Source organism: Streptococcus sanguinis (assembly GCF_050223295.1).
Taxonomy (GTDB): domain Bacteria; phylum Bacillota; class Bacilli; order Lactobacillales; family Streptococcaceae; genus Streptococcus; species Streptococcus sanguinis_X.
Genome location: NZ_CP071424.1, coordinates 1,441,791 through 1,557,133 on the forward strand (window position 1 = coordinate 1,441,791; position 115,343 = coordinate 1,557,133).

General features: G+C 42.7%; 114 protein-coding genes and 1 pseudogene (2 of these 115 cut by a window edge). 21 read left to right on the forward strand and 94 right to left on the reverse strand.

Features of this window, described 5'->3' with window-relative positions:
• The 8 genes from asnS to J1C77_RS07055 form a co-directional block, all read right to left on the reverse strand.
• Positions 1-896, reverse strand: partial view of an asparagine--tRNA ligase gene (asnS, locus tag J1C77_RS07020; protein WP_002920930.1) — the 5' portion only. The gene continues 451 nt to the left of window position 1, outside the view; the window shows 896 of its 1,347 coding nt (coding positions 1-896); it begins with the start codon at positions 894-896; its stop codon lies off the left edge, out of view.
• A 21-nt stretch (positions 897-917) separates the two neighbouring features.
• A complete protein-coding gene (locus J1C77_RS07025; RefSeq protein ID WP_002906354.1) occupies positions 918-1,283 on the reverse strand; it encodes a VOC family protein in 366 nt (121 codons plus the stop codon).
• Between the two features lie 178 nt (positions 1,284-1,461).
• Complete coding sequence (locus tag J1C77_RS07030) at positions 1,462-1,812, reverse strand: hypothetical protein (RefSeq protein ID WP_002920929.1); 351 nt, start codon at positions 1,810-1,812, stop codon at positions 1,462-1,464.
• Positions 1,813-1,821: 9 nt separating this feature from the next.
• Positions 1,822-2,415: a hypothetical protein gene (locus J1C77_RS07035; RefSeq protein ID WP_002920928.1), complete on the reverse strand. Its 594-nt coding sequence runs from the start codon at positions 2,413-2,415 to the stop codon at positions 1,822-1,824.
• Between the two features lie 14 nt (positions 2,416-2,429).
• The gene (locus tag J1C77_RS07040; RefSeq protein WP_002920927.1) at positions 2,430-2,849 is read right to left on the reverse strand and encodes a hypothetical protein; all 420 of its coding nucleotides are present in this window, start codon (positions 2,847-2,849) and stop codon (positions 2,430-2,432) included.
• A gap of 232 nt (positions 2,850-3,081) precedes the next feature.
• Positions 3,082-3,555: a hypothetical protein gene (locus tag J1C77_RS07045; protein WP_002904699.1), complete on the reverse strand. Its 474-nt coding sequence runs from the start codon at positions 3,553-3,555 to the stop codon at positions 3,082-3,084.
• A gap of 251 nt (positions 3,556-3,806) precedes the next feature.
• Positions 3,807-4,988: a pyridoxal phosphate-dependent aminotransferase gene (locus J1C77_RS07050; RefSeq protein WP_002920926.1), complete on the reverse strand. Its 1,182-nt coding sequence runs from the start codon at positions 4,986-4,988 to the stop codon at positions 3,807-3,809.
• A complete protein-coding gene (locus tag J1C77_RS07055) occupies positions 4,985-5,473 on the reverse strand; it encodes a DUF5590 domain-containing protein (RefSeq protein WP_002920924.1) in 489 nt (162 codons plus the stop codon). The genes J1C77_RS07050 and J1C77_RS07055 overlap by 4 nt, the downstream gene beginning before the upstream one ends.
• Before the next feature lie 114 nt (positions 5,474-5,587).
• Between J1C77_RS07055 and J1C77_RS07060 the strand changes: the two genes are divergently transcribed.
• Entirely contained in the window at positions 5,588-6,034 is a 447-nt protein-coding gene (locus J1C77_RS07060; protein ID WP_002920923.1) for a MarR family winged helix-turn-helix transcriptional regulator, read from the forward strand.
• A gap of 85 nt (positions 6,035-6,119) precedes the next feature.
• Positions 6,120-6,668: an NADPH-dependent FMN reductase gene (locus J1C77_RS07065; protein WP_002895223.1), complete on the forward strand. Its 549-nt coding sequence runs from the start codon at positions 6,120-6,122 to the stop codon at positions 6,666-6,668.
• A gap of 367 nt (positions 6,669-7,035) precedes the next feature.
• Here J1C77_RS07065 and J1C77_RS07070 read toward each other — a convergent pair whose 3' ends face one another.
• From J1C77_RS07070 to J1C77_RS07100, 7 genes are all read right to left on the reverse strand, one after another.
• Positions 7,036-7,557, reverse strand: a complete 522-nt coding sequence (locus tag J1C77_RS07070) for a hypothetical protein (protein WP_049547415.1) — start codon at positions 7,555-7,557, stop codon at positions 7,036-7,038.
• A 39-nt stretch (positions 7,558-7,596) separates the two neighbouring features.
• On the reverse strand, positions 7,597-8,262 hold the full coding sequence (locus J1C77_RS07075) for a hypothetical protein (RefSeq protein WP_002920920.1): 666 nt from the start codon (positions 8,260-8,262) through the stop codon (positions 7,597-7,599).
• 304 nt (positions 8,263-8,566) lie between these two features.
• Complete coding sequence (locus J1C77_RS07080) at positions 8,567-9,082, reverse strand: hypothetical protein (RefSeq protein ID WP_002920919.1); 516 nt, start codon at positions 9,080-9,082, stop codon at positions 8,567-8,569.
• Between the two features lie 239 nt (positions 9,083-9,321).
• Positions 9,322-9,813, reverse strand: a complete 492-nt coding sequence (locus tag J1C77_RS07085) for a hypothetical protein (protein WP_002920918.1) — start codon at positions 9,811-9,813, stop codon at positions 9,322-9,324.
• Positions 9,814-9,852: 39 nt separating this feature from the next.
• Entirely contained in the window at positions 9,853-10,500 is a 648-nt protein-coding gene (locus J1C77_RS07090; protein WP_002920917.1) for a hypothetical protein, read from the reverse strand.
• 142 nt (positions 10,501-10,642) lie between these two features.
• Positions 10,643-11,371: a peroxide stress protein YaaA gene (gene yaaA / locus J1C77_RS07095; protein ID WP_002920916.1), complete on the reverse strand. Its 729-nt coding sequence runs from the start codon at positions 11,369-11,371 to the stop codon at positions 10,643-10,645.
• Positions 11,372-11,387: 16 nt separating this feature from the next.
• Entirely contained in the window at positions 11,388-11,972 is a 585-nt protein-coding gene (locus J1C77_RS07100; RefSeq protein ID WP_002920915.1) for a VanZ family protein, read from the reverse strand.
• A gap of 129 nt (positions 11,973-12,101) precedes the next feature.
• On the opposite strand from J1C77_RS07100, the gene J1C77_RS07105 reads away from it, so the two are divergent.
• The gene (locus J1C77_RS07105; protein WP_002920914.1) at positions 12,102-12,563 is read left to right on the forward strand and encodes a DUF1836 domain-containing protein; all 462 of its coding nucleotides are present in this window, start codon (positions 12,102-12,104) and stop codon (positions 12,561-12,563) included.
• Entirely contained in the window at positions 12,547-13,194 is a 648-nt protein-coding gene (trhA, locus tag J1C77_RS07110) for a PAQR family membrane homeostasis protein TrhA (RefSeq protein WP_002900134.1), read from the forward strand. The genes J1C77_RS07105 and trhA overlap by 17 nt, the downstream gene beginning before the upstream one ends.
• 32 nt (positions 13,195-13,226) lie before the next feature.
• Here the strand turns inward: trhA and J1C77_RS07115 are convergent, their stop codons facing one another.
• Positions 13,227-13,826 (reverse strand): ECF transporter S component, encoded by a 600-nt coding sequence (locus J1C77_RS07115; protein WP_002920912.1) that lies wholly within the window; start codon positions 13,824-13,826, stop codon positions 13,227-13,229.
• Complete coding sequence (locus tag J1C77_RS07120; protein WP_002920911.1) at positions 13,807-14,673, reverse strand: pyridoxamine kinase; 867 nt, start codon at positions 14,671-14,673, stop codon at positions 13,807-13,809. The genes J1C77_RS07115 and J1C77_RS07120 overlap by 20 nt, the downstream gene beginning before the upstream one ends.
• Before the next feature lie 39 nt (positions 14,674-14,712).
• Between J1C77_RS07120 and J1C77_RS07125 the strand changes: the two genes are divergently transcribed.
• A complete protein-coding gene (locus J1C77_RS07125; protein WP_002920910.1) occupies positions 14,713-16,032 on the forward strand; it encodes a PLP-dependent aminotransferase family protein in 1,320 nt (439 codons plus the stop codon).
• Between the two features lie 49 nt (positions 16,033-16,081).
• On the opposite strand, the gene J1C77_RS07130 is transcribed toward J1C77_RS07125, so the two are convergent.
• The 21 genes from J1C77_RS07130 to J1C77_RS07230 all read right to left on the reverse strand — a co-directional run bounded on the left by J1C77_RS07130 (position 16,082) and on the right by J1C77_RS07230 (position 36,547).
• Complete coding sequence (locus J1C77_RS07130) at positions 16,082-17,821, reverse strand: ABC transporter ATP-binding protein (RefSeq protein WP_002920909.1); 1,740 nt, start codon at positions 17,819-17,821, stop codon at positions 16,082-16,084.
• A gap of 1 nt (position 17,822) precedes the next feature.
• Positions 17,823-19,565, reverse strand: coding sequence for an ABC transporter ATP-binding protein (locus tag J1C77_RS07135; RefSeq protein WP_002920908.1), 1,743 nt, complete (start codon positions 19,563-19,565; stop codon positions 17,823-17,825).
• 87 nt (positions 19,566-19,652) lie between these two features.
• Positions 19,653-20,324 carry an MmcQ/YjbR family DNA-binding protein gene (locus J1C77_RS07140; protein WP_002920907.1) on the reverse strand — a complete coding sequence of 224 codons (672 nt, stop codon included), beginning with the start codon at positions 20,322-20,324 and terminating at the stop codon, positions 19,653-19,655.
• Between the two features lie 32 nt (positions 20,325-20,356).
• Positions 20,357-20,989, reverse strand: a complete 633-nt coding sequence (locus tag J1C77_RS07145; protein WP_042762823.1) for a copper homeostasis protein CutC — start codon at positions 20,987-20,989, stop codon at positions 20,357-20,359.
• A gap of 64 nt (positions 20,990-21,053) precedes the next feature.
• Entirely contained in the window at positions 21,054-21,914 is an 861-nt protein-coding gene (locus J1C77_RS07150) for a GNAT family N-acetyltransferase (RefSeq protein ID WP_002920905.1), read from the reverse strand.
• Between the two features lie 90 nt (positions 21,915-22,004).
• On the reverse strand, positions 22,005-22,604 hold the full coding sequence (locus J1C77_RS07155; RefSeq protein ID WP_002920904.1) for a hypothetical protein: 600 nt from the start codon (positions 22,602-22,604) through the stop codon (positions 22,005-22,007).
• A gap of 203 nt (positions 22,605-22,807) precedes the next feature.
• On the reverse strand, positions 22,808-23,854 hold the full coding sequence (rfbB, locus tag J1C77_RS07160; RefSeq protein WP_042762820.1) for a dTDP-glucose 4,6-dehydratase: 1,047 nt from the start codon (positions 23,852-23,854) through the stop codon (positions 22,808-22,810).
• Positions 23,855-24,067: 213 nt separating this feature from the next.
• Positions 24,068-24,661, reverse strand: coding sequence for a dTDP-4-dehydrorhamnose 3,5-epimerase family protein (locus J1C77_RS07165; RefSeq protein WP_042762819.1), 594 nt, complete (start codon positions 24,659-24,661; stop codon positions 24,068-24,070).
• A gap of 4 nt (positions 24,662-24,665) precedes the next feature.
• The gene (rfbA, locus tag J1C77_RS07170) at positions 24,666-25,535 is read right to left on the reverse strand and encodes a glucose-1-phosphate thymidylyltransferase RfbA (protein WP_002897349.1); all 870 of its coding nucleotides are present in this window, start codon (positions 25,533-25,535) and stop codon (positions 24,666-24,668) included.
• A 134-nt stretch (positions 25,536-25,669) separates the two neighbouring features.
• On the reverse strand, positions 25,670-26,494 hold the full coding sequence (tmpA, locus tag J1C77_RS07175) for a ZIP family manganese transporter TmpA (protein WP_002920901.1): 825 nt from the start codon (positions 26,492-26,494) through the stop codon (positions 25,670-25,672).
• 22 nt (positions 26,495-26,516) lie between these two features.
• Entirely contained in the window at positions 26,517-26,987 is a 471-nt protein-coding gene (locus J1C77_RS07180; RefSeq protein WP_002920900.1) for an 8-oxo-dGTP diphosphatase, read from the reverse strand.
• Position 26,988: 1 nt separating this feature from the next.
• The gene (locus J1C77_RS07185) at positions 26,989-28,083 is read right to left on the reverse strand and encodes an NAD(P)/FAD-dependent oxidoreductase (protein WP_002920899.1); all 1,095 of its coding nucleotides are present in this window, start codon (positions 28,081-28,083) and stop codon (positions 26,989-26,991) included.
• Between the two features lie 11 nt (positions 28,084-28,094).
• Positions 28,095-28,892, reverse strand: a complete 798-nt coding sequence (locus tag J1C77_RS07190) for a Nif3-like dinuclear metal center hexameric protein (protein ID WP_002920898.1) — start codon at positions 28,890-28,892, stop codon at positions 28,095-28,097.
• The gene (locus J1C77_RS07195; protein WP_002920897.1) at positions 28,879-29,568 is read right to left on the reverse strand and encodes a tRNA (adenine(22)-N(1))-methyltransferase; all 690 of its coding nucleotides are present in this window, start codon (positions 29,566-29,568) and stop codon (positions 28,879-28,881) included. The genes J1C77_RS07190 and J1C77_RS07195 overlap by 14 nt, the downstream gene beginning before the upstream one ends.
• A gap of 145 nt (positions 29,569-29,713) precedes the next feature.
• The gene (gene yghU, locus J1C77_RS07200; RefSeq protein WP_002920896.1) at positions 29,714-30,502 is read right to left on the reverse strand and encodes a glutathione-dependent disulfide-bond oxidoreductase; all 789 of its coding nucleotides are present in this window, start codon (positions 30,500-30,502) and stop codon (positions 29,714-29,716) included.
• A gap of 67 nt (positions 30,503-30,569) precedes the next feature.
• Positions 30,570-31,250: a DnaD domain-containing protein gene (locus tag J1C77_RS07205; protein ID WP_002920895.1), complete on the reverse strand. Its 681-nt coding sequence runs from the start codon at positions 31,248-31,250 to the stop codon at positions 30,570-30,572.
• Positions 31,251-31,258: 8 nt separating this feature from the next.
• Positions 31,259-32,200 (reverse strand): homoserine O-acetyltransferase MetA, encoded by a 942-nt coding sequence (metA, locus tag J1C77_RS07210; protein ID WP_002920894.1) that lies wholly within the window; start codon positions 32,198-32,200, stop codon positions 31,259-31,261.
• Between the two features lie 147 nt (positions 32,201-32,347).
• Positions 32,348-32,860, reverse strand: coding sequence for an adenine phosphoribosyltransferase (locus J1C77_RS07215; protein WP_002917059.1), 513 nt, complete (start codon positions 32,858-32,860; stop codon positions 32,348-32,350).
• Positions 32,861-33,057: 197 nt separating this feature from the next.
• On the reverse strand, positions 33,058-33,585 hold the full coding sequence (locus J1C77_RS07220) for a hypothetical protein (RefSeq protein ID WP_002920893.1): 528 nt from the start codon (positions 33,583-33,585) through the stop codon (positions 33,058-33,060).
• 46 nt (positions 33,586-33,631) lie between these two features.
• Positions 33,632-35,851 carry a single-stranded-DNA-specific exonuclease RecJ gene (gene recJ, locus J1C77_RS07225; RefSeq protein ID WP_002920892.1) on the reverse strand — a complete coding sequence of 740 codons (2,220 nt, stop codon included), beginning with the start codon at positions 35,849-35,851 and terminating at the stop codon, positions 33,632-33,634.
• 105 nt (positions 35,852-35,956) lie between these two features.
• Positions 35,957-36,547 carry an HD domain-containing protein gene (locus tag J1C77_RS07230; protein WP_042762814.1) on the reverse strand — a complete coding sequence of 197 codons (591 nt, stop codon included), beginning with the start codon at positions 36,545-36,547 and terminating at the stop codon, positions 35,957-35,959.
• A 154-nt stretch (positions 36,548-36,701) separates the two neighbouring features.
• On the opposite strand from J1C77_RS07230, the gene J1C77_RS07235 reads away from it, so the two are divergent.
• The 10 genes from J1C77_RS07235 to J1C77_RS07280 all read left to right on the forward strand — a co-directional run bounded on the left by J1C77_RS07235 (position 36,702) and on the right by J1C77_RS07280 (position 48,917).
• Positions 36,702-37,838: a phosphoribosyltransferase domain-containing protein gene (locus J1C77_RS07235; RefSeq protein ID WP_002920890.1), complete on the forward strand. Its 1,137-nt coding sequence runs from the start codon at positions 36,702-36,704 to the stop codon at positions 37,836-37,838.
• 11 nt (positions 37,839-37,849) lie between these two features.
• Positions 37,850-38,941, forward strand: coding sequence for a cysteine protease StiP family protein (locus tag J1C77_RS07240; RefSeq protein WP_002920889.1), 1,092 nt, complete (start codon positions 37,850-37,852; stop codon positions 38,939-38,941).
• A gap of 188 nt (positions 38,942-39,129) precedes the next feature.
• A complete protein-coding gene (locus J1C77_RS07245) occupies positions 39,130-40,698 on the forward strand; it encodes a YceG family protein (RefSeq protein ID WP_002920888.1) in 1,569 nt (522 codons plus the stop codon).
• A 15-nt stretch (positions 40,699-40,713) separates the two neighbouring features.
• The gene (locus tag J1C77_RS07250) at positions 40,714-41,844 is read left to right on the forward strand and encodes a toxic anion resistance protein (protein WP_002920887.1); all 1,131 of its coding nucleotides are present in this window, start codon (positions 40,714-40,716) and stop codon (positions 41,842-41,844) included.
• 92 nt (positions 41,845-41,936) lie between these two features.
• Positions 41,937-42,536 (forward strand): TerD family protein, encoded by a 600-nt coding sequence (locus tag J1C77_RS07255; protein ID WP_002900106.1) that lies wholly within the window; start codon positions 41,937-41,939, stop codon positions 42,534-42,536.
• Between the two features lie 25 nt (positions 42,537-42,561).
• A complete protein-coding gene (locus tag J1C77_RS07260) occupies positions 42,562-43,257 on the forward strand; it encodes a TerD family protein (protein ID WP_002920885.1) in 696 nt (231 codons plus the stop codon).
• A 17-nt stretch (positions 43,258-43,274) separates the two neighbouring features.
• Positions 43,275-43,913: a TerD family protein gene (locus tag J1C77_RS07265; RefSeq protein WP_002900104.1), complete on the forward strand. Its 639-nt coding sequence runs from the start codon at positions 43,275-43,277 to the stop codon at positions 43,911-43,913.
• A 99-nt stretch (positions 43,914-44,012) separates the two neighbouring features.
• On the forward strand, positions 44,013-46,652 hold the full coding sequence (locus J1C77_RS07270) for a calcium-translocating P-type ATPase, PMCA-type (RefSeq protein WP_002920884.1): 2,640 nt from the start codon (positions 44,013-44,015) through the stop codon (positions 46,650-46,652).
• Positions 46,653-47,035: 383 nt separating this feature from the next.
• Entirely contained in the window at positions 47,036-47,818 is a 783-nt protein-coding gene (locus tag J1C77_RS07275) for an HAD family hydrolase (protein ID WP_002920883.1), read from the forward strand.
• A gap of 22 nt (positions 47,819-47,840) precedes the next feature.
• Positions 47,841-48,917 carry an HpcH/HpaI aldolase/citrate lyase family protein gene (locus J1C77_RS07280; protein WP_002920882.1) on the forward strand — a complete coding sequence of 359 codons (1,077 nt, stop codon included), beginning with the start codon at positions 47,841-47,843 and terminating at the stop codon, positions 48,915-48,917.
• Positions 48,918-49,061: 144 nt separating this feature from the next.
• Here the strand turns inward: J1C77_RS07280 and J1C77_RS07285 are convergent, their stop codons facing one another.
• Genes J1C77_RS07285 through miaA form a run of 8 tightly spaced genes read right to left on the reverse strand, consistent with a single transcriptional unit; the run spans position 49,062 to position 55,328 of the window.
• Positions 49,062-49,766 (reverse strand): acyltransferase family protein, encoded by a 705-nt coding sequence (locus J1C77_RS07285; protein ID WP_002920881.1) that lies wholly within the window; start codon positions 49,764-49,766, stop codon positions 49,062-49,064.
• A 42-nt stretch (positions 49,767-49,808) separates the two neighbouring features.
• On the reverse strand, positions 49,809-50,090 hold the full coding sequence (locus J1C77_RS07290; protein WP_002920880.1) for a hypothetical protein: 282 nt from the start codon (positions 50,088-50,090) through the stop codon (positions 49,809-49,811).
• A gap of 58 nt (positions 50,091-50,148) precedes the next feature.
• Complete coding sequence (locus J1C77_RS07295; RefSeq protein ID WP_002920879.1) at positions 50,149-50,859, reverse strand: class I SAM-dependent methyltransferase; 711 nt, start codon at positions 50,857-50,859, stop codon at positions 50,149-50,151.
• A 6-nt stretch (positions 50,860-50,865) separates the two neighbouring features.
• Complete coding sequence (locus J1C77_RS07300; protein WP_002906309.1) at positions 50,866-51,621, reverse strand: SDR family NAD(P)-dependent oxidoreductase; 756 nt, start codon at positions 51,619-51,621, stop codon at positions 50,866-50,868.
• Positions 51,618-52,547, reverse strand: a complete 930-nt coding sequence (rnz, locus tag J1C77_RS07305; RefSeq protein ID WP_002906308.1) for a ribonuclease Z — start codon at positions 52,545-52,547, stop codon at positions 51,618-51,620. The genes J1C77_RS07300 and rnz overlap by 4 nt, the downstream gene beginning before the upstream one ends.
• Before the next feature lie 10 nt (positions 52,548-52,557).
• Positions 52,558-53,181, reverse strand: coding sequence for a hypothetical protein (locus J1C77_RS07310; protein ID WP_002920878.1), 624 nt, complete (start codon positions 53,179-53,181; stop codon positions 52,558-52,560).
• Positions 53,174-54,412, reverse strand: a complete 1,239-nt coding sequence (gene hflX, locus J1C77_RS07315; protein ID WP_002897332.1) for a GTPase HflX — start codon at positions 54,410-54,412, stop codon at positions 53,174-53,176. The genes J1C77_RS07310 and hflX overlap by 8 nt, the downstream gene beginning before the upstream one ends.
• A 31-nt stretch (positions 54,413-54,443) precedes the next feature.
• Entirely contained in the window at positions 54,444-55,328 is an 885-nt protein-coding gene (gene miaA / locus J1C77_RS07320; protein WP_002904733.1) for a tRNA (adenosine(37)-N6)-dimethylallyltransferase MiaA, read from the reverse strand.
• Between the two features lie 82 nt (positions 55,329-55,410).
• On the opposite strand from miaA, the gene J1C77_RS07325 reads away from it, so the two are divergent.
• Positions 55,411-55,581, forward strand: coding sequence for a DUF3042 family protein (locus J1C77_RS07325; protein ID WP_002895160.1), 171 nt, complete (start codon positions 55,411-55,413; stop codon positions 55,579-55,581).
• 92 nt (positions 55,582-55,673) lie between these two features.
• On the opposite strand, the gene J1C77_RS07330 is transcribed toward J1C77_RS07325, so the two are convergent.
• From J1C77_RS07330 to J1C77_RS07445, 24 genes are all read right to left on the reverse strand, one after another.
• Complete coding sequence (locus J1C77_RS07330; RefSeq protein ID WP_002904734.1) at positions 55,674-56,072, reverse strand: hypothetical protein; 399 nt, start codon at positions 56,070-56,072, stop codon at positions 55,674-55,676.
• Between the two features lie 197 nt (positions 56,073-56,269).
• Complete coding sequence (locus J1C77_RS07335) at positions 56,270-56,635, reverse strand: hypothetical protein (protein ID WP_002904735.1); 366 nt, start codon at positions 56,633-56,635, stop codon at positions 56,270-56,272.
• Between the two features lie 83 nt (positions 56,636-56,718).
• The gene (locus tag J1C77_RS07340) at positions 56,719-57,645 is read right to left on the reverse strand and encodes a helix-turn-helix transcriptional regulator (protein WP_002920877.1); all 927 of its coding nucleotides are present in this window, start codon (positions 57,643-57,645) and stop codon (positions 56,719-56,721) included.
• A 16-nt stretch (positions 57,646-57,661) separates the two neighbouring features.
• Positions 57,662-58,066: a GNAT family N-acetyltransferase gene (locus J1C77_RS07345; protein ID WP_235787704.1), complete on the reverse strand. Its 405-nt coding sequence runs from the start codon at positions 58,064-58,066 to the stop codon at positions 57,662-57,664.
• Between the two features lie 77 nt (positions 58,067-58,143).
• On the reverse strand, positions 58,144-58,893 hold the full coding sequence (locus J1C77_RS07350; RefSeq protein WP_002920876.1) for a PHP domain-containing protein: 750 nt from the start codon (positions 58,891-58,893) through the stop codon (positions 58,144-58,146).
• A gap of 33 nt (positions 58,894-58,926) precedes the next feature.
• A complete protein-coding gene (gene hisE / locus J1C77_RS07355; protein WP_002904740.1) occupies positions 58,927-59,241 on the reverse strand; it encodes a phosphoribosyl-ATP diphosphatase in 315 nt (104 codons plus the stop codon).
• A gap of 131 nt (positions 59,242-59,372) precedes the next feature.
• Positions 59,373-59,717, reverse strand: coding sequence for a phosphoribosyl-AMP cyclohydrolase (gene hisI, locus J1C77_RS07360; protein WP_002904741.1), 345 nt, complete (start codon positions 59,715-59,717; stop codon positions 59,373-59,375).
• Positions 59,717-60,475, reverse strand: a complete 759-nt coding sequence (gene hisF, locus J1C77_RS07365) for an imidazole glycerol phosphate synthase subunit HisF (protein ID WP_002904742.1) — start codon at positions 60,473-60,475, stop codon at positions 59,717-59,719. The genes hisI and hisF overlap by 1 nt, the downstream gene beginning before the upstream one ends.
• A 2-nt stretch (positions 60,476-60,477) precedes the next feature.
• Entirely contained in the window at positions 60,478-61,200 is a 723-nt protein-coding gene (gene hisA / locus J1C77_RS07370) for a 1-(5-phosphoribosyl)-5-[(5-phosphoribosylamino)methylideneamino]imidazole-4-carboxamide isomerase (protein ID WP_002920875.1), read from the reverse strand.
• Complete coding sequence (gene hisH / locus J1C77_RS07375) at positions 61,178-61,801, reverse strand: imidazole glycerol phosphate synthase subunit HisH (RefSeq protein WP_042762810.1); 624 nt, start codon at positions 61,799-61,801, stop codon at positions 61,178-61,180. Before hisH ends, hisA begins: the two co-directional genes overlap by 23 nt.
• Before the next feature lie 34 nt (positions 61,802-61,835).
• Positions 61,836-62,420 carry an imidazoleglycerol-phosphate dehydratase HisB gene (gene hisB / locus J1C77_RS07380; RefSeq protein ID WP_002920873.1) on the reverse strand — a complete coding sequence of 195 codons (585 nt, stop codon included), beginning with the start codon at positions 62,418-62,420 and terminating at the stop codon, positions 61,836-61,838.
• 11 nt (positions 62,421-62,431) lie between these two features.
• On the reverse strand, positions 62,432-63,724 hold the full coding sequence (hisD, locus tag J1C77_RS07385) for a histidinol dehydrogenase (RefSeq protein WP_002920872.1): 1,293 nt from the start codon (positions 63,722-63,724) through the stop codon (positions 62,432-62,434).
• A complete protein-coding gene (gene hisG / locus J1C77_RS07390; RefSeq protein ID WP_002920871.1) occupies positions 63,721-64,365 on the reverse strand; it encodes an ATP phosphoribosyltransferase in 645 nt (214 codons plus the stop codon). The genes hisD and hisG overlap by 4 nt, the downstream gene beginning before the upstream one ends.
• Positions 64,362-65,351 carry an ATP phosphoribosyltransferase regulatory subunit gene (locus J1C77_RS07395; protein ID WP_002920870.1) on the reverse strand — a complete coding sequence of 330 codons (990 nt, stop codon included), beginning with the start codon at positions 65,349-65,351 and terminating at the stop codon, positions 64,362-64,364. The genes hisG and J1C77_RS07395 overlap by 4 nt, the downstream gene beginning before the upstream one ends.
• Before the next feature lie 55 nt (positions 65,352-65,406).
• The gene (gene hisC, locus J1C77_RS07400) at positions 65,407-66,465 is read right to left on the reverse strand and encodes a histidinol-phosphate transaminase (RefSeq protein ID WP_002920869.1); all 1,059 of its coding nucleotides are present in this window, start codon (positions 66,463-66,465) and stop codon (positions 65,407-65,409) included.
• Between the two features lie 472 nt (positions 66,466-66,937).
• Entirely contained in the window at positions 66,938-67,243 is a 306-nt protein-coding gene (locus tag J1C77_RS07405) for a DUF4298 domain-containing protein (protein ID WP_002920867.1), read from the reverse strand.
• Positions 67,244-67,276: 33 nt separating this feature from the next.
• Positions 67,277-70,951 carry a helicase-exonuclease AddAB subunit AddA gene (gene addA, locus J1C77_RS07410; protein ID WP_002920859.1) on the reverse strand — a complete coding sequence of 1,225 codons (3,675 nt, stop codon included), beginning with the start codon at positions 70,949-70,951 and terminating at the stop codon, positions 67,277-67,279.
• The gene (gene rexB, locus J1C77_RS07415; RefSeq protein ID WP_002920857.1) at positions 70,948-74,229 is read right to left on the reverse strand and encodes an ATP-dependent nuclease subunit B; all 3,282 of its coding nucleotides are present in this window, start codon (positions 74,227-74,229) and stop codon (positions 70,948-70,950) included. Before rexB ends, addA begins: the two co-directional genes overlap by 4 nt.
• Positions 74,230-74,430: 201 nt before the next feature.
• Positions 74,431-74,742, reverse strand: coding sequence for a hypothetical protein (locus J1C77_RS07420; protein ID WP_002895124.1), 312 nt, complete (start codon positions 74,740-74,742; stop codon positions 74,431-74,433).
• 46 nt (positions 74,743-74,788) lie between these two features.
• Positions 74,789-75,634 (reverse strand): DUF4300 family protein, encoded by an 846-nt coding sequence (locus J1C77_RS07425; protein WP_002920855.1) that lies wholly within the window; start codon positions 75,632-75,634, stop codon positions 74,789-74,791.
• A 2-nt stretch (positions 75,635-75,636) separates the two neighbouring features.
• The gene (locus J1C77_RS07430; RefSeq protein WP_002920854.1) at positions 75,637-76,209 is read right to left on the reverse strand and encodes a ClbS/DfsB family four-helix bundle protein; all 573 of its coding nucleotides are present in this window, start codon (positions 76,207-76,209) and stop codon (positions 75,637-75,639) included.
• 58 nt (positions 76,210-76,267) lie between these two features.
• Positions 76,268-76,765, reverse strand: coding sequence for a hypothetical protein (locus tag J1C77_RS07435; RefSeq protein ID WP_042763175.1), 498 nt, complete (start codon positions 76,763-76,765; stop codon positions 76,268-76,270).
• Between the two features lie 86 nt (positions 76,766-76,851).
• Positions 76,852-78,618, reverse strand: a complete 1,767-nt coding sequence (locus J1C77_RS07440; RefSeq protein WP_002920852.1) for a glycoside hydrolase family 13 protein — start codon at positions 78,616-78,618, stop codon at positions 76,852-76,854.
• A gap of 366 nt (positions 78,619-78,984) precedes the next feature.
• Complete coding sequence (locus J1C77_RS07445; protein WP_002920850.1) at positions 78,985-79,575, reverse strand: type 1 glutamine amidotransferase family protein; 591 nt, start codon at positions 79,573-79,575, stop codon at positions 78,985-78,987.
• Positions 79,576-79,645: 70 nt separating this feature from the next.
• Here J1C77_RS07445 and J1C77_RS07450 point away from each other — a divergent pair, with 70 nt between their 5' ends.
• The 3 genes from J1C77_RS07450 to J1C77_RS07460 all read left to right on the forward strand — a co-directional run bounded on the left by J1C77_RS07450 (position 79,646) and on the right by J1C77_RS07460 (position 83,899).
• A complete protein-coding gene (locus J1C77_RS07450) occupies positions 79,646-80,599 on the forward strand; it encodes a helix-turn-helix transcriptional regulator (protein WP_002920848.1) in 954 nt (317 codons plus the stop codon).
• 503 nt (positions 80,600-81,102) lie between these two features.
• Positions 81,103-82,035 (forward strand): HNH endonuclease, encoded by a 933-nt coding sequence (locus J1C77_RS07455; RefSeq protein ID WP_235787762.1) that lies wholly within the window; start codon positions 81,103-81,105, stop codon positions 82,033-82,035.
• Between the two features lie 4 nt (positions 82,036-82,039).
• Positions 82,040-83,899, forward strand: coding sequence for an AAA family ATPase (locus J1C77_RS07460; RefSeq protein WP_049547870.1), 1,860 nt, complete (start codon positions 82,040-82,042; stop codon positions 83,897-83,899).
• Between the two features lie 63 nt (positions 83,900-83,962).
• Here the strand turns inward: J1C77_RS07460 and J1C77_RS07465 are convergent, their stop codons facing one another.
• The 17 genes from J1C77_RS07465 to J1C77_RS07545 all read right to left on the reverse strand — a co-directional run bounded on the left by J1C77_RS07465 (position 83,963) and on the right by J1C77_RS07545 (position 100,772).
• Positions 83,963-84,082 carry a DUF5966 family protein gene (locus J1C77_RS07465; protein WP_002920844.1) on the reverse strand — a complete coding sequence of 40 codons (120 nt, stop codon included), beginning with the start codon at positions 84,080-84,082 and terminating at the stop codon, positions 83,963-83,965.
• A 502-nt stretch (positions 84,083-84,584) separates the two neighbouring features.
• A complete protein-coding gene (gene gggC, locus J1C77_RS07470; RefSeq protein WP_002920843.1) occupies positions 84,585-86,210 on the reverse strand; it encodes a streptosactin export ABC transporter GggC in 1,626 nt (541 codons plus the stop codon).
• A gap of 168 nt (positions 86,211-86,378) precedes the next feature.
• Positions 86,379-86,960 carry an ABC transporter permease gene (locus J1C77_RS07475; RefSeq protein ID WP_002912794.1) on the reverse strand — a complete coding sequence of 194 codons (582 nt, stop codon included), beginning with the start codon at positions 86,958-86,960 and terminating at the stop codon, positions 86,379-86,381.
• Positions 86,953-87,693, reverse strand: a complete 741-nt coding sequence (locus tag J1C77_RS07480) for an ABC transporter permease (RefSeq protein ID WP_427195058.1) — start codon at positions 87,691-87,693, stop codon at positions 86,953-86,955. Before J1C77_RS07480 ends, J1C77_RS07475 begins: the two co-directional genes overlap by 8 nt.
• Positions 87,683-88,582: an ABC transporter ATP-binding protein gene (locus tag J1C77_RS07485; RefSeq protein ID WP_002920839.1), complete on the reverse strand. Its 900-nt coding sequence runs from the start codon at positions 88,580-88,582 to the stop codon at positions 87,683-87,685. Before J1C77_RS07485 ends, J1C77_RS07480 begins: the two co-directional genes overlap by 11 nt.
• Positions 88,583-88,749: 167 nt before the next feature.
• Complete coding sequence (gene rlmD, locus J1C77_RS07490; protein ID WP_080980278.1) at positions 88,750-90,108, reverse strand: 23S rRNA (uracil(1939)-C(5))-methyltransferase RlmD; 1,359 nt, start codon at positions 90,106-90,108, stop codon at positions 88,750-88,752.
• An 84-nt stretch (positions 90,109-90,192) separates the two neighbouring features.
• Positions 90,193-91,542: an LCP family protein gene (locus tag J1C77_RS07495; RefSeq protein ID WP_002920837.1), complete on the reverse strand. Its 1,350-nt coding sequence runs from the start codon at positions 91,540-91,542 to the stop codon at positions 90,193-90,195.
• Between the two features lie 18 nt (positions 91,543-91,560).
• Positions 91,561-92,394: a prephenate dehydratase gene (gene pheA, locus J1C77_RS07500; RefSeq protein ID WP_002920836.1), complete on the reverse strand. Its 834-nt coding sequence runs from the start codon at positions 92,392-92,394 to the stop codon at positions 91,561-91,563.
• Positions 92,391-92,867 carry a shikimate kinase gene (locus J1C77_RS07505; protein WP_002920834.1) on the reverse strand — a complete coding sequence of 159 codons (477 nt, stop codon included), beginning with the start codon at positions 92,865-92,867 and terminating at the stop codon, positions 92,391-92,393. The genes pheA and J1C77_RS07505 overlap by 4 nt, the downstream gene beginning before the upstream one ends.
• Positions 92,860-94,143, reverse strand: a complete 1,284-nt coding sequence (aroA, locus tag J1C77_RS07510) for a 3-phosphoshikimate 1-carboxyvinyltransferase (protein ID WP_002920833.1) — start codon at positions 94,141-94,143, stop codon at positions 92,860-92,862. Before aroA ends, J1C77_RS07505 begins: the two co-directional genes overlap by 8 nt.
• 132 nt (positions 94,144-94,275) lie before the next feature.
• Complete coding sequence (locus tag J1C77_RS07515; RefSeq protein ID WP_002920832.1) at positions 94,276-94,614, reverse strand: YlbF/YmcA family competence regulator; 339 nt, start codon at positions 94,612-94,614, stop codon at positions 94,276-94,278.
• 18 nt (positions 94,615-94,632) lie between these two features.
• Positions 94,633-95,739 (reverse strand): prephenate dehydrogenase, encoded by a 1,107-nt coding sequence (locus tag J1C77_RS07520; protein WP_002920831.1) that lies wholly within the window; start codon positions 95,737-95,739, stop codon positions 94,633-94,635.
• Positions 95,740-95,754: 15 nt separating this feature from the next.
• Complete coding sequence (gene aroC, locus J1C77_RS07525; RefSeq protein WP_002920830.1) at positions 95,755-96,921, reverse strand: chorismate synthase; 1,167 nt, start codon at positions 96,919-96,921, stop codon at positions 95,755-95,757.
• 91 nt (positions 96,922-97,012) lie between these two features.
• Complete coding sequence (gene aroB, locus J1C77_RS07530; RefSeq protein ID WP_002920829.1) at positions 97,013-98,080, reverse strand: 3-dehydroquinate synthase; 1,068 nt, start codon at positions 98,078-98,080, stop codon at positions 97,013-97,015.
• A gap of 10 nt (positions 98,081-98,090) precedes the next feature.
• Positions 98,091-98,945, reverse strand: a complete 855-nt coding sequence (locus J1C77_RS07535) for a shikimate dehydrogenase (protein WP_002920828.1) — start codon at positions 98,943-98,945, stop codon at positions 98,091-98,093.
• Complete coding sequence (gene aroD / locus J1C77_RS07540) at positions 98,935-99,612, reverse strand: type I 3-dehydroquinate dehydratase (protein WP_002920826.1); 678 nt, start codon at positions 99,610-99,612, stop codon at positions 98,935-98,937. The genes J1C77_RS07535 and aroD overlap by 11 nt, the downstream gene beginning before the upstream one ends.
• The gene (locus J1C77_RS07545; protein ID WP_002920823.1) at positions 99,609-100,772 is read right to left on the reverse strand and encodes a class I SAM-dependent rRNA methyltransferase; all 1,164 of its coding nucleotides are present in this window, start codon (positions 100,770-100,772) and stop codon (positions 99,609-99,611) included. The genes aroD and J1C77_RS07545 overlap by 4 nt, the downstream gene beginning before the upstream one ends.
• A gap of 250 nt (positions 100,773-101,022) precedes the next feature.
• Here J1C77_RS07545 and J1C77_RS07550 point away from each other — a divergent pair, with 250 nt between their 5' ends.
• A complete protein-coding gene (locus J1C77_RS07550; protein ID WP_002909381.1) occupies positions 101,023-103,218 on the forward strand; it encodes an LTA synthase family protein in 2,196 nt (731 codons plus the stop codon).
• A gap of 130 nt (positions 103,219-103,348) precedes the next feature.
• Positions 103,349-104,047: pseudogene (locus tag J1C77_RS07555) on the forward strand (ISL3 family transposase); the annotation flags it as partial.
• A gap of 100 nt (positions 104,048-104,147) precedes the next feature.
• Here the strand turns inward: J1C77_RS07555 and J1C77_RS07560 are convergent.
• From J1C77_RS07560 to ligA, 7 genes are all read right to left on the reverse strand, one after another.
• A complete protein-coding gene (locus J1C77_RS07560) occupies positions 104,148-104,999 on the reverse strand; it encodes an alpha/beta fold hydrolase (protein WP_042762807.1) in 852 nt (283 codons plus the stop codon).
• A gap of 14 nt (positions 105,000-105,013) precedes the next feature.
• Positions 105,014-106,807 carry a serine hydrolase domain-containing protein gene (locus tag J1C77_RS07565; protein WP_002920811.1) on the reverse strand — a complete coding sequence of 598 codons (1,794 nt, stop codon included), beginning with the start codon at positions 106,805-106,807 and terminating at the stop codon, positions 105,014-105,016.
• A 16-nt stretch (positions 106,808-106,823) separates the two neighbouring features.
• Complete coding sequence (locus J1C77_RS07570) at positions 106,824-108,605, reverse strand: serine hydrolase domain-containing protein (RefSeq protein WP_002906173.1); 1,782 nt, start codon at positions 108,603-108,605, stop codon at positions 106,824-106,826.
• A gap of 16 nt (positions 108,606-108,621) precedes the next feature.
• The gene (locus tag J1C77_RS07575) at positions 108,622-110,418 is read right to left on the reverse strand and encodes a serine hydrolase domain-containing protein (RefSeq protein WP_002920805.1); all 1,797 of its coding nucleotides are present in this window, start codon (positions 110,416-110,418) and stop codon (positions 108,622-108,624) included.
• 321 nt (positions 110,419-110,739) lie between these two features.
• Complete coding sequence (gene pulA, locus J1C77_RS07580) at positions 110,740-113,037, reverse strand: type I pullulanase (protein ID WP_002920801.1); 2,298 nt, start codon at positions 113,035-113,037, stop codon at positions 110,740-110,742.
• A 23-nt stretch (positions 113,038-113,060) separates the two neighbouring features.
• Positions 113,061-114,011: a diacylglycerol kinase family lipid kinase gene (locus J1C77_RS07585; RefSeq protein WP_002895076.1), complete on the reverse strand. Its 951-nt coding sequence runs from the start codon at positions 114,009-114,011 to the stop codon at positions 113,061-113,063.
• Between the two features lie 9 nt (positions 114,012-114,020).
• On the reverse strand, positions 114,021-115,343 hold the 3' portion of the coding sequence (ligA, locus tag J1C77_RS07590) for an NAD-dependent DNA ligase LigA (RefSeq protein ID WP_002920799.1). It continues 636 nt past the right edge of the window; the window shows 1,323 of its 1,959 coding nt (coding positions 637-1,959); its start codon lies beyond the right edge, outside the window; the stop codon is at positions 114,021-114,023.

Genomic DNA, 115,343 nt, shown 5'->3' on the forward strand with positions numbered 1-115,343 from the left:
TGCAAGAGATCAATCGCTTCATCATAAGTAACACGCTTGAAAGGCTCTGCAATATAGCGTTTCAAAAGTTCTACATCACGTTCCAGCGTTTCCAGAGTTTGAGGAGCACGGTCAAGCACACCTTGGATCAAGGCTTTAACATAAGCTTCTTGCAAGTCGAGTGACTCATCATGCGTCAAGTATGAGTACTCTGCATCCATCATCCAGAACTCCGTCAAATGACGGCGGGTTTTTGATTTTTCGGCACGGAATACAGGACCAAAGTCAAAGACGCGACCAAGAGCCATAGCACCTGCTTCCAGATAAAGCTGACCAGATTGGCTCAAGTATGCTGGAGTTCCGAAGTAGTCGGTTTCAAACAGCTCAGTAGAGTCTTCTGCTGCATTACCTGACAAGATTGGGCTGTCAAACTTCATAAAGCCATTCTTGTCAAAGAATTCATAGGTAGCGTAGATGATGGCATTGCGGATTTGCATCATAGCCACTTGCTTACGAGAACGCAGCCACAAGTGACGGTTGTCCATGAGGAAGTCAGTCCCATGTTCTTTTGGCGTGATTGGATAGTCATTTGACTCACCAATGATTTCGATGTCTGTAATGTCCAGCTCGTAGCCAAATTTTGAACGCTCGTCTTCCTTGACAACCCCTGTCACATAGACAGAAGTTTCTTGGCTAAGCTTTTTAATCGTATCAAACTTCGCCAATCCTTCTTCTTCGCCAAATTTCTCGATAAAGTTAGGCTTGAAGGCCACCCCTTGGAAAAAGGCTGAACCATCGCGCAGCTGCAAGAAAGCAATCTTACCCTTACCTGACTTATTGGCAACCCAAGCACCGATGGTCACTTCTTGACCAACATAATTTTTCACATCAATAATTGTTACGATTTTCTTTGACACGTTTTTTCTCTTTTCTATTTTTTATTCTTTATGACAGACTGCCTCGACATTATTACCATCTGGATCCAAGACAAAGGCTGCATAATATGATGAAAGGTTCCCCCGATAATTTGGCGCACCGTTGTCTTTTCCCCCTGCCTTTAAACCAGCCTCATAACAAGCTTGAACCTGCTCATGGTTTTCTGCCAAAAAAGCAAAGTGAATCGGAGACTGCTCTCCCTCTCCCAACCAAAAATCTCCACCAGGATGTGGGCTGTTGGGAGCAACAAAACTGAGTAGAGAACTACTTCTAAAAGCCAATTTGTAGCCTAGAGGAGAAAGAAAACTTGTATAAAAGTCTTTTGAAATTTGTAGATTCCTGACCTTTATCTCAAAATGATCAATCATATCTGCCTCCTAGATTGGTTGCTAAATGTCACTTTAATCAAGACATATCTTTCGGACATCTGTTCTATATTTTACCATAAAGCGATTGCAATAGCTATCCTTGAAGAGTCTAAATCTCAGAAAAATTAAAAAACCAGCCTCCTAAAGGCTGGCGGATAACTCTCTCTGAATAAGAGGATTAATTTTTCATTCCATATAACAGTCGATCAACCATGTCATCATCATAGTTCAAGACTTTTTTCAAAGCCATCTTAAAGCGCTGATCGCTGAGAATCTGACCTCCTGGACTCTGGTCAATCGTCGCATAATTCCCCTCCCCATCCTGAGTAAAGGCTACAGTGAGCTCTTGGTCAGGGTCTTCACAAACATCTCTCCGAGGATCTTTGGAACTGGTAGACGGTCGAAAGTCCATTCTTTGCAAACGAAACGACAGTTCTTTATGAAAAGCCGTAATGTCCTTCTGACGATTGGCCACTGGCTCATGTTTGTCCAGCCACGTCAAAACATCATCTCTTGTAATATATATCATCTTCCCCTCCTAAACCAAATCAAAGTTCGCCCTGTAAATGACCGTATCATAGCTTGGGCTAGCTGCTGACAGAGCCGCTTGAATGATATGGAGCACCCGCTGCTGTTGACCTTCGAAAGCCAAAGGCAAGAGCATATCGGAGACGTTTTTAACAATCACTCCCTTAGTGAATTCCCCATTTTCATAAGAAAAATCCTGCTGATGAAAAATGGTCTTAGTCTTAAATTCAATCACCTGTCCTTGCAAGATTAGCTTATAAGTCTTCTTCCAGTTGGTTCTGCCACCAAAGCGATAAAGGACCAGGTAAATCCCCAAATCATGATCGGCGACCCAATCGCCCGTCTCAAAGACTAGCTCATCATCAATCCCAGCCTTCTTTAAAAGCTCAACCCCTTCATCAGAAATCATCTCGTGCACGAACTTCCAACTTCCTTCTTGGGGAAGAGACGCTGTTCCCTCAGTCTCCTTCTGAGGGCTACTACTGACTTCTTTATGATGAACTATTTTAGGGGAAAATTCTTCCTCCCAAGTCATCTCTTCTTCTATGTCACTGACAGCCCGCCTAGTCGGTAAAAAATCCAGACACTTTTCTAATAATCCCATATCCTATCTCCTCTTTATCTATACTCCACGTGGTTTACTTCCCTTATCTTTGTATCATAATAAGGGTTAATTTGCGACAGGGCATGTTGAATCACTGTTACGACTTTGTCCTCTCGTCCTTTTAAAACCTTGGGAATCACAAGCTGGGAGATTGTTTCTGTTGATAGACCTTTTACACTTTGATCTTCCTCATTGCAAACTGGATATCTATCGGCCCGCTCTTCTTCTAGGCGAAATTCAAGCAAGTGACCACCGAGAATCATGGCTAAAACCTGATATTTCCCTTCCCCAATACGAAATTGCTTGACGCAGAGAAAAATTCCTCTTTTCTCATCCTCTAGTAAAAATGGCAAAGCCAGTTCTTTTTCTTCAATAGAAAAATCCTCGAGAAGCTTCTTCTCTCTTTCCCCTATTTCCTTTCTGATAAAACCCATTTTATCTCCTTTTGTACAAAATAATCTTCATCCCTATTATTACTTAAGTAAAAAGACCATGAGGAACACTCTGCATGTGAATAGAACGCAGGGCTAGACCTAATGGACTTCTTATATTATACACCGAAACACCATCATCTTCAACTAAATACTCCTCAAATTTTTAAGTCGTATGGTGATTTCTATCAGAAAGTGACTTATACATAGTTAATCTAGCATTTATAGCTGATATTTAATCAATAAGCGGATCATCCTTTACCTCTTCTTCCGTCTTCCAGTAGGTCATACTGCTCTTCTCAGTATCTATCTCCATCTTTTTATTAAGTTTAATATCAACCTTATAATATGCACGTTTAATTAAAAACTTTTGACTGTTCTCTGCAGAACCCCAAGTTCTACAAACCATCAAAAAACTTGCAGAGCCCTGTCCGGCTATCTCCTCCTTAGTATAAGAACCGGGGGCAGTTGGGCGTTCTAGGATTCTCATATTTAAATTCAATTCTGGCTGGTAATTGTTCAAATACCAATCAATTCGGGCTGAGTCATTCTCATAATATTGGATACGATAGCGATGGCCTTTGGCTTGCAGACTATAGCCATTGGATTCGGAAATAGTGGTCCACCCCTGCTCTGAATCAAAGAAAACATAAGCTCCTAGCAAGACTAGGCCGCCTAGCAAGAATAAGAAAATCAAACGACGTTTCATATTGTTCTCCTCCCACTATTGTTTAAATCCTTCATCAACTGAATTCTAAACGAAGCCAGTTCACATTTATCCAACCCAAATCTTACTAATTTTGACTAGAGTGACAAACGCTTCCATATCTTTCTATATTATTTTACCATTTTATTTAACTCATTACCAGTACAGTCAAAAATAAATTGAAAAGGACGAACTCTGAGTTCATCCTTCTCTATTGTTTATAAATCTTCGAAAGTAGTGTAAGATTGAGAGATCTATTTGCTCTCCATAAATTGCTTCAGGCGCTGAACGGCTTCTTTGAGTGTTTCCAGATCTGTCGCATAGCTAAGACGAACATTTTCTGGAGCACCAAACCCTGCTCCGGTCACCAGAGCTACACCAACTTCTTCTAAAATTGCTGTCGTAAATTCGGTCACATCTGTATAACCTTTCATTTCCATGGCTTTCTTGACATTTGGAAAGAGATAGAAGGCCCCTTGTGGCTTAACCACTTCAAATCCTGGCACTTGAGCCAAGAGAGGATAGATGGTATTGAGACGCTCTTCAAAGGCCTGACGCATAGTCTCTACCGTTTCCTGGCTGCCAGTCAGAGCTTCGATAGCTGCATATTGAGCCGCTGCTGTCGGGTTAGAGGTCGTCTGGCCAGCAATCTTACTCATAGCCGCAATAATCTCCGGCTCACCAACTGCGTAGCCAATCCGCCAGCCTGTCATGGAGTAGCTCTTAGAGACACCATTGATGACCACCGTCTGCTTGCGAATCTCCTCAGACAGACTGGAAATTGGCGTAAATGTATTACCGTTATAAACCAGACGTCCATAGATGTCATCTGCCAAAATCAGAATATCATGCTCCACAGCCCAATTTCCAATCGCCCTTAGCTCATCCGCTGTATAAATCATACCAGTCGGATTGGACGGCGAGTTCAAAACCAAGACCTTGGTCTTATCAGTACGAGCAGCTTCCAGCTGTTCCACCGTAACCTTGAAATTATTTTCCTCAGTGGTTTGAACAAAAACAGGAGTCCCCTCGGCCATCTTAATCTGGTCGCCGTAGCTGACCCAGTAAGGCGTCGGAATGATAGCTTCATCACCTGGATCAAGCACACTCATAAAGAAAGTGTAGAGGGAGAACTTAGCTCCGGTTGCCACCGTCACTTGATTAGGCTGGATGGTGTAGCCGTAATAGTTGGCAAAATACTCTACTACAGCTTCTTTTAGCTCTGGCAGACCACTTGTCACTGTATAAAAGCTAGCACGCCCATCCTCAACAGCTGCTACAGTAGCATCTCGGATATTCTTAGGCGTCGGAAAATCTGGCTCTCCCAGAGTCAGAGACAGAATATCCCGCCCCTGCGCTTTCAAAGCCTTAGCACGCGCTGCTGTTGCCAGAGTCACGCTTTCTTCCATCTTTAAGACACGATTTGATAATTTCATAGTCCCTCCTTGCTGACCAACTGTCCGCTTTCAAAACCAATCAGGTAGTAGGTGCCTCCCGACTTAACTTCCCAGATGGGCTGATCCTGAAAATAGCCCATGGTCACCTTATCAATAGTTCCTGCTCCATTTTCCTTGGCAATGCTCTCCGCCTCTGCCTGACTGACACCTTGGTCCAGTCGATAGACCCGTATCTCATTGGTATCTTTTGCAATCAAAACAGCTTTTTCGACACCCTTACTGGTCTTGCCAAGCAGACTGTAGTAAGATTCTTGTCCATTGTAGATAGCAAAAGAATCCACTTTTTCAAGATCTGCATATTCTTTGGCCAAGCGGCTGCTTGCTTCCTTAACCGACTGTCTCGGCTGCATAGACACTTGCAAAACTGCAAAAAATGAAAAGACAAGAACGCTGAGAACGATAAAAATACCGATAAGGTACTGCCAAATTGGAAAATAGGCTTTATTTCTATTTTTATATTTCACTCCGTCATTATACTACAAATACTCCTATTTTTCTATCTTTTTTTGATGAGAATATTCACAAAATTCTAAAGCAATATCCTTGCATATGATACTATTTATTGGTAAAATATTGTTATGAAGATTACAGACGATTTAAGCAAAGAAACTCTGCTTGATTTGAAAACCATGATTGTCTTTCATAAGGCAGAAAGAACTATCCGTGCCATTGAAGCCCAAATTTTCAAAAAGCATGATTTGACTCCTACTCAGTTTTCCGTCTTAGAAACCCTATACAGCAAAGGAGAGCTGCGCATTCAGGACCTGATTGACCGTATACTGGCTACTTCTGGTAACATGACTGTCGTCATCAAAAATATGGAACGCGACGGCTGGATTGTCCGCACTTGCGACCCAAATGACCGCCGGGCTTTTTTGATTGGCCTGACGAAACAAGGCAGAGCTAAAATTGAATCTGCCCTGCCTGATCATATTAAAAATATTCAGCAAGCTCTGTCCATTCTCGAAGAAGACGATAAGCAGGATTTGATTCGCATTCTAAAAAATTTCAAAAAATTGAGCTAAATAATTGCTAACTAGTAATTAATGTTGTAACATATATTATAACAAGAGAAATATCTCTTTATTTTATAAAAAAGGAGACAATGCAATGTCTAAAGTATTATTCATCGTCGGCTCGCTTCGTCAAGGTTCTTTCAACCACCAATTGGCTGAGCAAGCTGAAAAAGCTTTGGCTGGTAAAGCAGAAGTTTCATATCTTGATTACAAAGATGTACCATTCTTCAACCAAGACATCGAAAGTCCTGCTCCAGCTGCTGTTGCTAAGGTTCGTGAAGAAATTTTGGCTGCTGATGCCATCTGGATTTTCTCACCTGTCTACAACTGGGCTATTCCAGGAGTAGTGAAAAACCTCTTGGACTGGGCTTCACGCGCTCTGGATCTGTCAGACCCAACTGGCCCATCTGCTCTAAATGCTAAGGTTGTTACTGTTTCATCTGTAGCTAACGGCACATCACCAGATGAAGTATTCAAGCACTACCGCAGCCTGTTGCCTTTCATCCGTATGAATGTGGTAGAACCATTCACAGGTGTTGGTATCAACCCAGAAGCATGGGGAACTGGACAACTGACTGTCGCAGAAGACAAACTTGCTGAACTCTCAGCACAGGCTGATGCTCTTTTAGCAGCCCTTAACTAAAAAGAGAAGATTATAAAAAGAAAAGAAAACTTATAAGACACTAACCCCTCGCAAATAATTGCGAGGGGTTTTAGAATGCATTATTGACAAGATCAAGTGCACAGACTTAACTATACAAAGTCTGATACATTTTTTTCATAAAGCCATCAATCTCATTTTGAACAATTTTCAACAAGCGGGCTTCTTCGGATTTAATGTTATAAGACTGCTATTTTGTCATCTTGTTTGAAAGATTCTTTTATCTGAAGAAAATCTTGTTGACTTTGATAATTCAGATATAGTTTAATTCCACTGACTAGAAAAACAACAAAACAAATAAAAATTAGCATATTTTTAGTCACAGCATTTCTTCTCCTAACCAAGATTATTACTTATCCACCACTTGAGTCTCAAATTTAGCTGGTTTATTGTCTACATTGGTAATGGTGATGGAGTAAGATTTGTTGTTAGTTACATCAAAAACTTTTTCTCCTTTATAACTAACAACAATCCCATCTTCTGCTAAATGTATATCTTTTTGATTATTAAGAAGCTCATTCTTGTCTCCCTCAATACTGCCTATCTTAATAATTTTCTTTTCACTTAACCCAAATAATACATCCCCAAATTTTTCAGACCAAACATTTGTACCTGATAATTTTATTTTAGCATCATTTAATTTTTTTAACATTAATTCTGAACTATACTCTAACTGATCCGTATTTGGAGACACTCTTAATTCAACGCTTTGACCTGATTGCAGAGTATATTTGCCGTAGTTTAAAATTGCCTGAACGTACCAGACAACAAACAGACTATACAGCAGGCCAATAATAATCCTTGAACGCCGGCTTTTAAAACGGCGCAAAAGTAAAAATAGAGAAGCAATAAAAATTACTGAAGTTATCATTCTTTATTTTCCTTATAGATTCCGTATCGTTTCAAGACTCTATCCATTCTGCAAGATTTCATCTTCTTTCCGTTTTCTCTGCTGACCCGACCACCTGATACATAGCAACAATACTATCATACGAAGAATCAAATAGACCAAACGAAGTATTTTCATCTTACCCAGAGCAGACAAAAACTCCTCCCTTGCATGTCCCACTTCTTGACCTAACTGTTCAACCGTTTTGCCTGTTTCCTCTTTAATAACAGCTGCATTCTTTGAAATCAAATAATAATTTTGCTCTAAACTAGTGGTATAGGCTCTGGATATTGGTTCATCTAAGAAAAAATATACTCTATCAGCATACTTATCTTCAGACAGAGTATAGTATATTTCAGCTTCACTCTCCCATTTTTTAGGAAAACTAGTTATTCTAATATTTTCATAGTCCAGATGCATAATGCCATCCAAAATGTCACTAGTCCATTCTTCCGCATAGTGATAAAGAGTTGCCTTCTTATCTACCATTGGCCAAACCATAACATACCGACTATGCATGAATTCCTTGGTCAAGGCCGAGTTGCTAGCCAGACTGGTCGCACCAATCTCATATAAAGACCAAACAAGCGCAATGAGCATTAAAAAAGATTGGGCAGGTTTTGTTTTGAAATAATTCTGAAGTAAGCTAACCTTAGTATCAGTTTCCCTATTCTGTTTTCCAAACATCTTTAAATTTTACTTCTCCCCAATTATGTAAATTAAACGAAACAAATAATTGTTTTTTTCATCCAATCACTAGATATCCAGTTGTTCATAAGCACACTTAAAAGCGTAATATTGATAACGTTCATAAGCAAAATAGGAAGGAATCAGGATCATCAGGTATTTATAGCGTTTGAATTTAACGAACATTTATATCAGCCGCTCTTTCTAAAAAGTCAAAAAAAGCCTCCTGATTTTTCCTCTTCAACAGTTTTACCATGCTCTATAAGAAAGGCTTCACTCTTCCCTGTCCGCAATATCTCACGCCTTATTTAGAAGCTAGTTGCTGTTCCATTTTTTCAAAGAACTGATTCAATTCTGTTTGAACCTGATGTAGTAGCTCTTTTTCTTGAGTCTCATCTATTTCAATTTTTTCCCCAGTACCATCTTTCTCTATAGAATCATAACTCGAATCAATTAAATTCAATTTTTTATCTAAGAAAAACGCTACATCTGTTTCTTTACCATTAATTGTAACGGAAAAAAGAACTAGAAGCTCACTGTCTTCCAAACTAGTTGGCGGGCGCACATCCAAGTTTAATTTACCAGGTATTTTAAGTTCATTTATTCCCCATCGCCGAATCACCGGGTCATCCGGAATTCCATAGCCAGCATCTCGGATAATATCCTCGTTATTACCTGCGAGAATACTTGCCAGTAGTTCAATTTTATTGGCAGAAGAAAAATCTGGTTCAGGTTTATCATCAGGCCCAAAGAGCAACCAAATGACAAAAGCAGTTATTATCAAAAGTAGGATGCTTATTATTTTTTTACGTACCGACATTTTTATCTTCTCCTCGCTTCAAATAATCATAAAAATCTTCTTTTGATTTTTTATGCTCATCCGTATCTGGTTTCCATAAGAAATCCCATCTTTTGCCATGTTTGATAAATTGTCCACCTGCTGTACAAGCTTCTTACATGAGTTCTCCAGAGGCTAGAGTAGCTATCAGGTAGTCACGCTCTTTAGGCAGTCGGTCTGTAACTTGATTGCTAATTCTAAGTTGTTGCCAACGCTTTACCTTACTTGTCCACCACTTGAGCTTCAAAGTGAGCTGTCTTGTCGTCTACATTGGTGATGGTGATCGTGTAGGACTTGTTATTAGTTACATTAAAAGCTTTTTCCCCCTGGTAGCTGACAACAATTCCATCCTGCACTAATTTAATATCTTTTTGATTATTGGGTAACTCTTCATCAGCATCTTCTGAATGATGGCTTCGAACAAGTTTTTGCCCTTCAACATCATAAAAAATATCGCCATGCATCTCAAACCAAACTCCTGAACCTGATAATTTAAGCTTATTATTATTATTATTTTTCTTCAAAATTAATACAGAATAGTATTCCACATCTTGTGTCCGAGGTTTGACTTTCAGACTAATAGACTGGCCAGGTTGTAAGGTATATTTACCAAGATTTTGTGCCCATAAATAAAAGAGAAAAGCAGATGCCAGAACTCCAACAAGCAATAAACTACAACCTAAATTCCAATTCCATTGTTTTTTCAAGGTCATTTGTGAATCTCCTTATAGCCCCCATATCATATTAGGACTCTATTCATTCTGCAATATTTCGTTCTCTTTCAATTTTCTCTGCTGACCCGACAACCTGATACATAGCAACAGTACTATCATACGAAGAATCAAATAGACCAAACGAAGGATTTTCATCTTACCAAGAGCAGACAAGAAGTCCTCCCTTGCACGCACTATCTCATGGGTTAATTCCTCAAAATTCTTACCCGTTTTTTTCTCTACAATAGCTGCATTCTTTGATATTAGATTGTATCTAGTGTCTAATGTCGAAAAATTTGATTTGGACAACGACCCGTCTAAAGGAAACGAAATCGCATAATTTTCCTTATTAGGAATCTGATTGTATTCAGCGGAAACTTGATCATCATATTTACTAGGGTAACAGGTCATTTTTATATTCTCATAGTCCAGATGCATAATGCCATCCAAAATGTCACTAGTCCATTCTTCCGCATAGTGGTATAGATTCGCCTTTCTATCTACTATAGGCCAAACCATAACATACCGACTATGCATGAATTCCTTGGTCAAGGTTGAATTGCTAGCCAGACTGGTCGCACCAATCTCGTATACTGACCAAATAAGAACTATGAGCATTAAGAAAGCTTGAGTTGGTTTGTTTTTATAATAGTTTTTCATTTTTAAAATTTTACTCTTTGATTGCATGTCTGACGTCCTGCTTGCCTTCCAGCAATTACTGTAGTTTAGCTGAACTCTACCTACTGATTTTGCTTATCACTTGTATCTACTCCAACCAATTCACTGATAGCATTCTGAGAGGAAATAGTATCAGACTTGATTTTTCTTTTCACACTTCCTTAACATAAACCAATTCTTGTTCACTGGACAGATCAGGTCGGTAGGTGAAGCCAGCAAAGCTTAAGTTTTTCATCTGTTCGACTTCTGTCACTTTGTTAGTTATTAGAGCTGTTAAAAACTCACCACGCGCTTTTTTAGAAATGGTCGAATGGACTTTCAATTTGCCACCTCGGTCTTCCAGAAACTTGAAGCTTATCATGCGCTGGCGGATTTCCTTGGAAAAGACTGTTTCAAACTCGCTGGACAGAAGGGAGAAAATCACCTCATCTTCTGCCAGAGCCTGGTCATAAGCTTCTTTCCAAAATGCCTTGAGGCTCTTTCCATCTAACTTGAGTGGCATCATAAAGTCCAAGCGATGGGGCGCTATGGGCTCCAGGGCTGGGATGACACCGTAAAGCGCTGATGTGATAGCAAGATGCTTCTTGATATACTGACTTTCCTCCTTGGTATAGTCCTGCCTCTTGATATGACGGTACATGAGTCCATCAAAAAGATAAAGTGCTGGAGCGTGCTGCGCAGTTCCTTCTCGCAGAGCCTGAATGGCTTGCCACTCTACCTCTGCTCTTTCTGGGGAGATTTTATAAAATGATGCCAAGTCAGCTACTGACATGGCTGCCAACTCATCCAACACAGCCTGAGTTTGTGCTGAAAGTGGGTTAGAGATTGCAGATGGCGCAGTTAGATTCAACTCTTTCGCAGTTGGGATAAGAATTTTCATAGTTTCCTTCTTTCATTTAGTGAATATGATGGACAACCCATTTTCCCAAGGCTGTCTCTAGTAGATAGCTGCCGATAATGAAGCCTAGCAGATTAGTCAGGATATCACCCAAGTCAAAAATGCCAAGGTGAAAGAGATATTGGCTACCCTCAACCAGACTGATAGCCAAGGTAAAATAAGCCACATGTTTCCATGATAGGTTGCAGAGAAAGCCCAGCGGAATGAACATAATGATATTCATGGTTGGTACCAGTTTATCTCCATAAATCCAATTATAGGTAAAAGATTGCAGGTCCAGACTGAAGCCCTGCCTGCCGATATTTTTCAAAAAGAGGGCATAGAATAGAATGAGAAAATAGAGGACATAACTGGCTAGCACCAGCCAACGAGGAATGTGCCGACTATAGAGGCCACGAATAAAAAGCGAGCTGATAGCTGTCAAAGTCAGAATGATAGAAGCTGGTATCAGCAGGTTCCACTCTGGCTGATTCTTGTAAAAGACGACGGCTACATAGGCATAAAAAAAGCGCATATAGAGCCAAGACCAAAAAATCAGACTGCCTAGGAAGGCTGCCATATCAAAGATTGTTTGTTTTTTCATCTGAAACCTCCCTTTCTTCTTTTTAAAATTATATCAAATTTCAATGGGACATTCTATTTTTTGCTTGACTTTGATTTACAGAGATGTTATCATCTAGTTATAAAGACTAGATAAGAAAGTGATAAAGATTTGAACGCTCAACAAGTTTTTCCCAAGTGGGACGAATTACCAGAACTGGAGCTATATTTGGACCAAGTTCTGCTCTATGTAAACAATGTCTGTGGCTCTTCCATTTCAGCTGCTGACAAGGGATTGACCGCTTCTATGATTAATAACTATGTCAAGCACGGCTATATTGCCAAGCCGGTCAAGAAAAAATACCAACGCCGCCAAGTAGCACGCTTGATTGCCATTACAACCTTAAAAACGGTCTTTTCTATCCAGGAAATTTCAGCTACTTTAAATATGCTACATAAAGAAGCAGATTCGCGAGAACTCTATGATGACTTCGTTGACTATATGAACGGTAGCAAGCTGGAGGTGGCACCCATCATTTCCACAGCCTGCCAAACGGTCAAACTCTATCAAAAAACCTTGTCCCTAATCCAAGTACCAAATGAGGAGGAAGAAAACCTTGAACTACGCGCTTAAACTCAGTAAAAAACTATCCTTTGGAGAGGAAATTGCCAACGCTGTTACACATGCGGTAGGGGCTGTTCTGATGCTGATTCTACTGCCTATCTCAGCTATTTATAGCTATGAAGGGCACGGGTTGGTGGCTGCTGTCGGAACTTCTATCTTTGTCATCAGCCTCTTTCTCATGTTCCTCTCCTCGACAGTCTATCACTCTATGTCCTATGGCTCTACTCACAAGTATATCTTGCGCATTATTGACCACTCCATGATTTACATCGCCATCGCTGGTAGCTACACGCCTGTCGTGCTGTCGCTGATGAATAACTGGTTTGGCTATCTCATCATTGCTATCCAGTGGGGCACGACCATCTTTGGTATTCTTTATAAGATTTTCGCTAAGAAGGTCAATGAAAAATTCAGCTTAGCTCTCTATCTGATTATGGGCTGGCTGGTGGTCTTTATCATTCCGCAGATTATCGGTCAAACCGGACCTGTCTTCTGGGGGCTCATGCTGGCTGGTGGCCTCTGCTATACTGTAGGTGCTGGCTTCTATGCTCAAAAAAAGCCCTACTTCCACATGATTTGGCACCTTTTCATTCTAGCGGCCTCTGCCCTGCAATACCTTGCTATCGTTTATTTTATGTAATAGAAAAAAACACAAAAACCGTCTGAGAATTCTCAGACGGTTTCTTTGTTTATGCTGATTATTGATTCATCCTTACTTTTCAGTGGTCTTCTTTGCTTATGCGCTTTTCTGATTTGCTTAAAGATTGGATATAAGATTGGGACGGCGATGACTGTGGCTAGACTAGAGCCAAATGTACCAGTAATCTCAGCTACTGCCAGTAAAAAGGCTGCTGGTAAACTACTCCCGCCAAACAGTGTTCCTGTCAGAGTGTACTTGAAGATATTGAGCACAATTTTCACCAAAGCAGCTGCTACTGCTGTCACAAGAATATTTCTTAGTTTATCCTTTCTCTGAAAAAGTTCTTCATACAGAAAATGAATCACCGCGGCCACCGCAAGAGCTTCTAGCAAGATAACTGGGATTTCCGCTACATAACCATTTAGCAAGTCAAATATTCCCAATCCAATAGCAGCCGCTAAAAAACCGAGTTTACTGCCAAAAATCAGACAACCCACTACCACCAGCGCATTCCCAAAGTGAATAAACTGAGCTCCCACAGGAATTTTAAAAAACTGAATGCTCAAAAAAATCAAAGCAGCAAATAAACTAATCATGGTTAAGGTTTGCAAATCAAGTGTTTGTTTCTTCATATTTTTCCTCCATTAAGGCTTGAAAATCAGCGAAAAGCTCTCCTAGATAGGGCTGGTAAACAACGCCCTTCTTTGGATCTATTTGCTTTTTAAAGCTAAGTGACAAGCTCTTTTCAATAAACTTCAAAATCACAGGCAGGGCTTGATTGATGTCAATCCCCTGAACAAAAGCCGCAGCTACAAGTGTCGTCAGTATATCACCCGTTCCAAAAAATTGCTGGGGCAGAGCTGGACTGGAAAAGAGGTTAAACTCTTCTGTTACCACATCAAAATAGGCCACACCAATCTGTTTCTCTTTCATAGGCAAGCCAGTTAGCAAGACCTTGCTCGGTCCTAACTCAGCCAAACGCTTGCAGTAGTCCTCCCATCTATCTTCTGATAAACTCTCTTCGTAGGGTTCCTCTAACAACAAACAGGCTTCCGTCAAATTGGGCAGAACCAAATCGGCATGTTGGCAGAGGCGACGCATATGGTCTAGATGGGCATCTGAAAATCCCTGATAAAAAGTCCCCTTGTCCCCCATGATAGGATCCACGATAAGGGGCAAGTTTTTTTCCTTTTTAAAGCGCAGCAAATTTTCCACCTGAATATCAGACTTCAAATATCCTGTTACCAGAGCTGAAAAGTCGAACTCTAGGCTCTGCCATTGTTTCAAAAAAGCAAGCATCCCGCTCGTATAATCATCTATGTAGATGTCTGAAAAACCGCCTGTATGGGACGATAAAATCATAGTTGGCAAGAGGGCCACCTCTAGCTGGCAAATTGCAAAGAGCGGCAGGGCAGCTGTTGCAGCAACCTTACCTAAGCCAGAAATATCTGTGGCCAGAATAACTGTTTTTGTTTTCATGACTCCTCCTACTTGCTCTCTATTGTAAAATATCTGAAAATGAGTTACAATATGAAAAAATCAAATCTGTATGGGGACAGTTTTATGACCAAGGCAAAATACCAACGCATCGTTGATAAGATTACTAAGGATATTAAAGAGGGAAAACTGGCAACTGGTCAGAAAATTCCTTCTGTCCGCAAGCTTGCTGAGCGTTATCACTGTAGCAAGGATACCGCGCAAAAGGCTCTGATTGAGCTCAAGTATCAAAAGTACATCTATGCCGTTCCCAAAAGTGGCTACTATGTGCTGGAGAATGCCCAGGAAGAAAAGCAGGATTTGGAGCTGCCTGTGAGGGATGACCGTCACCAAGCCTATGAGGATTTCCGACTCTGTGTAAATGAAACTCTGATTGGCCGGGAAAATTATCTCTTCAACTATTACCCTCAACAGGAAGGACTGGAGGATTTGCGCCACTCTGTGCAAAAACTGATGTTGGACTCTGCTGTCTATGCTTCTAGGGATCGGTTGGTACTGACTTCCGGCACCCAACAGGCCCTCTATATCCTCTCACAAATTGAATTCCCCAATCAAAAAGAGCATATCTTGGTAGAGCAGCCGACCTACCATCGGATTAATGATCTTCTGCTAGCGCAAAAACTTCCTTATGAAACCATTGAAAGGACTCCGCAGGGGATTAATCTGCAAGAACTTGAGAGGATTTTTCAAAGCGGAAAGATTAAATTTTTCTACACTATTCCACGCTTTCACTATCCCTTGGGCCACTCCTACAGTCGGCAGGACAAGGAAGAGATTCTTCAGCTAGCCCAGCTCTATGATGTCTATATCGTAGAAGATGACTACCTATCAGACTTTGATAGCCGGCGGGAGCTGACCTTTCACTATCTAGACAATAGCCAGCGGGTCATCTACATCAAATCTTTTTCTACCAGCCTTTTCCCAGCCCTAAGAATCACCGCCCTGCTCCTTCCGCCCCAGATTCAAAAGACCTTTATCGCTTATAAAAGTGCCGTGGACTATGACAGCAACCTCATCATGCAGAAGGCCCTATCGCTCTACATCGACAGTCTCATGTTTGAAAAAAATAGGCTGGCGCTGCTGCAGCTACAAGAAGAGGAAGCAAGAAAGGCGCAGATACTACTGGAGCTAGCTCAGCTGCCGCTATCCAGCTATCTGACCAAGGACGGCATTTTGTTAGACTTGAGGTCACTTCCTTCCGTCAGTGCTCTCAAACATAGTAGCCTACCGCTTGACTTCTTTGAACAGAGCTACCTTGCTAGCTGTCCTTACCAGTACGCCAAGCTGCCTTATGATAACTTAGAAGAAAATCTAGAGAAATTAAAAGACTATTTAAAATAGGTGTAGAATTCCAAATGAATTCTACACCTTTCATTTATAATCAAGCTTTTCAAGACTCCATCATCCCAGCCTGTAGTTGGTACATTTTCTTATAGGTGCCATCCCGTGCTAGCAATTCTTCGTGGCTGCCGGATTCGATAATGCGGCCCTTATCTAAGACATAGATGCAGTCGGCATCCTGAATGGTAGATAATCGGTGGGCTATGGCAATGGTTGTCCTACCCTGCCGCATTTTTCTCAGTGAGGCTTGAATCAGCTCCTCTGTCTCCGAATCAATATTGGCTGTCGCCTCATCCAAAATCAAGATTTTAGGTTTGGTGGCGATGGTTCTGGCAAAGGCTAGAAGCTGCCGTTGACCGCTGGAAAACGTCGCTCCCCGCTCAGTCACAGGGGAATCATAGCCTTGAGGCAGCTGACTGATAAAGCCATGAGCGTCTACAAACTTAGCCGCTTCTATAATTTCTTCTCGCGTCAGCTGCTCTTGGTAAAGCTGGATATTGGAAGCAACGGTACCGTGATAAAGGAAAGGCTCCTGCAAAACAAGGCCAATCTTTCGCCGCAGCTCCGCCTGACTATAGTCTTTAATATCGCGTCCATCAACCAAAATCTGCCCCCGCTCAAATTCATAAAAACGCAGAAAGAGATTGATAATGGAGGACTTGCCAGAGCCAGTCGAACCCACAAAGGCAATCGTCTGCCCTTTTTTGACTGAAAAGGAGATATCCTGTAAAACATCTCGCTTTCCATCATAAGAAAAGGAAACATGCTTGAATTCGATGCTGCCATCTTGGATTTGCAAGTCTTGGTTAGCCTGCTCAGGCTCGTAGTCAGTGCGGTCTATGATTTCAAAAACCCGCTCCGCAGCAACCATAGATGTCTGCAGAACAGAGTAATTCTGCATGACATCAATCAAAGGATTAAAAAGCTGATTGACATACTGGATAAAGGCATACATAATACCTGCCGTAATACCCGCCACTTGCCAAGTCAAGCCAAAGTAAGTCAGAATCACTCCATAAGCCAAAATTTTTAGCAGAGACATGGCCGGTCTCAGAAAGAGACTATTGATATTGAGATAGCGATTGGTAAAGCCTAAATGCTGACCGTTGATTTCTTCAAATTCCCGCAGCAAACGCTTCTCTTGCCCAAAAGCTTGGATAATCCGCATCCCTTCAATACTCTCAGATAGCTTGACATTTAAATCGCTGAGCTTATTCCGGACCTGCTTCAGCTGACGATTGGATAAATGCTGATAGAGCAAGATAGAGGCTGCCATCAAAGGCAGAAAGAGAGCAATCATCAGGGTCAATTGCCAGTTGAGGGCAAACATAGCGCTCAGAGTAACAACTAAAATCAGCAAGGAACTCAAAAAATTAGAAAAAATCTCACTGAACATATCTGCTACTGCCTGAGTATCATTAGTCAGGCGGGAAACGATAGCACCAGCTGGCGTTTTATCAAAATAAGCCATTTGCAGACGCTGGATATTGGCAAAGCTTTCCTGTCGCAAGTCCCGAACCACGCTTTGAGCCACACGAGCAAAGAAATACTTTCCCAAGAAGGTAAAAAGTACCCGCAAGAGGAAAAGGCCATAGTAAAGAGCCAGCAAAGGCAGACCAGCCCAAGCTTGGTTACGGCCGATAAATTGATCAATAAAATAGCGGGCCAAAAGCGGCAATGCTGTTGTGACCAGAGTCGTCAGCAGGATGAAGATCAAAGCCATGCTGCTCACTATCCTGTAGCGCCACATATAGCCTAGGAGGCGATGAAAAGTTGGTTTCTTTTTCATATTAATCTTCCTCCTTCAAGCTTTCTGCCAGCTGCTGATTGTGATAAGTTTGGGCGTACCAGCCCTTTTGCTCCAGTAGCTCTTGGTGAGTGCCCCGTTCCTTGATCCGCCCCTCTTCCATAACCAAAATCAGGTCTGCATGCACCAAGGCTGACAGCCGATGAGCTGTGATGATGGTAGTCTTGCCAGCACGCTCTGACTTTAGATTTTCTAAAATCAGATGCTCTGTCTTGGCATCAACAGCCGACAGGGAATCATCCAAAATCAGGATTTCAGGATTGGTAATAATAGCCCGACTCATCGCCAAGCGCTGCTTCTGTCCACCAGACAGAGACAAACCCCGCTCACCGACAACCGTATCCAGCCCCTCTGGCATAGCCTGAATATCCTCATACACACCGCATAGTTTAGCGGCAGCTAGAACCTGGCTATCTGTCAGCTGGGGATTAGCAAAGCGGATATTGTCCCGAATGGACAGAGCAAAGAGCATCTGTTCCTGTGGTACATAGCCGATAAGACGGCGCAAGTCTTTGAGGCGGTACTCTCGGATATCATGGCCATTCAGATAGATAGCCCCCTCCTGAATATCTTGCTCCCGCAGTAGCAAGCGCAAAAGAGTGGTCTTCCCTGAGCCCGTCTGACCGACAATTCCCAGTGTCTGCCCCTGCTCAATGGAAAAATGAATATCCGATAAACTAGTCTCCTCTGCATAAGAAAACTTCTGAATATCATAATCCAATCGGCCATTTTCCGCATGAGAGAGAGGTTGTTCAGCTTCCTTGACATCTGACTCCTGAGCCAGCAGTTTCTCAATTCGCTCATAAGAAACAGCCCCTCGCTGGCCGATGTTAAAAAGATAGCCTGTAGCCTGCAGCGGCCAAACCAGCATATCCAGATAAGTGATAAAGGTAACCAACTCTCCTATGGTAAACTGCCCTTGGGAGATAAAAATCCCACCGAAAATCAAGGTCAAAACATAAGAAAGACCGATAAAAAGCAAAACCAAGGGGTCAAAAAGAGAATCGTACTTGGCAGCCAAAACGTTTTTTTCGTAGACTTCTTGATTTGTCTTGGCAAAAGACTGAGTCTCCGCCTCCTGATATCCAAAGGACTTGGTCACTCGAATCCCTGAAACACTCTCCTGAACCTTATTGTTCAAATCCGAAAATGCCTCTTGAGCAGCCTTAAAACTTTCATGATTTTTTCGGCCAATCAAGCCCGTACCCCACGACAAGAAGGGCATGGGCACAATGGCAATCAAGGTTAGCCGCCAGTCCAAAACGAAAAACATAGTTAGCAGGGTCACCAGGGCTGTAATAGAAGCATCCACAGCTGACATGACTCCACCCCCAGCCAGACTGACAATTGCATTGATATCGTTGGTCGCATGAGCCATCAAGTCCCCTGTACGGTATTTCTGATAAAAAGAGGGAGACATGTGAGTAAAGTGCTCGAACAATCGAGAGCGCAGAATCCGTCCCAGATTATTGGACGTCCCTAAGATATAAAGGCGCCAGACATAACGCAGGCCATACATGATAAAAGCTGAAGCAATCAGCAACAGCAAATTAAAGAGCAGCTCTTGAGAAGTCAGGTGTTTGCTAGCAATTCGGTCAATAACCTGACCGATGACTTTGGGCGGTATCAGATTGAAGACACTGACCAAGGACAAGGCCAAGATACCGATGATATAGCGCCGCTTTTCCAACTTAAAAAACCAGGCTAATTTTCTAATGAGGTTCATAATTTCTCCTATTCTTACTAGTCTTTTTATTATACTGTTTTTTGAGGAAAAATGAAACACAGCGGATTGGAGCGCTGTGCTTCGATTCTATTTTTTACTGGTCAGCTGGTAACTTACAGCCAGTAAATCAAAGATTTCCTGATCGCTCAGGCTATCATCCAAGGGCAGACTGAGCCAATATTTCTTATTCATGTGAAAGGCTGGATAAATCCCCTTTTTCTGAATCAGTTCTGCTACATGATCATTCTTAACATTTAGCACCTCAATAGCGCCGCTTCGCTCTGCTTCAAACTTAGACCAGTCTGTGGTCAGAAAAGCCCCATACCATTTTTTACTGTCCTGGTGGCGGAAAACTCCAGCCTTGGTCGAGCTCTTTCTGGACGACTTCTCCCAGAGGTACTCTATTTGCCCCTGATAAACCTCAGCCGCATGATCCCGCAGTCGCTTACTCTGCTCATAGAGAAAGCCAACCTCGTCAAAACAGTGCTGACGGATAGCCAGCAGTACTGCCTGACAAGCTTCACGGACCTGACCGACAAACTCCCCCGTCACCTGCTCCATCTTGACCTGCAGATAAACATCATCAGTATCGCAGTCAAAGACCTGATAGTCCAACTCCCCATCTCTGATAGTTACTTCCAAGCGAAAGTCACCCTTCATAATCTTCTGCGAGAAATGGTAAACTCCATCAGACTCCTTAAAACCGTAAGTCTGAAGCTTATTTGGATTAGACTTGTATTTTTCAAATAGTTCCAACATTTTATTAGGAGCCGCTAGAGCCCTTCTCCTCCTTAAAATACAATTTTAGTCCCATGCAGCTGGTCAACTGCCAGACTGTCTATAATTTGCTGACGATTGCCCAGATGAATGCCACCGCCCGGCATGATATCAATCCGATCAGCGGCATGCTCGATTAATTCGTCCAGCCAAGCAAAATGCTCCTCAATCGGCTCATTAGCAGATCCTCCGTGGGTCAAAATTCGCTGGACACCGTTCTCAATCAGCCAATCCATTTCGCCAAACTGGTATTCAGCCGGTATCGCATCAAAAGCCATGTGGAAGACTACTTCCAGTCCCTTGCATGCCTCCAGCAGCCGCTGCATCTTCGAAACATCTATTTCGTTCTTCTCCGTCAAGACACCAAAAACCACTCCCTGACTGCCGACTTCCTTGGCTTTTTGGATATCTGCCAGCATAATCTCAATTTCAAGTTCCGAGTAAACAAAATCACCGCCTCGGGGCCGAATCATGGTCATCACAGTCGCACCGTAAGGCTTGGCTAAGTCAACTGCTGCTTGAATCACGCCATAGCTGGGCGTCGTGCCTCCGACAGCCAGATTATCACAGAGCTCAATCCGCTGGGCTCCAGCCTTCATAGCCTTTTTTAACAAGGTTACATTTTCTGCACAAAATTCATAAAGCATCATCTCACCTCTGATTTAATATATTGATTTCCTTTATCTATTATAACACAAGAGCTTCGCGATATCAGCTTTTATCAAATTTTCCAGCTTCTCTCTTACACCAATCAAGCCATTTGGTCTGATAGTCTTCCTTTGACAAGATGCGGTTCTGTAAATCAGCTATCGAGAAGATACCTCTTTCTTGACAAGCCTGAACACAGTATTGATAAAAGTCCCAGTTAAGCTCGTCCCTATCATAATAGATGGGAATATGAGAGAGACCAGCCTGATATGCCTTAAAGGCTCTGCTATGTCCATCAGTAAAGAAAATTTTGCCATCCATGTGCTTGACAGGTAAAGCTTCAAGTTCTTGTTGGTCAAAATCAATACAAATCCTGTCCAGCTTTTCCCGTGAAAGGTAAAACTGACTGGGCTGGATCTGCGCTATGGGCAAGGTCAAATCAAGTGTATAGGACCTACATCTCTCCCTAGCATGAGTTGGATAGAAACCAAGCGACTCAAATAGACTGCGAGAGGGCTGATTGAAATCATAAATTTCTTGAACTGTTAGTTTCTGATAGTCTAGATTGCGTGCGCGCTGCATCAAAGCAGAAAGAACTTTCTTGCCAACTCCTTTCCTACGGTAGTCCACATTTCCAATGATAATAGACAAATCATCTTGCCAAAAGGTCACATCCCCAATGGCCAGCCAACACTCCGGCTCCCATACTTCAATAAAATACACTTCACCTTGCCTAGCAAGATATTCATACATTCTTTGAACTCGCTCCGGCGGATAGGGGTCTCTTCTGCCATCAATCATATAAATCATATCTGGATCTTGGTACCAGTCTAAGGCCAACTCAAACTGGCCATCATAGGCCCGCAAACGCAGATTGTCATCAATAACAATCAGCTCCTCTTGCTGGATATTAGGAATAGGCATCTTTTCTCCCTCACAATGCTATTGCTCAAATAATAGTATAAAAACTCCATTTGATTCGGAAGACTTCTTCCTCAAATGAAGTTTTCTTTTTTAGATTCCATAACCCATGCTGAACTGGATTTTAGCAGCACCGTTCTGGAAGCTGATCTTGTTAATGCTGAATTGACTCTGCGGCAGAGCTAGAAGGAAACTATCTCCCTCCGTTGTGATAGATGAATTAGAGGCCTGCATTTGTTGCTTCAGCATGCCTGTCACCCAAGATTTAGGGATAGGAAGAGAGCCTAGCTTGGCACTATCAATTGTGATGTGCAAGACATTATCCCTCACCGTCACATCCACCTCTAGGTCCAGCTTACTGTCAATGAAGAGCAACTTAACCGGATACTGGATGCGCAACTTATTGCCTTCAATGCTGTAAACACTGTTCAGCAGCTCCTGATTCTCAGAGTCAGTCAGAGAAGATTTGAGCACCTGATTAAGCTGGACGCTATTGAGAGAAACCTCCGTGCTGACTCCCTGAGCCGTTACATTGGCATTACTCAAAGCCGGCTCAATAATACTCATCCAGGAAGCACTGCCTTGAACATTCTTTAATTGTTCACTTTGATTAACAGATGCAGGAACCAGAAATAGCACCGCTGCAAGCAACAGCACCAAAGCAATTCCCACTACTCTTTTTACCATTTTCATGTTTGTATTCCTTTAATTTGAGAAAATCCCTTTAGCCAAAAACACAGAAAGGATTTATCTTATTTTACACTATTTTTGCATAATTTTCTGTAACAAACATATTAAAAAGCTAACAATCCTGTGAGAAAAGGCTGGGACAGATAATCCCAGCCTCTCAATCACATAGCGCTAGTTTTACAAGGCTCATCATAGATAGCCTATTCTTATTTAATCACTTCCTGAGTCTTAGCATAGTTGGCTTCGACTGCTTCTTTTTCAGATTTCCACCAATCTTGGTTGTCCGTGTACCACTTGATTGTCTCTTTGAGACCTGCTTCAAAGTTGGTAAACTCTGGCTTCCATCCTAGCTCATCGCGGAGCTTGCTGGCATCAATAGCATAGCGAAGGTCATGGCCGGCACGGTCTGTCACATGGTCATAAGCATCAGCTGGCTGTCCCATTTCCTTGAGAATCAGCTCCAGAACTTCCTTGTTGTTCTTCTCGCCATCAGCACCAATCAAGTAAGTTTCGCCGATTTGTCCCTTGGTCAAAATCGTCCAAACACCTGATGAATGGTCATTGGTATGAATCCAGTCACGAACATTCTTGCCTTCACCATAGAGTTTTGGCTTGATACCGCTCAGGATATTAGTAATCTGGCGCGGAATGAACTTCTCGATGTGCTGGTAAGGACCATAGTTGTTTGAACAGTTAGAAATCGTCGCTTTGACGCCAAATGAACGAACCCAAGCTTTGACAATCAAGTCTGAAGCTGCTTTAGTTGATGAGTAAGGCGAGCTTGGATTGTACTTGGTTTCAGCGGTAAATTTCTCTCCTGGCCCTTCTCCATGACCTGGTAAATCTTCACGCAGAGGCAGGTCCCCATAGACTTCGTCAGTTGACACATGGTGGAAACGAATGTCGTACTTACGAGCTGCTTCCAAGAGTGTGTAAGTTCCGATGAAGTTGGTGTGGATAAATGGACTCGGGTCATTGAGCGAGTTATCATTGTGGCTTTCTGCCGCATAGTGAACGATAGCATCTGCTTCAGAAGCCAGCTTATCTACCAAGGCTGCATCAGCAATATCCCCAACAACTAGCTCAACGCGGTCACCTAAAATTTCTTCAATATTGGCACGATTACCCGCGTAAGTCAGCTTGTCCAGAACTGTCACATGGACATTTGGAAAGTTATTGTAAACATAGTGGACAAAGTTAGAACCGATAAAACCAGCTCCGCCTGTCACGATAATTTTTTTGTATTCAGTCATTGATTTATTTTTTCTCCATAATAAAACAAAATAAGGAATTATTTGTTTCGTAAAAAATAGTAATTTTGAAATTATATAAAGGGCTAAGAAAATAAACAAAAAGAGGAGAACCATCATCAGAATGAATCCTAATGGTCCTAGAGAAATAAGAAAATAGAATATAATCAGCAAGAAATAGATAATATATTCAAACACTTGTTCTATTCACTCTTCTTATAAGTCTTCTTTTCTTAAAGGTTTGACATCCTTAAGTAGCGGATGGTTCTTGTCTGCTTCTGAAACTTCTGCTGCTTCTAGGTTTTCCCATTGGATGCCTAGAGCTGGGTCTGCATAGTTGACAAAGGCATACTTAGGTTTGAGTTCCAGAGCCCAGTAGTCATTCACCAGATAGCTATAGGAAACCGTGTCAGAAAGGACTTGGAAGCCGTTGGCAACGCCACGTGGCACAAAAATTCCCTTGCTGGCATCAATTACTGTCTGGTAGGTATTGCCAAAAGTCTCACCCTCACGTAGGTCGACCCAAGATCCCAGCACCTTGCCGTCATCTGCAACAGAGATATACTTGTCCCAGGGCTCAGCATGAAGACCACGCAGGACATTTTTACGAGAAAAGCTGACATTATTTTGCAGTTTTCCTTCTGCAAAAAAGCTTTCAGGAAAGCCTAGCGGCAGCATTTTTTCCTTTTGGAAATTCTCCTTAAACCAGCCTCGGTTGTCCCCACGAACAGGGATATCAAACTCCAGCATTCCAGGAATTCCAGGAACCTCACGCACTGCTAATTCCTTATCAAAAAATTGTTCCGTCATCTTCTTATTCTTCTCCAATCAAACGCAAGAGATAGTGGCCATATTCATTCTTTTTCAACGGCTGCGCCAATTCGTGCACTTGCTCTTTAGTGATATAGCCCATACGATAGGCAATTTCTTCCAGATTTGCCACCTGAACATTCTGCATCCGCTGGACTGTTTCGATATATTGAGCTGCCTCTAAGAGACTTTCGTGAGTTCCTGTATCCAACCAGGCAAAACCACGTCCCATGAGCTCAACAGACAAATCACCACGATCCAAGTATGCCTTGTTGACATCTGTGATTTCCAGTTCTCCGCGAGGACTTGGCTTGATGTTCTTGGCAATTTCGACGACATCGTTATCATAGAAATACAGTCCTGTCACTGCATAGTTAGAGCGCGGCTGTTCTGGTTTTTCTTCGATAGAAATAGCATTCATATTCTCATCAAATTCTACTACACCAAAGCGTTCTGGATCCTTAACATGGTAGCCAAAAACTGTTGCCCCTTTTTCCTTAGCCGCAGCATTTTGGAGCATTTTACTCAAACCTGGGCCATGGTAAATATTATCCCCAAGAATCAGCGCCACGCGGTCATCTCCAATGAAATCAGCCCCAATGATAAAGGCTTGTGCAAGTCCGTCCGGACTTGGCTGCTCTGCATAAGAGAGCTTGATACCAAACTCAGAGCCATCTCCCAGCAGATCCTCAAAACGAGGCAGATCCGTCGGAGTGGAGATAATCAAGATGTCCTTGATACCAGCCAGCATAAGAGTTGACAGTGGATAATAAATCATGGGTTTGTCATAAACCGGCATAAGCTGTTTTGACGCAGCGCGGGTCAATGGGTACAAACGTGTACCAGAACCACCTGCAAGAATAATACCTTTCATATGAGTTTCCTCTCTTAATGTATTCTCCTTATTCTACCATTTTTGAAAGCGGATGTCATCCTTTTCACTACCCTTAAATAAAAGAAAAAGAGCGGAAATTCCGCTTTCTTCCGCTCTTTGATTCCAAGTCGATATCAACCCAAAGCCACATCTAAGACCATCATGAGAACAAAGCCCACCATGAGACCTAAAGTCGCCACATCAGTATTGCCATTGGTCTGCGAATCCGGTATCAGCTCCTCTACCACCACGAAAATCATAGCTCCTGCTGCAAAGGAAAGGGCATAGGGCAGAATAGCCGTCATGGCCATCACAGCAACTGCCCCCAGAACAGCACCGATTGGTTCTACAATAGCGGACATGGAGCCCCAGTAAAAGGCTTTAAGACGAGATTTGCCGTCCGTCCGAATCGGAATGGACAGAGCCGATCCTTCTGGGACGTTTTGCAGGTCAATTCCTAAAGCTAGGCCAATCGCGCCGACAAAGGCTTCCGGACTAGGATTGGCGGCTAAGGCACCAAAGGCTACTCCGACTGCCAAACCTTCTGGAAAATTGTGAATAGTAATGGCTAAAAATAGCAGAGCCGTCTTGGACAGCTTCTTTCGGCTATGCTCAGGAACACTCTCTGCCTCCGAAATGTCTTTGCTCAAGTGCAAGTGAGGTACCACTGCATCAATCAGCCGCAGGAAAAAACCTCCCACTAAAAAACCAATCGCTGCCGGCAGCCAGGACAGCTTGCCATAAGAACTTTGGGCATACTCAATCGACGGCGCCAGAAGCGACCAAAAGGAAGCCGCAATCATGACGCCTGCCGCAAAGCCCATCATAATATCCAGCAACTTGCGACTGACCTTTTTAAAGAAAAATACAACAGCCGAGCCCACAATGGTACATCCCCATGTAAAAAGCCCAGCCAAGAATGCCTGCATAACTACAGGCTGCGATCGTAACCAGTCCATAACTTCTCCTTATCCTCTGAAATCAATCATACAAAATCGTCTTGGTTTCCCCTATACAGTGTTTTTCCTCATTCCAGTAATGAATCCGCTCGAAAGAGCCTTTCCGCCAGTAGAGAGGCAAACGTTCACGTATGTCGTCCTGCATATCTATTTGGCCAAGTTCCGAAATCTTCCACCATTTGGGCTCCCCTTCATGATCGTTTCCCCTCACTTGCCCCTCAAAGGCAGTACAAAGAAAATCGTAATACACATACCGTTCTTTTTTACTCGGATTAGTGAAGCCTGAAATCCCCTTCAATTCCAAGTTTAGAGCAGTCAGCCCCGTTTCTTCTTTTAACTCGCGCCTTGCAGCTTCGAAAAAAGATTCTGGAAACTCCACCTTCCCGCCTGGTTGTATCCACCCTTTAAAGTTATCATGCTGGCGATTAAGCAGTAGAATTTCATCATCTTTTTTCACACAAACATTGACCCAATTCAAAATATGTTCTGTCATATCAAACCTTCTTCACATACCGCTCGATAGGATAGTCAGCTGGATTCAGCAGACCCGCTTCTCCCAAAGCCATCTGGGCCAATTGGCGTCCGATAAGCGGGCCAGTTGTCAGACCAGAAGAGCCTAATCCGCTGGCAGCGTAGACACACGGCAAGTCTGGAACAGACCCAAAGAAAGGAGCAAAGTCGCTGGTATAAGCTCGTGTTCCCACGCGTTCGCCTAGAATCTCTGCTTTAGACAGCCTTGGCAAGTAAATTTCCGCTTCTTGATGCAATTGATCCAGCACTATCTTATCGACCGTCAAATCAAATCCCTGATTATTTTCATGGCTGGCCCCGACGCTGACCTTGCCTGCCAGAAAGGGAATGATATCCAGCTCGCCCTCAGGCATCACAACAGGGTAGTCATCTGTCTGCTCAGCCAGCTTAAAATCACGCAGCTGTCCCTTTTGCGGTCGAACATCTGTCTCATAGCCCAGTGGCTGCAAGATTTCTCCCAGCCAAGCCCCTACAGCTAAGATGACACAGTCAAAGCTGCATCCGTCCACAAGAAGTTGCTCTCCTTCTACTGTCAATCTTACCTTTTTCTCAACCAATTCTGCCTTGCTGGCTTTCAGAAGCGTCTCCGTCAAGAGCGCTCCCTCTACACGAGCACCACCGGAAGCATAGAGAAGCTGCTCAAAGCCTTGCAAGTTTGGAAATTTCTCCTGAGCTTCCTGACGGCTGAGAAGACTCAAGTCCCCTATTAAGGGCGACTCTTCCCGACGATTAGCAGCCAAATCATAAAGCTCCTGCAGCTTGCTCTCATCCTTTTTCAGCAGATAAACACCTGTTTGTTGGTAAAAGTCTGTCTGAATACCAGCCGCTTTCAGTTCCGCAATCAAGTCCTGATAAAAATCAGCGCCCAGACGCGCCATCCTATACCAAGCCTTGTTGCGACGCTTGGAAAACCAAGGACTGATAATGCCAGCGGCTGCCTTGGTTGCCTGCCCCTTGCCGTCATCAAAGACAGTCACTTCCACATCTGGGGATTTGGACAGATAGTAAGCGGCTGTTGATCCGACAATTCCAGCACCAATTACTGCTACTCTTTTCATGTCGCATCCTCTCAAATATGTCGGAAAGGATTGGTCCAAGCCTGACTAGCCAGAATCTCAATCTCCCATCCCTCTTCTGCCTTCCAAGTATCAAGCTTTTCTTTTAATTTTTCCGTAAAAAGAACCTCGATATGGTGTCCAGGATCCAGCGCCAAAAGCCCTTCTGTCAGCATTTCCTGAGCAGTGTGATAGTAGATATCACCTGTAATGTAGACCTGCGCTCCCTTGGCAATGGCCTCCGGATAAAAGGACTGACCGCTGCCACCACAAATAGCCACACGCTCAATCACGCGTTCGAGATCTGCTTCTTCATAAGCGACCAGACGCAAACTATCTAGTCCAAAAGTTTCCTTGACCTTAGCCGTAAAATCCCCAAAGGTCTGAGGAGCAATCTTCCCCACGCGACCAATACCGTGATCTGGCCCCGTCTGACTGAGAAAACTTGTCTCCTCAATCTCAAGAAGCTGGCAGAACCAGTCATTAAGCCCGTCCTCCACGACATCAATATTGGTATGGCTGACATAGACAGCAATATCATGCTTGATGAGGTCTAAAATCATCTGATTTTGCGCCTTATCCGCAACTAGGTCCTTAAGCGGGCGAAAAATAGGCGCATGTTTAACGATAATCAGTCCAGCACCTGCCTCAATAGCCTCCGCCACCGTTTGCTCACGAATATCCAATGCCACTAGAACCTTGTCCACTTCCTTATCCAAGGTCCCGATTTGCAGTCCTGAAATGTCGCCCTCCATGGACAGTTCTTGTGGGCAGTAGGCTTCATAACGGGCGATGATTTTACTTGCTAACATGGAGCACCTCCTTGATACTTTCGATTTTTTGTGACATAGCAGAGCGTTCCAGCTCATTCTTTTCTGGGATATGGGCTAGAGCTCCTTCAAGTTTCTTCAGTTCTTTCTGCCATCTTAGCTGAAAAGCAGGTGACTGTTGCTTCATCAGAAAAGGTCCAAAACGTTCTTCTTGCTCTGTCAAAGTTTGCTGGCCAGCTTCTGCTACTAGGATTTCGTAAAACTTACCTGCCTCTTCTAAGATATCCTCAGCCAGCAAGCGAAAGCCATTAGATAGCAGCCAGCTGCGGAGCTCATCCTCGCGGTTATTAGGCTGCAAAATCAAGCGGGAAATAGACCCAAGCTTAGCTCTGCCATTCTCCAAAATCTCTGAAATCAAGCGACCGCCCATGCCAGCAATAACGATGGTATCAATCTGATCTTCCGCTTCAAAAGCCGCCAGACCATTAGCCAAGCGAACCTCAATCTGCTCCGTCAGCCTATGCTCTGACACATTTTTCTGGGCAGACTGAAAAGGCCCTTCTACCACTTCTCCGGCCAGAGCCTTCTCAATCCGTCCTTGCTGAACCAGGTAAATAGGCAGATAGGCGTGATCGCTCCCAACATCCAGCAACTTAGCCCCATCCGGCACAAAAGCAGCTACTCGCTCCAAGCGTTGGGAAATAGTCTTTTTTTGCATCGCTTACTCTTTTCTAAACATTCTTCTATTCAGTATATCATTTTTAAGGGCATAAAAAAAGCAGCGGAGGAAAAATCAGCTTGTTGATAAACTGATTTTGTCTCGCCACTTGATGATGGGGTGTTTGTTCCTACCCGACAATTATTTATTTGATTTCCTGATACTCAGCAGCTAAACCGCGCTGGACTGCCGGACGAGCTGCAATCTTCTCCGCCCAAGCAGATAGATGTTTGTAGGATGCAGCATCCAAGAACTCAGCTGCGCCTGGATAGAGCCTATCCTGCACCAACTGACCATACCAAGACCAGATAGCAATATCAGCAATACTGTAGTCTTCTCCAGCGATATAAGCTTTCTTAGCCAATTCTTTGTCTAATAAATCCAGCTGTCTCTTGGCTTCCATGGTAAAGCGGTTGATAGGATATTCTAGCTTTTCTGGAGCATAGTTAAAGAAATGACCGAAACCACCGCCCAAGAAGGGCGCCGCGCCTGTCTGCCAGAAGAGCCAGTTGAGCACCTCAGTCCGACCGGCCAAATCTGACGGAATCAGCTTTCCAAACTTCTCTGCCAGATAGAGCAGGATATTTGCTGATTCAAAGACAGGAATCGGCTTATGACCTGACTGGTCCAACAAGGCCGGAATCTTGGAGTTGGGATTGATTTTCACAAAATCTGAGCCAAACTGGTCTCCCTCCATGATGCTAATCTTATAGAGGTCATAGGCAGCCTTTGTCACACCTGCTGCCAGTAGTTCCTCTAGCATAATCGTCACCTTGACCCCATTTGGAGTCCCAAGCGAATACAGCTGAAAAGGTTCTTTACCGACAGGAAGCTTCTGCTCAAAGCGCGCGCCAGCAGTAGGCTGATTGATACCTGAAAATTTGCCTTGGTCGCTGTCCGCAGCTGACCAGACTTTTGGCAATTGATACGTCATACTTTTCTCCTTTTTTATAAAACCAAGGGCCTGTCATATCTAACAGGCCACTGTAAATCAAATAAAGTCAGTCCTTCCATAAATTCATGGCATTGAGGAAATCATCTGAAACTGTCACATTTTGAGGATTAGCTGCTTCACGTTCTTCCCGTTTGGCTTCTACCTGAGCAAGCGTAGTGATGCCTTCTTTACGCCAATTGCGCAAGATAGCCTGAATATACTTCCAGTTGGCCTTGCCATTAAACACAGCCTCACGAAGGGCAGCCTTGACCAAGTCAGGATTGGTTTTGTCGTCTTGGACAGTCTTGGTCAAGTCCTCAATTTCAAAGGGTGTCAAGAGACGCCCCAGCTCCTGCTGGAAGGTCTCCACCAAGTCTTTCAAAACATTCTGAGGTGCCTTTGCCACAGTCTGCGAACTGCTTTTGGCTGCCAGCAGTTCATCCAGCTTTTCCAAAGCCGGTGAAGCATCAAAGATAACCTCTGTCTCTCCATTCAGCTCAATGGTCTTATACTGCAAGAGACCTTTCTCCGTCAGATGGGACATAGAGCGATTAACTTCTGACAGAGTCTTGCCAATATGCTCCGCAATCTGACTAGGCGCCAGCTCTTCCAGAGAAGTCGTATTTTGAAGATAGAAAAACTGCCAGACCAAAAAATCATCGCTGGAATCAAAGATGTCCTTAAAATGTAAAAGAAGGGCACTCGGGATTACTAGATTGCCCGATTTAAAAGCTGATAAATAAGTCATGTCACCTCTTATAGATAAGCAAAAAACGATACATCATTTTCAGGACTCTCCCAGTCGAAAGGTGTCTCCTGATAGACAGCGTAATTGACCCAATTGCTGAAAAAGAGTGCAGCAGCCGAACTCCAGCACAAGGCCGGTGTCGCATGGACATCATCGTTTTTGAAATAATTCTCTGGAATGTGTGGATTCTTCCCTGCCTTCAAGTCGCGGAAATACTCCTTGGATAGAGTATCACGGTCGTACTCCATATGACCGAAACTATATACCTCTCGCAAGTCCCGGCTAGCCAGCACAGAGAGGCCAGTATCCTCTCCATACGAAAGAATTTCCAGATTGGTCAGATTGACAATATCTTCCTTCAGAACTTCAGTATGACGGGAATGCGGCGCATAAAACTCATCGTCAAAGCCACGGAAAAGCAGATTGCTGCTGTCAGCTGACTGGCTATAAACACCCGATAATTTGCGTGTCATCTGGTGTTTGTCCACGCCGTAGCGAGCGTAAAGTCCAGCCTGAGCTCCCCAACAGATATGCAGAGTAGAAAAGACATGGGTCTTGGACCATTCAATCACCTGCTGGAACTCTTCCCAGTAGTCCACTGCTTCAAATGGCAGATGTTCTACCGGTGCACCAGTGATAATCAAGCCATCAAAATAGCGATTTTTAACCTCATCAAAAGTCTTATAGAAAGTCTCCATATGCTCTGCACGTGTCGTTTTAGACTGGTGAGAGCTCATGTAGAGGAAGTCAATAGTCAGCTGCAGCGGAGTATTAGCCAAGTGGCGCAGTATCTGAGTTTCTGTCACCATTTTCTGGGGCATGAGATTGAGTACCAGAATATTCAGAGGGCGGATATCCTGATGGTCCGCCCTATCGTCATCCATGACAAAGATATTCTCAGAACTTAAAATGTCAACAGCTGGCAGTTTCTTATCAATCTTAATTGGCATGAAAATATCTCCTTCAATCGTTAGAAAGGCTTGGAAATACTTTTCCAGCCTATTCTTTGTTTATCCAATGTACTTTCATTATACTGAAAGGAGATATAGTTTTCAATTATACTTTTTCTCTAACTAGATATAGCTAGAAACTATGTATTAATAGTGCATCAGAACCTTGTAGTCGTATTCACCGATAGCTTCGCGACCCTTGAGCTCATCCAGCTCAATAAGGAAGGCACAGCCAGCCACTACGCCACCAAGGCGCTCAATCATCTCAATTGTTGCCTTCACTGTCCCACCAGTCGCAAGAAGGTCATCTACGATTAGAACGCGCTGACCTGGCTTGATAGCATCGGCATGCATGGTCAAAGTATCTACACCGTACTCTTTTTCATAGTCAGCTGAGATAACCTCACGAGGAAGTTTGCCAGGCTTGCGGACTGGAGCAAAGCCGATTCCTAACTCAAAGGCAACTGGACAGCCCACGATAAAGCCTCGAGCTTCCGGTCCAACGATCATGTCAATCTTCTTATCTGTCGCATATTGCACAATCTCACGAACAGCGTAGCTATAAGCATTTCCGTCTGCCATCAATGGGCTGATATCACGGAATGTCACGCCTTCCTTTGGATAATTTTCGATTGTTGCAATGTAGTCTTTTAAATTCATGATATACTTTCTTTCAAAAAAATTTTTTACTCTCTATTATATCACTTTTTCATCCAAATGGTAACAGAAAAACTTACTTTTTATTGGTATCTATTATTTAATCTGAAAAATCATGTCTGAGCTATTATAGACCATCATATTGAGGACGGGATTGAGTTGGTTATTCTTTATAATCGTTTTTTCTAGGCAAGTCAAAATCAGATGTGCTGCTCTAAATAAAGTGGCGTTACTATTTCTTGTTCATATTTTTTTACAATATCCTTCGTAAATAAGCCTAATAAGTTCAAATCATTAGATGGATTAATCTCAAATGTTGAAAATACAGATTTTTCAAGAAAATTATGCAATTCTTTATAATTTGTCACATAGCTATACCCCTGAGGAGCCTTAAATTTCGGCGATAATTCTTTAGCTTGTTTTAATGATATAGGCGAGTCAAGAAGAGATAGGGAGTAAATTGGAGAAAAATACTTAGCGCCTTCTTGCAAATGTTTTTCCAAATATGGACGACTGCTATTTTCTAAATCTGAATTTTCTAAAAAGTCTTGGATGTTATTACGCTGACCTAAAATCATTTTTCCGACAATCATCTTAGCGGGTGAGGAAAGATATAAATAAGCTACCGTTTCTTTTTCAGGAATCCTTGAACGATATTCAAAATGCTTTTTTCCTGTTAGCAAAGCTTTAAAAAATTCTGGTTTAAAACTCAGGATAATTTCATTCATCTAAAAAGTTCTCCTTTGCAAGACTTTGGCTCAGTCTTATACCATCTCATCTCTCCATCAAATAATCATAAATCTCCTGCACAGTGCCCAGTGCCATGAGTTCTTGCTCTTTGACTAGGCGCTTGAGGTCTTGGTAAATGTGACTGCTGTCAATTTCTTTCTTTTCAGCTTCCTTATTGACCGTCATGACTCCTTCGGTGATGCTGACAAAGCCAAGTTCTTCAAAAATCTGAATCATTTTGATCAAGAGAATAGGATCAATTTTCAGATAAGCTGCCAGATCCTTTAGCTTATAGCGAACATCAAACTCGGGGAACTGATAGATTGTCTTGTAGAGTTTGGCAAACTGCTCACGGTTGCCATAACCAGTCAGATAATAAGGCTTGGCAATCTCATTCTTAAAGTAAATCGCTTCGAAATCCTGTGATTGAAGAATCTTCTTCAAGACCTGCAAATCATCAGGCAAGTCATAAACTACAACTGCTCTGCTATTTGTCAAATCTGGCAATTCCTCTGTGAAACGCAAGACTGGAACCTTGTCAGGCAGCATCGCATTTTTGCTGCGGATATTGAAAAGCTGAACACCGTCCACACGGGCATCTACCAGCATGAGCTGGAGACTGGTCTGCCCATTCCATTTATTGACAGAGAGGCTGACAGCCAGCTCCAGATTCTTGGTCTGGGCAAACTCTGTCGCCAGGTTTCCATGCCCAAAAGCTACTACTTCAAAAGATGCATCTTGCTGGGAAATTTTTAGCTTGAGATGGCTATTGCCAGCCCCCATAGTCCGAGCATTGTCCACTTTAAAATCCTTGAGGTAAAAAAGCGGCTTCTTATTGTCCATACCAAAAGGCGCCAGTTTTTCAAAGCTTTTGAGTGTATCCAAGGTCAGTTCTGGCAGGTGTAGCTCCTCATCTAAATACAGGGCTGTTTTGCCAGTCAAATCCAAATCATTGTCTAAGATGTAGGCTGTCAGGATATCAGATAGCTCTGCTAGTTTGTCTGCTTCAAGAGTCATTCCAGCCGCTCCAGCGTGCCCACCAAAGGCTACAAAGAGGTCACGGTGACTGTCCAAGGCCTCAAAAATATTAACCGCTTCAATACTGCGGGCGCTACCCTTAGCGATGCCATCCTCGATATTAAGCACTATGACTGGCTGGTGCAGCTCTTCCAGCAAGCGCCCAGCGACAATCCCTAGCACTCCAGGATTCCAGCCTTCCTTAGCCAGTACCTGCACTGGTCTCTTAGGGTCCAGCATGGTTTGTGCTTCTTCATAAATCTGCTGGACGATTTCCTTGCGCTCGTCATTTTTCTGGTTAATCATGAGAGCAATATCACGAGCTTCTTCGTCATCAAAGCCTGTTAAAAGCTCAACCGCTGGATTTGGATCATCCAGCCGTCCCAGTGCATTGAGTCGAGGAGCAAGCTGGAAGCCAACCGTTTCTTCATCCAGTTCATCAGGCTGAATACCAGCTATTTTGAAGAGTTCCTGAAGACCTATTCGCTGGGTATTTTTGAGAACAGAAAGGCCATATTTGACCAAAATCCGATTTTCCCCCGTCAGACTGACCATATCGGCAATGGTACCAATGGCCACTAAGTCCAAAAGTTCGACTTGGACTTCTTCCAACAAGGCTGTTGCCAGCTTAAAAGCCACCCCACAACCAGCTAGATGCTTGAAAGGGTAATCCGCTCCGCTATGTTCCGGATGAACAATCGCATAGGCATTTGGCAACTCCTCAGGCATGGAGTGGTGATCCGTCACGATGACATCCACGCCGAGAGACTGGGCCAGCTCGATAGCTTCAAGGCCCGCCACTCCATTATCTACTGTAATAATGAGCGAAATTCCCTGATTTTCAATAAAATACTTGTAAACACTGCTATTAGGCCCATAGCCATCCGTAAAGCGATTGGGCAGATAAACCTGACACTCAGCCCCCAGCTGCTCCAAGGCTTCCTTGACAATAGATGCCGAGGTCATCCCATCAGCATCATAATCGCCATAGATCAAAATCTGCTCGTAATTCTCAATCGCTGCGCGAATGCGCTCCACTGCTCGCTCCATATCATGCAGGTCATAAGGGTCGTGAAGCTGGTCTAAACTAGGCTCCAAAAATTCCTGTAAAGCCTCCTTAGTCTGCACACCTCTTTGGTAAAGAAGACTGGCAGCGGCGGGTTCCAATCCGGCTTTCTTGGCCTTTTTTAAAAATTTTTCGTCTGTAAAATTGGTGGCAAAATGCCAGTCGTATTTTGAGCTAATCATGATGAGTGAAACACTTTCTCCGTTCAATCTTGTCTGAATATTATAACATGAAAAGATTGGTTCAACCAGTCTCAAACTTTCTATCTACGAGCAAGGCCCTTAGGCTCACTCATCTAGGTAAAGCCCCTTAGCAACGCTTTTATCAATAACTTCCTGAGCCAATTCCCAAAGACTTTCAGAGGTTTCTTGAATAAAGGATTTCTTTGCGATGACCTGCGACTTGGTCAGACCGTGAGGGTTGTCATGGGGCTGAGCAACTTCCAAGTGATTGAGCAGGGGAACCAGAGCATCCAGCACTCGTGCATATTTAGCCTCTATGCTAATGCCGGTTTCAAATTCCTGCCAAAGCTCTAAAAAGGAATCCTGCTGATCTGACGGCAGCTTGTCCAAACTGATTTTCAAGGACTCAAGCTCTCTATCGTAAGAATCGCTCTTGCCCACGTCGTCAAAGATAAAGGTATCACCAGCATATATTTCGCCCAAATCATGAATCAGTAACATAGACATGACCTTTTCCAGATTAACTTCTTTGGGGATATATTCTTGAAAGATTAGCGCCATGAGCGCACCCTGCCAACTATGCTCAGCAGAATTCTCAAAACGATAGGCGTCCAAGGTCCTATTGTTCCTATGAGTGGCTTTCAGCTTTTCCAGCTCATTGGTAAAAGCCAGCTGCTGTTGTAGACGTTCAAGCATGTGGAACTCCTTTGAAATGTTTTTATTATTATACCACAATAGCACTAATAAGATTGTCCAGATTTGTTTGAAGTATTAAAGTGACAGTTGAGCTAATTAGTGATATACTAAGACAATAAAGGTTAATTAATTGCAAACTTTGAAAGGAATAATAATGACCTATCTTTTAAAAGTAGAAGATTTTGTTAATATAGAAGAAAATAAGAGTTCCTTCGTTATCAATGATATGGTTGCTATTTGCAAGCGAAGTAATAATCCCAATCGAGACTATTTATTTGTTAATAAATATCAAGCTAAACATTATCCTGTTAAAGCCCATAACACGCTTCAGCTATTTTCCGAACTCTATCAAGAAATAAAAAGGCAAATTCCTTCTGACAAGCGTATTTTAGTTGTTGGTTTTTCTGAGACGGCTACTGGAATCGCCCAGGCAATCATGCATATGGCCTTGGAAAACAAAGATTTGAATACTGTCTTTTATTTACAGACTACTCGAGAAAGCATTAATACGGATATCCAAAATATCTCTTTTGAAGAAGAACATTCACATGCAAGTACACAAAAATTATATTATCGCTCAGATATTCCTGACTACGATACTGTTTTGTTTATCGAAGATGAAATAACAACAGGAAATACAATTGTTAACTTTATTGAAAAATTTCAAAAAATTAAAGACAATATTTCTTTTGCAGCCGCTTCTATATTAAACTGGCAAAATACAAAGAATCGTAGGATTTTTCAAGAAAAAGGAATCAAAAGAATATACCTAGTCAGTGGTCAAATGAAAGATAATACTCCTCTCATAGAGCTGAAAGAAACAACACTGGAAAAACCAAAACTAACTTCAGACGTTCACTATCATTTATCTGACAACCTCAATCCTCGAACAGGTCTCACTAAAGAAGAGTTTTTAGTCTTCCAAGAAACTGCTCTAAATCGATTGACTTCGCAAGTCTCTCGGAAATCTAAAGAAGAAACAATAGCTGTCATTGGAACTGAGGAAAACATGTGGTTACCAATTAGGCTAGCCCAAGAACTTGATGCAGAGGTTCGCTCCACTACAAGAAGTCCTATTTCCCTCTCCAGTGAATACAATTATCTTTTCCATAACGGCTTAGCTTTGGCCAGTGCTTACGAAACGAATAGAATGACTTTCCTTTACGATATTGAACATCATTATGACCAAATTATCATCGTCTATGAGGTTATGACTGATGCATTTCGAGCAACTCTTCAAAATAAATTGCAGCCCTTTAGTAAGCAAACACTAATTTTTGTTAAACAATAAGAAAGGCTTTTATGAATTTAGTAAAAACTAGTTACCCTGAATCCGATGTAACCATCCTCTTACAAGATGTGCGTGGAAAGGTTCCTGTATTAGACACTGCCGAAAGAGAAAAATTAAATCAACAGGGCGTTCATTATTCCGAAATGCTACCTCTAGAATATGCCCCAACAGAGCGCTATATGAAAATCTATCAAGAAAGCCTCGCAACTCTTTCTTTTGAGACTGCTAACGCTATAGCAAGTCTTTCTGAAAAGATTTTTAAGAAAAAAGGAGAAAATCTTGTTTTAGTTTCCTTAGCAAGGGCAGGGACTCCTATAGGTATTCTAATAAAAAGGTACCTTCACTATAAATATCAGCTTGATGTGCCACATTATAGTATTTCTATCATTCGAGGTAAAGGGATTGACATAGCCGCCATGAATATTATAGCCAACAAGCACCATCCTAAAGATATTCAATTTGTGGATGGTTGGGTTGGAAAAGGAGCAATAAATACCGTCCTGGAAGAAACCTGCCAGAGGTTAGCAGAGGAAAACAAATTCTTTTCCGAACTAGATCCTACTCTAGCTGTACTCAGTGATCCAGCTTCGGTAACACCGCTTTATGGTACTCGTCAGGACTTTTTAATCCCTAGCGCTTGCTTAAATGCTACTGTCAGCGGCCTCGTCAGCAGGACGGTCAAATTAAAAGAAATGAGCGATGACGAGCTTCACGGAGCTGTTTATTATGCAGAAAACGAAGCTTACGACCATTCATTGGAATTCTTGGATAAAGTGCAATCCTATTTTGACCAAGTTCAATTAGATTATTTTAATCCTTCACAAGAAGAGCTCAATGAGGATTTCAAAGGATTGGACGAAGTTAAGAAAATCGCCCAATCCTACAACATTAGTGATATCAATAAAATAAAACCAGGAGTTGGTGAGACAACTAGAGTTCTGCTTAGGCGCCTTCCAGACAGGGTGTTAATTAGAGAAAAGGCTAATCAAAAATACCTTAAACATATCCTTCAATTATGTGAAGAAAAGCAGATCCCAATCGAATATGTCAACCTACAGAAATATAATGTTTGTGGCATTATAAAGGAAGTCGCTGATTTATAGTTTATCTCTTGACAAAGACCATTTTATAAATATACAATGGTATCTATAAAGTAGGGGAGAGCAGACTTTAATAAGCTATCTCCAGTGATTTAGGAGGTACAAAGCAAACCATCTGCACTCTTCATTTAACTTTTATACAAAGAAGACAAAAGATGTGACATTATAATCGTAGAAAGCAGGTATATTTCATGTCGACCAGTCTGCAAAATCTGCCCTTTGAACTTTGGCGTTCAATCACAGAACGAAAAGGAATACAAGCCACTTTCGCTCCTGTTTTTACACGATATATCGGGGTTGAAAATCAAAGTAAATATGATAGTGTATTAAAAACTATTTTGGTAAAAGCTCAAGAGGATTCAACTCACACTATTTACTTTGACGGCCAAATCCCAATGGATGCAGATTTTGATTTCATTAACAGCATAAAAAACGAGCTTGCTTCAATGGAAGTTAGTCAAATAGCCAGTCAGGATATTACACTCTTTGAAGATGCAGAGCTCAATCATCAATTTCTGATTGCTCTTGAATATATAACAAACCTTGCTATCCGTCAGGAAAATTTCCTGAATAACAGCGTGAGAAATAATTTTATATGCAAAATGCTACTCTATGCATACTTACATATTTTTAGCTTATCCTATCAAGATAGAGATTACCTTACAAACAAGTGCATCTACTATGGTAGTATTTCAAAACACGATATATATTTCCTGCTGTTACTTAATCGCTTTGGATTTGATGTCATTTATATCAATCCACTAAAAGATGATGAAAATTTTGCTCAAGTTGACTCTGATCAAATCAGTACTGTCCATAAAAACACTCAAATCCTGCCTATCCAAAGTTGGGGAGAAAGAGCTAAAAATGGACAAATTATAGAGGAAAATCGTTCAATTACACTGGATATAGAAACACAAATTGAAGAACAATTATTTACAAATTCTGGAATTTATAGGCCTTGGCAGTTCCGAAATGGAACGACAAGCCCCATTTTTTTCAATTCAACTTTAATTGATGTAGAACAAAATTGGAACGCACCCGCAAAAGTTCGGAACGGATTTAAGACCGTTGAGAAAACAGTCTACGTCCCACATTTCTTTTTTGAAATAGAGGGAGAATATAATCCAATTGACAAGTATGCCCACTTGGTCAATATCTGCTCTTCATCTGATAATACGCTCGTTTTAACATCCAATGGTGATGAACTGATTACTCACGAAATTAATGATTCCGATAAGTATCAGCTTATGTTTTGTCAACTCAGTAATGGAAGTTTTGATATTGAGGAGATTATGAAGCTCCCATTCTATCACTATGCTCCTTATAACGATGAAACAGAAAAATTCCTTCTCAATAAGATTAACGAAACTATTGCTGATACTCGACTGTTCAAACAACCATTGACAGTATCCAAAGAAGAAACATTAAACTTTGCACTGTTGATTCTACAGTTGGATAAAAGAGTAATACGACTCATAGATAGCTTTGATTTTACTGGCTTTATACCCAAGATTGTCTTTTTCTTGGAAGGCGAAACTCAGTTATCAAAAAATACGTGCTATGTCCTTGCCTATCTTGGAAAAATTGGTTTTGACATCATCATTTTTTCACCTGCCGGCTTGTCTGATCTGAACTCTTACATTAATGCAGAGTACTTTAATACTGTCAGGTTAGATGTTATAAACTATGAGCAAAGTTTTCAAACTATTCAACGAAAGCTGAAAAAACAAAATTTCTTCAGTAAACTTTTTAATTAAAGAAAGGAAAACAATATGCCTATCAACACAGGAAGTTTTGATTCAACTCCACAAGAGATTGAATCAACTGAACTTGAACTTGCTAAACCAGAAGTCCTAGCTGACAACTTAGCCTATAAGCAGAAGCTAAGATCACTGCCTGAGGTTCAGAACCTCACCAATGAGATTGATATTACTAATGTCAACTCAATTATGGCTTTCGGTCAAAAACCGAGTGAAGGAATTTCTCAAATGTCTGATGCTCTATTATCTTCCATGCGAAGGGTAGACGCAGAGGAAGCTTCTCGAATGCTCGTTCAACTTACTAAAATCATGGATAAATTCGATATTAAAGAAATTGAAAATCCAGAAAAAGTATCTGCTCTGCAAAAATTATTTGGCAAAATAAAGAATAGTATTGATAAACTTTTTGCCAAATATGAAGATATGGGTAAAGAGGTTGATCAGATTTATACCATATTGAAGCAATATGAAGTTCAAATTCACCAAACTCAAGAAAATCTGGAAAAACAATATAAAACTAATGTAGCCTACTATGAAGAATTAGAAAAATATATTGTTGCTGGTGAGATTGCTCAAGAAGAAATCGAAGAATACAGTAATCAGATCGCTGCTCGTACGGATATAACAGAGCAAGAAAAACAAACTCAACAGCAAAAGCTAAGCATGATTAAAGATATGCTCGCACAGCGAACATATGACTTGCAAATTGCTGAAAACGTGGCCATGCAAACCTGCCCTATGATTCAGACCATGCAAATGTCTAACTTTAATCTGATGCGGAAAATCAATTCTTCCTTTATTATCACATTGCCAATCTTCAAGCAATGTTTGGTTCAAGCTATTCAATTAAAAAGACAGGAAATTCAAGCTAAGTCTATCAAACAATTGGATGAAAAAACCAATGAACTTCTAATTCGTAATGCACAAAATACTGCTAATCAATCTGTTAATATTGCTCGTATGGCTGGTGGAAGCTCTATTCAAATGGAGACACTTCGTACAACTTATGAGACAATTAAAAAAGGAATTGAAGAAACTAAGCAGATCAATAATCAAATTGCTGAAAAACGAAAAAGTGATTCTATTGAGTTAGAACATATGAAATCTGACATGGCTGAAAAAGGTTTTATAAGCAGTCATTGATATCACTTAAGATATGGTAGCAATAACTCTTACTTGGCTTCCCTTAAGCTAAAGAGTTTTAATAATATTATGATTCAGAAAGGAATATCTATATGGATTTCACTAATTTAAACTCTGGCAGTTCTGCTGCTCCTCTTAACCTCTCTAAAGGGAGCGTTTTAGATTTAACGAAGCAGGCTCCTGCATTAAAAAATTGTATTCTAGGCGGCGGCTGGGATATGGCTGTTGCTGGACCTACTGCTGACCTAGACTTAGCAGCCTTCCTAGTTGAAGAAAGCGGCCGAGTTGCGCAAGTACCGAATGATGTTATTTTCTTCAATAATATGTCTGCAGCTGGAATTCGTCTTGAAGGTGATAATCGTACTGGAGAAGGCGAAGGCGACGATGAACGAATCCAAATTAATCTTGATGCAATCGAACCTCGAATTAAGAAAATTGTCTTCTTCATTACTATTTTTGATGCAGTCACTAAACGTCAGACTTTTGGCATGATTAAAAATGCTTTTGTCCGCCTTCTAGATGCCGATAATAACGAACAGGAAATCTGCCGCTATGAATTGAGTGACAGTTATTCTGCTGATACTTCTGTAACAGCTTGTTCCCTTAGTCGGACAGCTAATGGCTGGGCTTTTGAAGCAATCGGTGAGGGAGCTATCGCTGACCTCAACCAACTCTTGTCTCGCTATATGTAATTAAGAAAATAGAAAGGAAAATATTATGGGACTTTTTGGTAAATTATTTGGTGGAGATGAGCAACAAACTCAAGCTCCTGTTGCTAACACACCTATTCAAACTGCTAGTACGGAAGGGCGCGAAGTTACACTTGATTTAAATAAAGGAGGCATGCTTAACCTTGCAAAAAATGACTTCCTTAATCTTTCTAAAACAGATTTCTCTTTAGAAAATATTCGCGTATCAGCAGGATGGGATGTTAAGACAAGTCTCTTTGGCTCTGACTTTGACCTTGATCTTTGTGCCTTCCTTCTTGATTCTTCTGGCCATCTGACTCGTTCAGTTAATAATCTTGTCTATTTCAGTAAAAAGAAATCTCAGGGTATTCAATTAGATCATGATAACCTCACCGGTGCTGGTGACGGTGATGATGAAAACATGTTTGTGAATTTCAATAATATTCATCCAGATGTGGCTCAAATCGTTGTAGCAGTTGTTATCTATTCTGGTCAAAATCGCAAACAATATTTTGGTCAAGTAAGGAATGCCTACGTTCGCTTAGTTGATCAGGCACAACGTCCTGAAAAAGAAATCGCTCGCTTCAATCTATCAGAAGATGGTGGCAAAGCGACGGCCGTTAAATTTGCTGAACTTACACGTACTGTCAATGGTTGGACTTTCAAAGCAGTTGGAGAATACCTAAACGCTTCAATCCAAGACATTGAAAAATCTTACCGTTAATCAGAAAGGAATCTCTCATGGCTATTAATTTCACCTCACTTGGCGGACCTGCCAATCCTACTCCAACACCCACTGAAGTTGCTCCTGCAACGGGAGGTGTATCTCTTGATTTAGAAAAAAATACTATCCTGGACTTAGCTAAAGCTGCTCCAGGCCTTACAAAAGTTGACTTATGCGCTGGTTGGGATATCTCTGCCGGTGGTGCAGATTTTGACCTTGATATTTCTGCTTTCCTATTGAATGAAGCAGGCAAAATTACTTCTGCTAGTGATGTTATTTTTTATAATAACAAAACTGCTCCCGGTATTCACTTAAATGGTGATAATCGTACTGGTGCAGGTGATGGTGATGATGAAGTTATCAATTTGGATTTAGCTGCTCTCTCACCAAGTATCCATAAGGTCATTTGCGCCGTTACCATCGATCAGGCTATCACTCGCCGTCAAACATTTGGCATGGTTAATAATTCCTATGTTCGCTTAGTTAATGCAGAGAACAATTCTGAACTTTGCAAGTTCCAGCTTAAAGATGATTATTCTACCGACACAGCTGTTGTTTTTGCAGAACTTGTAAAAGATGGTTCAACTTGGGCCTTCCACACCATCGGTGAAGGTAAGCAGGCTGATTTAAATGGTATAGCTGCACTCTTTAGCTAAAGACAAACAGTTGCCAAATCAAGTTTTATTGACATACAATAAAGAGACTGAACACTATTGTCTCAGCCTCTTTATTTTTAGAAAGGACAAACAAACCAAATGAATAACTTTAAAGGGCTAAGCTCAGCTGAGGTTGCAGCAAGCAAGTCAGCCCATGGAGATAATAAACTTTCCAGTAAAGAAGCCAACTCACTTCTTTCAATATTTATTGAAGCTTTCAAAGATCAGTGGATTTTGATTCTGCTTGCGGCCTTAGGTCTCAAAATTATTTTCAACTTTATCGGCATGATTTTCCCAGGTATTGGTGAAGCAAATTGGTACGAAGCAATTTCCTTGATTTTTGCCATTCTCCTGTCAACAGGATTTTCTGCTATCTCACAATATCAAAATGAGCAAAAGTTTAATACATTACAAGAAGAAGCCAGCAAAACTAATGCTAAAGTCTATCGCGACGGTAAACTTAAAGAAATTTTAGTAGATGATATTGTCAAAGGAGACCAAATTCTTCTTCAAACTGGTGATAAAATCCCAGTTGACGGGATTATTCTTGCTGGAGAATTAAAGGTAAATCAAGCTATCTTGAATGGGGAAAGTGAAGATGCTACAAAAATCGCTTTAGGTGATAATGCAGAACCAGATAGTCAGGACCTCTTTACAGAATTAAAAATCTTCCGTGGGACTGTGGTAACATCTGGTGAAGCTGTTATGGAAGCAACTGATATTGGTGACCATACTGTTCTTGGAAGCATCAATACCTCTCTCCAAGAGGATGGGAAAGATTCTCCATCAAAAGAGAAATTGAACAAACTGGCAGAAAATATTGGCGTTCTTGGATACAGTGCTGGTGCGGCTTACTCTGTCATCAACCTTGTTCTTGGTTTTCTTGCTTTAAATACTGCAAACAATTTGAATCTTTCATCTATTTTCTTATTAGTCATTGAAACAATTCTCTTTGCAGTGACTATCATTATCATGGCAGTTCCAGAAGGATTGCCTATGATGCTGGCTCTTGTGTCTTCAATGAACTCAGGCCGCTTGCTAGCTCAGAATATTCTAGTTCGTCATCCTGATACTATTGAAACAGCTGGTTATATGAATATCCTTTTCAGCGATAAAACTGGAACAATTACAGAAGGGAAACTATCTGTTGTTGATTTCTTCCTTGGCAATGGAACTCTTTATGAGACAACTGATGAGAGTTCTGCTGCTGATTTCTCGAATATGTCTGAAAAGTTACTCAAGCAAGTTATTCATGGCATTGGTTTAAATAATGACGCTAATATAGCAGATGGTATAGCTGTCGGAAGTAACGCAACTGACCGTGCTCTTTTAGATTTTCTAATCAACCGCAATCTCTTAGATTTTGATACAAACACTATTGCTGAAAAAGAACAGTTTAACTCTGCTAAAAAATATGCTAGTGTTACGACTAAGTCAGGCGAAATTTACATCAAAGGAGCACCAGAATTTATTTTAGATGATTGTCATTTCTATCTTGATAAAGACGGAAATAAGACTGCTTTTACTACTTCTGATAAAGATAAATTCTCTGCACTCTCTTTGGAACAGGCTAATCGTTCTATGCGTCTTCTCGCTATTCTTAAAAAAGAAGGTTCAGATAAAATCTTGATTGCTATTGTATGTATTCGAGACAATGTACGGGATTCTATTAAACAAACTGTTGAAACAATGAACAAAGCTGGAGTTCAAGTAGTTATGGTTACAGGAGACCGTAAAGAAACAGCTATTGCCATTGCTAAAGAAGCTGGAATTGTTACCAGTGATACAGATTTAATCCTAACTCATGATGAGCTAGAAAACCTCTCTGACGAAGAATTAAAAGCGCAACTCCCTAATATGAAAGTAGTAAGCCGCGCCTTACCTATGGATAAGAAGCGCTTAATTGAAGCAGCTCAAGACCTTGATATGGTTTGTGGTATGACTGGTGATGGAGTAAACGACTCACCTGCTCTTAAAGCTGCTGACGTTGGTTTCTCTATGGGAGACGGAACTGAGGTTGCCCGTGAAGCCTCTGATATTGTTATTTTAAACAATAGTTTGACGTCTATCGAAAAAGCTGTGCTTTACGGCCGGACAATGAGCAAATCAGTTAGCAAATTCATTATTTTCCAGCTGACAGTTAATGTAACTACTATTGCTATGTCTCTTCTCTCTCCTCTTTTCGGTCTGAAAGAGCCATTTACAATCATTCAAATCCTTTGGATTAACCTTATCATGGATACACTAGCTGCTTTGGCATTTGGTGAAGAACCTACCTTAGATCGTTACATGAATGAAAAACCAGTGGCTAAAAAAGCTAATATTCTAACAAAGTATATGAAGTCTGCTATTGGAGTTGCTAGCATTTTCATTACTATTGTTTGTCTTGCTATTCTTAAAAATGTAGCTGGTATTCAAGATTTCATCACTAATGGAACTGGAAACTTTGAAATGGTAACTACCTTCACCTTTACTGTGTTTATCTATGCGATTATCTTCAATTCCCTCAATACTCGCAGTACTGGTCTTAATGTTTTTGAGCATATTTCAGAAAACAAAAAATTCTCGATTGTCATGATTTCCATTGCTATCGTTCAATCTTTAATCATTCAGTTTGGTGGACAGGTCTTCAATACTGTTCCTATGGATATTGAACACTATATTGTAGCACTTGCTATTGCTGTTCTGATTATCCCTATAGACTTCATCCGAAAAGCTCTTACAAAAAATAAATCTTAGTTATAGAAAGGCTGAAACACTAGTGTTTCAGCCTTTACTTATCAACTCTTTTAGTGAAGTGACTATGAATACTTCATGAACAGGGAAAATTTATCCATGACAATAATCTACTTGATTCTTTATAAATGCTTCCAAGACTAGACTTATCGGCTCTTTTATAGTAAGATTGGTATAGTTTGATGAATTGCACACTTTGATAACTAAAATTTATTCTCTTAAGTCATTTAAGATTATAATATTGTTTCATTTAAGTTTGACAAAAATTTTAAGACAATCAATCTAACTTTAATAACCTTTAAATATAACTGCTTGAAATTAAAAAAGAAATTTTTGTTTTCTATTAAAATTTTACACCTATCAGTCCCAAAAAAGAGAGGAATATTATGCTTTTTGCTACTGATCTAGATCGAACCATCATTTATTCTAATAAATTTGTTGAAAATTATCAGACTGTTTCTTGTGTAGAACATCTAGACGGACGTGAAATCTCCTATATGAGCCATAGAGCATTGGAATTACTGGCTCAAGTCAAAACTCGCTGCGATATCCATTTGGTTCCAATTACAACTCGCTCGCTAGCGCAGTTCTCACGCATTATCCCCCTACAAGACTGCCCTTATGCTGTTGTTGCTAATGGCGGAATCATTCTGCATAAAGGCCAACCTTTAAAAGTCTGGCAGGAACACATCGAAAGAACTCGGCAAATACAAGCATTGGATTATCCTAAAATCTTAGATATTTTAACTAAATATCAAAAATACTTAACTAGAACTCCATCTTTGGTTGACAATTTATTCTTTTTTACTAAAGTTACCGAATCTCAGGATATCGTTCAAGAGTTTATCTTGCCAAGTCTTGAAAAAGATTTAAAAAATTTAGAATGGACTTTCACTCTTCAGGGGCTTAAACTTTACATCATCCCTAAAGAAATTTCTAAAGAAAACGCTCTTTCTTTTTTAAAAGACTATCTCAAAGAAGAATTTCTAATTACTTCGGGTGACGGAAAATTAGATGCTGGCTTCTTATCTTTAGGCGATATAAAAATGATACCAAAGAACAGTGAAGTTTACCAGCTTATCGATAATAAAGATAGCTATATGATTGTTAATCAAGGAATAGAAGGCGCTGAGGATATTCTTTCAGTAGTCCTCGAACAAAAAACTTAAAAGTGTTGAATGGAAGATTTGAATGAAATTTACTTATGATTCTATACCCCTATTTAAAGAAGGATGCCAATTTAATCAAAATTCCCCAAAAGATTTATTGCAATATGCAATATCTGGACTTCTTTACATGCCCGCTCATCGAACTCAGATAGTTGATGAAATCATTGCTGGCCTCCATCCTTGCTGTAGCTCAATCTGTCTAGATCTAGAAGATTCTATTGGAGATGGAACTGTTCATCAAGCTGAATTACAACTCTTTGAGACTTTAGACAAACTGAATCAAGCCTTGGAAACTGGCCAGCTAGATTTTGATTCTCTCCCTTTAATTTTTATCCGAGTCCGTTCTTCCCAACAATTTAATCAAATGCTCGACCATTCTTCTCCTGATATCTTTAAACTAGTTTCTGGATTTAATTTTCCTAAATTTGATTCTACTACTGCTCCTGCCTGCCTTCAAGTTTTCGATAATTTTAGAAAAAGAACAAATCAAACATTTTACATAATGCCAATTCTTGAAAGCGAGAGCATCATGAAAAAGAATACCAGAATGGAAGAACTTCTTTTTATATCAGAGTTATTAAAACCCTATAAAGAGAAAGTTTTAAATATCCGTGTGGGAGCAACTGATTTTAGTAATATTTTCGGTATTCGTCGTAATGTCCACCAGACTATCTACGATGTTAAACTTATTGCTGACTGTCTAACAGATATCTTAAATATTTTTTCCGCAGATTATATCTGTTCAGGACCGGTATGGGAATACTTTAATAGCCGTTTTCAAGACGGGAATTGGGCTCATGGATTGAAAAAAGAGCTAGAGTTAGATAGACTTAATGGATTCATTGGAAAAACTTGCATCCATCCCTCTCAGCTAAGTCTTATTGCTGAGAATAACATTGTTAGTTTAGAAGACTACCAAGATGCTCTGACAATTCTTAACACAAATCAGCAGCAAATTGGTGTAATAAAAGGATATAAAGAAAACCGGATGAATGAAATGAAGCCGCATAGCAAATGGGCAAAGAAAATTATCCAGTTAGCAACAGTCTATGGCGTAGCTGAAGGAGATAACACAAAAGATAATTCACTGAAATCGTAGAAGGACATATAAAGGGTGTTCTGCCTAACTTTTTCCTTGACTAAAAACACACGCATTAAAACTGAACTTAAAGCGTGTGTTTTATTTTAGATAAAGAAATAGCAACTATTCATCTTAAACATGCCAAATTTTTTAGCGATCAATTTAGCCTTTCCCTCGCCAGCGAATCACCAACTCTGACGTCAGGTGGGTCAGGATAATCGTCAGAAGGAAGGCCCAACGGCCATTTTCCCACTTGGTCAGCTGCTGGGATTTGAGCAGAAAGAAAGATAACTCAATAAAGATAGGATGGAGAAAGAAATAAAGGATACTTAAATCTTTTAAATGTCGCCAGTTTTTTTCATGCTTCCACTGAGTTTTTAACAGCCAATTGAATAAGAAAAGTGTAAAGGGAATGAGAGCAAAGAAAAAGTTTTTATCCAGTCCCTGCCTCATGTAAACCAGCACTCCTTCACCTACTAGGAAAAGACTTGCCAACAGAAGAGACAGCCAGCGTTTCTTCTGAAATATGGCTATCTGCCCGTAATCAGCTAGAAAGTAGCCTAAATAGATAAAAATGGGCGTATAGAAGAAGCCATTCCTGCTAGTGAAAAAGAGCTTGGCATAAGCATCATACCAGTCTGTCAGCAGACTAGGCGGCAGATAGGCGTGATAAGTCTCAATAGCACCTAAGGCGTAGAGAATTAACAAAAGGGCAAATGTTTTCTTGGGACCCAACTTCCTATACAAAAAATGGACCAGCAGCAAACCTAAGAGAAAGGCAGGTATATACCAGAGCTGGTAGCTCATTCCGATGTAGAGGAGCGCTGCTAGAATAGCCAGCGGAGCAATGTAGAGGGGCAAGTGCACATATTAGAAGCAAGTCAAAGCATAGGGGAAATAGATCAAACCTCAAAAGCCATAAGCTTTTAAAATGCCTTTGATATACAGAGTCAATTTCCCAGCATAAGGCTCTCGCTTCCAGTGTACTCGGAAAAAATAGGCTGAAGAAATTAAAAAGAAAGGGACCGCCATGCGGCCAAACATACTCTTCTGAATAAAATGCAGAGCTTCATGTTCAAAAAGTCTCTGGCAGTGAACCAGAATTACCAAAATGGAGGCGATATATTGAAAAAGGCTGAGCAGGGCATAATTGACTGGCTGTCCTGACCCTACGACTTCTCTCATTTGCATCAATCTTTCTCCTTAGGAGATTTGTTTAAGATGTAAATGAGCGCTTCTTCCCCTTAACCTAAGCCTTGACTAGCCAAACATGCTGAAAGGCAGCGATGTCCCGATAAGGAGATTGGTTGCAGACAACCAGCTCCATCTCAAGCATCTTTTCAGCCCAATCAGGGGCAGTTTTGTAGTCATTGGATTGCAGCCCATAAAAAATTCGTACTCCTTGATAATCCTCAACTTCTAATGGAAGACCTGAAATCACATCTTGGATCTGATAGACCTTAGCAGCCCCCATGCTGTGGGTTTGATATGCCTCACCCGCCAAAAGCTGCTGGGCCTTTTCTGGGTCATTTTCAAAAACCACCGTATGCATAACTCGTCCAACCTCGTGATGCTTAACCAGAGAAATTTTGCCGTCCTTTTTTAAGAGACGGGAAAATTCTGCTAAATAAAGAGCAGGATCAGATACATACTCTAAGACATTATGACAGATGATGACATCAAAAGACTGGTCAGGCAGATTTTTCAGAAGGTTCAAGCTGCCTTGCAATTGCTCATAATAAAAGTTCTGCTTGCGCTCAGCAATCATTTCTGAGTTCGGCTCGATGGCGGTCACTTGGTTGTTTTTCGCTAGAAAATCAGCCACAATTCCAAAACCACTGCCGAAATCAAGGATTTTCTGGCCCCTCAGCGACTCTAGAAAGGCAAAAACAATATCATACTGAAGCTTGCCCCAAGGCGCCTGCAGATGAGCTTTGTAGGCTTGTAGATTAGCTGTCATAAAACCTCACTTATAATTAAACATATTGGCTGCCATCTTGTCGGCAATTCTTGGAAAAAGAGTATAAAGCTTGTGAGCCAGATTGAGAATTCCAGGTAGATTAATTTCCCGCCTCTTTTTGCCAAAGGAGCTGACAATTTTGCTCGCTACAAAGTCAGGCTCAAGGATATACTTGTCAACTGCTTTTACATAGGAACCATCAGGATCCGCTTGATCGAAAAAGGAAGTTTTAATAGGACCTGGGTTCACCGACGTGACATAAACCCCAAAAGGCAGGAGTTCCAAACGCAGAGCATTGGAAAAGCCAATAGCAGCAAACTTGGTCGCCGAATAAAGACTGGACTTGCTACTTGCAATGAGGCCGGCCATACTAACGATATTGACGATATGTCCTTGACCTGCCTGCTTCATGCGAGCTCCAAAGATACGGGACAGATTCATCAGGGCAAAGGTATTGACTTCAAACATGGCCTCGATATCACTGGAAGTGATTTTGTCAAATTCTTCAAAAATCCCATAGCCAGCGTTATTAACCAGGACATCTACGTGGCCATACTGGCTGTCAATCCGCTCAGCAAATCTTTCCAAAGCTGAACTGTCTGTGATATCCAGCTCCACTAAGTCAAGATTTTCCCTTTCTCTATATAGTTTTTCCAGCTTAGTCTTGCTCCGTCCGACCAAAATCAGTCGGTCATGGGGCAAGAGCTTAACCATTTCCTGAGCCAGCCCACCGCTAGCCCCTGTGATGATGATGGTTCTCATATCTCCACCTCTTCCAAGTCTTTGACCACATGGACCTTTTCAAAGACAGCACTGGCATCGCGGCGCATTTGGCTGATGTCCTTGGCTAGAAAGCGGGCACTGATATGATTGAGCAGGAGGCGCTTAGCGCCGGCCTCCTTGGCTACTTCTGCGGCTTGCATATTGGTAGAATGACCGTGATTGCGGGCAAGTTTTTCATCTCCCTTGCCATAAGTTGCTTCATGGACCAGTACATCTGCTGCCACTGCTAAGCGAACGCTGGCAGCAGTCTTCCGAGTATCACCCAGAATAGCAATGGTCTTGCCTGGACGAGGGGCTGAGATATAGTCGGCTGCAATGATTTTGGTCCCATCTTCTAGGACGATATCCTGACCGTTCTTGACCTTGCCAAAGAGGGGGCCAAAGGGAACACCCGCTGCTCGTAGCTTATCTGCATCCAGCGTTCCTTCCAAATCTTTCTGCATCACCCGATAGCCCACACAGAAAATCGTGTGATCCAGCTTATCCGCATAAACTGTGAACTTGTCCGTTTCAAGAATCTTGCCCAGACTGTTTTCATCAAACTCATGAAAATCAATCCGATAAGGCAGACGAGAACCAGACACGCGCAGGCTAGACAGTACAAAATTCTTAATACCTTTGGGACCATAAATTTCCAAGTCCGTCTGCTCTTCATTAGCCTGAAAAGAACGACTGGATAAAAAGCCCGGCAAGCCAAAAATATGGTCGCCATGCAGATGCGTGATGAAAATCTTGCTGATTTTGCGCGGTTTAATCGTCGTCTCCAAGATCTGGTGCTGGGTACCTTCACCGCAGTCAAACATCCAGACTTCATTGATTTCCTCTAACAGCTTGAGGACAAGGCTGGATACATTGCGAGCCTTGGAGGGCTGACCGGCTCCGGTTCCTAAAAATTGTAATTGCATATTGTTCTTTCTAAATGATATAAATCATGGCAGAGCGATTCTGCGAGTGATAATATTTTCTACCAGCATAGGACTGAGCCAGCTGACTGACTTCATCTTGATTGTAGCCCAGAACTCTTTGGCTGCCATCCGCTAGCTGCTGCCAATCGGTCAAAGCAGTCAGCGCCTGACTGTCCACGACTTGCGACTCAGATTTGAGAGGCACCATTTTTATTCTCCCTGCTTCTTCGTAGACCAAGTATTGTGGAAAGACTTGGGCGATTTCAAAGAGCAAGTCGTCTGTTACCGACTCTGGCTTTTCAGGAAAGACCAAGCCGACTTCCTCGCTCTCATAGCAAAATCCATAGGACTTGCCAGAAAGATTAAGCCGTACAAAAGGTTTATTTTCTACAAAGCTAGGCTCCGTATTCCACAAGTCCAGCGCCTGAGTAATTTCTAGAAAATAGGCTGTTGCGGCTTCCGGACTTTTCTTTTGATAAAGCTCAGCAAAGTAAGCATTGATAACACTGGGGGGCGGAGTGATAAAGCTACGCTTCTGCTCCTCTGTCAGGCCAGCCAACACTTGCTCTAAGTAGACCCTGTCTAGGCTTGTAAAACCGCCGTATTTGAGGGCCAGGTCAATATAATCAGTCATAAAATTCTTCCAGTTTCCATTTGTTTTTCTCGGCAATCCAGCCTGAAACGACTTCGACATCGTCTATGTATTCTCGATTCCCCATAATCGCGACTTTCTCTAAATCATGAATCTTGTAGGCTTTAGCAGGCGCTACCTTGATTGTAAAAGGCAAAAATAACTCTTTCATCCGCTCCAGCAGGACTTGCTGCAAAAGAGCTCTGCTATTGTCCGCCTTAGCCGAAATCAAAGAATAAGGAGTAAGGGTCGGAGTAAAATCCTCCGTCTTGTCTGCTTTGTTATAAAGAGTCAGCCGGGGAATATCCAGCATGTCCAGCTCATTCATGATGTCGAGGACAGTCTTTTCGTGCTCCTCATGATGAGAGTCGCTGGCGTCAATAACATGGACCAGCAAATCGACATTTTTGCTCTCTTCCAGTGTGGATTTAAAGCTGGATACTAGCTCTGTCGGCAAATCCTGAATGAAGCCAACTGTATCCGTCAGAGTGACATTGAGCTGGCCACTGAGGTTGATGTTCTTAGTCGTGGCGTCTAGCGTCGCAAAGAGTTCGTCAGCCTCATACTGACTCTTACTAGTCAAGCAGTTCATGATCGTAGACTTGCCAGCATTGGTATAACCGATGAGGCCGATTTTGAAAATACTGGATTCCAACCGTTTTTCACGAACGGTCGCACGATTTTTCTCCACTGCCTTGAGCTGGCGCTCAATATCATGAATCTGATTGCGTACACTGCGTCGATTGAGCTCCAGCTGGCTTTCACCAGGACCGCGGGAGCCGATGCCACCTGCCTGACGGCTGAGCATAATTCCCTGGCCAACCAAGCGAGGCAGGAGGTACTTGAGCTGGGCCAAATGAACTTGCAGCTTGCCCTCATGACTCCTAGCTCTCATGGCAAAAATATCCAAAATCAGCTGCATACGGTCAATGACCTTAACGCCCAAGCTTTCCTCCAGATTGACATTTTGGCGAGGTGTCAGGCGATTATTGACAATGACAGTCGAAATCTCTTCGGCATCAACCATCTGTCGGATTTCTTCTAACTTGCCAGATCCGACAAAGGTCTTGCTGTCATACTTTTCCCGCTTCTGGCTATAGGAGCCGACTACCTCAGCTCCTGCAGTCTTAGCTAGACTTTGCAGCTCCTCCATAGATAGGTCAAAATTCTCCGTGTCTGCCAGTTCCACACCGACCAGAAAGACACGCTCTGTTTTTTTCTCTGTTTCTATCATCTCATATCCTTACTAAGACTTGGTCAGCCAGCTACTTGTCCAGAAAATTCTTGATGTCTTCCATGACCTGATTTTTATAGTCTGGATTTCCCACCTGATAAAAGGTCACGGACATCCGGTTGCGAAACCAAGTCAGCTGACGCTTGGCGAAACGACGGGTATTCTGCTTGAGCGTATCCACCGCCTCTTCAAGGCTCATCTGACCTTTAAAGTAGGGGAAAAGTTCCTTGTAGCCGATACCCTTGCTGGCTTGACTGGTCGGAGCCAGTTCATACAGCCAACGGGCTTCTTCTAAAAGTCCGGCTTCTATCATCAGATCAACCCGCCGATTGATTCGCTCATAAAGCCGCTCCCGCTCATCATCGAGGCAAATCAGCAGGGCTTCATAATCAGGCTGACTGTTTTCTAGCGATCCGCCCAGATGAGCAATCTCCAGCGCTCTCATAGCCCTGCGTCTATTTATCTGTGGAATCTCGATACCCAGCTCTGCTATTTTTCCAAACAAATCCTCATCTGACCAACTGTCCAGCTGCGCCCGATAGGCCAGAATCTCCTCGTGAGGAACGGAGCCGCCCAGATGATAGCCCTCAAGCAAGCTCTGGATATAGAGCCCTGTGCCGCCGCAAATGATGGGAAACTGACCTTGAGCCGCAATTTCGCGAATAGCCTGAGCCGCCTCAGTCACAAAATCATAGGCCGAGTAGCTTTCTCCGACCTCCCGCACATCCAGCAGATGATGGGGAATGCCCTCCTGCTCCTCAGGGCGAATCTTAGCTGTGCCAATATCCAAGCCACGATAGACCTGCTGACTGTCACCGCTGATGATTTGGCCATTGAAGCGCTTGGCTACCTCGATACTCAGAGCCGTTTTTCCGACCGCCGTAGGCCCCACTATCACAATTATCTTGTTTTTCATCTTTTTTCCTTGAAAAAATTTTGATTTTTCGTTACTATTAATTATAACATAAATAATAAAAGTTCAGAAAAGGAGAAATCACATGGCTAAAGGATTTGGAAAAGGCGTTCTTACAGGAGTTGCAGCTACTGTTGCTGCTGTGGCAGGCGCAGTATATGCAGTTAAGAAAAAAGTCATCGAACCTGAAGAACAAAAAGCGGCTTTCATCGAAGAAAACCGTAAAAAAGCAGCTCGCAAACGTGTAGCACACTAAGCATGCACATTTCAAAAAAAAGCCTGGAAAAATCCAGGCTTTTTTCTTTTTTGAAAAAACAGCAGTCAAATCGACTGCTGCAAACACAGCTATTAGACTTTAAAAGCTCTCTCTTTCTTGAACGGTTGAATGCCATGAGAGCTAAAGATATAATTGCTTAAGAGTAAGAATATTAACAACTCAAGCACAAAAAACAAATCGAAAGCAGGATTGGAAGATAGAGAAACGAAAGGAATTGCGAGACACAAAATTGTGATATAAAAAATTTTCAAGCGTTTGATATAAAGCCAGAAGAGGTCAAGGCTTTGCCTGCCATTAATCTGCGACTTAGACTTACTTCCCGAGTACCAGATGATAAATACTTCGGCAAAAAAGAATAGACCTAGCAAAAAGATTATTCTCCAAAAATGAACCTGCAGTAGAATTCCCACTGCTAGCAATAACAAAACACCCAAGCTCAGTGCTAGCACTGCTCGCCTAGTATTAGTCATAAAATCAACTCCTTTAAATGACTACGAAGAACAGTCAAATTAATTGTTGCTAATTGATTAGATTGCTCTAGGAGAACATATTTTATTTCGGCTTTATTTTATCACTTGGCAAGAAAACTTACAAATAATACGATAAAGCATTTGTAGAAGTCATTGGTTACTGAAAAAAGCCACCATTCGGTGACTTTTCTACATGCCTACTTCCCTTGCATAAACTCTTGGAAACGATGAGTATCAAAGTAAATAGTAGATGCAATCAATTTATCTGATTCGTCAAATTTTAAAAATTCTGCGACATCCAATTCTAGTTCTTTTCCGCTCGGCGACTGCAGGCGATAGCGATTTAAAGCTGTTGCTTCTCGCCCCTCTACCAATAACTTCTTCACTTCAAGATGCTGACTTAAAGCATAGAATTGACCTGCACCTTGCAGATAAACATCACGACCTCGCCTGATTTCCTGACTGTCGCACATTCCATAATTAAAGTTTTCAGTTACGAAATCTTCCCAGCCACCTTTATTGACTGCGGTAAAATAGCTTTCTGCTAATGTTCTTGTATCCATTTGGAACCTCCAAAAATAATTTAGGCAAGCACTCAAACAATGAGATCTTCAAGCCATTTAAGATTATACAAAAAGCAATATGACTACAGTCTGTCATATTGCTGAAGATTTTTTTGAAGAGAATCAATTAATTTATCCTGCAGTTCTTTTGGTGATATGACTTTTACTTGATGAGCAAAACTTAAAATCAATTCGAAAAAGGCTGGTGTCAATGCTCTGAGAGCATGGACCTTTATCCTTGTTTGCTCAACAGTGATTTCTTCTTCTGTGAAATGGTCATAAATCTTTGGAAGTGCAGATTCTTCAAAAATTAGCTCTATTTCTTCTTTACTGCCCTCAACTTTATCTTTGGATGGATTTAGAAAAAGCTCTAACTTTTCTTGAGATAAAAGTGGGTAATCTCCAACATCGACAGCCTCTTCTACTGGCTGCAAATCACGAATCCTGCTAAGTTTGAAAAAACGAAAATCTAACTTGTCTAAGCAATATCCGATAACATACCAAGCATTTAGTTTAAAAATCAGACGGTATGGAAAAATCGTTCTCCGGCTTTGTTCTTGTTTTTTAGAATAGTAGGAAAAGGAAATTTTCTTCCCAGTTTGTATAGCCTGTTCAATCTCAAGTAAATAATTTGTATTAAGAGACCATGAATTGAGATCAAAATAAAATGGATTGACCTTATCGGTCGCCTCTTGAGAAGTAAGCTTATGCTCAATGCTGTCAAAACTAGGATGTCCAACAATTTTGCCAACATTTTGGCTCATATTGATGATAAACTGCTTTTCTTCTTCTGTGAAAAAGCTGCTGTCCATCTTGTAGTCATCAGGTATATAAAAGCCGCCCTTATCTCCACGTTCAGAGTAGATAGGGATTCCGGCTAAGCTGAGCGTATCCATATCTCGATATACTGTGCGGGTAGATATTTCAAAACGTTCAGCAATTTCTTTAGCTGTTATCTGCCTCTTATTCAAAAGGGCTAGTAGAATATAGATTAATCGTTCTAGTTTCATGAGTTTTCTTTTCTTGTTACAATCGGCACAGCATCAAATAGTTATCTTCCCTCTCTTCAACCGTGACAAAGCCCAGTCTTTGATAAAAGCGAAGGGCAGGATTGTCTTTTGAAACGGAGAGGGAGACACTTGGGTAGCCTTTGGCCTTGAGCAAGTCCAGCATGGCCGTCATCAACTGCTGGCCTAGACCTTGGCCTCTGAAGTCAGGCAGGAATGAAATAGACAAAGAGGGAGTCTGGTCGTCATAATAGCCGTAATCTTTCATGATGCGAACCCAGACTGCTCCGACCAGCTGACCGTCCACTTCTGCTGCTAAAGCCCAATCATCTGGCTGCTGACCAAAGTCCTTGATATACATCTCTAAATCTGACTCTTTCAGGATTCTTCTAGAAAGCGGCGCTAGACCTTGGGGAATAAAAATAGCTTGGTAAAGAAATTACTCTAAGAGCGGGATTTCCTCTGATTTTAAGGGCCTAATCTCGGCCATGATTTCTCCTTCTAGATCAACTGCTCCTCGTCTATGCCGGCCTCCGCTAAGATTTTGGCAACTCGGTCAAATTGCAAGCGGAAATGCTCCAGCTTGTGGCCGTCTGATCCCACTGAAAAGCGCTGACCTCCCAGCTCCTTGACTAGAGAGAGAGCGTAGATATAGAGTTCCTCGTGTCCATAGAGGTACATGGACTTGCAGTTGAGCTCAAAGGCCAAATCGTGGTCAATCATCTTTTGGAAAAGCTGTCGTAGCTCTGGTTCAAAAGTTTTTAACTCCTCTACGGTAAGCGCAAATTTTCGGAAACCATAGTCAAAGTGAGCTAGTACATCTGCTGGCACAGCCTCGATAGCCTCTTCTAACTCTCTCAGGTAGGAGGGAATCAGCTCCATCTTATCCAGCTGCAGGACAGGATCTTCCAGATAGTCAAAACTGCCATTGTGGTGGACGGACAGGAGCTTGAGGTCATAATCCTTGTCCGCTAGGAAAGCTAGAATATCGTCTTTACGCGGAGCGTAATAGCCAATTTCAATGCCCTTTTTGATGCGGTTTCCATATTGCTGGTTCAGCTCAGCTATTTTTGCTGAATAGGCCGCATAGTCAGGTACATCATCATGGGGTGAGGCCGCTTCATAAGGGTAGGGATTGGACAAATCATAGTGCTCAGTGGTGACAATCTCGCCCTCATAATGGTCCAGATAGTCACAGAAATCTGCCTCAGAATCATAGGAAAAATAGGTATGAAGATGGTTGTCGCGCATGCTAGACCGCCTTTCTGTAGATCTTATATCCGCTTAGTAATGGTCAATTTCAGGTCGGTCGTGAATCCGGCTCTGCTTGCCCTGACGGGCCTGGAGGACGGTCTCGACCTCTTCCAGACTGACGCCGGTCTCGACGAGAGCGACCGCCAGATGGTAGAGCAGATCAGCTGTCTCATTGGCCATCTCGTTCTTATCAGCGTTTTTGGCCGCAATGACTACTTCAGTCGCTTCTTCACCGACTTTTTTGAGAATCTTGTCCAGCCCCTTGTCATAGAGATAGCTGGTATAGGAGCCTTCCTTGGGCTCTTTTTTGCGTTTGAGGGCTGCTTGATAGAGGGTTTCTAGCATAGTATCTCCTTGTTACTGTCCTTATTTTACTATAAAAAGCAATTCTTTCCAATGGCAGGCTGGTGGCTCGATACTGACTTCTTAGTTTTATTTTTGCATTAACCGAGTACAAAAGTAAGGCAAGGGAGCTTTTAGTCAGTTTTGCTGGCTTGTTCATCCCAGATTGGATGGAAAAAGCAGGATTTGGCACCGGTGTGGCAGGCTGCTCCCAGTTGGTCAACCTCGATCAGCAGGGTATCTAAGTCGCAATCAGCTGTGATTTTTTTGACGGTCTGGTAGTGGCCGCTGGTGGCTCCCTTATGCCAAAGCTCCTGACGTGACCGACTCCAGTACCACATTTGTCCGCTAGTGCGGGTCAGTTGGTAGGCTTCTTCATTGAGATAGGCCAGCATGAGGACTTCTTTGCTGGTGTGGTCTAGGATAATGGCAGGTATAAGACCGCCTTGCTTTTGAAAATCTAACTTTACTTCTGTCATCAGATGCGCACCTCCAATCCAGCTTCCAGCATGGCTTTTTTGGTCTCTGCGATGGAGACCTGACCATAATGGAAAATCGAGGCTGCTAAAGCACCTGTCGCTGCAGTCTTTTCAAAAACTTCTAGGATATGCTGGCTACTGCCAGCACCACCAGAGGCGATGATAGGAACGGAAACCACTTGGGAGACGGTTTCCAGCATAGGCAAGTCAAAACCAGACTTGGTCCCGTCCTTGTCCATACTGGTCAGAAGAATTTCCCCCGCTCCGAGACTGACAGCTTCTTGAACCCAGTCTAACAGGTCGCGACCGCTGTCCTTGCGGCCGCCAGCCAGATAGACATGCCAGCTGCCATCCGCTTCTTTCTTAGCATCCACGGCCAGAACCACGCATTGACTGCCGAATTTCTCAGCGCAGTCAGCTAAAAGCTGAGGATTTGCCAGTGCTGAGGAATTAACTGCAACCTTATCCGCCCCAGCTTGGAGCATCCGCTTCATGTCCTCAACCGTGCGAATCCCGCCCCCGACGGTAAAGGGAATGAAAACCTGCTCCGCCACGCGCCGGACCATCTCGACCGTTGTGTTTCGCTCCTCATGGGTGGCGGTAATGTCCAGAAAAACCAACTCATCGCAGCCGGCTTCATAGTAAGCCTTGGCCGCATCAACTGGATCGCCCACATCAGTCAGATTAACAAAGTTGATACCCTTAACCACCCGACCGTCCTTGACATCCAGACAGGGAATGATTCGTTTTTTCAGCATGGCTAGCCCCTTTCTGCTTCCTTGATCTGCTCTAGGCTAACTCGTCCACTGTAATAGGCCTTCCCCACAATGGCACCAGCCAAGCCCAGCTTTTTCAGCTCTTCCAAATCCTCTGCTGACTGAATGCCGCCAGAGGCAATGACTTGAGCATCCTTGAGCGCTGCTAGCAATTTTTGATAATGCTGGATATTGGGGCCAGTCAGAGTCCCGTCTCGGTCCACATCCGTATAGACAAAGAGACGGACGCCAATTTTTTCCATGGCCAATGCTAGGCTGATATAGTCCTGATTGCTGGTTTCCAGCCAACCCTCAGTCGCAACCAGCCCTGCTTTCGCATCAATGCCAATCACGATTTTGCTGCTTCCAAAGCACTCTAGTGCGGCCTCAACAAAGGCAGGATTCTTCACAGCCATAGAGCCGATGATGACACGGTCAATACCGACCGCCAGGTAATCTTCAATCTGATCCAGACTGCGTATGCCGCCCCCGACTTGGATAGCTAGACCAGTTTCCGCTTTAATCTGGGCAATCAGATCTCGATTGGCCGCCCGACCTTCTAAGGCTCCGTCCAAGTCAACCACATGAATCATGGTAACCCCGGCTTCTTTGAAAACTCGAGCTTGCTCCAAAACATCGGGATTGACTACCGTCTTCTGACTAAAATCCCCTTTAAAAAGGCGGACGGCCTGGCCGTCTTTGATATCAATAGCGGGCAGTATTTTCATAGACATACTCCTTAAACTTCTCTAGGATACCGAGGCCTACAGCACCTGACTTTTCTGGGTGAAACTGACAGCCAAAGACCGATCCTCGGTGAATCATGGCTGGGATAGGCAGCCCATAATCAGCCGTCACGTCCAAGTACTCCTTCGGAACATCTGTGTAGTAGCTATGGACAAAATAGACTGACTGGCCCTCAAGACCGGCTGTCAAAGCAGACGACTGCTGGATTTGTAAGTCATTCCAGCCCATGTGAGGTACAGGCAGACCAGCCTGGTCCGGAATCCGGCGGCAAACACCGGGAATCAAACCCAGTCCAGAGCTTTGACCATTCTCCAATCCAGACTCCAGCAGGAGCTGCATGCCTAAGCAAATGCCCAAGAGAGGCTTACCATCGGCCACAGCCTGCTGTATAACTGACACCAGCCCTCGCTTTTCCAACTCCTGCATGGCAGTAGGAAAAGCACCGACACCTGGTAAAATCAAACCATCGGCAGCTAAAATTTCCTGCGGATCAGCTGACAGGCGCGCTTCTACTCCGACATGAGCTAGAGCACGGAGAACATTGGCAGTATTTCCCGCGTCATAATCAATAACAATCATCATCTCTACATCAACTCCTTTCACTCAGAAGGGCAAGCTAGAGCAAGCCCTTGGTGGAGTTAACTCCATGAATCTCTGGATTTATGGTAATAGCCTCCCGTAGAGCTCGTCCAGTCGCTTTAAAGAGGCTTTCTGCCTTGTGGTGACTGTTCTTGCCATGAAGGATTTTCAGGTGCAGATTCATCTGCAGATTAAAGGCTAGGGCTTGGAAAAATTCCTCTACCAGCTCGGTGTCAAAGTTCCCAAGCTTGGGATTGTCAAAATCAGCCTCAAAGACCATATAAGAGCGACCGGATAGGTCCAGGCTGGCCATACCCAGCGTTTCATCCATAGGCACAAAGCTAGTACCGTAGCGGTTGATGCCGGCCTTGTCTCCCAAAGCCTGACGCAGAGCCTGTCCTAATACGATGCCTACATCCTCAACCGTATGGTGGCTGTCCACCAAAAGGTCGCCTTCAGCCTTGACCGTCAGAGAAATTCGACTGTGGCGGGCAAAAAGGGTCAGCATATGGTCAAAGAATCCGACACCAGTCTCGATAGCTACCGGCTCCTGTTGGTCCAGATTCACAGCCAGTTCAATATCGGTCTCCTGCGTTTTACGCTTGATTTCAGCTTGTCTCATGGCAACTCCTTTTATTTTTCCTGTCTGCGGGCTTTGATGGCCTTGGCATGTCCCTGCAGTCCTTCTGCATAGGCCAGACTAGTAATATCCTTGTCAGCTGCCCCTACAGCAGCACGGCTATACTGGGTGTACTGGATGCGCTTGATGAAGTCATAGACACCTAGAGCTGATGAAAAGCGGCTGGTGCTGGTAGTCGGCAAAACGTGATTGGCTCCCGCATAGTAGTCACCGATTGGCTCGCTAGTATAATGCCCCAGAAAGACAGAGCCAGCATTTTCAACCTGATCCAGATAGCTGTAAGCATCATCCATGGCAATTTCCAAATGCTCCGGTGCCACCTGATTCATGAGCTCAAACATGGCTTCCTTCGAAGGCGCAAGGATGATACGGCCGTTGTTCTCAATCGAAGCACGCGCGATTTCCTCTCGCGGCAGCTCTTTCAGCTGTCTATCCAGCTCTGCTTCCACTTGGTCTGCCAGCTCCTCCGAGTCAGTCACTAGAATAGCCCGAGCCAGCTTGTCGTGCTCGGCTTGCGACAGGAGGTCAGCTGCCACATAGACTGGACTGGCTGAACGATCCGCAATGACTCCAATCTCCGAGGGTCCGGCAATCATGTCAATTCCCACGACACCATAAACCATCTTCTTGGCTGTAGCCACAAAGATATTGCCCGGCCCAGTTATCTTATCCACCTTGGGAATGGTCTCAGTACCATAAGCCAGGGCTGCTACGCCTTGGGCTCCGCCAATTTGGAAAATCCGATCCACACCAGCCAGCTTGGCAGCGACCAAAATCGCTGGGGTAAAGTGCTCTTGGGGCGGTGTAATCATGATGATTTCCTTGACACCGGCAATCTTGGCTGGGATAACATTCATGAGGACGGAGGATGGATAAGCTGCGGTGCCACCAGGTACATAGGTGCCGACCCGTTCAATCGGCCGAATCAACTGACCACGGATAACACCCTCGCTGGGACTATCCTCAAAACCAGTCTCCAACTGCTGGCGGTGGTAGGATTCGATATTGGCTTGGGCATTTTTCAGGGCGGCCAAGACCTCTGGATCAATCTCCTCAAAGGCCTGGTCAATCAACTCCTGCCCAATCTCAAAGTCTGTCACCTCAACCTTGTCAAAGAGCATGGTATAGTCTCTTAAAGCTTGGTCACCGTCCTGTTTGACCGTTTCTATAATCTCAGCCACCGCTTCTTCCACATCTAAGTTCTGCTGGCTGAGCTGCAGTTGCTCTTCGTATAAAATCCGTGAAATTTCTTCGTTACTTCCGCTTAAACGCTTGATAATTGTCATTTAAAAGCCACCTCTCTTCTTCCTACTAGGGATTCAATCCTTGCCACAAAAGGCATGATATCCGAGTTATTTTTCAGGGAAGCCTGATTAGCAATGAGCCGGGCTGACACCCGACAAATGTCCTCAAAAACCAGCAGGCCGTTAGCTGACAGGGTATGACCCGTCTCCACAATGTCGACAATGGCATCCGCCAGACCCAGTACCGGTGAAATCTCCACACTGCCTTGGATGGAGATGATTTCCACATCTTCTCCTTTTTGATTAAAATAATCAGTCGCCACTGTCGGATACTTGGTCGCAATCCGCTTGCGCTTGTGATCATGAGGGTCATAGCTGGGCACCGAGGCCAGTGAGAATTTACAAAGGCCAAAGTTCAGATCCAGCAGCTCCAGATAGCCGGTCGGATGCTCAAAGAGAATATCCTTGCCGACAATGCCCAAATCAGCGACTCCATGGCGCACATAGGTCGTCACGTCAGGCCCTTTGACCAAGAGAAAGCGAAAGCGACTGTCTGGACTTTCAAAAATCAAGCTGCGCCCCTTGTCTGCCATGAAGGACATATCAAAGCCAGCCTGGGTCAAGAGCTTGACCGTATCTTCCTCAATCCGCCCCTTGGTCAGGGCAATGGTAATCTGACTCATCTGCTCTCACCATCCTTTCTCGCTTCATCCGGCAGGTCATCATGAATGGCCTGATAGACACTGTCAATGTCTAGGGACCAGCCGATAGCTGTCAGCTCTGCTGCCCCGAAGCGCTTGAAAAGCTGGTCATAGCGACCACCAGATAGAAAGGCATCTGGTACTCGGTCGCCAAAGACCTTGAAGGTCAGGCCGGTATAGTAAGGCATGGCCGCCACCTGTCCCAAGTCCATCGTTGTCTGCTCCAGCAAGCCTGATAGGCTCTGCAGAACCTGCTCTACATCATCTAGAGCCGTCAATATCCGCTCGTTGCCAACTATCTCTCTAGCCCTAGCTAAAACCTGTTGGCTAGGACCAAACAAATAGGGCAACTCCTGCAAAAAATCATCAAATTCACTCGCTCTGGTCTGGGTGAATTCAAAGAGTCCTGTCCGATTTTTCTTGCGAATATAATCTAGCAGCTGGGCCTCCTCCTGCGAATCCAAGGCCAAACTCTCTAGGATGGTCTGCAGGATTGCTGCATGGGAAAACTCAAACTGATAAGACTTAACCTGCGCTAAATCCAGCGACTGCTTGGCTGTCTTGATAGCCTCAAGCACCGCCTCACGAGCTGGATAGCCGATAATCTCAATACCAGCTTGACTGAGCTCGTTGGCAAGACCGCGCAGCTCTTCTTGATAGTGAAAGACCTTGCCCGAATAGGAAAACTTAGTCGGCGTATGAACCCTAGTCGAAGCAATAACCCGACCAATCTGGCTAGTTACATCTGGCCGCAGCACCAATAGCTCGCCTTTTTTATCGAAAAGATGATAATGATGGGGCTCCACATGGTCACTGAAGACCTCGAAGTGCTCCAAAGTCGGCGTGTCAATCCGATTGAAACCCTGAGCCATCAGAAAATCACTGATGTCCCGCTCAATCTCGTAAATCACACGCGCCCTCTTGAAAAGCTTGTCATGCATGCCAATCGGAAGGGTGATTTTATTCATAGGCTGCTTTCCTTTCTAGATCTATTCTTACACTGGCTGGCTTTGAGTCAAACTCTCAGATGCTGCAAATTTCCTTGATAGCTGCCAAGACTGCTTCCATCTCCTCTCGCTGTCCGATAGAGATGCGCAGGAAGTCTTTGATTCGTTCTGCTTTTGGAAAATACCGCACATAAATCCGACGCTCCTCTAGCTGCTGGAAAAGCTCTGTTGCAGAAATTTTAGTAGGCTGGGCTAGGACAAAGTTAGTCTGACTGGGCAGGACTTGAAAATCCAGCGCAGCCAATTCCCCAGCAAACCAATCTCGGGTCTCTTGTATGTATCTGCCGGTCTCCCGATAATAATCCCAATCTTCCACTGCCGCAAGAGCTAAGCGCTCTGCTAACATATCCACTGAGTAAGGATTGATGGAGTCCTTAACAGCTTTCATGACAGCTATTAAGTCTGGATGACCGATGCCGTAGCCCACCCGCAGACCAGCCAAAGCAGCATCCTTGGAAAAGGTCCGTGCGATAAAGAGGTTGGGATAAGTGTCAAGCAAAGGCAGGGCAGATTGACCGCCAAAGTGAATATAGGCCTCATCCACCACCACGACCACATCCTGATTGGATGCTAGAATTTCCTCCAACTGATCCAGCGGCAGATAGATCCCCGTCGGGGCATTGGGATTGGCTAGGATAATGCCACCATTGTCTCCAAAATAGTCGGACGGATGGACCTCAAAACCATCTGTCAGTGGGATTTCTCGAAAAGGCACGTGGTAAAGATCCGCCCAGACCTTGTAAAAACCATAGGTCAAGTCCGGAAATAAGACCGACTCGCCGCTGTTAAAGAAAGCCAGGAAAGCCATGGACAAGATGTCGTCGCTCCCGTTACCAATAATGAGCTGGTCGGGCGATACACCCAAGTTTGCCGCCAAAGCCTGACAGAGCTCCGCCTGATCCAAACTGGAATAATTGCGCAACTCCTGGGCATCAAAGTTCTGCAGGGTTTCTGCCACCTTAGGACTCGGTCCATAAGCATTTTCATTGGTATTGAGCTTAATCATGTCTGGCTCATTGGGCTGTTGCCCCGCTACATAGGGATTGATCTGCCTGAGACCTTTTAGCTTAACCATCTTGCCACCTCTCTTTCACACACTAACCATTATCTGACTCTGATTATCTTTTAGAACTTCTAAAAAATTGAAGACGAAATTTACCGCTTTGCTAAAGGAAAATAGGGGAAGCTTCCGAGTTCAATATAATAAAAAGCCCTCGCAAAAAAACTTTGCAAGGACGTTGACACGCGGTTCCACCTTTATTCGGACCTCAGTCGCCTGAGGACCCTCTGGGAGTACGAGACTCCAGATTGATAACGGCAATCAGCCGTCGGACACTAGTCTCAGACTGCTGACTGATTTCGCATCCGCACTCAAGAATGTGTCGTCTAAGGATTGCGCACCGTCTCACCATTAGGCACTCTCTGTTTCTTGTCTTAGACTTTTTCTCTCATCGCTTTCAATTATTGTTGAATATTCTACATGAATTTTTATTAAAAAGCAAGAGGAAAATTGAAAAAAATTAAATATTTTTTTCTTTCTAAATGTATTAATGCTCTTTCAGCATAGAGCTGGACAAATCCAACAGGTTAATCGCTGTTTCAAAATGATCCCCCATCAGGTCATAGACAGCATCTTCGCTTAAGACGCCGCAAGCTATATTTTCAGGGAAATCAGGTCCATTCGAGAACTCTAAATCATCAAAAAATTTCTGACCAGTATAGTAGTCTCTCAGCTGGATATAATCTGACTGGCAGCGCTCCAGCTCAGCTAAAGCTTCCTGGGCTCTTGCCAATACCTGAGAATATTTATTCAGGTGCTTTTCCATTTTTTGAATGCGTTCTAACTGTTCCACAGGATTCCTTCCTTTCTGAACACGACAAACTAATCAGTCAACCTGAACCACCTGAAGCTGCTCACCGCCTAGCAGAATCAAATATTTTTCAATCTGCGAAATGCCATAAGAGCGGCTGAGAGCTTGAGCATATAAGTCTAGCTGACCGCGGTAGCGAGCAATCAACTCAGATGGGGCCTTGTATTTATCCGTCTTGTAGTCAAAGAGAATGATTCGGTCCTCAAAAAGCAGGTAACCATCCAAAATACCCCGCAAAACAAACTCCTGACCGCTGTCCTCATCTTGCTTGAGCATGGCAAATGGTGCTTCTCGACGAACTCTGTCACTGTTCTCAATCAAGAGGAGTCCCAAATCCGTCTCGAAGAAAGATGCAATCTTAGGCAGCTGAATCTGCTTTTTGACTGCGTCATCGGCCTGAACCTGAGCTAAAGCAGAACGAAGTACAGCCATGCTGGGCCTGTTATCTAAAGGAATCCGCTGCATAAGCTCATGAACAGCACTGCCGACTTGAGCCCCAGTTACTTTGGCTTTCTTGCCAAAATCAGGCAAGTCAAAGTTAGGCTGAGGCCGAAAAGCTGCTCGCTCATCCATGATATCCAGGCCATCCGTATCCATGATTGGCTCATAAAACTTCTTAATCTGGCTTGGAGTTCGCACACTAGGCAGCTCAATGGCAGAGCGGTACTGGCTATTCAGTCGGTCCACGCTTTCCAAAATATCCAGAGCCCGACGGATATCATCCGACTGACGATTATCTGCCAAATCATCCGCTGGAAAGAGCACAGGCTCATTAATTCGCCCTATCTCTTCAGCAGTTAGCTCTTCATCAGTGACAAAACGGGTCTCGTAGGCAAGATTCTCATCGGAAAAAACAGCCTGAATAGCATAGAGCCAGTCTTGGAAATTACTGAGCTGGCTGCGCAGGCTGGCAGACAAACGCCCTTGTTGGCTCTTGCCCCACTGACGCTTGTCCAAGGCCTCTTGACTGCCCTTGCCGACCAAATAAAGCTTGGTTTCAGCCCGCGTCATGGCCACATAAAGCAAGCGCATTTGCTCAGACAGACTAGCCAACTGCAGCTCCGCTAAGTTCTGCTGATAAGGCAGCGTATCCATAGAAATACGCAGCTGATTCGGCGCATAGGGGTCTTCCACAGACACCGATACATCCGCTACATACTTGATACCAACTCCCTTGGTCCGGCTAAGGATAATAGCAGAGCTGCTATCCTGACGGTTGAAGGCCTTGTCCATATTGAGCAGGAAGACATACTTGAACTCCAGCCCTTTACTCTTATGAATGGTCATGAGACGAACGGCGTCCTTAGGTGCTGCCACTGGCACACTGGCCAGATCATGCTGATTTTCTAAGATACGGTCTATCATCCCAATAAAGCGAGACAAACCTTTAAAGCTAGACTTTTCATACTCATTGGCCCGCAAAGAGAGGGCATAGAGATTGGCCTGTCTCTGGGCACCATTGGCCAGAGTCCCCACCATGTCATAGTAGAAACGATCCTGATAGATCTTCCAAATCAAATCATACAGGGAATGTGTCTTGGAATAGGTCCGCCAGCCTTGCAGAGTCTCATGGAAATGCTGCAGCTTTTTCTGCAGTTCCTGGGTGACTAAAGCAGGGTTCAAACCTCTTCCTTCAAGGGCATTGAGCAATTTTTCATAAAGATTTTCTTGAGAACGCTCTTGACTGGCCTGCAGGGACAGCCGAGCCAGCTCGTCCTCACCAAAGTCAAACATAGGAGACTTGAGAAGGGCGGTCAGGGCATAGTCATTCAGAGGATTATTGATGGTCCGCAGGGTGTCTAGCATGACCAATACCTCTACTGACTGCAGATAGTTTGCGGCGCCATCATCTGGTACCAGCGGAATCTGGTGCTGCTCAAAGGCAGCTAAAATCAAATCATTGCGGGTTCTGGATGCTGTCAGCAGCGTAATATCTTTAAAAGCCACTCCTTCTTCATTGTGCAGGCGGATGATTTCCTTGATGACTAGGTCCACTTCCCCAGCTGATACTGCCTGTGGCAAGCCTTCATCAGCCTCCTCTTCCGGACTCTCCTTGGAGCCTTCATAGATTAAGAAGGAAGCGCGGTTAGCTGGATTAGGCTCACGTTTAGCTGGATTGCCAGCCACCAGATAGTGGGTTTCATTGTAGTCAATTTCCCCAACTTCTTCATCCATCAGGCGTTTAAAAACATCGTTGGTCGCTTCCAGCACCTCAAGATGACTGCGGAAATTTTCCTTAAGGACGATTAGCTTGCCCTGGCTGCTATCCTCTTGATAAGCCTTAAACTTATCACTGAAAATCTGCGGATCCGCTTGACGGAAACGGTAGATAGACTGCTTAATATCGCCCACCATAAAGCGATTTTGGCCCCTAGAAAGCAAGTCCAGCATGCGCTCCTGCGTGTGGTTGGTATCCTGATACTCATCCACCATGACCTCATGGTAGCGTTCCTGATAAAAGCGACGCACCTCTGGAAAAGTCTCTAAAATCTCAATAGCAAAATGGCTGATGTCACCAAATTCAAAGGCATTTTCTACTTTCTTACGCTCCAAATAAGCCTGTGCAAAGTCCGCCACAAAATCCCGCAGAAGCTCAACCAGAGGTAGACATTCATCCTGATGCTGCTCGATAAAGTCCAGTTGATAAAGCTGCTGGTCAAAGCTTCGCAGCCGCTCAATCATAGGCTTCCTGGCTTCATTGTAGTCCTTGGCCATTTCTTTTTTGAGCTCGTCTGCATTCTTGCCAACCCGAGCTGTAAAGGCTTGACCATTGGACAGTTGGGAAAGTGCCACGATCTGCTTGAGAATCTGAGCTGTTTCTTCTATCGAGGATAGTTCATTCAGGCCTGCTAAGACATTCAGAGCATCTTGGACATTTTCCTGATATTTAGCACCTATAAATTCTCTTCCTTCATGCTCCAGATGGGCAGAAAAGAAAGCTTCCAGCTCCCAAAGGGCTGATTTGATTTGGTCAAATACCCGCTCTCTTTCTGCTGCAAAGTCGCTGTGCTCATAGCCATAGAGGAAGGTTTCTTCCAGCCAGCGCTGAGGACTGCTAGTTGACTGCAGAAAGCTGTAAATCCGATAAACTTGCTCTCGGAAACCTGATAAATCCTTGCGCTTACCAGTAAAGTTCTTTACCAAACGGCTAAACAAAGCCTGACGCTCGCTGTCATAGTAACGATCAAACACTTGACTGAAAACTTCATTTTGCAGAATCAGCTGCTCACTGGCAGACTGGAGAATCCGAAAATTCGGTGCCAAACCAAGCAGGTAACCATAGCGACTAAGCACTTTCTGGGTAAAGGCGTCCATAGTACCAATATCGGCATTTGGCAAGTCAGCTAATTGCTGGGCCAAATGTTGCTTGAGTTCAGGACTCTCGGCCTCTTTCAAGGCCTGCCCCAGTTCCTTCTCCAGCCTCTCTTTTAGCTCGCCTGCCGCCTTGACGGTAAATGTTGAGATAAAGAGCTGGCTGACAGCAACACCTCTAAGAATCTGGTCGATAATCCGCTGGACCATGACAAAAGTCTTACCCGAGCCGGCCGAAGCGGAAACCAGAATATTCTGGCCAGAGGAGTAGATGGCCTCAATCTGCTCTGCTGTCTTTTTCTGTGGCTTGTCCGAAGCCGCTTCTTGGACTTGCTTAAGAGTAATTTCTTCTGCAGTTAAAAAAGGAATTCTCTTCATTTTTCCAGCTCCTCCCTCATCTTTTCTAGCCAGGCCTGGCGCAACTTCTCACCAGTCGGCCGCCTATCAAACTTGCTTGTATCCAACTTTTCTAGCTGCCGAGCCTGTCCCAAATGGAGATTGGCTTCAAAGCCTGTAATGGCCTTAAACTGCTCTACATAAGGAGCAATGCTGCGCCCATTCTCTGTATAAGGATTGACTGCAAAATGACCTGATAGAATGCCTTCTGCAGCTTTTTTATAAAGGTAAGCATTGTAAGTCAGGAGCAAGTCCAACTCCTCCTGGCTCAGCAAGTTGGTCTTATTTTTCTCATAGAGCGGACCAAGCTCCTTGACAGCATCAGCCACAAAAAGTCCTTTGTACTGCAATGGCTTCATAGACTGACTGACTGCATCCGCCAAGGTCTTGGTATCTTTAAGCGCCACAATCGGATCGGTCATCTGCAAATACATGGCACCAAATGTTCCCTTATCCTCTTGATAGTCTGCTAACTCTTCAATCGCTGCCAGATAGGTCGGCAGCTGAGAATTCAGTCCATTAAAGAACTTTTCAAAGCTGAACTTAATATCGCCAGACTTATAGTCCACCACTCCCAGACTCTCGGTCTTGGTCAAACGGTCAATTCGGTCCACCTTACCTCTCACGGTCACTGCTCTGCCATTTTCCAAGATTAGGAAAGGCTTAGAAGCAGAACCAAAGCCTGTCTCCTCACCAATGGTCTCGATCCCGCTTGGATGAGCCAGCACCCGGCCGGTCGCCCGCGCTGTATCTAGCAAGAGCTGGCGCGCAAAACGGGTCTGTCCTGACTCACTGTAGATACTCTCAAACTCGGCCTCTCGGCTGGTCTCTTCCATAGCCTGCGCTAAACGCCGGTCAAAATCAGCTGACGAATCATCCTGCAGGACCTTTTCAAAGATCCGATGGAGGAAAATCCCATGACTGCGAGCATCTGGATGAATGGTCCACTCTTCCTGCAGGCGCAGAACATACTTTAGAAAATAAGCATACTGATGCCGGAAATATTCGTTTAAAGCAGAGGCTGAAAGTCGGAGAGGCTGATTTTTTGGATAAAGGGCTTGCAGTGTTTCCGGTTGCAGAGACTCCGTTTTCAGTTCCTTGCTGATTTGCGGAATGCTGATGCCTTCTGCTGCCAATTTCTTGCGGAGAACCCGCACAGCCACCGCCCAAAAAGTCTGCTCCTCTGCTGTCCACTCTCGGTCAATCTCCTCTTGGTGGAGCTCAATGATTTGAGACAAGAGAGCTCGGTAGCTGCCAATATCGTCACTAGAAGCCTGAGGCTTTTTGACAATGATGGGCAAGGAAAGTGGAGCTGCAGTCAATTCCAGTAGATAGGTCGACATGCTGTCCTCTACTTCATTGACCAAGGCTGGCGCAGACAAGACCAGCTCTTTGGTAGCAGAATTCATCAGCGACAGGGCTGTGTAGCGATTCTTCTTGAGATTTTCTGAGCTGGCAATCTGCAGTTCCGCCTGAGAATCCGTTGCATCATTGAGCCGAGCCCGGTCTTCATCACTAAGCAGACTCTTGTTTTGCGCGATTTTCGGGAAACGCTCTTGGGTCAGTCCAATCGCGTAGACGTAAGGAGCTGCTAAAGGCTCTATCAGGTCATAAGACTGGACCTTGACCACATCTACCGTCGCTGGTACCGTCCGATAATTGGACAAAAGCATACCCGACAGAATCAAGGCAAGAAAATCATCCAGTTTGACCTTGCTATCTGCAAAAACCTGAGCAAACTGCTCTAAGACATGGCTGAAAGCCTTCCAGACTTCCTCATGGCGCTCCTGCTCCTGCTGACTTGCTCCCTGTAGCAGAGCCGTCAAATTATCAGACAAACGGGCTGCTTGGACGAAATCCGTAAACTTAGCTAAGAGCCCCGACGCCGTCTGGCTGCGGGATTTGAAAAAGTCTTGCAATGGAGACATAACCCGACGACGAATATGATTGAGACGGTCTAGGTCAAATTTCCCTTGGCTATTGGCGGTGAAATCTTTGGCTAGCTTGGCTGATCCCTTGATATCCGCAAAGCGCAGATATTGCTCAAAATGATCCAGCTCTTCCTGAGTCAAACCTCCGTAGAGCCCCGTCTTTAAGAGATTGAGCAGGTCTTCCAGTTGGAAGTTATAGCGCTTGAGCCGCTCCAAGGACTCGACAAACTGGACCAGCGGATGCTGAGCCATCGACTCACTCCGCCCCAGATAGTAGGGAATCTGATATTGGTCAAAAATGGTCTTGAGCTGAAGCTGGTAGGCTTCCACATCTCCCAAAAGCAGGCGAATATCCTTATAACGCGCCCCATCATGAACCCGCTGTCGGATGGACTTAGCCACATACTCCAGCTCTTCTTTCTGGTTCATAGTAGCCCAGATTTGAAGCTGCGAGCGGTCTGTCTCACTAAGACTAACCGTTGATTCTGAAAAGTCATAACGACTCTCTAAGATCTTAGAAATCCGTCCAAAGGCATCTTCTGCTTCTGCATGAGAGATATAGTCAGGCTTGACTTGATAGTCCTCGGCTAGCTTTCTCAAAAAATCCACGCTGGCCTGATAGAGATTGCCCTCACGAAAGGCTGCTCGATAGGCTTTTTGGCTGGCATAGGTCCCAATGACAATCTCCACACCTTTCCGATGCAGAAGACCGACTAAGTATTCCTCTTCGGCAGAAAAACGAGTAAAGCCATCAATGACCAGGGCTAAATTCTTCAACTCCTCATCCGTATCACCAGACAGAATATGCTGGGCAAAAGCAGCAATCTGAGAAGACGAATCAAAATCGCCCTTATTCAGAGCAGCAGTCACCGCTGTAAAAATCTTGACCAGATCCTCCCGCTTCTCAGGATCCTCGAGAAATTCCAGATCCGCAAAGGACATCTGGGCAGTCTGCAGTTCATGATAAAGATCCATCAATTGCTGGATAAACTGGGCATCCTTCTTAATCCGGCCATAGACCTTAAGCTCTCCATCATCCAGCTCTGTCAAGGTCCGATAAATCAGCATTCCCAGACCAATATCGTCCAAACTCTGCCCTTTTCGAACATCATTGAGGACAAAATACCGGGCCATCTGGGCAAAGCGCGTCACTGTAATGGCAAAGGAAGCCTTGTTCTCTAGGCACTCCAAAACCGCCCGCTCCTTCTCAAAAGAAAGCGAATTTGGCGCAATATAAAAGACTCGCTTACCAGCAGCCACCAAGCTCTCAGCCTCAGCCACCAACACCTTGGTCAAAGAATGGCGAATATCTGTATAAAGTAATTTCATAGCCTGCCTTTTCCTCTAGAAAATATAGGAACATTATACCATTTTTACCGATAATTCTCATGGAGAATAGCCCCAAAGCCCAATTAGAACTCAGCGTCCAAATAGAGCTTTAATAACTAGCCTCATCATGTCCATAAACAAACGAAAAAGCCACTGCTTCCAGTGACTTCCTAAGGCTCTCACTTCTTTCAAAGTAAGAACTCATTTAATCTTATGCTTATTCATCTTTTCTTCAAAAATGCTTGTCATAATCCCGCGCAAGTCTTCTCTTTCCTTGTCAGGAAGTTCGCCTTGCTGCTTGGCTACAGCGTACAACTCAGGATATTGCTTAGCAACTCGCTCAACGGTCTTGGTCGTTGCATGCCCTCTCACAAAGAAAGGAATCCTCTTAATCCACTCTTGGGGCACGAGTGCTAGAATCTTTTTGGCAGCTTCCTTATCGGAAATTTCTGCAGTGCTGAGCCCTTGATTGATCTGCTCCTGTTCCTTTTCTGTAAAATCTTTTAATTCCATACGCTAAATCTCCCAGTTCTCTTTTCTTAATACTAACTGAAGCACACTACTTACCCTCTACCCACTTATCATTGTCCATGATAAAGGGCTTGGCCAAACCTTCCCCTGTGTAGTCCTTATATTTGGTCTGCAAGTATTTGTAGACATCTTCCTTGGTCGCAAATTTAATCGCCTGATAAGGCTCTTCAAAGGTCAGCTTTTCGATAAATAAATATCCGTCTTTATCTGGAACTAAGACGCCGACATGACCTACAAAGAGAGAATCACCGTCAAGGTTGTCATGAACAATGACAGAGAGCATTCGAGCCTTTTCATTAAACTTGAACTGTTTGAAGTATTCCTCCATCTTCTTAGCATGGACTTTGACATCTTGAGTCGCTTCAGTCTTGACTCTTGAGAATAGAATATTAAACTCTTCCTTATCCTTGGCATCAAAGAGCTTGCCCTTGTCAATCGAGTCATTATCTATGAACAAGAGTTCGTCATCTTTTTCTATTTGAGGGATGTCGATGCTATTTTTCAGCAAAGTGTAAGTATTAATCCGACAATTTGTCCCGATAAAATCGCCCTTCTTTGCCTGCCACAGAGGATTGATTTTTTCTACGTCATATTCTGTTTTGGTAAACTTAGTGAAATCGCCCGTTAATCCAGTAGAACCAACAAGTCCATTGTAGTCATTGACTAGATTGACAAAGTTATCGACACTGTCTTTATCCAAGTTGGCAGCCAACAAACTCTTAACTTCTTCGACACTCTTTTTACTGTTTAGATTTGAATAAGTCGATGTAGTTTGACTTGTTTCTTTATTTTTCTGCGAACTAGCACATGCTGCCATCCCAAAAGCTAAAGCCAGGCAGGCGCAGGACATGATTATTTTGCTGTATTTCTTCATTCTTATTTCTCTCTAATTCTTGTCTTCTGCAGACTATTTTGCTTTACATTTTTTTGATGAGCTTTCAATTTTTTCATGGCCCAGTCATAATGGCTGGAGGTAGCACTTACAAAATAGGAACCTAGTACAGTCCCTCCGACCCATTTATATACGTCTTTTGAAAATAATTCTTCATTTGTAAATGTGTCGGCTAAGTGCAAAACATCTTGATGGGACTGATGAAAGAGCCCAGTTGCCTTTTTTAGAGAAGTTTTTTGATGCTTCTTCCAAAATTCCAGATTCAACTCTCCATAAGTCTTCCAGTTATAGGGCGCAGGAAGAAAGGTCTGCTCTTGCCCCTTTTGATTGGAATGCACCCAATTCAACAAGAGCTGATGCCATTCATAGAGGTGAATCAAAACATCTCTTACATTTTTATCTCGTCTCCAATGGGCCTCTTTCTTCTTTTCATCCCGAGAAAAATCAAAGGGCGTATTTAACTCTTGATCAGACAATTTGGAAATGAGAGTTTGTAACTTCTCATAGTTTTCCTTAGCAGCTAACAACAAATCTTCTTTGGTTTTCGGTCTAGGCATAAGATTGCACTCCTTGCATCTTTCGGCTCTTGGAAATCATTTTGCTAATACTTAGCATTTATAGGATTTTCTCAATTTCCTTTGCTATTTTACTCTTTTTCAATTTCCTATGTCGAAAGTATCTCCATAAAACAGCAGGATTTAAGCTGTAGGACAATTGCAATAGAAAGTAATTTACCCACTCTATAAGAGCAAACATCCAAATCGAAAAAGAAATGATAAACGTGGAAAATTCTCCGTGATTCAATAATATCACAAAAATTCCCGAAGCTAGTAAAATAAAATCCAATTTCTTCAATATCTTGTAAATCTGTCTCGTATACTTTTCAGCAAATCCTGGATTGGAAATCCTCTTGATTAAAATCCACCAAAAAATGGAACCTTGTATCAAGATAAAAGTTAGGAGAAACAAGGAGAAGGAAATAGAAATGAAGGCTTCGGTAGTAAAGATCCACTTTTTAAGCAGGAAAAAATTCATCCAAAATACTAAAACAGCGACCAACTCCCCACTAGCTAGATTAATCAACTTTTTCTTCAGAAGTTCTTTTGATTTCATCTTACACCACCATGAAAAAATTCTAACACTTTTAAAGAAGGAATTTTTAAGACCTTGTTTGTCCGAGTTCCTATGTTTCAACTTCATTACCTTTTAGACTCATCACAATAAACTACAAACCCCTTTGGTAAGATGACAAGTTGTTGGTCATCAGTTTGGCAATGGCTCACCAAATCAGCTGAATCTCTGTCTAAGAGATAATTCTCATTCGACTGATTAAAAATGGCTCGGATTACTTGACGATCATGTTGCCATTCTAAAGCCAGTACATTAGGCTCGGTTTCTTCTAGGGTAAATTTCGCATGCTGAATAATGTCCGCAACATCCTTGCGAAGCTGAATCAAGTTCTTCATAAAATTGAGCATATCATTGCTACTTGAAACCCGGTCCCAAGGCATGACCCGTCTACAATCCGGGTCCATACCTCCACCCAATTCTAGCTCGGTCCCATAATAGATACAAGGCGTCCCCCTTTGTAAAAAGAGAAAGGCGAGTGCAGATTTGACCAGCTGTATATCTCCTTTAGCTGTCGCCAAAATGCGCTCCGTATCATGCGAATCCAAGAGATTAAACATAACCTCAGAAATCTGCTGCTTGTAATACATGGACTGGCAGTTAATCTCAGATATGAATTGACTGATCTTCTTGCTCCTGCTCAAAAAGTAGTCCTTGATACTATCGGATAGAGGATAGTTCATGACCGCGTGAAACTCATCTCCATTTAACCAAGGCTGAGACGTATGCCAAACTTCTCCAAGAATATAAAGATCAGGTTTTTTAGCCAAAACGGCCTTTCGGAAATCTCGCCAGAATTGATGATCAATCTCATTAGCCACGTCCAGTCGCCACGCATCAATATCAAAATGTTCAATCCAATAGGTCGCGACGCTTAAGAGATAGTCTTTGACCTCAGGATTTGCCGTATTTAACTTAGGCATATAGCTGGCAAAGGCAAAGGTATGATAAGGCAGTTCTTTGGGATTCACGAACTTATCATTCATCACTGGGAAATCTTGAACGTGGAACCAATCTTTGTAAGGTGACTTTTCACCATGCTTGAGAACATCCTGCCATTGAGCGGATTGATCGCCAATATGATTGAAAACTGCGTCTAGCATGACCTTCATGCCACGCAGATGAGCTTGCTCCACCAGTTGACGGAAAGTCTCCTTGTCCCCAAAGTGTCGATCAATTTCAAAGTAATCTGTTGTATTGTACTTGTGATTACTCGGAGATTCAAAGATGGGACAGAGGTAAAGCCCTGTAATCCCTAAGTCTTGCAAATAATCCAGATGATTAATAATCCCTTGTAAATCCCCACCAAAGAAATCACTACTTTTAGGTCTGATTGACGAATCCCAATCTAGAGCTCCTTCTGGTGAAATTCCAGCATTTCCATTGGCAAATCGTTCTGGAAAAATCTGATACCAGACTGTTTTTGAAACCCAGTCAGGAACCTGGCAACCATCTATTTCGTGAATATAAGGGAGTTTAAAGCCATTGCCTTCTAAAGAAAGGTTTTCTGGACTATTGTCAGCGAAACCTTTATCTCCATACAAGATGCTTTGACCTTCTTTATCCTTAAGCTCAAACAGATACTGGAGCCTAGCAAAGCGCACAGAAACAGCTACTTGCCAATAATCAAATAAGGCATCAGAGGTCACTTTGACCATCTCTTTCACATCTTCATAAGAATCCTCAAGAAAAATAAAAGGATCCCCATAGTGCAAAACTATTTTCTCTACATCATCTTTCTTAGTCCTAATTCTGATATGCACTTGACCTTCTTTATAAAGATAAGCGTACTCCGACTCCGGTCTATGATAAATGGCTGTTAATTCCATACTTTTCATCTCCTAGATTTCTCTGATTAAACTCATCGCAACTTTATGCAAACGATTCCATAGTCTAGCCCTAGTATACTATTTTAAAAAAATGATTGCAAGCTATTGGGAATAAAAGGTATAGCAGAGAATATTAAAAAGCCTTGAGGACAAGGCTTAATATTAGTTTCTATCTTGAGATTTCATTTAATTCTATGTATAGTCGTATACTCTACTTTTACTCCACCTCATATTCCCACTAAAAGTTTCTTTAAATTGTTCTTTAGTATGATTCCGTCCATTGACTATAATGTTTCTAGCAGTACAAAAATCAGCTAATATCAACCTATTAATGTGTTCAAAAGTCTAATATTGACGGTATAATCAATAGTTTAATTAAGCAAAAGGATTTCCATATTTTTTTGAATAATCGTAAAAACCATACCTATGGAGGTAGATTGTTTTTTCTATTTCATCTTTTTCAGCATAATCAATGCTTTCAAGAATTAATTGCTCAAATTCAATTGGTGCTGTACCATTTGCAGTAACAAGGTTCTTATCTCTTACTGCTTGCTTAAATTGAAATTCATCTTTATTTGAATATTGGTCAAAAGTATTCCATAAACTCAAATCATTTCCTGTATGTTTAAAATTATTTAATAAACCATTTCTAGCCATAAAATCAACTGAACCACAAATTGCGCCGAGAATTATATTGTTGTTTAAAGTATTATTAACTAGATTAATAATATCAGAATCATCATTAGTCCAAGAGTTCCCACCAATTAGAATTAGTAAATCATATTGAGAAGGAATTTCTTCTAATAGATAGTCAACCTTTGTAGTCAAACCTCCTATAGATTTAACTTCTTTCTGAGTAGAAATTGTTTTGACAGACCATTCTTCGCTCATATTGATTGTAGAAGAAATGTAAGCAACTTCCCAGTCAGCATAGTCATTAAGCAGTAATATAAGTGCAGTTTTCATTTTCTTTACCTCTTTCTAAAAATATTATACAATTAAATTACGTCATCTTATGTCAGTATTAAGGAGTATAATGGTAAAATCAACAAGATTAATAGATATTTGGTTGTATATAAATAATCATAAAAAATTTACAACTACTGAACTTGCAAAAAAGTTTAATGTCTCCACTAGAACTATTCAAAGAGATATAGATGAATTAAGTCTTCTTGGCGTGCCTTTTTATTCTGAAGTTGGTAGAAATGGTGGTTACACTTTGTTACATCAAGAAGTGTTGCCCCCTATTTCTTTTTCAGAAGATGAAATAATTTCAATAATTCTTACCTACAAAAGCATGACACAATACAAAGATTTTCCTTACCAGTTTGAAATCGAAAGTGTCATTGCAAAATTACTTTCAAACTCTTCGGATTCTCTACTAAAAAAATTAAAACAAGCTGAAAAGTGTTTCTTTTTAAAAGTTCCTGAGAGAAATGAAAAAAATCCTTTTTTGAAAGAGATATTCAATGCTTGTCTAAATAATAAGTGTATTGAAATAATATATGATTCTTTAAAAAATACAGACAAAAAAATGCTGTCTCCAATAGGGGTCTATTCCGATAATGGTTATTGGTATTTTTGTGCAATAGATAATCAAATAATGGAAATGAGAACATATCGAGTAGATAGAATTAAATCTTTAGTTAGCAATGATAATATTCACAGCGTAAAAGAACAGATAACTATCGAAGAGGCACTAGCTAATCAAACCCAAAGTGATGAAGCAAATAAACTATTGGTCAAAATGAAAATTAATAAAAAAACAATTAGAATCTTAAATACACCAATTTTAGATTTTTCAAAAATCAAATGGGAGCAGGATAACAACTTTTGGGGTGTATACGAAGACTTATTTAGTCTAAATGAAATAGATTATTTATCATCATTATTAACTGTATATGGAGACAATGTTAAAATAATAGAACCTACAAATCTGATTGAGAAAATGAAAGAACATTTAGCAAAAGTGGTTAATTTATATGACTAATGCCTCTACAAAAATATAAGATTTTCTTAATCGTCATTACAAGTCATAAAAGAGAAAAAAGCTAATCATCTTATTTTCCAACTCACAAAAAAGAGTGGCCTCAGTCACTCCTTTCTGAAATCTATGCCTCCACCTATCTCTCCAATTTTATCACTTTATCATAGCGCTTCAAGTCCTGGCTCTATAATTTCTGTAGTGGGTAAAACCACAGTAGGAACTATGGAGTCTCTTTTGTTGTAGAAAAAAATCCCATAAGACCTATAATGAAAAGCGACCAAACCATCATTAGAAAGACTCTTATGGAACAGTTAAATTTTAACACAGGAAGTTAAAACTAATCTATATTCCCCAAAAATTCATAATTAGAAATCTAAATAAATTTTTCCCTTAATCATTACAATAAAATCTCAATCTACTTAATTGAATTTTCTTCTATGCTTCATATTTTCCAATTAATCATATATAATATATTTTAAGTAATGAATTAGGAAGGGTGAGTTATATTGATTACAATTACTCTGATGGATATTGATGAGATCAATAAGCTATGTACTAATGTTTATGAGAATATGAATAATAATTACCGAAACAACTTAAATAAATGGTGTTTAAAAAAGGTAGATCCTATATTTCAAAAAATTTTAGATAGGCCGTTATCAGATAAACCGTTTTTAGATATTATGTTGCTTTCTTATAATGAAATAGAAAAACTCACTAAATCTCCTTCAATCATAAATTTAGATTACAACTACAGCATAAAAAGTAATAAAAAACTCAAAAGCAAAACAGCTGTTTCAGTTAAAAACTATCTTATCAATAATGTTTACAATTCGATTAGCAAAGACAGTAACCGTAAGAGAATTCTATCAATAACTCGTCTATCAGTCTGCCCTTATTGTAATCGTAATTTTATGAATTCTTCCAATAATAAAAACACTTGCGAATTAGATCATTTTTGGCACAAATCACAATTTCCTATTTTCGCAGCTTCTTTTTTTAATCTGATTCCCTCCTGTCCAAGTTGTAATAGAAATAAAGGTACTCATTCGTTTTTATTATCACCATATAAAAATGAAATCTCATCAGATAGTAGAATAACTTTTAGTTGGTGGCCTTTGGAGGGGGATTTCTTGGCGAATCATAACTCTATACGCATTATTTCGGAGACTTATAATAATTATGATAATGACTATAGTTTATTAGACTTAGAGAGTTTATATCAAATACACAGTGACTTGGTCTTAGATATAATACTAAAAAAACTTTTCATACCAAGTCATTATTTAAATGAAATTAATAAAATTCTCCCATTATCGAAAAATGATATTGATAGATTATTTACTGGTGCATATACAACTGAAAAGGACTATCATAAAAGACCTCTATCAAAATTAATTTCAGATATATACGTTGAATTAAATCATTTAGAAAGGTAAAAAAATGAAACTTTTAGGATTGATTATACGTGATTATGAAAATTTAATAAGCAAGCAAATTTTTCATTTTTCAGATGAGTACACTATAAACTTCGATTGGAATGAGACAATAACAATTAATAAAAATCCACACCACATTGCCGAGTTTTATGGAGAAAATGTCACAAATATCACGGCAATTGTAGGAATAAATGGTGTTGGAAAAACATCTTTACTGAACTTTATTGGGTCTAAATTCTCAGAGCGAAAAGAATTTCTAAGGAAATACGAATACTTTATTTTCTATGAAATGGATGAATCCATTATTATTGAATTCAATAATAAACATGCAGTAAACCAAATTATATTTAATGATTATATTATAGATACAATCGATGGTCTTATTGGAGATACTCAAACTATATTTTTCAAAAAACAGGGGGATAATTACCAAATTATTTCTAGTAAGCCTGCCGGGAGCATAAACTACATTTTCAAAAAATATCACCAATATAGTTTTGGTGAAAATAATGACATAATTGACACATTATTTAGCGGCAATAACTTGATCACTAGATACTTATGTCAACCTCCTTCTAATTATAATATTATTCAAGCATTTAGATTTCTAAAAATAAATGATTTCTTCCCCTCAAATAAAATAATGAAATATAGAATTTCATATTGGTCTTATGATGAACTACGATCCTTATTAATTGAGAAAAGTATCTATGACGAAAAAATTATTACATTACTCAGTCTTTCCTCTGCGAATAGCGACAATTCTTTACCATTTCAGTTTACTAATCAAATAATTGCTTTTCTTATAAATTTAATGCTTACCTTAAAGGAAAAATATCGTTTATGGAACAAAGATATTGAAGACCTACTTCTAAATCAAATTTGTGAATATCTAACTTTGAACTTACAAAGTAATCAAATATATATTTTATATCATAAAACTGGTGAAACTTCTAAAATTTTACAAAATTATTTTAGACATGAATTTCCTCAAGAAAACATAGATAACAACTACCAAATTACTGATTTTATTAATTTTTCAATAGAAGCAATGCAATTATTATGTAAAACTTATGACCACTTAGAAGTGGATAATAACTCATTCATTATTGATTTTTCATCAGAAACAAAAGAGATTAACGATTTTCTAATGGGATATGGAAAGCTTTTGTATTGTAATACAACAAACCCTAAAGGTATCGTTGTATTTCCTGTAGATAATTTATTTTTTAAGTTACACGAACTATCATCCACAGGAGAAGAAAATTTAATTCAATTTTTAGGACAATTAATTGAATTGATTTCAAATGCTAAAAGTGGGAACCATATAATTTTAATAGATGAAATAGATGAATCGTTTCATCCCTCTTGGTCAAATAAAATGATTCAACTCTTAAGTTTATGCTGTACTTACTTTTTAGATATCGAAAATTCTTCCTATCAAAATCCAACTTTTCAGTTTATTATTACAACCCATTCCCCATTTATTTTATCTGATATAAAAAATCATAATGTGATTTCTCTAAAAGAAGTTTACGGAAAGGTGATTTCAAAGCAAGTTAATACCTTCGCTAAAAATATACAACGAATAATATATGATGAAATGGATACTAGTGATATCTATGGAACCTTTGCTCAAAGTAAGATAAATAAAATCGTAAATATTCTTAATCAAGCAAGTATCTCCAGTGAATTGATAGAAAAAACTAAGAGTGAAGTGCAAACTATCAATGAACCAATAATACGCAATAAACTCAATCAAATGTTATTAGATAGAATTTCTCCTAATGAAAAAGTTAAATTATTGATTTCTGATTTAACAGATGAAGAACTTGATTTACTCAAAAAAAGACTGAAGGAATAGTATATCAATTGGCTAGTTAATCCTAAAACAGGTCTACCTAAATTTACGGTAGAGCTGTTTTTATTATTCAATCCGACTTCTAACCACTTTTGCCACAAGACCAAATATAAGTAATACATTAAAGACAATATAGAAAGTTGTATAACCCCAAGCACCAGAACCTTTACAGTTCTTAATTGCCACTCAAACATTAAAAACACTTCACCAACATAACCAAAATTTTTAGCATACCTATCTTAGTTACACTTTGAAAAACCAACTTTAGTCGAGCTGCATGATACTTCTCTAGATTTTATTCTTCTCTAAAGTTATTCCGATTCTCACGTAGTTTTTCCTTGTTTTCTTGAAGCACCTCTATTACTCTGAGGAAATCCTGCTGCAAGGTTTCTTTGTCTCCATGGCAATTGATACATCCCTACAAAAACTAAAAAGCCACTGTTTCCAGTGACTTCATAAAATTTTTCGCTAAAAGATTTCTAGGCTTTCACCAGCAGAGCTACACACTCAACACGTCTTGACTGTTATTTCCTATACTATGAAACGAAATAAAGACCGTCTGGATATTTGAATTAAACTATTAAACGCAATTTACAAAAAAATTCTACATCTTAGATTCTTTTTCTAACTGTTCGTCTGCATTTCTTTTTGACTTAAATAGTTCAAACTCTAATTCAAGAAAATCGCTTTATTTTAAGCTTTTAAAATTATTCAGTCGTTCATTAAGTTCTTCAACATAATCTTCGTTTGACATTTTTGTACTGATATTTTCAGAACTCTCCAGTTTTATAACCATATCATAGCGCTTCAAGTCCTCTTCGCTATAGTGATGAATCACTTCCACAAGTGCTTGTGGGAGAGAGAAGAGAAGCTGGCTGATTTTCTCTTGGTTTTTTAGATCCAGATTGGCCTTGACCTCATCAGCCAGGATAAATTGGCGATTGTGATAGAGCGCGCGGGCAATTTCTAGCCGCTGCTTCTCACCACCTGACAGGGTTTGATTGCTGGGTGTTTTGCCTTGGAGAGCTTTCAAACCAGTTTGCTGCAGAATCTCTTCCATCCTTACAGAATCCAGTTCTTGTCCCAAAGCGATATTTTCCTCTAGGCTCAATCCATCAAAGACATGACTGGACTGGAGAATGTAGGCTCCTGCCTGATAAAGTTCATCCGAGCTTAGCTCTTGTCCATGGTAACGAATCCGACCTTGACTAGGCTTGATTTCCCCATAGATGAGGTTAAGTAAGGTTGTTTTCCCAGACCCGCTTTCTCCGATAATGGCAATCTTTTCCCCTTTCTCAATGGTAAGGTCGCAAGGAGCTAGAATTTCTCGACCATCACGCTCTACGCTAACTTGCCCTAGCTGGATAGGAAAGACGGAACCTTCAAGAACAGAAGGCATTGTCAACTCCTCTCCCAGCAAGTTTTGATATTTATCACAGAGAGACTTGGCTGATTTTCTAGTATTGATAAAGTAAGATAGCTCCTGAAATTGGTAGCCGATATTATGCGATACTAGATAAATCCCAACAAAGCTGGCTGCAGATAGGTAGTTATAATAGGTCATGAAACCACCAATGACAATAGGCGCAACCGAGCAAAAGGCATCAACCCCATTGATAAAGAGACTGTTTAGCGTCCGTTGCTTTTCATAGGCGATTTCTTGCTCTAAAGCCTTGTGTAGATCTTTGGAAAACAGTTTGTAAAACAAGCTTTGTCCCCGATAATGCCGTATCGGACGAGCGCCAGCAATCATATTGGTCACCTGAGAGACATAGCCTTGGTTAGCCATGGACTTCTGCTTAGCAATCGCATCCAGACGTTTGGAACCTATGCTACTACAAAGAACAGGTATCGAATAAAAAATGATAAAGAGCAAGCCGAGATAAAAATTAGTCCAGAGTGCATAACAAATAGAGACGGTTGTAAATCCCAAAGAAGAAATGATAATGACAGTCGGCTCAATATAGTTATCTTCTAGCTGTTTCACATCATTTTCCAGGTCGGACAAAACCTCTTCATCCGCTATCCGACGGCTATATAAGAAAGTCTGAAAGATAGCCTGCTTAATCCCCGACTTGAAGTCCGTCAGCACTCGTGCATAGTAATAGCGTTTCCCTGCCAAACCCAGCAAGAGAATCAAATTCCCCACAATCCCCCAAATCAAGACCTGCCACAGCAAATGCAACTGGTGATTGGTAAAACTAGAGACAATATACTGAATCAAAGCTGGTGTAATGACAGCCTCCAGCCAAGTAATCATAATCGCAACGAAATAGAAGAATAAATACTTTTTAGTTACATAAGATCTAAGCATAGCGTATAAACCTCCTGAAGTTATTTACCAACTTAGATGGTCGTTTTTTTCTCTAGACGGGGATAAAATAGGAGCCTGAATATTTGAATGAAACCATTAAACGTAAGCCTACTTTATAATCTTTCAGAGAAAGACTTAAAAACTAGTTCGAAGCATATCAATTTACTTTTATTTTTTATTCAAAAATATATCCAACACATCTGCATAGCTAACAAAGGGAGCAGGAAATACTAGTCCAGAATAAAATAACATTATGGTATTAAATAAATTCAATAGGACGGATACTCGTTTAAAGCGTTCTGTTAACTTAATTGCCATGGTATATAAGACAAAAAATACAGCATAATTAAGTATTGACATCAAAATCAAATCCACTAAATGTAATGAGGGCATAAAAAATTTTCCATTAAAAAACAGATGCGATAGAACGATTGAAATCAAAAAAATGAGTGTCGACCAAATAAAATAAGTTGTTGATCTAGCAATATAAATCATCATTGGTGTCCGTCTAGTTGTTTTGATATTTGTATATTGATTAGTGCGAATTTCAAATTCCAACTCCTCATTAGCAAGCAATATCACATTAGTTATAGAATAATAAATAAAAAAATAGAGTAGGTTTATCGGTTTATCACTATTGAAAATAATAATGATTCCTGTAATAAAAATCATCGAATAAATCACTTCGCAAATACTATCAAACGTGTATCGAACTCTATAATTAAAATATCTTCTTAATTCACTAAACATGGAAAAGGCTCCCCCTTTTTTTAGCAATGTTCAATAAAGTGAAAAATAGGAAAGTTCCAACTGACCAATATACTGCACAATAAACTATAATTAAAGAAACACTCTGATAGGACGGAGAAATAATAAAATTCCTCAAGGCATAGTAAGGGAAAAGCTTTCCTATAAAGCCAAATAAACCACCTAGCGGTGTTAGTATACCAGTAAAATACAGCATGAAATAAGAAATTAACGATGTAATGCTAGAAGTACGATTAAAAATGAAGCAGAGACTTGATAGGCAAAAACCCAAACCATATATGCTAATAATAGTTAGCATACATGCAGCGAAGCTTGCAACTAACTTTAAGATACTATCCGGAAAATCAATATCATTTAACGTGGATAAAACGATGAATATAGGTATAGCTTTAACTAGATCCACCAATATCTGAACCATAATTTTAAACATTAATACATGAAAAACACTCTTACTACTCTGGATTACACTAATCAAAGTTCTATCATAAAGGTCATCCTCAATAAAAAAAGTTGGATGCGTAATACTATGACTCGTAAAATACCAAGTAAATAATAAACATAACAATAAAAATTTACTTTGTGTATTTTTAAAATATTGAAGATAAGCCGAAACCATTATCAAAATTCCAAAATTTGAAAAAAATAAATTAAATTTAAACTGCATCATCTCCTGCAGCTGTCTCTTTAACTCCCTTCTTATTTCTTTAATCATCATTGATAACCTCATACAATATTTCTTCGATGCTTTCTTCAACTTCTTCAAAAAATATCATCTCAAAATTATTAAAGATATTATTTTTTACCTGACTATCTTTCACTTCAACAATCAATCTTTTATTTTCTACTTGATAAGATAAATCAGGAAACAGTCTCTCAAAAGCATCTTTATCAGAGTTTGAAATACCAATTCTATATTTAACCCACCTAGTATTTTTCCCAAAGATTTCTGAGAAACTACCTTGCTGTATTATTCTCCCGCTACGCATGATACAAATTCTTGTTGATATTTCTTTTGCAAAATAGATATCATGAGTCGTCATGAGAACAATGGTTCCTTTTTCTTGGCTGAGAGTTAGTAACAATTTCGCAAACTGCTTTTTGGCAATGACATCCAGACCATTGGTTGGTTCATCTAAACACAATACTTTTGGCTTACAAAGTAATGCAATAATCAAAGACAATTTTTGTCTCGTTCCTTGTGACAATTCGGACACCAATACATCAACATAGGGATGGAAAGCTAGTTTATTAAATAAATCCTCCAATTCTTCCTTAACCTGACCACGCGAACTTTTATTCAAATGTAAAAAGTAATCAATATTTTGATTTGCCGTCAGATATTCGTAGTAGCCTCTACCGCTTTCTAGTACGAGCTTGACATTGTTATGAATATCTTTCGAAGTATTCTTACTGCCAAAAACAAATACATCACCTGCATCTTGTAACATTAAGCCAGAGATAATTTTTATGAAAGTTGATTTACCCGCACCATTGGTGCCCACTATAGAAACAATCTCTCCTGAATGCGATCCAAAGCTAGGAATGTCCAATACAACTTTACCACGAAAATTTTTCTTTAGATTGCTTATAATAATTTCATTCATACTCGCATTAACCTATTTCGATTACTAATACTTACACTGCCAAAAATTTAAAAACAAGGATTTTTAAATTACTTTCACTAAAACGTTCCTACGTTTTCACCAGCAAAGCTACACACTCAACGTGATGCGTCTGCGGAACTCAAAAGGTTTGGGGAACCTTTTGAGGATTAGCTACGTTTCACTAACAAGTTTACACACTCGACATGGTGCGTTTGAGGAAACAAATCTACAGGCTGTACTTTCTTCAACTCATATCCTAATTCTTGATAGAGCTTAATATCACGCGCCATGGTGGCGACATTGCAGGAGATATAAGTGATTTTCTTGGGCTCCATGCTGACGCTGGCTTTGATGAAGCTCTCCGTCAGGCCTTTTCGTGGTGGATCGACTAGGATGACATCCGCTTGGATACCCTCTTTAAGCCAGTTTTGGATGGCTTCTTCAGCAGGAGCGCAGACATAGCTGGCGTTGGTAATGCCGTTGATTGCCGCATTCTTTCGGCTATTTTTGACAGCTTCTGGGATCACTTCGACACCATAGACCTGCTTGACCTGCTTGGCAACTGATAGACCGATAGTCCCGATGCCAGAGTAGGCGTCAAGCACCACATCGTCAGAGGTCAGCTCAGAAAAGTCAATGGCTGTCTGATAGAGCTTTTCTGCCATCTCGGTATTGACCTGGTAAAAGGCAGGCGCAGCAATCTGGAAGTCATGTCCCAGCATCTGGTCGGTGATATAGTCTTGACCATAAAGCGTTCGCCAGTCTTTTCCGAAAATCGCATTGCCCGGCTGGTCGTTAATATTTTGCATGATGGACTTGATAGCTGGAAAAGCCTCTGTCAAGTGCTCCATCAGTTGCTCCACTCGGAATATCTTCGGACGGGTTGTCACCAATATTAGCATGATTTCCCCTGAATAATGGCCACGGCGAACAACTAGATTGCGAATGAGTCCAGTCTTTTCTTGCTCATCGTAAGGTTTGAGGTCAAAACGACGGAGCAAGTCGCGTGTAAAGAGGATAACTTGGTCAATGACTGGGTCCTGAATATAGAAATCTTCAATCGGCAGGAGGTCATGGGAATTTTTCCGGAAAAATCCTGTTTCCAGCTGGCCATTAACACGGCGGACAGGCACTTGAGCCTTATTGCGGTAACCCAGCGGCTGCTCCATACCAAGTGTCGGCGGCACCTCTACATCAGACAAACCAGCAATCTTATAGAGACTGTCCTTGACCTGCTTGCGTTTGAAGTCCAGCTGGGCTGAATAGTTCAGATGCCCCAAGTCGGCAATCCCTGTACGCAGATAGGCCATATCAAGATTTTCATTGCGCTGGTCTGAAGTACGGAGAAATTCCTCCACCTTGCCAAAGCCAATTTTTTTGTTGACTTTGAGCACACGCATACGGATGAGCTCACCCGGCAGGGCATTTTCCACAAAGAAAACCAGGCCTTCTGCCTTGGCCACCCCTGCTCCCTCGTGGCTCAAATCCACTATTTCAACTTCAATCATATCATTCTTTTTTAACATATTTTTCTCTTTCTGCTTTATCGCTCTGCTATTTCCCAAAAGAAAAGGCAGGACATCGTCCTACCTTTCATTATATCATATATCTTATCTAAGACCCATTTGCTGCAGTCTTTCTTTATAGGCTTCAAAGTCAATCAAGAGCCCTTGGCCACCGTACATGTCATAGGTATCCACCCAGTCGCCATTTTCCGGAATCGTCAGGCGCTCAACCCCGTTGCGGGAATCTCCAGCCATAGAGAGACCATTGGTCAAAAGGAAGCTGTATGGCACATTGGTCGAAGTCAAGGCAAAGACCTTACCAAGGGCCTCTGATCCAGTAAAGAGCTTGGTCGGATCCTTGACCTGCTGGAAGACAGCTGTCAAGACTTCCTGCTGGCGGCGGGTCCGGCCAAAGTCGCCCTCGTCATCCTTACGGAAGCGAGCGTAGTTGAGCAAGGTTCGACCGTCCATCTGCTGCTGACCAACCTTGATTGTTTGATTGGGTACCACACCGTCTTTCATATTCAGGTCATCTGGCACTTCAACTTCTGTCACTTTCTCCCCATCGATCGTTGAGAACTGGGCATTCATGCTGACGCCATTTGGGAAAAGGGTGTCAATAGCTGTCGCAAAGGTCTGGAAATCCACCAGTGCATAATATTTGATGTCCAAATCGAAATTATCTTTGAGCATCTGGCGGACATAATCTGCACCTCGGTTGTGGTTTTGCTCCCCAATCGTGTAGGCAGAATTGAGCTTTTGGTCATAGTAATCTGCCTGCGACGGATCGGTGTACTCATTGCTGACGCCGTCAATGTGAATGAGGGTATCACGCATAAAGCTGACCAATTTAACCTTGTGGTCCTTATTACCAACATTCAAGACCATAATAGAGTCGGTCCGCGTCTCAGTCGAGTCGTCACCAACCCGGCCGTCTGTTCCGAGAATGAGGATATTCACTCCGTCCTTAGTATCCTTGCCGTCAAAAAATTCCGTTTCTGCTGGTTTAGAATTGCCAGTGTGAGCTGTCGTCAAGCCTTTGACAAACATAAAAATCATGCCCCCCAAGACCATAAGCAGGAAAATCCCTACCCAAAGCAGAATTCGTTTCAAGCGGATTTTTTTGCGAGGCTTCTTGGGCTTGTCTTGTCCCAGACCAGCTCCTGCCAGAGCTTCCGGCTCCTTCTTTTGCTTTCTGCTGCGAGAAGAACGCTCAGGGTACTTGGGCAAGAGGCCAGAAGAATCCATTTCCACTGGTTCTTGCTCATAGGCGTCACTAACTGTATGCGGCTGCTCTTCATGGCTAGGCACACTGGCTGAACTGCCAATCCCCTTGGACTTCTGACGCAGATAGTCAAATTCTTTCTTTTCTTTATCGTTTAGATAATAATAATTTTTATAGAGATAATCTAAGCGGAGCTGTTCATGATGGCTAAGATTTTCTGGTTTCTTCATCTCTTCTCCAATCTACTGCTACTTGTCCTGAATCAGAAACACACTGTAGCTACCAAAAATTTTATAAGTAATTCCAAGACTTGTCAACTCTTGATAGGCAAAATCCGCCAATTTTTTCTGCTCGTTGTCAATGTCAATAATGAAGAAATACTCTCCCAGAGCCGTTTTTAGAGGGCGACTCTCAATCTTGGTCAGGTCAATCCCACGCCAAGCGAAGGTTGACAAAGCCTTATAGAGAGCACCAGGCAAATTGTCCGGCAAGGTCAAAGCCAGTGTCTGCTTGTCTCCCGTCTTAGCCAGTTGAAGCTTTGGCACCTCATGACCTAGAATCCAAAAGCGGGTATAATTTTCTTCCATTTCCTGAATGTCGCTGGCGGCTACTTTGAGCCTGTACTCTGCTGCAGCCGTGCGCGGGGCAATAGCCGCAAAATTCTTTTCAGGATGCTCTGCCACAAAACGAGCTGCATAGGCTGTACTAGCCGTGACCTCAATGGCAGCTTGCGGATAATGCTGACGGATGTATTTTTTCCCTTGGGCAATAGCCTGCGGGTGAGAAAATATCTTCTCGATTGGCTTTTCCAAATCAGTCACTAAAAGCTGCTGCTTGATGGGCTGGACGATTTCAGCCACTGCCTGAATGTCTGCCTGATGAAATAGATAGTCCAAGGTTTCATGGACACTGCCTTCAATGGAATTTTCCACCGGAACGACCGAGTAATCCACTTCTCTAGCCTCATAAGCCTTCATGACCTCGGTGATATTCTGATAGGGCACCAAGTCCTCGTTGGGAAAGGCAGCTTGGGCCACATGGTGAGAAAAGGAGCCTCTGGGACCTAAAAATGCTATTTTCATTGAATTTCCTCAATAATTTCCTGCGGGCTTTTGAGCCTCGTATCGACAATCTGGGTCGCTACTTCCTCATACCAGGCCTGACGCTGCTCAAAAATCTGCTGCAAGTCTGACCTGCTCTGATTTAAGAACAAGGGCCGCTCCTGCTCAGCATCCTGCTGGATTCGCTGATAGAGCGTTTCAAAATCTGCCTTCAGATAGATATTATCAGCGTTCTGAGCAAGTAATCTGCGGTTTTCTGGGCTAACGACTACACCGCCGCCAGTTGAAATGACCAAGTCCGTATCGATCAGCTCAGCCAAGAGCTGGGCTTCAGCAGCCCGGAAGGCCGCTTCACCATGCTGGTCAAAATAATCCTTGATAGACATGCCCAGCCGCTGGCAGAGCAGTTCATCCATATCGACAAAGTCTTGGGCTAAGCCTCTGGCCACTGTGGATTTTCCGGCTCCCATAAAGCCCAGCAATATCTTAGCCATGCATCAAGCCCTCCAAATCGCCGAAGAAGCTTGGATAGCTGGTCTTAATGGCTTCAGACCGCTCAAGTTCTACATGACCGCTTTGAGCCAACAAAGCAGCAATTGCCGTCATCATCCCAATGCGATGGTCTCCCAAGGTATTAATCTGAGCGCCGTGGAGAGGTGTTTTCCCTTCGATAATCATGCCGTCTTCCGTCGGGGTAATAGCTGCGCCCATGCTATTGAGAGCGTCTGCCACTACCTGGATACGGTCGGTTTCCTTGACTTTGAGCTCCTCTGCATCACGAATGACAGTCCGTCCCTGAGCCTGAGTCGCAAGAAGCGCAATAATCGGCAACTCATCAATCAAGCGCGGGATAATCTCGCCGCCAATCTCCGTTCCCTTAAGCTCAGAAGTCTCGACGGTGATGGTAGCAGACTTGGCTACTGGATCGACATCTGACAGTGTCATCCGTCCGCCCATAGCCTCTATTACTTCTAAAATCCCTGTACGAGTTTCATTGATGCCGACATTTTCTAAAACAATCTTAGAGTCCGGTACGATCAATCCAGCCACCAGCCAAAAAGCCGCGCTGGAAATGTCACCTGGAACCGTCACTTCCTGAGCAGTGAATTCCTGACCACCCTGAATACGAATTTCCTTGCCCTTGACCTCAATCTGTCCGCCAAACTGGGCAATCATATCTTCTGTATGATTACGGGTGATTTCCTTTTCTATAATAACTGACTCTCCCTGAGCCTGCAAGGCAGCAAAAATCAAGGCAGACTTAACCTGAGCAGAAGCCACTGGCAGCTGATAGTGAATAGGCTGCAGTTCCCTGCTTCCCTTCATCTTGAGCGGTGGTAAATCACGCTCAGTCCAACCAGCAATCTCTACTCCCATCTGTCGCAGAGGAATGGTCACCCGATCCATAGGCCGCTTGGATAGACTGTCGTCACCAAACATCTCCGCTTCGAAATCCTGGCCAGCCAAAACACCAGAAATCAAACGGATAGACGTTCCAGAATTACCCATATCAAGCTTATTTTTTGGTGCTTGCAAACCTTCAAATCCTACGCCATGAATCTTGACTAGATTTCCATCGTCCTCAATTTGCACGCCTAAGTCACGAAAAACCTGCATGGTAGACAGCACATCTTCTCCTCGCAAAATGTCGCGAACAGTAGTGACCCCTTTAGCCAAACTGCCAAAAATAATGGAACGGTGGCTGATGGATTTATCTCCCGGTACTCGGATACAGCCCTTCAGGCCTTTTACATTGGTTGATAATTTCATAGGTGACCTCGTACTTTCCTTTGTTGCTTCTTATTTTATCATAAAAAGACCAGAAATTCTTAAAATTTCTGGAATCCTAGCCGAAGCTAAAAGAATCCGGGTATTCATCCCAGATTCTTCTTTTTTATTAGCTTACTTAAGCAAATCCTGCACCGGATCAAAGATGATACGCTCAATGTCCGCCAGATAGATGGACAGTTGCTGCTGCTTATTGAAAAATTCAGAAAGAACAGCATTGCCCTGAATCTTCTCACCAAAGGAAGTCATCTTGTCCTGCACCTCCTGAGTCGGTACCTGACCAGTCTGAGCCAGCTGTTGCAACTCCTGCTGGAAAGCCAGATAATCTGTAAAAATAGCCTTCGCTTCGCTATCAGCATCCACTGCTTTCTTGCTTTCTGCAACTGCTTGGTACTCAGGCAATTCACGCAGATTTCTGCTCAGTTCATTGGCTAAATCATAAATATTTGACATAGAGTTCTCCAATCTATATTAGTCTACGGACACTAGGTAATCCGTATTTTCTCTTACTATTTTAGCAGATTTTTCCAAATCTTGGTGATTTTTAAAGGTGATTTGCAGAATACCATTGATATCTTCTCGGTTTTCCTCGTTGATACGAATATTGACAACAGAAATTCCCCGCAGAAGCTCTAAAATACCCAAAATCGCATCTTCTTCGTCAGGCACCTCAATAAAGAGGTCGTAAAAGCTATCTACACCGGCCCGCTTATGAATTTCCATCTGCTTGCGGCTTTGCCGTCCTCGGTCGAAAAATTCCCAGATAGCTGTCTCGTCCTTAGCCTCAATCGCTGCGGCCACCTTGTCTAACTGGTCTTTAAAATCTTCCAGCCGCTCCAAGATAGCTTGAGGATTGGTCAAGAGGATAGAGGTCCACATCCCTGGCTCACTCTCCGCAATCCGCGTCATATCTCGAAAACCACCGGCTGCAAAAGACTGAGTCAGTTCATGCTCTTGGCTATAAGTTGCTGCTTGCTCCATCAGGCTGGAGGCTAGGATATGCGGAAAATGGCTGATTTGACTGGTCACTCGGTCGTGCTCAGCTGCATCCACCTGGATAAAGCGGGCATGAAGACCACTTAGCAAGTCTTTCATTTCCTCAAGCGTACCAGGCTTGGTCAGATTAGAGGGCGTGAAAATATAATAGGCATTTTCAAAGAGAGTGACATGGGCCGCTTTGGCTCCGGTCTTGTGACTTCCGGCCATCGGGTGAGCTCCGACAAAGCGGACGGGCTTATTCTGCAGATACTTTTCTGCAGCTGCCACAATCTCAGCCTTGGTTGATCCAGCATCAGAAATGATAACATTTTCCTTCAGTTCCAGATCTGCTAGCTCCTTGATAAATGCTATGGTCTGCTTGATGGGCACAGCCAGAATAATCACATCAGCCAATGGAGCAAAGGCAGCAAAATCATCTGTCACCAGGTCTACCATTCCACGTTCCAGAGCAACTCTGCGCGATTCCTCACTTCGATTATAGCCAAGAATCTCTATCTCAGGATGAGCTCGCCTGATGCCCAGAGCCAAAGAAGCTCCAATCAGTCCCAGACCTGCGATATAGACTGTTTTTCTCTCCATGCCCACTCCTTTCTTCTAAAAGTTCTTGACAAATTCCCGATGGCGGGCTACCGCATCCTTTAGTTCTTCCAGATTGTCCGAAGAGAACTTCTCCAGAACTTCGGTGGCTAAAACTGTTGCCACCACGCTTTCCATGACAACACCCGCCGCTGGCAAAGCCGTTGGATCGCTCCGCTCCACTGTCGCCTTATAAGGCTCGTGGGTCTCAATATCCACACTCATCAGTGGCTTGTAAAGGGTTGGAATGGGCTTCATGACACCACGAACCACGATTGGCTGACCATTGGTCATACCGCCCTCAAAGCCGCCTAGATTATTGGTCCTGCGAGTGAAGCCATCTTCCTCAGACCAGAGGATTTCATCCATGACTTGACTGCCCTTGAGACGACCGGCTTCAAAGCCCACACCAAATTCAACTCCCTTGAAAGCATTGATGGACACGACTCCCTGAGCAATCTTAGCATCCAGCTTCTTGTCCCATTGGACATAGGAGCCCAGACCAACCGGCACACCACCAACGACAGTCTCAATGACACCACCTATGGTATCCCCGTCTTTCTTAATCTGGTCAATGTAGGCCTTGATTTCTTCTTCGCGATCGGGATTGACAATGGAAACCTCTGACTGGGCAGCTCTTTCCTTGATTTCTCCTACAGTCAAATTGTTCGGTACATTGATATCAATGCCACCAAAGGTTACGATATGACTAGCCACCTCTACACCGATTTCTTCCAGCAAACGCTTGGCTACTGCTCCGACTGCTACACGCATGGTCGTTTCGCGGGCAGAAGAACGCTCAAGTGAATTTCGCAAATCGTCAAAGCGGTATTTCATACCACCAACCAAGTCTGCATGGCCAGGGCGTGGTTTGGTAATCTTGCGCAGCCCTTTTTTCTTTTCATCCACATCAGCCGCACTCATAATCTCCTGCCATTTCTGATGATCCAGATTCGTGACATTAAGGGTAATCGGGCCGCCCATGGTCAATCCATGCCGAACACCAGACGTAATCTCAACTTGGTCGCTTTCAATCTTCATACGGGCACCGCGTCCGTACCCACCCTGACGACGCTTGAGCTCAGCATTGATATAATCAGCGGTCAAAGGAAGACCAGCTGGCACTCCCTCAATAATAGCTGTCAGACGTGGTCCGTGCGATTCTCCTGCTGTTAAGTATCTCATACATTTTCTCCTATTTCTGGGATGGAAAGAGCTGGACACTCTGTCTATTTTTCATCCAAACTATCCAATCTTCTTAAACTCCATCTGGCACTTATTTCTTCAGAAATTCTTTCATCTCTTCCAGCGGAATCTGGTGAATACTAGCCGAACCCAACTCAGGAACAAGTACTAGTTTAATAGAATTCCCTCGAGCCTTCTTATCATGGGTCAAGGCCTGATAAAGAGCAGCTTCATTCCAAGGCTGGTAATCCACCGGCAAGCCAAACTTCTGACACATATGGATGATGTTTTCTGTGATTCCGGCTGGCATGAGGCCTTTCTTTTCAGCGACACGGGAAACCTGTACCATGCCAATCGCCACGGCTTCACCGTGCATGACTTTTCCATAGCCCGCTGTCGCTTCGATAGCATGCCCAATAGTATGGCCGAAATTCAGATAGAGGCGGACGCCATTATCCAGCTCATCCTCGACCACAATCTTACGCTTGACATCGCAGGAATGGTAGATGATGCTCTCCGCATGCTCCAAAATCGACTCTGGACTGCCATCCATTTCTGACAGCTCATCCCAGAGTTCCTTATCCTCAATCAAGCCGTACTTGACCACCTCGCCCATGCCTTCGATTAGTTCCCGCTGACCCAAAGTATGCAAGACTTCAGGGTCAATCAGAACTCCGTCAGGCTGGGTAAAAGTTCCGACCATATTCTTGGCCCAAGGCGTATTGACACCTGTCTTACCACCAATAGAGGAGTCCACTTGGGCTGTCAGACTGGTCGGAATCTGCACGAAATGCACACCCCGCATGTAGGTCGAAGCGGCAAAGCCCGCCAAATCACCGACGACTCCGCCTCCCAAGGCTACAATGCCGTCACTGCGGGTCAGACCAACCTTGACCAAAAACTCATAGACTTTGTTGACGGTCTTTAAGTTCTTGCTGGCTTCACCCTCCAAAAAGTCAAAGACAAAAGTCTCAAACCCAGCCGCTTCCAAGCTCAGCTTGACCTTTTCCGCATAGAGTCGAGCCACTCGATTGTCCGTGACGATAACTACCCTCTGAGGCTGCCAAAGCTGACTCAGCCAACTTCCAGCCTGAGATAAAGACCCCTTTTTGATGAGAATATCATAGGGATGATGCGGGAGATTCACATTCAGTTTCATAAGCGCCTCCTTATTTATACAATTCTTCTAAACATTGCCAAATTTCCTGACTGGGCATAGGCTTGCCGGTCCAAAGCTCAAAGGCTTCTGCTCCCTGATAGAGCAGCATACCAAGTCCATTGACCGCTGTGACATTTTGATTTCTGGCCCATTTGAGAAAGGGAGTTTCGAAAGGTTGGTAGATAACATCTGCAACTAAAATCTGGCTGGGCAGCTCAAGCTGTTCAGGCAGGGGCATGCTGACCCCATCCATGCCTAGACTGGTCCCATTGACCAGAAGGTCTGATTGATTGATTTTATCCTGCAAGCTATCCGCATCTTCCAAGGTTAGTACCTGGATACGACTCTTGGTTTGGTGGCTGATAGCTGCCATTTTGCTGACAATCTTCTCATAGGAAGCTTGCCGAGTAAAAACGAAAATTTCCTCTGCATTGTACAAAGCTGCTTGAGCAATAATAGCTGTTGCTGCTCCACCTGCCCCCAAAATCGTCATTTTTTTGCCCCGAATAGCAAAAGAAGGCAAGCTCTTAAAAAATCCCTTGCCATCTGTGTTATAACCAACTAAAATTCCATTTTTATTCACAACTGTATTGACCGCTCCGATAAGGCGGGCGCTGACATCCAGCTCGTCCAGATAAGGTATCACTTCCTGCTTATAGGGCATGGAAAGATTGACACCAAACATATCGTATCTGCGGATATTTTCTATACTGGCCTGCAGATCCTTTGCTTCTACTTCCCAAGCTAGATAGACACCATTGACACCGGTCTTTTCAAAAGCCATATTGTGAATAAGAGGAGAAATACTGTGCTTAATTGGCTTGGCAACCACAGCAGCCATGCGGGTGTGGCCATTAATTCTCATTCAAAATCTCCTGGATTTTCTTCATATTGCTCAGAGAAATCTGACCGGGTGCTGACGCCATATCCTGACTGGCAAATGACCAGCTGGAACCTGTCAAATCAGCCGCAATGCGTGAAATCCTGCCAACTTTTCCCATGGAAATGGTGACAAAATCCTGCTCAGGATTCAAAGTCTTGAAACCGCGAGTATAGTTCATCAAGTCCAGCACATCCTGCTCATTGTGAGCCATGACAGAAACCTTGACCACCTTAGGAGTCAGAGAAGTCAGCTCAGACAGGATTTCCATCATATTTTCAGGCGTTTCCTCGAAGTTATGGTAGCTCAGCACCAGATTAGGAAACTCCAGCATTTCTTCAAATTTCCCCTTGTGAGAGAAATATTCAAAGTCGATATAATCCGGCTGGTAAAAACCAGCCACTTCCTTGATGAGAGCTACGTATTCATCATCGGATAGTTCGATTTCTCCGCCTTCCTGACGGGTTCGTAGCGTGAAAATCAACTCACGTCCGGCAAATTTTTCAAAAATAGCTGGCGCAACATTTAAAATGTCATCCTTGGCCAGAAAATCTGCCCGCCATTCAATAATATCCGCTTCTTCATAGCGTGATACATCAATTTCTTGAGCTTCTTCTAAACTCTTGGGCATTACAGAAACGACTAATTTCATTGGTCCACCTTTATTGTAAATACCTTGAGGTAATTACTGCTCCCGTCTTTTTTATTATAGGCAAAGTCTGCTGGCAAGCCATACTCCGCAAGATAGCGGTGCTTTCTGCCGGCAAGGCCTTTTTCAATTTCTTGTTTAAACTTACTTTTGGAAAGATTGGCTGCATTGGTACTTAAAATCATGATTCCCTGAGGATTCAGGATTTCCAAAGCTTGTGCAACCAAACGATGATAATCTTTAGAAACCGAGAATGTCCGCTTTTTATTTCTAGCAAAGCTAGGCGGATCTATCACAATGACATCAAAACTTAGATCGTGACGCTTAGCGTACTTGAAATAATCAAAGACATCCATCACCTGAAAGAGATGCTGATCCAGTGTCAAACCATTGGCCAGAAAATGAGCTTCAGACAGCTCACGGCTTCGCTTGGCCAAATCCACTGAGACTGTCTGACTGGCACCGCCCATGGCTGCTGCAACTGAAAAAGCGGCTGTGTAGGAAAACATATTGAGTAAACTTTTACCAGCAGCCAGACCATCTACCAAACTGGCACGCACATCGCGCTGATCCAGAAAGATACCGGTCATGAGACCGTCATTCAGAAAAACCTGATAGCGAACACCGTTCTCCAAGACTGTGAAGGTTTCCGGCGCTTCCGCTCCGTAGAGATGGGCCGATTCATAGTCCAAACCCTTGAAACGAATCTTTTCATAAACTCCCTGAATCTCTGGGAAAACCTTAGCGAAGGCTGTCAGAATCCGCTCCTTGATAGCAAAGACAAAGTCATTGTACCAAGAAAAAAGCGCAAAGTCATTGTAGAAATCCACCGTGAAGCCACCAAAGCCATCCCCCTCTTGATTAAAGAGTCGAAAGGCTGTCGTGTCAGCCGAATGGAAATAAGTAGAACGTCTGCTCTTAGCCTGCTCAAAGAGAGTTTGAAAAAAATCCAAGTTCAGCTCTACCTTCTTCTGGGAAATCAGCCAGCCTACTCCCTTATTCTGCGGAGAGAGATAGGCTGTGCCTAAGAACTTTCCCTGACGGTTTTGCAGCTCCACGCATTGATTCTGAAGCGAAAGAGCACCAAAATCCTTTTTATCTAATAAAAGAATGCCCTTTCTCAGTTTTTCTTCTGCCTCTTGACTAACAGTAAGTTTATTCATAAATTATATTATACCAAAGATTGTGAAAATTCTCAAAACATATTTTACATTTGAGTTAATAAAAGATTTCACAAACGAGTACAAAACGACTATAAACCTCTCCATAGAGAGGATAAGGCTTTTATAGAAATATTACAATTTCGCCGATTTAAAATATCTCAAATGCGGCTCAAATTTTCCTTAACTGGAGAAATTATGTTATACTTAGAGGAGAAAATTTTTAGGAAATAAGACAAGGAAGTAACTTTTTGTGAAAAAAATAACCAAGAATTTACTCAATTTCATGAGTACGAGACTAGGTTTTGTCTTGATTTTATTGGTCCTCTATTGGATAAAAACCATGTGGGCCTACACGATTGATTTCAACCTCGATATTCAAGGTGCCTATCAAGTATTTTTAGCTATTATCAACCCTTTCCCTATCAGCCTTTTGCTGCTGGGACTGGCACTTTATGTAAAACGAACCAAATTATTCTACAGCCTAGCCTTCGGAATTTATCTGCTCCTCTTTGCTTGGCTGGTATCTAACTCCATTTACTACCGCGAGTTCAGTGACTTTGTCACTGTAAACACTATGTTGGCTTCCAGCAGCGTTTCAGCTGGACTTGGGGAAGCAGCACTGGAGCTCTTCCGCCCTTGGGATATTCTTTATCTGATTGATTTCCCGATTTTGGCTTTCTTATTCTTTAAGAAATACATCCGAATGGATGACCGGCCTTTCAATAAACGCGCCAGCTTTGCTGTAACCTCCCTGTCCGCCATGCTGTTCTCTGCCAACCTTTTCTTGGCTGAAATTGACCGGCCTGAGCTCTTGTCACGTGGATTTTCCAACTATTATGTCGTTCGGGCTCTGGGCTTGCCAGCCTTTCTAGGTTACAGTGCTAACCAGACATATACCGCCAATCGTGAGCGCTCCAAAGCTTCTGAAAAAGACTTGGAACCAGTAACAGAATATATCCAATCCCACTATGCGGAACCAAATCCAGAATATTACGGGATTGCCAAAGGCCGCAATGTTATCTATGTCCATCTGGAAAGCTTCCAGCAGTTCCTGATTGACTATAAGCTGCAGGCAGATGGGAAAGAGTACGAGGTGACACCTTTCCTTAATTCCCTCTACCACTCCAATTCGACTCTGGCTTTCTCTAATGTCTTCAACCAGGTCAAGGCTGGTAAGACTTCTGATGCTGAAACCATGATTGAAACTGGACTCTTCGGTCTCAACCAAGGATCCTTTATGGTTAACTACGGTGGTACTAATACCCAGCAAGCTGCACCTTTTATTCTTTCCAAAAACGGCGGCTACACGTCTGCTGTTTTCCATGGAAATACAGGAAGCTTCTGGAACCGTAATACTGCTTATAAGCAATGGGGTTATAACTATTTCTTCGATGCGTCATACTTTACCAAGCAGGATGACACCAACTCTTTCCAGTACGGTTTGAACGACAAGATTATGCTGAAAGATTCCATCAAATATCTGGAACACCTGCAGCAGCCTTTCTATGCTAAATATATCACGGTTTCCAATCACTATCCTTACACGACTAGCTTGATTGGTGACGAGATTGGCTTCCCGCTGGCCAAGACCAAGGATGAGACCATCAACGGTTACTTTGCTACTGCCAACTATCTAGATTCTTCTGTTAAGGCCTTGTTTGATTATCTCAAAGAATCTGGCCTCTATGACAATTCTATTATCGTTCTCTATGGAGACCATTTTGGAATTTCCCAAACACGCAATCCTAATTTGGCCCCTCTTGTAGGCAAGACTTCTGAGACTTGGTCCAACTACGACAATGCTATGATGCAGCGCGTGCCTTACATGGTAGTGGTGCCTGGCATGGACAAAGGAAAGATAATTGATACCTACGCCGGTCAAGTGGATATGCTGCCAACATTGGAGCATTTACTGGGCATTGACTCTAAAAACTACCTTCAGGTCGGCCAAGATATGCTATCAAGTCAGCACCAGCAAATCACAGCATTCCGATCCAGCAATAACTTTGTCACTCCAAAATACACTAGCTTCAACGGACGAACCTACTACACCCAGACCGGTGAAGAAATTACCAATCCAGATGAAACCATCAAGAAAGAACTGGATGAGATTCGCAATGCCGCCAATACCCAGCTTAAGATGAGTGATGCAATTCAAACGGGTGACTTGATTCGTTTCTACAAGGGAAATGACTTAGGCAAGGTCAACCCTAAAGATTACTCTTATCTTAATTCAATGAAAGCCTTGTTGGCTATTGAAAAGGAAAAAGGTGACCAATCAACCAGTCTTTACTCTAAACGAGGCAATGTCTCCACTGTGGACCTCTTTAATTCGCCAAGCTACCGGGCACTGCATCCAGAGCAGTTCCAAACTAGCAGCAGCGACGAAGATAGTAGTCAAGAAGACTCGAGCTCTTCCAGCTCTAGCTCCACAGCCAATCCATAGATAGCAAGAGCCTTAAGTCCAATGGACTTAAGGCTTTTCAGGCTCTATAATTTCTGTAGTGGGTAAAACCGCTGTAGGAATGATGGAGCCTATTTGTTGTAGAAAAAAAGTCCCATAAGTCCTATAATGAAAAGCAACGATTCGCAATCACTTTCTGCGCTATTCCAGACAGGTCCGAAACCAAGTCAAAATCATTACCATGGACATGTTTAGTCCCTACTACGATATTGCCAGAAAACTATTTCCAAACGCTAAAATCGTCCTTGATCGCTTTCACATTGTACAACATCTCAGCCGGGCTATGAACCGTCTTCGCATCCAAATCATGAATCAGTTGAATAAAAAATCGCACGAATATAAGGCACTAAAACGCTACTGGAAACTCATCCAACAAGATAGTCGGAAACTAAGTCATAAACAATTTTATCGCCCTACTTTTCGCATGCACTTGACCAATAGAAAGATTCTGAAAAAGCTACTTTCTTACTCTCAAGAACTCCGAGAACACTATAAACTCTACCAACTCCTGCTTTTTCATTTTCAAGAGCAACAGGCTGACCATTTCTTTGGACTCATTGAAGATACCATTTCTTGTGTAAATTCTATTTTTCAAACTGTTTTTAAGACCTTTTTGAAAGATAAGGACAAGATCCTGAACGCACTGGAACCGCCCTACTCAAATGCAAAACTAGAAGCTACTAACAACCTCATCAAAGTCATCAAGCGAAACGCTTTCGGCTTTCGGAACTTTGACAATTTTCAAACTAGAATCCTCATCGCTTTGAACATCAAAAAGGAGAGGACTGATTTAGTCCTCTCCAGATTATAACTTTTCATCAACCCACTACAGTTGACAAAGAGCCCGAAAAAGAGGGATAAGTTGCAGATAAGTGAAAACCTCTAAAGTTGGAAAACTTTAGAGGTTCATGCTAAGGTTGAAAATGCTGGTGCAAGATAGCAAAGTAATCTTGCGGATTATGAAGAAATGGGAAGTGGCCGCTGTTTTTAATCGTGAACACCTGAGCGCTGGGATAGCGGCTGATGACAAAGTGCATGCTGGCACCAAAAATATCATTGTCACCGAAAGTCACGGTAATAGGAAAAGCAGGATGTTCTAGGCGGGGCAAGAGAGGATAGGCCATAATTTCCTTTCTTGTCTGATTGCCTGCCCGGACTGAAACATTGCTCAAGTTAAACGTCACATCGCGAAAGGCTGGATAGTCGGCATTGTAATTGCGAGCAACCTGACGATAGAGAGCCTGCGAAGCCTTGGAACTGCCAAGACCTCCCAGCAGAGAATAGATTCCCATTTTCAGCCATTCGATAGTCGTGCAGTGATTTTTATTGTAATTCATCATTTCCTTTTCCATTTGTTTCCACTGCTTGCCCGTGCCTGTTCCCGGCGAGGAAAGAAAGAGACTAAGGAGCCGCTCAGGGATTTTGCTGGCGTAGATTTGCGCGTACAATCCACCCCAGGAATGCCCCAAAAGGTGAAATTTATCTACATTGAAGTGGTCGGCGATTGTGTTGATGTCTGCAATGTAGGCCTCCATGCTGTAGTCGCCACTCGGACAGGGCGATTTCCTCGTTCCCCGCTGGTGAAAGACAATCAGTTGATAATCTTTTTCGAGCTTAGGGATAAAGAGCTTGAAGTCATCAGGCGTTCCCGGTCCACCGTGCAGCAGGATAATCGTTTCCTTGTCAGGATTGGGATAGCAAACGGTGTAGAGTTGGTCGGAGCCGTTTTGAATCATTGTTTCGATTTTTTGAGAATGGGTCATAACTTTCCTTTCTTTTAGTAGAGCGTCCACCACTGATATAGGCTCCAGTAGAGGAGATTGAGAACGACGATAAGTGAAGCACTGCTGGTCAAGTAGGTCAAGATTTTTCGACCCTTGCTCACTTGGAATTTTGAGCGCAGGAAGAATGAGGCAATAAGGCTAACCAGGAGGCTAACTCCCACAGCTGCAAAGCCCATAGAAAGCCAAACACGGCTGTTTGGTGAGGAATGTAGACTCAGGACGCTTTGGATAAAGAAGTAAAGCAGGAGCATGGTAGATAGAATGAACCCGCAAGTCAGGTATTGCCAGAGCGACCAAGCAAGCGGTGTAAGTTTGTGATTTTTCCGCTTGAAAAGAAGCCGATAGAGTTTGACCAGTAAAGCAGATACAGGGATGAGGAGGGCATAGAAAGCAGCGAGGCACCACAAGACGAGACTGCCGTAATCCTTGACTACATCCCATGTGGAAAGTTTAAGGTAGTCTGCGATAGGCAATTTCAGCCGTTCTTGCTTGCCGTTTTTCTCCAATTCCCAGTATTTTTGAGTGACAAATTTACTATTTTTCTCAAGATAGTTAGTTATTGGCGGAGCAATGCGCGTGATTGATAAGGCATTGGTGAAAACGCGACTTGAGCGATAAACGCCCGGTTTAAACTCTGCTTTTATCTTCTCTGAAGTAGTTGCCTTGTTTCCATAAATCAGCTCAGGAATTTTTTTAAGATAGTTACTTTCGTATTGTTGATTGGTTAAAATGACGGTAGCGATACCTGATTTGAAATCCAAAGTTAATATGGATGAAAAGCCAGCCGTATTACCACCGTGACCGAGGATAACGCGGTCTTGATAAAGGTCACTCCAAAATCCGTGAGCATTGATTGGGAGTTTGCTATCAGGAAAAGTCGAAGTCGCCGTATAAAGGGTGTCCCAAGTTTCCGCGCGCCTAAAAAGTGTCTTCTTTTGCAGGAGTGCTTGGGCAAAGGTCTTAAAGTCTTTCAAAGTTCCTGTTGCTCGCCCGCTCGGATAGTAAGGATTAGGCTTGTTTGCCTCGCCAATCAGCTGACCGTCTGAGGTGTAGCCCTTGATTTCCTTGCGTTTTTCGACCACATAGTCATTATCCGAAAAATCGGGCAAAATAGCGGTGTGCTTCATACCTAAGGGCTGAAAAATATGCTCGTGCACATAGTCAGCGTAAGATTGTCCGCTAATCCGCTCGACGATGTAGCCAGCAAGCACCGTTCCAAAATTGGAATAAGCAGTTATTGTCCCCGGCTCATAGGCTTGAATAATCGGCGCCTTTTGTAGCGTATGGGCTAGGTCTTTGTCTTCATTTTTGGCCAAGTCAACATCTGCGAAGCCTGCTTGGTGGTTCATGAGGTCAAGCATGGTAATGGGTTTGTCAAATTTGAGCTTGCTTTTGAGAAAATCCTTGGGCAGATACTCTTTGATGTCGGTTTTTAGGTCAATTTTCCCCTCTTCCCAGAGCTGCATGACGCTGACCCAGACGGTTAATTTCGTTACAGAGCCCCACTCGAAAACTGAGTTGTCATCCACCGCCCACTTTTTTTCCTTGTCTACATAGCCAAAATTATTTTGGTAAATGGTTTGACCGTCCTTGTCAAAAATAGATGTTGCCAGTCCTGCGCTGGTTTTCTCGTTTTTCTGATAATAATCCTCAATCTTCTGTCCGATTTGGTCGTAAGATGTCCCCGACGGCAATTTTTGCTCATCGGCTCGAACTTGCGCTACTCCAAAAGCGAGCAAGCCGCAAGTCAGCAGCGCCACAGTGCTCTTCAAAAATGATGTTTTCATGATACTTACCTTTCTATTAAAGTGCCCACCATTGGTACAGGCCCCAATAAAGGATATTGAGAACGACGATAAGTGAAGCGCTGCTGGTCAAGTAGGTCAAGATTTTTCTGCCTTTGCTGACTTGGAATTTTGAACGCAGAAGAATTGGCAAAACAGAACTAGCAAGAAGCAGCAGACCCGTTATTGCAAAGATGACATAGAGCCAAGCACTGTTATTTGGCGAGCCGCTGATGTTCATATTATATTGCACGATGAGAATGGTTATGAGTACAGTGGACAAAACAAGTCCGCAAGTCAGATAATGCCAGAGCGACCAAGCAAGTGTCACAGGTTTGCGGTTTGTCCGCTTGGCAAGGAGCCGGTAGAGCTTGACCAGTAAAGCAGATACCAAACTAAGAAGAGCATAGAAGATTGCTAACCCCCATAGGATGACACTGCCGAATTCTTTGGCAACTTCCCAGTTAGATAGTTTAAAGTAATCAGAAACTGGGCGCTTGATAAATTCTCGCTTACCGACTTTCTCCAAGCTCCAGTAAAATCGATTTTCACTATTTTTATCAATATAGAAGGTCGCCATATTTAGTCGCGCAATGGATAAAGGCCCAAAGAATTGACTAGCGTCACGATAAAAGCCGGGTTTGAGTTCTTCTTTCTTTTTGTTGGGAACATCTTTCTTTTGCCCATAGACCAGCTCGGGAATTTTCTCAACATAATTTTTCTCGCCCAGTTGGTTCGTTAAAATGACAGCAGCGATACCTGATTTTAAGTCTAAGGTCAAACTTGATGAAAAACCAGCTGTATTACCACCGTGCCCGAGGATAACTTGGTCTTGATAAAGGTCACTCCAAAAACCATGAGCATTGGTAGGAAGATCGCTATCAGGATAGTTAGAGGTTGCTGTATAAAGGGTGTCCCAAGTCTCTGAACGCTTAAAAAGTGTCTTCTTTTGCAGGAGTGCCTGAGCGAATGCCTTGAAATCTTCCAAGGTTCCTGTTGCTCGCCCAGCAGGGTACATTTCTATTAGATATGGAGCTTCGCCAATCAACCGACCGTCTCTAGTGTAACCTTTGACTTCCTTACGTTTTTCTACTACATAGGGATTATCTGATAAATCGGGTAAGAGAGCGGTGTGCCTCATATCTAAAGGTTCAAAGATATGCTCGTGGACATAGTCAGCATAAGATTGTCTGCTAATCCGCTCGACGATATATCCTGCCAGAGCCGTCCCAAAGTTAGAGTAGGCTGTCACTGTTCCCGGCTCATAGGCTTGATAGATATGTACTTTTTTGAGCGTATCTCCCAAGTTCTTACTAGTTCCCTTGGCAAGCCCCGTGTCTCCAAAGCCTGCTTGGTGGTTCATCAGATCCAGCATGGTGATTGGCTTGTCGTATGTGAGCTTGCCTTTGAGAAAATCCTTGGGCAGATACTCTTTTATATCTGTTTTAAGGTCAATCTTGCCTTCTTCCCAAAGCTGCATGACGCTGACCCAGACGGTCAACTTGGTGGCAGAGCCCCACTCGAAAACTGAGTTGTCATCCACCGCCAACTTTTTTTCCTTGTCTACATAGCCAAAATTATTTTGGTAAATGGTTTGTCCGTCCTTGTCAAAAACAGATGTCGCCAGTCCCGCACTGGTTTTTTCGTGTTCCTTGTAGTAATCCTCAATTTTCTGACCAATTTGGTCGTAAGGCGTGCCTGACGGCAACTTCTGCTGGTCAGCGTAAGCGTGACCAGCTCCCAGAGCGAGCAAGCCGCAAGTCAGCACAGTTAAGCAATGTTTAAAAAATGATGTTTTCATGATACTTACCTTTCTATTAAAGTGCCCACCACTGGTAAAGGCTCCAATAAAGGATATTGAGAACGACGATAAGTGAAGCGCTGCTGGTCAAGTAGGTCAAGATTTTTCGACCCTTGCTCACTTGGAATTTTGAACGCAGAAAGATTGGCAACCCAGCATTGACTAAGAAAATCAGTGCAAGCAGGGCAAAGAGAATGGCTTGCCAGCGATAATCGGGCATGTACTTCCCCGAAACGGCAACTATGACGAGACCTGCTAGATTGACTAGGCTAACCAAAATCAGTCCGCAAGTGCCATAATGCCAAATTTTCCAACTTCTTGGAGTCGGTCTTTTGCTTTCTTTCCCAAAAAGCAAGCGATACACCTTACCCAAAGCAGCTAACAAAAGAACAAGCACAGCATAAACAACTGCGAGACCCAGCAGAGCGACAGAACCATAATCCTTTACCACCTCCCAAAGCGAGAGCTTTTCTAAATGATTATAGGTTGTTTCAACTTCTGTTCGTCCTTGGCGATTTTGCCAAAGCCAGTAGTTGCTGAGTAGCAGATGACCGTCTTTGATCACATCTTTCACATAAAAAGTATAAACAGGAGTAAGGCGCGAAATAGAGGTCGGGCCTTGCTGAATGGAGCGGGAAGTCCGATACATGCCCTCCTGAAAGTCTTTTTGAGACTGGTTAGGGGCTTGCTTTTTCTTGCCAAAGACTAAATCGGGCAGACCGAAAGAAAAGGTGGCTTCTTCTCTCTGATTTACCATGGTAACCATGCCGATACCCGACTTGAAATCCAGCGAAATCATGGTTGAAAAACCGGCAAAAGAATGACCGCCGTGCCCTAAAATAGAGCCTATCTCATACTCTGTCACCCAAAAGCCGTGGGCATTCTTAGCGACTGCTTTATCTGAGAATGTAGAAGTTGTCTGATACAGTTCATTCCAGGTTTCTGGGCGCTTAAAGAGCTTTTCCTTTCTCAAAAGAGCTTGCGCGAACCGCTTGAAATCGGCAAAAGTCCCTGTCGCCTGCCCCGCTGGATAAATATCCGCGGGAAGCAATTTATCTAGATATAAACTTCCGTTTGTATCATAGGTTTTCTCACCCTGCCGCTTGTCTCGGACATAGGTATTGTCCGACAAATCAGGTAAGAGAGCGGTATGGTTCATGCCCAAAGGCTGGAAAATATGCTCGTGGACATAATCCGCAAAGTCCTGTCCGCTGATGCGCTCCACGATATAGCCTGCTAGAGCTGTACTGTAATTGGAATAGGATGTCACCGTCCCTGGCTCATAAGTTTGAGCGGGCTGGCTTTTTAGTAATTCTTCCAAGCTCTTGCCTGTTCCTGTGTTCAGCGGCGTTTCATCAAAACCCGCTTGGTGGTTCATCAGATCCAGCATGGTAATGGGCTTGTCGTATTTGAGGTGTTTCAGGAAATCCTTGGGCAAATACTCTTTTATATCTGTTTTTAGGTCAATTTTTCCTTCTTCCCAGAGCTGCATGACGCTGAGCCAGACGGTCAATTTGGTGGCAGAGCCCCACTCAAAAACCGAGTTGTCGTCCACAGCCAGCTTCTTTTCCTTGTCCATATAGCCAAAGTTCTTTTGGTAAATGGTTTGGCCGTCCTTATCAAAGACTGCTGCCGCCAGTCCCGCGCTGGTTTTTTCGTGTTCCTTGTGGTAATTTTCAATCTTCTGTCCGATTTGGTCGTAAGGTGTGCCTGACGGCAACTTTTGCTCATCAGCTTGGACTTGCGCCGCTCCAAAAGCGAGCAAGCCACAGCTTACTAACGCCACAGCGTTTTTCAAAAATGATGGTTTCATGATATCCTCCTTAAGATGTATTTTCCCCTTTGCACCCTTATCCTAACAAATGGACAATAGCAAATCTACCCCTTTTCGGTAAGTGGTAAGATTTCCTAAGTAAGTGGTAGAAAAAGTAGCTCTATAATTTCTGTAGTGGGTAAAACCACTGTAGGAATGAGCGAAACGCTTTCGGCTTTCGGAACTTTGACAATTTTAAAACTAGAATCCTCATCGCTTTGAACATCAAAAAGGAGAGGACTGATTTAGTCCTCTCCAGATTATAACTTTTCATCAACCCACTACAGTTGACAAAGAGCCGCTTTTCATGTAGCTAATATCTTATTGAATAACTTCAAAAACAGAAACCGTCAGATTTTCAACATAGAAAGGCTTCTTATGACGGCTATTGCCCACTATGAGACGCAGCTTGTCTGCATTAGGCAGATAGTAAGGAAGCCCGCTGGCATTAAAAATGACTTGATAATGCTTGTCATCCTTAATCTCAAAGATAATCAAACCACTGCCCTGTTCTGCTGATTGAACAAAGACATGCTTGTAAATATCTTCATAAGCCCGATAAGAAAAGGCCTTGTAGCTTGTCTTGAGACGAATGATGTCCTTGATAAAATCAATACTCTCTTGATGGTCCTGCAAAATATCCCAATTCACTTGATTGACTGCATCTGGCGCATTGTAGCTGTTCATAGCCCTTTCGCGATCGCTATGCAGGACTTGACCGTCCTCCCCCGTAGCTACGAGCTTGGTACGGGAAAATTCCTGTCCTAACTCCATGAAGGACATGCCCTGCATGAGCAGGTTCATGGCAGTTGCCAACTCAATCCGCTTTGTGCGAGTCAGAATATCATCATCAGGATGCAGCTCCACAAGCAAATCATGCAGGTTGAAATTATCGTGTGCCTCCACGTAGTTAAGGACTTGATCAGGACTGCGATAACTGCCTAGCTCACTGCTGCCAAGGATAGACTTAGCGACGATATCCTCCGTCGCCTGACCACTGACAAAACCAGCCTTGATGCCACCATAAACTTCTGCTCCTTTGACCGCATCCCGCTCTGTATCATTGAAAAATCCAATCCGCGGCAACTGATAAGCATTGTCCTTCTTAGACTTGTCTTCTGGTCTCAGGCCCGTTCCCATATCCCAGCCTTCTCCATAGAGCAGGATTCTCGGATCCACCTCATCCATAGCTTGACGGATGGCATTCATCGTTTCCACATCATGAATTCCCATCAGGTCGAAGCGGAAGCCATCTACATTGAACTCCTCTACCCAGTACAGCAGAGAGTCAATCATAAACTTGCGAAACATCTCGTGCTCGCTGGCCGTCTCACTCCCCACTCCGGTTCCATTTTGGAAAGAGCCGTTAGGATTCATCCGATAGTAATAATCCGGTACCGTAGCCTGAAAAGCCGAATCATAGGTCGAGTAGATGTGATTGTAAACAACATCCAGTGTCACAGAGATTCCCGCATCATGGTAGGCCTGAATCATCGTTTTCAAATCACGGATAGCCTGCGCTGGGTCATCAGGATTGCTGGAAAAGCTCGTCTCCAGAGCATGATAATTCTGCGGGTCATAGCCCCAGTTGTAGATCAGCTCTCCATTTTCATCATAGTCCTTGTGACGATCAGACACGGGCTGAAGTTGGACAACATTAACGCCTAAATCACTGATATAGTCAAAACCAGTCTTTTGCCCCAGATGATTGGTAGTGCCTGTTTGACAGGCGCCCAGGAAGGTCCCGCGCAGCTGACCATCAACGCCTGAAGTCTCCGATTTGGTCAAATCCCGAATGTGCATCTCATAAATCACTGCCTGATTTGGATTATCCAAACGCCAGACGGCTTCTTTGCCCTGCCGGACCTGAAAACCAGCTACTTCTGTCTCATCCGCTCCAAGAATCGCTGAGCGCTTGCCATCTGGACTGGTCGCAACAGTATAGGGATCTCGAGTATAAAAATTGCGATATTCAAAGCTAACATGGTAGTGATAGGTTTTACCGGTCAAGTCTTCTGCTATTTCAGCTGACCAAACACCAATGGTATTTTCCTTATGGTCGTGAGAATATCGATCTCCTTTTTGCATTGGGAAGATTTTATAAACAGGAGCTTGATTGTCAGCCGATTCATAGACTACCAGCTCTACCTTCCTAGCTGTCGGTGCCCAAACTTTGAAAGTATGTTCGCCGTCCGTCTGACGGTGTCCCAACCAGCCTTGATAGCCCCAGCATTCATCGAAATAGTCTGTTCTCAGGGCAATATCAAAGTTATGCGGCCGCCGGCGTGAATACTGGTGACTTGTCGTTGCAGCCTGCAGGGAATAATAAACCTGCGCATCCCCCTCAATCAGCCAAATTTCCGTCACCAGATGAGGAGGTAACAGATCAATATGATAGTCACAGGACTGGCTAGACCAGTCTGAACGTTTGATAATCACATGAGCGTGACCTAAGGGTTCCCAGGTTTGAAATGATAATTCCCCCTGAATACCAAAATAATCAAGTTTGGAAAAGGCTACTTCCTGTCCCCATTGGTTTATTTGCCACTGCCACATATCATAGGAGAAATAATCTCCAGTCGGATTGTGGTAATGGACTAAGACTTTATAGTCTAGCATGTTTTTTCATCTCTTATCTAAAATTATTCTATTGAAAGGGCTGTCTGACTGATTTCATCAATATTGGCAAAAAATTCCAAATGACCGTGCAGCACTTCCAGTTCAACAGGCGTATCACCGCCGTATTCTCCATCCAAATTCAGCATAAATGGACCTTTTTTATCTAAAACTTCCAGCTGCAGCTTGCTTGTTTTGAGGTATTCTACATTGATATCGCCAACGTGCTGACCGCCATTGATAGCCTGCATCATCAGACTCAGCATGTCAAAGAGATTGGCTGTCTTGACCAAAATCAAGGTAAAATTCCCATCGTCTAATTTAGTGTCTGGCGCTAGCTTTTCAAAACCACCGATAGAATTGGTCAGAGCCGCAAACATGAGCGAAATCTTCCCTTCAAAGACACCGTGGTCGTGCTTGATACGGACCTTGCGGAACTTAGAGCGAGGGAGCTTTTTTGCTCCTTCTGCAACATAGGCAAAGTAGCCTAGGCGGGATTTGACCTCACTAGGAACGCTATAAGTCAGCTCTGTCAAGGTTCCAGCCGCTGCAATATTGATAAAATACTTGCTACCATAAGCCCGGCCAATATCCATCTTAATGGTCTGGTTCTTTTCGATAATGCGGGCTGCCGCTACTGGATCTCCCATGGGAATCTTCAGAGCACGCGCATAGTCGTTGGTTGTACCAGTTGGGATAAAGGCCAATTTAGGCCGTTCATCCAGATTCGCCACACCATTAACTACCTCATTGATGGTACCGTCGCCGCCTGCCGCAATAATCAAATCAAATCCTGCTTTTGCTGCTCTTTCAGCTTCTTTTTGAGCAGAAAGAGGCGCTGGAGTGGTTTGATAGGCGCTGGTTTCATAGCCCACATCCTCCAAAACATCCAGAACTTCCGCAATATTTTTCTTAATAATTTCCTGTCCCGAAGTCGGGTTATAAATCAATCGTGCTCGTTTAATCTTATCCTTCATACTTCAGCCTCATAAGCTATCAAGCCAATCTTCATCCCGAATTTCAATTCCCAACTCCTGAGCCTTGGCCAGCTTACTGCCGGCATCTTGGCCAGCCACTACCAGATCCGTTTTTTTAGAAACAGATCCAGAAACATTGGCACCTAGACTCTGCAATTTTTCTTTAGCTTGATTGCGTGTCAATTTTTGTAATTTACCAGTCAAGACAACCGTCATACCTGATAGGGCTGCATCAGCCGCTGCCTTTTGGCCCAGATAGTCCAGATTTACTCCTGCTTCTTGCAGCTCAGCCAAAAGAATCTGAGAGCCTTCCTGCTCAAAATAGGTATGCAGGCTTTGAGCAATCACAGTTCCAATACTGTCAATAGCCGCAATTTCTTCTTGGCTGGCCTGAGACAGCTTAGGAATATCATGGAATTTCTCCAACAAAATTCGACTGGCCTTGCTTCCCACATGGCGAATCCCCAAGCCGAACAAGAGGCGTTCAGCCGAGTTCTCCTTGGAAGCTTGAATAGCAGTATACAATTTATTTGCTGATTTTTCCTTAAAGTTCTCTAGTTCTAGTAAATTTTCCACCGTCAGCCGATAGATTCCAGCCACATCCTTGACTAGATTTTGAGCAAACAGCTTCTCTACTACTGCTGGACCAAGACCAGTAATGTTCATGGCATCCCGGCTGGCAAAGTGAATCAAGCCCTCCTTAATCTGGGCTGGACAGAGCGGGTTAATGCAGCGAAGAGCGACTTCATCTTCAAAGTGCACCAACTCACTATCACAACTCGGACAGTGACTTGGTATTTCCAGAGGCTCCTCTGAGACACGCTTGGACTCCACCACTCGCAAGACAGCAGGAATAATATCCCCCGCCTTATAGACGATAACGGTGTCTTTCTGACGAATATCCTTCTCCGCAATATAGTCCACATTGTGCAAGGTTGCTCGGCTGACAGTCGTCCCCGCTAGCTGCACTGGCGTCAGATTGGCTGTCGGAGTCACAACTCCCGTCCGCCCCACTGTCCAGTCAACAGACAGAAGCTGGGCTTCCTTTTCCTCAGCCGGAAACTTATAGGCGATAGCCCACTTAGGTGCCTTGACAGTAAAGCCAAGCTCCTCTTGCACCGCCAAGTCATTAACCTTGATGACAATACCGTCAATTTCATAAGGCAGGCTATCCCGCTCCTCAGCGATCTTTTCGATAAACTCCCAAACTGATTCAATAGAGTCCGCCAGAATATGAGTAGGATTGACTGAAAAGCCCAAATCTGCCAGCTTGTTTAAGACTTCTTCTTGGCTGTTAGCCTGAGTCGGACTAGCTTCTTGGTAGAGGAAGGT

What these genes read in the sequence shown, in the direction of transcription:
- metA (WP_002920894.1), bottom strand. Translation starts at nt 32,200, where the DNA reads ATGCCAATTAAGATTGATAAGAAACTGCCAGCTGTTGACATTTTAAGT.
- tmpA (WP_002920901.1), bottom strand. Translation starts at nt 26,494, where the DNA reads ATGGACTGGTTACGATCGCAGCCTGTAGTTATGCAGGCATTCTTGGCT.
- J1C77_RS07085 (WP_002920918.1), bottom strand. Translation starts at nt 9,813, where the DNA reads ATGACCTTGAAAAAACAATGGAATTGGAATTTAGGTTGTAGTTTATTG.
- J1C77_RS07235 (WP_002920890.1), top strand. Translation starts at nt 36,702, where the DNA reads ATGACCTATCTTTTAAAAGTAGAAGATTTTGTTAATATAGAAGAAAAT.
- aroD (WP_002920826.1), bottom strand. Translation starts at nt 99,612, where the DNA reads ATGAAATTAGTCGTTTCTGTAATGCCCAAGAGTTTAGAAGAAGCTCAA.
- J1C77_RS07485 (WP_002920839.1), bottom strand. Translation starts at nt 88,582, where the DNA reads ATGAATGAAATTATTATAAGCAATCTAAAGAAAAATTTTCGTGGTAAA.
- rnz (WP_002906308.1), bottom strand. Translation starts at nt 52,547, where the DNA reads ATGCAATTACAATTTTTAGGAACCGGAGCCGGTCAGCCCTCCAAGGCT.
- hisA (WP_002920875.1), bottom strand. Translation starts at nt 61,200, where the DNA reads ATGAAAATACTGCCCGCTATTGATATCAAAGACGGCCAGGCCGTCCGC.
- rfbA (WP_002897349.1), bottom strand. Translation starts at nt 25,535, where the DNA reads ATGAAAGGTATTATTCTTGCAGGTGGTTCTGGTACACGTTTGTACCCA.
- rlmD (WP_080980278.1), bottom strand. Translation starts at nt 90,108, where the DNA reads ATGTTAAAAAAGAATGATATGATTGAAGTTGAAATAGTGGATTTGAGC.
- J1C77_RS07585 (WP_002895076.1), bottom strand. Translation starts at nt 114,011, where the DNA reads ATGAAGGATAAGATTAAACGAGCACGATTGATTTATAACCCGACTTCG.
- J1C77_RS07325 (WP_002895160.1), top strand. Translation starts at nt 55,411, where the DNA reads ATGGCTAAAGGATTTGGAAAAGGCGTTCTTACAGGAGTTGCAGCTACT.
- J1C77_RS07535 (WP_002920828.1), bottom strand. Translation starts at nt 98,945, where the DNA reads ATGAGAATTAATGGCCACACCCGCATGGCTGCTGTGGTTGCCAAGCCA.
- hisD (WP_002920872.1), bottom strand. Translation starts at nt 63,724, where the DNA reads ATGACAATTATCAAGCGTTTAAGCGGAAGTAACGAAGAAATTTCACGG.
- hisF (WP_002904742.1), bottom strand. Translation starts at nt 60,475, where the DNA reads ATGCTGAAAAAACGAATCATTCCCTGTCTGGATGTCAAGGACGGTCGG.
- yghU (WP_002920896.1), bottom strand. Translation starts at nt 30,502, where the DNA reads ATGACGTATCAATTGCCAAAAGTCTGGTCAGCTGCGGACAGCGACCAA.
- J1C77_RS07425 (WP_002920855.1), bottom strand. Translation starts at nt 75,634, where the DNA reads ATGAAGAAATACAGCAAAATAATCATGTCCTGCGCCTGCCTGGCTTTA.
- J1C77_RS07185 (WP_002920899.1), bottom strand. Translation starts at nt 28,083, where the DNA reads ATGAAAAGAGTAGCAGTAATTGGTGCTGGAATTGTCGGATCAACAGCC.
- J1C77_RS07445 (WP_002920850.1), bottom strand. Translation starts at nt 79,575, where the DNA reads ATGAAAACTGCACTTATATTACTGCTTAATGACTATGCTGACTGGGAA.
- J1C77_RS07350 (WP_002920876.1), bottom strand. Translation starts at nt 58,893, where the DNA reads ATGCGCGACAACCATCTTCATACCTATTTTTCCTATGATTCTGAGGCA.
- J1C77_RS07190 (WP_002920898.1), bottom strand. Translation starts at nt 28,892, where the DNA reads ATGTTAGCAAGTAAAATCATCGCCCGTTATGAAGCCTACTGCCCACAA.
- J1C77_RS07430 (WP_002920854.1), bottom strand. Translation starts at nt 76,209, where the DNA reads ATGCCTAGACCGAAAACCAAAGAAGATTTGTTGTTAGCTGCTAAGGAA.
- J1C77_RS07245 (WP_002920888.1), top strand. Translation starts at nt 39,130, where the DNA reads ATGTCGACCAGTCTGCAAAATCTGCCCTTTGAACTTTGGCGTTCAATC.
- J1C77_RS07090 (WP_002920917.1), bottom strand. Translation starts at nt 10,500, where the DNA reads ATGCAATCAAAGAGTAAAATTTTAAAAATGAAAAACTATTATAAAAAC.
- J1C77_RS07520 (WP_002920831.1), bottom strand. Translation starts at nt 95,739, where the DNA reads ATGGAGAGAAAAACAGTCTATATCGCAGGTCTGGGACTGATTGGAGCT.
- aroC (WP_002920830.1), bottom strand. Translation starts at nt 96,921, where the DNA reads ATGAGATACTTAACAGCAGGAGAATCGCACGGACCACGTCTGACAGCT.
- hisB (WP_002920873.1), bottom strand. Translation starts at nt 62,420, where the DNA reads ATGAGACAAGCTGAAATCAAGCGTAAAACGCAGGAGACCGATATTGAA.
- J1C77_RS07395 (WP_002920870.1), bottom strand. Translation starts at nt 65,351, where the DNA reads ATGAATAAAATCACCCTTCCGATTGGCATGCATGACAAGCTTTTCAAG.
- hflX (WP_002897332.1), bottom strand. Translation starts at nt 54,412, where the DNA reads ATGATAGAAACAGAGAAAAAAACAGAGCGTGTCTTTCTGGTCGGTGTG.
- J1C77_RS07450 (WP_002920848.1), top strand. Translation starts at nt 79,646, where the DNA reads ATGGTAAAATCAACAAGATTAATAGATATTTGGTTGTATATAAATAAT.
- miaA (WP_002904733.1), bottom strand. Translation starts at nt 55,328, where the DNA reads ATGAAAAACAAGATAATTGTGATAGTGGGGCCTACGGCGGTCGGAAAA.
- J1C77_RS07220 (WP_002920893.1), bottom strand. Translation starts at nt 33,585, where the DNA reads ATGAATGAAATTATCCTGAGTTTTAAACCAGAATTTTTTAAAGCTTTG.
- J1C77_RS07440 (WP_002920852.1), bottom strand. Translation starts at nt 78,618, where the DNA reads ATGAAAAGTATGGAATTAACAGCCATTTATCATAGACCGGAGTCGGAG.
- J1C77_RS07300 (WP_002906309.1), bottom strand. Translation starts at nt 51,621, where the DNA reads ATGAGAACCATCATCATCACAGGGGCTAGCGGTGGGCTGGCTCAGGAA.
- J1C77_RS07040 (WP_002920927.1), bottom strand. Translation starts at nt 2,849, where the DNA reads ATGGGTTTTATCAGAAAGGAAATAGGGGAAAGAGAGAAGAAGCTTCTC.
- J1C77_RS07180 (WP_002920900.1), bottom strand. Translation starts at nt 26,987, where the DNA reads ATGACAGAACATATTTTGAATTGGGTCAATGTTTGTGTGAAAAAAGAT.
- J1C77_RS07165 (WP_042762819.1), bottom strand. Translation starts at nt 24,661, where the DNA reads ATGACGGAACAATTTTTTGATAAGGAATTAGCAGTGCGTGAGGTTCCT.
- J1C77_RS07265 (WP_002900104.1), top strand. Translation starts at nt 43,275, where the DNA reads ATGGCTATTAATTTCACCTCACTTGGCGGACCTGCCAATCCTACTCCA.
- J1C77_RS07130 (WP_002920909.1), bottom strand. Translation starts at nt 17,821, where the DNA reads ATGAAAAAGAAACCAACTTTTCATCGCCTCCTAGGCTATATGTGGCGC.
- J1C77_RS07335 (WP_002904735.1), bottom strand. Translation starts at nt 56,635, where the DNA reads ATGGATACAAGAACATTAGCAGAAAGCTATTTTACCGCAGTCAATAAA.
- J1C77_RS07070 (WP_049547415.1), bottom strand. Translation starts at nt 7,557, where the DNA reads ATGATAACTTCAGTAATTTTTATTGCTTCTCTATTTTTACTTTTGCGC.
- J1C77_RS07100 (WP_002920915.1), bottom strand. Translation starts at nt 11,972, where the DNA reads ATGAAAAAACAAACAATCTTTGATATGGCAGCCTTCCTAGGCAGTCTG.
- hisG (WP_002920871.1), bottom strand. Translation starts at nt 64,365, where the DNA reads ATGAGTCAGATTACCATTGCCCTGACCAAGGGGCGGATTGAGGAAGAT.
- addA (WP_002920859.1), bottom strand. Translation starts at nt 70,951, where the DNA reads ATGAAGAGAATTCCTTTTTTAACTGCAGAAGAAATTACTCTTAAGCAA.
- yaaA (WP_002920916.1), bottom strand. Translation starts at nt 11,371, where the DNA reads ATGAAAATTCTTATCCCAACTGCGAAAGAGTTGAATCTAACTGCGCCA.
- pulA (WP_002920801.1), bottom strand. Translation starts at nt 113,037, where the DNA reads ATGCTAGACTATAAAGTCTTAGTCCATTACCACAATCCGACTGGAGAT.
- J1C77_RS07480 (WP_427195058.1), bottom strand. Translation starts at nt 87,693, where the DNA reads ATGATGATTAAAGAAATAAGAAGGGAGTTAAAGAGACAGCTGCAGGAG.
- aroA (WP_002920833.1), bottom strand. Translation starts at nt 94,143, where the DNA reads ATGAAATTATCAACCAATGTAAAAGGCCTGAAGGGCTGTATCCGAGTA.
- J1C77_RS07075 (WP_002920920.1), bottom strand. Translation starts at nt 8,262, where the DNA reads ATGTTTGGAAAACAGAATAGGGAAACTGATACTAAGGTTAGCTTACTT.
- J1C77_RS07060 (WP_002920923.1), top strand. Translation starts at nt 5,588, where the DNA reads ATGAAGATTACAGACGATTTAAGCAAAGAAACTCTGCTTGATTTGAAA.
- J1C77_RS07280 (WP_002920882.1), top strand. Translation starts at nt 47,841, where the DNA reads ATGAAATTTACTTATGATTCTATACCCCTATTTAAAGAAGGATGCCAA.
- J1C77_RS07330 (WP_002904734.1), bottom strand. Translation starts at nt 56,072, where the DNA reads ATGACTAATACTAGGCGAGCAGTGCTAGCACTGAGCTTGGGTGTTTTG.
- J1C77_RS07135 (WP_002920908.1), bottom strand. Translation starts at nt 19,565, where the DNA reads ATGAACCTCATTAGAAAATTAGCCTGGTTTTTTAAGTTGGAAAAGCGG.
- gggC (WP_002920843.1), bottom strand. Translation starts at nt 86,210, where the DNA reads ATGCTTAGATCTTATGTAACTAAAAAGTATTTATTCTTCTATTTCGTT.
- J1C77_RS07515 (WP_002920832.1), bottom strand. Translation starts at nt 94,614, where the DNA reads ATGTCAAATATTTATGATTTAGCCAATGAACTGAGCAGAAATCTGCGT.
- rexB (WP_002920857.1), bottom strand. Translation starts at nt 74,229, where the DNA reads ATGAAATTACTTTATACAGATATTCGCCATTCTTTGACCAAGGTGTTG.
- J1C77_RS07065 (WP_002895223.1), top strand. Translation starts at nt 6,120, where the DNA reads ATGTCTAAAGTATTATTCATCGTCGGCTCGCTTCGTCAAGGTTCTTTC.
- aroB (WP_002920829.1), bottom strand. Translation starts at nt 98,080, where the DNA reads ATGAAACTGAATGTGAATCTCCCGCATCATCCCTATGATATTCTCATC.
- J1C77_RS07045 (WP_002904699.1), bottom strand. Translation starts at nt 3,555, where the DNA reads ATGAAACGTCGTTTGATTTTCTTATTCTTGCTAGGCGGCCTAGTCTTG.
- hisI (WP_002904741.1), bottom strand. Translation starts at nt 59,717, where the DNA reads ATGACAGAAGTAAAGTTAGATTTTCAAAAGCAAGGCGGTCTTATACCT.
- J1C77_RS07050 (WP_002920926.1), bottom strand. Translation starts at nt 4,988, where the DNA reads ATGAAATTATCAAATCGTGTCTTAAAGATGGAAGAAAGCGTGACTCTG.
- hisC (WP_002920869.1), bottom strand. Translation starts at nt 66,465, where the DNA reads ATGGTTAAGCTAAAAGGTCTCAGGCAGATCAATCCCTATGTAGCGGGG.
- J1C77_RS07250 (WP_002920887.1), top strand. Translation starts at nt 40,714, where the DNA reads ATGCCTATCAACACAGGAAGTTTTGATTCAACTCCACAAGAGATTGAA.
- J1C77_RS07025 (WP_002906354.1), bottom strand. Translation starts at nt 1,283, where the DNA reads ATGATTGATCATTTTGAGATAAAGGTCAGGAATCTACAAATTTCAAAA.
- hisE (WP_002904740.1), bottom strand. Translation starts at nt 59,241, where the DNA reads ATGCTAGAAACCCTCTATCAAGCAGCCCTCAAACGCAAAAAAGAGCCC.
- J1C77_RS07275 (WP_002920883.1), top strand. Translation starts at nt 47,036, where the DNA reads ATGCTTTTTGCTACTGATCTAGATCGAACCATCATTTATTCTAATAAA.
- J1C77_RS07255 (WP_002900106.1), top strand. Translation starts at nt 41,937, where the DNA reads ATGGATTTCACTAATTTAAACTCTGGCAGTTCTGCTGCTCCTCTTAAC.
- J1C77_RS07120 (WP_002920911.1), bottom strand. Translation starts at nt 14,673, where the DNA reads ATGAAAACAAAAACAGTTATTCTGGCCACAGATATTTCTGGCTTAGGT.
- J1C77_RS07030 (WP_002920929.1), bottom strand. Translation starts at nt 1,812, where the DNA reads ATGATATATATTACAAGAGATGATGTTTTGACGTGGCTGGACAAACAT.
- J1C77_RS07460 (WP_049547870.1), top strand. Translation starts at nt 82,040, where the DNA reads ATGAAACTTTTAGGATTGATTATACGTGATTATGAAAATTTAATAAGC.
- J1C77_RS07295 (WP_002920879.1), bottom strand. Translation starts at nt 50,859, where the DNA reads ATGACAGCTAATCTACAAGCCTACAAAGCTCATCTGCAGGCGCCTTGG.
- pheA (WP_002920836.1), bottom strand. Translation starts at nt 92,394, where the DNA reads ATGAAAATAGCATTTTTAGGTCCCAGAGGCTCCTTTTCTCACCATGTG.
- J1C77_RS07145 (WP_042762823.1), bottom strand. Translation starts at nt 20,989, where the DNA reads ATGCTTTATGAATTTTGTGCAGAAAATGTAACCTTGTTAAAAAAGGCT.
- J1C77_RS07435 (WP_042763175.1), bottom strand. Translation starts at nt 76,765, where the DNA reads ATGAAATCAAAAGAACTTCTGAAGAAAAAGTTGATTAATCTAGCTAGT.
- J1C77_RS07495 (WP_002920837.1), bottom strand. Translation starts at nt 91,542, where the DNA reads ATGAAGAAACCAGAAAATCTTAGCCATCATGAACAGCTCCGCTTAGAT.
- J1C77_RS07575 (WP_002920805.1), bottom strand. Translation starts at nt 110,418, where the DNA reads ATGAAACCATCATTTTTGAAAAACGCTGTGGCGTTAGTAAGCTGTGGC.
- J1C77_RS07240 (WP_002920889.1), top strand. Translation starts at nt 37,850, where the DNA reads ATGAATTTAGTAAAAACTAGTTACCCTGAATCCGATGTAACCATCCTC.
- J1C77_RS07150 (WP_002920905.1), bottom strand. Translation starts at nt 21,914, where the DNA reads ATGCCTATTCCTAATATCCAGCAAGAGGAGCTGATTGTTATTGATGAC.
- J1C77_RS07205 (WP_002920895.1), bottom strand. Translation starts at nt 31,250, where the DNA reads ATGACTTATTTATCAGCTTTTAAATCGGGCAATCTAGTAATCCCGAGT.
- J1C77_RS07035 (WP_002920928.1), bottom strand. Translation starts at nt 2,415, where the DNA reads ATGGGATTATTAGAAAAGTGTCTGGATTTTTTACCGACTAGGCGGGCT.
- J1C77_RS07570 (WP_002906173.1), bottom strand. Translation starts at nt 108,605, where the DNA reads ATGAAAACATCATTTTTTAAACATTGCTTAACTGTGCTGACTTGCGGC.
- J1C77_RS07260 (WP_002920885.1), top strand. Translation starts at nt 42,562, where the DNA reads ATGGGACTTTTTGGTAAATTATTTGGTGGAGATGAGCAACAAACTCAA.
- recJ (WP_002920892.1), bottom strand. Translation starts at nt 35,851, where the DNA reads ATGATTAGCTCAAAATACGACTGGCATTTTGCCACCAATTTTACAGAC.
- J1C77_RS07560 (WP_042762807.1), bottom strand. Translation starts at nt 104,999, where the DNA reads ATGACCCATTCTCAAAAAATCGAAACAATGATTCAAAACGGCTCCGAC.
- J1C77_RS07565 (WP_002920811.1), bottom strand. Translation starts at nt 106,807, where the DNA reads ATGAAAACATCATTTTTGAAGAGCACTGTGGCGCTGCTGACTTGCGGC.
- J1C77_RS07475 (WP_002912794.1), bottom strand. Translation starts at nt 86,960, where the DNA reads ATGTTTAGTGAATTAAGAAGATATTTTAATTATAGAGTTCGATACACG.
- J1C77_RS07420 (WP_002895124.1), bottom strand. Translation starts at nt 74,742, where the DNA reads ATGGAATTAAAAGATTTTACAGAAAAGGAACAGGAGCAGATCAATCAA.
- J1C77_RS07545 (WP_002920823.1), bottom strand. Translation starts at nt 100,772, where the DNA reads ATGAATAAACTTACTGTTAGTCAAGAGGCAGAAGAAAAACTGAGAAAG.
- J1C77_RS07310 (WP_002920878.1), bottom strand. Translation starts at nt 53,181, where the DNA reads ATGACTGATTATATTGACCTGGCCCTCAAATACGGCGGTTTTACAAGC.
- J1C77_RS07195 (WP_002920897.1), bottom strand. Translation starts at nt 29,568, where the DNA reads ATGCAAAAAAAGACTATTTCCCAACGCTTGGAGCGAGTAGCTGCTTTT.
- J1C77_RS07140 (WP_002920907.1), bottom strand. Translation starts at nt 20,324, where the DNA reads ATGTTGGAACTATTTGAAAAATACAAGTCTAATCCAAATAAGCTTCAG.
- J1C77_RS07505 (WP_002920834.1), bottom strand. Translation starts at nt 92,867, where the DNA reads ATGGCTAAGATATTGCTGGGCTTTATGGGAGCCGGAAAATCCACAGTG.
- J1C77_RS07270 (WP_002920884.1), top strand. Translation starts at nt 44,013, where the DNA reads ATGAATAACTTTAAAGGGCTAAGCTCAGCTGAGGTTGCAGCAAGCAAG.
- J1C77_RS07340 (WP_002920877.1), bottom strand. Translation starts at nt 57,645, where the DNA reads ATGAAACTAGAACGATTAATCTATATTCTACTAGCCCTTTTGAATAAG.
- J1C77_RS07215 (WP_002917059.1), bottom strand. Translation starts at nt 32,860, where the DNA reads ATGAATTTAAAAGACTACATTGCAACAATCGAAAATTATCCAAAGGAA.
- J1C77_RS07155 (WP_002920904.1), bottom strand. Translation starts at nt 22,604, where the DNA reads ATGAAAATGGTAAAAAGAGTAGTGGGAATTGCTTTGGTGCTGTTGCTT.
- rfbB (WP_042762820.1), bottom strand. Translation starts at nt 23,854, where the DNA reads ATGACTGAATACAAAAAAATTATCGTGACAGGCGGAGCTGGTTTTATC.
- J1C77_RS07290 (WP_002920880.1), bottom strand. Translation starts at nt 50,090, where the DNA reads ATGCAAATGAGAGAAGTCGTAGGGTCAGGACAGCCAGTCAATTATGCC.
- J1C77_RS07230 (WP_042762814.1), bottom strand. Translation starts at nt 36,547, where the DNA reads ATGCTTGAACGTCTACAACAGCAGCTGGCTTTTACCAATGAGCTGGAA.
- J1C77_RS07080 (WP_002920919.1), bottom strand. Translation starts at nt 9,082, where the DNA reads ATGTCGGTACGTAAAAAAATAATAAGCATCCTACTTTTGATAATAACT.
- J1C77_RS07115 (WP_002920912.1), bottom strand. Translation starts at nt 13,826, where the DNA reads ATGAAGAAACAAACACTTGATTTGCAAACCTTAACCATGATTAGTTTA.
- hisH (WP_042762810.1), bottom strand. Translation starts at nt 61,801, where the DNA reads ATGATGATTGTTATTGATTATGACGCGGGAAATACTGCCAATGTTCTC.
- J1C77_RS07125 (WP_002920910.1), top strand. Translation starts at nt 14,713, where the DNA reads ATGAGTTACAATATGAAAAAATCAAATCTGTATGGGGACAGTTTTATG.